Origin of the sequence: Rathayibacter sp. Leaf248 (genome assembly GCF_920939495.1) — a bacterium.
Taxonomy (GTDB): Bacteria; Actinomycetota; Actinomycetes; order Actinomycetales; family Microbacteriaceae; genus Rathayibacter; species Rathayibacter caricis.
In genome coordinates this window covers 1-115,343 of sequence record NZ_CAKLAV010000003.1, presented here as the reverse complement: position 1 = coordinate 115,343, position 115,343 = coordinate 1, and the positions used below count along the sequence as shown (strand labels likewise).

Sequence of the window (115,343 nt, the reverse complement as noted above, 5' to 3'; positions counted from 1 at the left end):
CGACCGACTCCGCCGGTCAGCGCATCAACGTCCTCGACATCAGCGACCCCGAGTCGCCGGAGCCGCTCGGCGGCACGGGCGTCGGCGGCGAGCCGACCTCCGTCTACGCGACCGGCGAATACGTCCTCGCGGTCGTCGACACGAGCGACGGCGACTTCGCGAACCCCTCCGGTCACGTGAGCGTGCTGCACGCCTCGGACCTCGCGCCGGTCGCGACGATCGAGCTCGGCGGACAGCCCGACTCCATCGACGCCACCACCGCCGGCGACACCGCCGTCATCGCGATCGAGAACCAGCGCGACGAGGAGTCCACCCCCGAGGGTGCCGAGGAGGGCGACCTGCCGCAGGCGCCCGCCGGCGAGCTCGTCGTGATGGACCTGGCCGGGGACCCCTCGACCTGGGTCGCCGAGCACGTCTCCCTCACCGGACTCGCGGGCCTCGACACCCCCGAGGACCCCGAGCCCGAGTACGTCTCGATCAACCCCGCCGACACGGCCGTCGCCGTGACCCTGCAGGAGAACAACGCCGTCGCGATCGTCGACCTGGCGTCGCGCGAGGTCCTCACCTCCTACTCCGCGGGCACCGTCTCGGTCGACGGCATCGACACGCTCGACGACGACACGATCTCGCTCACCGGATCGATCACCGATGTTCCGCGCGAGCCCGACGCCATCGGCTGGGTCGGCGATGCGCACGTCGCGATCGCGAACGAGGGCGACTGGAAGGGCGGCACGCGCGGCTGGTCGATCCTCGACGCGGCCACCGGAGCGGTGCAGTGGGACGCGGGGAACACCTTCGACCACCTCGCCGTGAGCCTCGGCCTCTACCCCGACAAGCGCTCCGACGCGAAGGGCTCCGAGCCCGAGGGCCTGCTCTCGGCGACCTTCGACGGCGTGCCCTACGTCTTCGTCGGCGCCGAGCGCGCCAACTTCGTCGCGGTCTACGACGTCTCCGACCCGACCGCGCCGCGCCTCGTGCAGGCGCTGCCGTCGACGCCCGGTCCGGAGGGGCTGCTCGCCCTGCCCGAGCGCGACCTCCTCGTCGTCTCGAGCGAGACCGACGACGCCGAGGCGGCGCTGCGCGCGACCGTGCAGCTGTACGCGCTCGGCGCCTCCGCCCCCGCGTTCCCGACGCTCGTCTCGGCCGACGCCGACGGATCGCCGCTGCCCTGGGGCGCCCTCTCCGGGCTCTCGACCGACCCGGCCGACGCCGACCGCCTCTACGCGGTGAGCGACAGCGCCTACGCGCCGAGCACGATCCACTCGATCGACACCTCCGTCACCCCCGCGGTGCTGGACGCGACGACGACCGTCACCGAGGCGGGTGAGCCGGCCGCCCTCGACCTCGAGGGCATCGCGGCGCGCACCGACGGCGGCTTCTGGGCCGTGACCGAGGGCGAGACCGGGCCCGAGAACGCCCTGCTGCGCCTCGACGCGTCCGCCGCGGTGCTCGAGCGCATCGTGCTCCCCGCCGAGGTCGCCGACGCGCTGGGCTCGCAGGGCTTCGAGGGCGTCACGATCGAGACCGGCGCCGAGGGCGAGATCATCTGGACCGCGCTGCAGCGCGAGGCCTCGATCGACGCGGACGGAGTAGTGCGCCTCGGCCGCTACGACGTCGCCGCCGGCTCCTGGAGCTTCTTCGGCTACCCGCTCGAGGCTCCCTCCGGAGTCGAGGGCGACTGGAACGGGCTGTCCGAGATCACCCTGACCCCGGCGGGCACGCTCGCCGTGATCGAGCGCGACAAGCGCAACGGTCCGGATGCGGCTCTCAAGGCCGTCTACACGGTCCCGCTCCCCACGGGCGCGGGTGCCGCGGTCGGCGAGGAGCTGCCGATGCTCGAGAAGACGCTCGCGGCCGACGTGCTGCCGGCGCTCGAGGCGGGCGACGGCTGGACCCAGGAGAAGCTCGAGGGGCTCGGCATCACGGGCTCGGGCGAGGTCTTCGTGGTCACGGACAACGACTCGGTCGACGACGCGAACGGCGAGACCGTGCTGGCGTCGCTCGGCTCGGCGGAGTCGGTCTTCGGTGCGGCGGTCTCGCCGGAGCCGACGCCGGTTCCGACGGGCGAGCCGACCGTCGCACCGACGGCGGAGCCCACCACAGCACCCACCGCCGAGCCCACCACGGCCCCGACAGCGGCCCCCACCGCCGCGCCGGCTCCGCACGCCACCACCCCGGCCGCGGCCGTCCCGCCGCACACCCCGGCGAAGCCGACCAGCGGACTCGCCAGCACCGGCGTCGAGGGCGGCTGGCTCACCGCCGCGGCCCTCGGCCTGCTGGCCGCCGGCGCCGTCGCGCTCGGACTCGGACGCCGCCGCACCGCGCGCTGACAGCACTGAGCCGAGGAGCCGGCTCCCGCGAGACGCCCCGCGCGTCCCCGGGAGTCGGCTCCTCCGTCGTCGAGGCGCCGATTCCGGCCGGCCCCGCGCAGAACATCAGCCGAGGAGGGGGTCTGTCGCCTGACAGCGGACAGACCCCCGCGCAGCCGACGTACCGCAGCAGCCCGCCCCCGCGCCCGTAGTCTGGAGTCCCCGCCCGGTCGCGGGTCCGACGATCGAAGAGGCCGCCCCAGCGTGAACGTCCGCGAGCTCCTCACCCACCCCGAGCTCCAGCTGACCCTGGTGACCGGCGACGAGGTGCAGCTCTCGCGCGCGATCTCGGGCACCTACACGATCGACCTCCCCGATCCGGGCCGCTTCCTCTCCCCCGGCGACGTCGTGCTCACGAGCGCGCTGTGGACCTCCGGCCGCGAGAGCGTCGAGCGGTTCGTCGGCCAGGTCGCCGATCGCGGAGTCGTGGCGATCGTCGTCGGCCTCATCGCCGTCGGCACGCTCCCCGCCGGCATGGCCGAGGTCTGCCGGCGGCACGGAGTCGCGCTGCTGACGGTCTCGCCCGAGGTGTCGTTCAAGACGATCGGCCAGACCGTCGCGGGGGTGCTCGCGCAGGCCGACCTGCCGACTCTCGGCCGCGACGCCCGCTTCGCCCGGCGCCTGCTCCAGGACCTCGCCGCGGGCGAGGGCGTGCACGCCGCCCTCCGCGCCTTCTTCGAGGAGTTCGCGCACGGCAGCTGGGTGATCGACCGCTCCGGCGTCCTCGTCGCGTCGGCGGGCGGCATGCCGTCCCCCGCCGAGTCCGGATCGGCCTGGGACGCCTCGCTCGCCTCCTCCGACGACCGCTGGGACGTCGCGCCCGGCAGCCGCACCCTGTCCCGGAAGGCCCTGTTCTCCTCCTCCGGCGAACGGCTCGGCGTGCTCGTGGTGGCCGGCGATCAGAGGGGCTGGTCGGAGGAGTCGGCCGACGCCGCCGATCTGCTCGCGAGCACCGTGGCCGGTCGCCTCGCGCTCGCCCGCCGCCGCGAGCAGGAGGCGGCGGGTCCGCTGCTCGACCTGCTCCGCGCCGTCGAGAACGACGAGCTGCCGGACGGCGAGGTCTCGGTGCGACTGCGCCTGCTCGGAGCCCGGCTCGGAGCGCCGCTGCGGGTGGTGCTCGCCCGCTCGGACGATCCGTCGCTCCCTCCCGAGGCGCTGCTGCGGACGCTGCGCGAGGCCGGCGAGCGCGAGCACGCTCTGGCCCTCGGCGGGGTGCTCGACGGAGGCGCGGTGCTGCTCCTGGGCGATCCGCACGACGAGGAGAGGCAGCCGGGGCCCGCCCTCCGCGCCGCCGTCGAGGCCGAGCCGTGGCTCCTGCGCGGACGCCGGGTGTCGATCGGCGTCGGTGACGGCTCCCGCTCCGTCGGGCAGCTCGGAGCCTCGCTGCTCGCCGCCCGCGCCCGGGCGACCGCGGCCGCCGGCTCCTCCGCGGACCCCGTCACGGTGCTCGCGCACACGGTGCCGGTCTCGAGCGGCGCCCTGCTCGAGCTGATCTCGCCGCGCACTCGCGCCGCCTTCGCCCGCGAGGTGCTCGGCGAGCTGGTCCGCTACGACGACGAGCACCGCTCCGACATGGTCGAGACCCTGCGCGTGTTCCTCGAGAGCGGAGGCGCGTGGCGCCGGGCCGCGGACCTCCTGCACCTGCACGCCAGCACGCTCCGCTACCGGGTGCAGCGCATCGAGGCGCTGACCGGCCGCGACCTCGGCTCGATGTCCGACCGCGTCGACCTGCACCTGGCGCTGCGCTACCTCTGAGCGGGAGGCGAACCGCCCGAGGACTCTCCACGCAGCGCGGAACCCCGGGCCCCGTCGTACGGGATCTCCCGGGGTTCACTTCCGGATCCACCGCGATGGACCGACCCGGCGATTCTCACACGCCCCGCCACCCGCACGACGGGACCCGCCACGGGGCGCTGCGGGTTCGGAACAGCCGGAGCCCCTACGCCGACGCCGCGTGCGCGTCGATCCGCGCGAGCAGCTCCTCCTGGACCTCGGGCGACGCCCACGAGCCGAGCACCGAGTTGCGCGCCAGCTGCACCAGCTCGTCGCGGGTGAAGCCCGCGCGGGAGGCCAGCGCGAGGTAGTTGTCGGCGACGTACCCGCCGAAGTAGGCGGGGTCGTCGGAGTTGACCGTCACCCGCACGCCGCGCTCGAGCAGCGCGCGCAGCTCCACCGCCTTCATGTCGCTCGAGACGAACGAGTTCGACAGCGGGCAGCAGGTCAGCGCGAGTCCGCGCTCGAGCACGCGCTCGACGAGCTCGGGAGCCTCGACGATGTTCGTGCCGTGGTCGATGCGGTCGACGCCGATCTCCTCGAGCACCTGGCGCAGGTGCTCGACGCTGTTGGGCTGGTCGACGTCGCAGTGCATGGTCAGCCGGAGGCCGGCCTCACGGGCGAGCGCGAACACCTCGCGGAACTTCGCCGGCGGATTGCCCCGCTCGTCGGAGTCGAGCCCCACGCCGATCAGGCGGTCGGCGAACGGCAGCGCGCGCTCGAGCGTCTCGCGCGCGCTCTCGGCCGACAGATCGCGCAAGAAGCAGAGGATGAGCCCCGCGTCGATCCCGAGCGCGGCCGCGTCGACGGCGGCGCGATGGTAGCCGCCGATCACCGACTCGAACGGCACGCCCCGCGAGGTGTGCGCCTGCGGGTCGAAGAACACCTCGGCGCGCACGACCCCGTCGGCGGCGGCGCGGCGGAAGTACTCCGTCGCCAGGTCGTAGAAGTCCTGCTCCTCGCGGAGCACGTCCATCGCCGGGTAGTAGACGGCGAGGAACGAGGCGAGTGAGTCGAAGTCGTACGAGAGCGCGGCGGGCACCGGCAGGCCGTTCCGCTGAGCGAGCCGGGCGCGCAGCTCCGGCTCGAGCGTGCCTTCGAGGTGCACGTGCAGCTCGGCCTTGGGCAGGCCGCGGACGAAGGAGTCGAGGGTCACGGGGACCTTCCTGTTCAGCGGGCCGTCGCGATGAAGTCCATCGCGACGAGGGGTCCGGGCAGCGCTGCGCCGAGCACGGTGCGCGCGGGCGGATCGACGGGGAAGCGCTCGGCGTAGACGGCGGAGGAGGCGGCGAAGTCGCGCTCGAAGTCGGTGAGGATCATCGTGATCCGCACCACGTCGCCCAGCTCCAGGCCGAACTCGGTGCCGAGCAGCCGTTCGATGTTGTCGAGCGCGGCGGCGGTCTGCGCCGCGACGCCCTCGGGCACCGAGCCGTCACCCGGCGCGAACGGTCCGATGGCGGATCCGTAGACCACTCCGTGCGCCTCGACCGCGTGGCTGTAGGCCCCGCGCGGCGCACCGAGCGCCTCGGCCGAGACGAACCGGCGGGGTGCGGCGGTCATCGGAGCGATTCCGGCAGCGCGCCCGACACGACCCGGCCGCGGGACACGACGGCCTCGATGCTCTCGGCCCGCAGGTCGTCGATGCTCTCCCACGGGCGTCCGCGCAGCACGACGAAGTCGGCGCCGAAGCCGGCCGCGAGCCGCCCGACGCGCGCGCCCAGCCCGACCACGGCGGCCGCGTCGGACGTCGCCGCGATCAGCGCCCGCTCCGAGCTCCAGCCGAACGCGGTGCGCATCCGCCGCACCTCGTCGAGCTGCTCGCCCCAGTCGACGTAGACGCCGTTCGCGTCGGTGCCGAGCACGAAGCGCACCCCGGCCTCGCCCGCCGCGAGGAAGCCGGCGTCGCGGGTGGCGACGACGTCCTGCGCCTTGAGCGACGCCTCCGGGGACGACGGCGCCCGACCGGCGGCGATCACGTCGTTGATGAAGAGGGTGGGAGCGACCGGCAGGTTCCGCTCGACGAGCGTCGCCCAGTGCTGCGGACCGATGGCGGTGCCGTGCTCGATCGAGTCGACGCCGAGCGCGAGCGCGCGGTCGAGGCCTTCGACGGAGTGGGTGTGCGCGGCGACGGGCATGCCCAGCGCGTGCGCCTCGTCGATGGTCGCGGCGATCTCGGCGTCGGTCTGGTTGCGCCAGCCGACCCGGTCGCCCATCGAGAGCACTCCGCCGCTCGTGTAGATCTTGATGCCGTCGGCGCCGGCCCGCGCCCAGGTGCGGACCAGTCGTCGGCACTCGTCGGGGCTGTCGGCGACGCGGTCGCGGTGCGGGTAGTGCGGAGGCACGAACAGGTCGCCGTGTCCGGCCGTCATGCCGACCGCGCCGTGCGTGACGAGCCGCGGCCCGTCGGCGATGCCCTGCTCGAACATCCGCGCCACGGTCATCTGCAGCTCGTCGGCGCCGAGATCGCGCAGGGTCGTGACTCCGGCGCGGGCCGCTTTGCGCGCGTTGTTCGCGATGTGGAACACCCGCTCCTCGCGCGGGGTGATCAGCGGCCAGGAGGCGAAGTCGGCGGTGCCCGCGCCCGAGTAGGCGCCGAGGTGCACGTGGGTGTCGACGAGGCCCGGGATGATCGAGAGAGCCTCCCCTCCGCCGCCGTCCCCCGCCACGGGGTCGACGGAGACGATCTCGTCGCCGTTCCACGCGAGGGCCGCCGTGCCGAGGGCGCGCCGCCCGTCCCAGATCGTGCCGGTGATGGTGTTGCCGCTCATGCCGCTCCTCTAGTCCTGTCCGCCGAAGCGGACGGCCGCCAGTCTCTCGCCGATCGCCACGACGGCGTAGGCCGCGACTCCCAGCGCCGTGATCACCGCGAGCGACGCCCACAGCTCGTCGTAGCGGAAGCCCGCCGAGGCGCGCTGCACCGCTCCGCCCAGGCCCTTCCCCGTGGCCAGCCACTCGGCCAGCATCGCGCCGCTCAGAGCGGAGGGGACCGCCACCTTGGCCGCCGCGAAGATCGCCGGCACCGCGGTCGGCAGGGCGACCTTGAGCAGCACGTCCAGCGGCGAGCCTCCGTAGACCGTCACCAGCTCGAACGACTCGCGCGAGAGCGAGCGCAGCCCGAACACCACGGTCACGAGCGCCGGGAAGAAGACGGCGACCGCTCCCACCACGGCGACCGCCGCGATCCCGTTGCCGATCGCGAGCGTGATCAGCGGGGTGACCACGATCAGCGGCATCGACTTGAGCAGCATCGCGATCGGCATCACGGTGGCCTCGAGCGAGCGGACGAGCACGAAGAGCACCGCGATCGCGAGCGCGACGAGCATGCCCGCCGCGTAGCCGATGAGGGCGTCGAGCGCGGTGACGCCGAGGTTGCCGAAGACGACTGCGCGGTTCTCGGCGGCGTCGGCCTCGACGAAGAGGTAGGTCGCGACGTCGGTCGGCGTCTTGCCCAGGAGGGGCGAGATGTCGGCGATCGCGAGGAACGCGTACCAGAACGCGATCGCGAGCACCGCGGCGATCGCGAGCGGGACGAGCTCGGCGCGGACGATGCGGAGCGCGAGGCGCGGCGTGAGGTCGCGGGCGCGGGCGCGACGGGCGGGAGTGCGCGTGGCGCTCATACGACTCCTCCCGTTCGGCGCAGGACCGAGCGGCGGGTGGCGCGCGGAGTGCCGGTCACACGCGGCATGACCCAGCGTCCGACGGCCGTGATCAGCGCGTAGCCGAGGATCGTGACGACTCCGCTCAGCACCGCGAAGGCCCAGGCGCGCTCGACGTCCATCTGGCGCTGCGCGACCGCGAGCGCGACTCCGAGGCCCGTCGTCACTCCGCCGAGGTACTCGCCGAGCACCGCGCCGAGGATCGCCGCGGGCACGCCGACCTGGAGCGCCGTGAGCGTCGCGGGCACGGCCGCGACGGCCTGCACCTTCACGATCTGCGCCCAGCGGCCGCCGCGGTAGGCCGAGACGAGGTCGAGCGCGGTGCGCGGAGCCGAGCGGACGCCCAGCAGCGCGCCGATCAGGGTGGTGAAGAAGACCAGCAGCGCGGCGAGGAAGATCGAGGTGGTCCGGCCGCCGAAGATCACGAGGATCACGGGTCCCACCGCCGTCAGCGGGAGGCAGTGGCTGATCACGCCGATCTGCTCGATGACCCGGTGGGTCCACGGCAGCAGCAGCGCGACGACGGCGAGCGCCAGTGCCGCGATCGTGCCCCAGAGGTAGCCCCAGCCGGCCGCGAGCACGGTATCGCCGACATTGCGGAGGTAGAAGAGGGGACCGTCGCGGAGGAACGCGGCCACGATCGCGCCGGGGCTCGGCACGGCACGGCTCTCGCGGTAGACGGTCTCGGCCAGGATCCACCAGACCGCGACGAACACCGCGAGGCCGGCGAGGACGCGCCAGTTCGTGCGCAGCCAGGTCACCCCTCGTCCTCCATCGCGACGCCGTGCTGAGAGAACAGCAGGTCGGTGATGCGGTCCTCGATCGCGTGGAACTCGGGGCTGCGGAGCATCTCGACCGTGCGCGGACGCGGCAGGTCGATGTCGATGACCTCGACGATGCGGCCGGGCCGGGGCGACATCACGGCGACCGTGTCCGAGAGGAGGATCGCCTCGGCGATGCCGTGCGTCACCATCAGGGTGGTCGCCGGCCGCGCGGTCCAGATGCGCTGCAGCTCGAGGTTGAGGCGCTGGCGCGTCATGTCGTCCAGCGCGCCGAACGGCTCGTCGAGCAGGAGCAGATCGGGCTGCACCACGAGCGCGCGGGCGATCGAGGCGCGCTGGCGCATGCCGCCCGAGAGCTGCGACGGGTAGGCGTCCTCGAAGCCGGTCAGACCGACCAGGTCCAGCAGGTCCGGGATGCTGTCGCGCTTGGACGCCTGCCGCGTCAGCTCGAGCGGCAGCCGCACGTTGGAGCGCACCGAGCGCCAGGGCAGCAGCGCCGAGTCCTGGAACGCGATGCCCAGCTCGGCCTTCCGCTTCGTGCCGACGACGGGAGTGCCGTGGATCGAGACGGAGCCGGTGGTCGGCTTCTCGAGCCCGGCCAGCATCCGGAGGATCGTCGACTTGCCGCAGCCCGAGGGGCCCAGCAGCGACAGGAACGACCCGCGCGGAGTGACGAGGTCGACCTCGGCGAGCGCCTGCACCGACCGGGAGCCCAGGTCGAAGCGCTTGCTCAGGCCCGACAGGCGGATGCCCTCGGCGCCGTTCTCGATGGTGGTCAACGTCTCGTCCTCTCGCGCGGGTCGTCAGGGAGTGCTCGGGGCTCAGCCCTCGAGCAGCTCCGGGTGCTCCTCGTAGACCTCGTCGATCAGCGTGGTGTCGAAGAGCTCGTCGGCGTCGAGCTCGATGCCGGTCAGCGCCAGGGAGGCGACCGACTGCTCCTGCAGCTCGTCGCTGATGGTGAGCAGGCCGTTCTCGTCGGTCTCGGGAGTGCTGATCAGCTCGGTCTGGGTGACCATGACCTGCGCCTGCTCCTCCACCTTGTAGTTCTGGTCGGCCGCATAGTCGGCGACGACGGTCTCGGCGGTCGCCTCGGGGTCGGCGACGGCGTCCTGCCAGCCCTGCACGAGGGCGAGCAGCAGCGCCTTCACCTTCTCGCGCTCGTCGTCGATGCTCGCCTGAGCGACCACGATCGTCTCGCCCACCATCGGCAGGCCGGTGTCGGCGAGCAGGAACTGCTGCGCCGAGAATCCGCGCTGGTTGAGCGTGTTGGCTCCGGCGGTCGCGTAGCCGATGTAGCCGTCGACCTGGCCGGTGGTCAAGAGCGTCGAATCGGTGAGAGGCACGCGGTTCACGTCGGACTCGTCGATGTCGTTCGCGGCGAGGAACGCGCGCCAGACGAGGTCGTTGCTGTCGCTCACTCCGATGGTCTTGCCGACCATGTCCTCGGGGGTCTCGATCGGAGCGTCGGTCAGCGAGACGATCGCGAACGGGTTCTTCTGGTAGGTCGCTCCGACGATCTTCATCTCGGCGCCCTCCGAGATCGCGGGGCCGGTGATCAGCGGGGAGGAGACGCCCGCGAACGCGGATCCGCTCGCGATGGCCGTCTCGGCGCCGGTCGCGCCGGTGCCGCCGGGGGTCAGGGTGACGGAGTCGAAGCCCGCGTCGGCGAAGTAGCCGTTCGCGTCGGCGAGGTACTCGCCCGCGAACTCGACGTGGGGGACCCAGGAGAGCTGCATCGCTGCCTCGCCGAACGAGCCCTCCTCGCCCGAGCCGGAGGCGCTCGCGTCGGAACCGCTCGAGCAGGCGGTGAGGGCGGTCGTGGTGGCCAGGGCCACGGCGAGCGCGCCGAGCACGGCGCGGCGACGCGAGCGGGTGAGGACGGTGAGGGGCATGCGGGCTCCAATGAGGCGTCGGATGGGGATGGGGCGGGCCCGGGGGAAGGCGGGTTCCAGTCGACCGCAGTCGGGCGGCCGGCCGCCTCGTCGCACGGAGGATTTCCCCGGCCGCGCACCGCCCGCTCCTCGATGCACGGGGAAACCGTGTTGCGGTCAGGTTTCCAGCCTGCCACTGCGGGTTTCGAGTCCGCTGCTGGTGGAGTCACTCGCGCTCTTTTCACGTTCTACATGCACGATCCGAGGAACAGGACCCGCTCGCCCGCAGCTCGACCTGAACGCGGGCCGCTCCCGCCCGTCCTCGGAGCGCAGCAGCCTGCAGAACATCAGCTGGCGAGGGGGTCTGTCGGCTGACAGCGGACAGACCCCCTTCGTGCCTGATGTTCTGCAGCCGGTGCGCGGCCGGCCGGGCCGGTCAGCTGCCGAGAGACGGGGTGTCGGACGAGGTGTCCGGCTGGTCGCCCGCGGCGGGCGGGGTGGGGTGCTCACCGTCGGCCGGAGGCGTCGGGTGCTCACCGTCGGCCGGAGGCGTCGGGCGCTCACCGTCGGCCGGAGGCGTCGGGCGCTCACCGTCCGCAGGCGGCGTCGGCGGGGTCGGCCGCTCGCCCTCCGCAGGCGGCGCCGGCGGGGTCGGCCGCTCCCCGTCCGCCGACGGCAGCCCGCCGGCGGGGGGCCCCGCGGGTCCGCACTCGCCCGGCGCAGGCGGCGTCGGGGCCGACCCCTCGCCCGGAGCATCCGTCGATCCCGGCGTCGGCGCATCCGGTGCCGCACTCGCCCCCGGTCCCGGCACGACGGACCCGTTCGGCGAGGCGGTGGCCGTGGGAGTCGCGGTGCCCGCCGCCGACGGCCCCGCCGCGAAGGCCGCCGTCGATCCCAGTGCCGCGAGCCCGAGTGCGCCCGCGGCGATCCCGATCACGAGTCGGGTGCGGGGTCGGCGCGGTCCGCGGGGCTGCGGGGTGGTGGTCTCGTCCATGGTCGTCTCCTCCGTCCGGCGCTGCGGCGGACCCGGTCGGGCCCGGCTCGCCGCCGGTTCCTCATCAGACTCCGAAGCGGTTCTGAAGCCCCGCTTAAGAACAGCGTCCGCACAGGTGGCGCAGGGCCCGCCGATAACGAGCGCTCCTACGCTCGGCGGATGCCCTCCGCCGCCCGCGTCCTCCTCGTCGAGGACGACGACGCTCTCCGCTCCTCCGTCGACACCGCTCTGCGCGGCGAGCGCTTCACCGTGCGCGCCCTGGCGAGCGGTGAGGACCTCACGCAGGAGGTCGCCGCGTTCGCGCCCGACCTCGTCGTCCTCGACTGGATGCTCCCCGGGCCCAGCGGCATCGTGCTCGCCGAGCGCCTGCGCCGCAGCAGCGACGCCGCGGTCATCATGCTGACCGCCCGCGACGCGGTCGACGATCGGCTGCGGGCGTTCGGCGAGGGAGTGGACGACTACGTCGTGAAGCCCTTCTCGCTCGCCGAGCTGGTCGCCCGGGTGACCGCCGTCCTGCGGCGCCGCGGGCGCATCCCGTCGATCATCGAGATCGGCGACCTGGTCGTCGATCCGGAGGCGGGTCGCGCCCGCCGCGCCGGCACGGCGCTGGACCTCACGGCGACGGAGTTCCGCCTGCTCGCGTTCCTCGCGGCGAGCCGGGGCCGCACGCTCACCAAGACGCAGATCCTCACCCAGGTCTGGGGCTACGACCACGTCGACCCCAATCTCGTCGAGGTCCACCTCAGCTCGCTGCGCAAGAAGATGGAGGCGCACGGCGACCGCCTCGTCCACACGGTCCGCGGACTGGGCTACCGGGTCGACGCGTGAGCACCGCACCGCTGCGCACCGGATCGCTCCGCCTGCGGACCGTCGTCGCCGTGCTGGCCCTGCTCGCGGTGCTGCTGCTGGCGCTCTCGGTGACGGTGCAGGTCGTCCTCGGCGACCGCCTCCGCTCGCAGATCGAGGAGCGGCTGGCCGATCGCGCCGCGGCCGCGGCCGCGCTGGTCGGCACGGTCGACGACGACGACCTCGCCTCCCGCCTCTCGGCGCAGGGCGTCTCGGTGCTGATCACGAGCCCCGAGGGCGAGGCGGTGGTCGCGGGTCCGAGCCCGGAGGAGCTGCGCCGCGGACCGGGGAGCGGCCTCCCCGCCGGCCCCGGTCCCGCTCCCGCCGCGCCGCCGTCCACGACCGGCACGGCCGACGCGCCCGCCTCCGCGGTCACCGTGACCTCCTCCTCCGTCACCGCCGACGACGACCTCGTCACCCTCGCCTCGACGCTCAGCGACGGCACCGAGCTGGTGCTGACCGCCGACGCGAGCTCGGTCGGCACGACCCTCGCATCGCTGAACGCGATCCTGCTCGGCGCCTCGGCCGCGTTCCTCCTCCTCGCGGCCGGCGCTCTCGTCGTGGTGGTGCGCGCGACGCTCCGCCCCCTCGAGCGGATGACGACGGTCGCCCGTTCCATCGCCCGCGGCGACCGCGGCCGGCGGCTGCGCCCCTCGCGCCCCTCCACCGAGCTGGGCCGCACCGCGACCGCGTTCGACGAGATGCTCGACGACCTCGAGACGGCCGAATCCGCTGCCCTCGCGGCCGAGCAGCGGATGCGCGCCTTCGTATCCGACGCGGCGCACGAACTGCGCACCCCGGTCGCGGGCATCCGGGCGGCGGCGGACGCCTTGGTCCGCGCCGACGGCTCGAGCGAGGAGCGCGAGCGGCTGGCCGTTCTCGTGGTGCAGGAGTCGCTGCGCGCGGGACGGCTGATCCAGGACATGCTCCTGATGGCGCGCCTCGACGAGGGTCTGGCGGTGCGCTCGGAGCCGGTCGACGTCTCGTCGATCGCCGGCGCGGTGCTCGAGCGCCAGCGCCTCCGCAGGCCGGGGATCGTGCTCGCACTGCGGAGCGACGCGGCGGTGCCGCCCGCCGACGGCGACCCCGACCGGCTCGAGCAGATCGTCGCGAACCTCGTCGAGAACGCGGGGCGCTTCGCCCGCTCGCGCGTCGACGTCGTGGTCGCGGCGACGCCGAGCGGAGTGTCGCTGACGGTCGACGACGACGGTCCCGGCGTCGCGGAGTCGGAGCGCGAGCGGGTGTTCGACCGGCTGGTGCGCCTGGACGACGCCCGGAACCGTGCCGACGGAGGGGCGGGGCTCGGCCTGCCGGTCGCCCGCGGCCTCGCCCGGGCCCAGGGCGGCGATCTCGTCTGCCTGCCGCGGGACGGAGGCGCGCGCTTCCGCGTCACGCTGCGGGCGGCTGCTCCGCAGAAGCCCCTGAGCGCGGAGGAGGGGACTGGCCGGACCCGCCTCCCCCTCCGCGCGCAGCCCTACAGCACGTAGAGCATCTCCTGGTAGGTCGGCAGCGGCCACAGGTCGTCCGCCACCACGTCCTCGAGCGCGTCGGCCGCCGTGCGGACGAGCGCCATGGCCGGCAGCAGCGCCGCCGCGGCGTGCTTCGCCTCGGCCTCGGCCGTGTGCCCCGGCTCGACGGCGAGGGCCGCCTTGAGATCCGCCAGCGCCGACCGCAGCGCGTCGACCTGCTCCGAGACCTCCAGCAGCGGGTCGAGCGAGGTGCCCACTCCGGCCGCCTTCATCGCGGCCACGTTCGAAGCCAGCTCGGTCTGGTGCCGCACGGCCGCCGGGAGCACGGTCGTGGTGCCCATCTCGAGCGTGAGGCGCGCCTCCACGCCGATGGTCAGCGCGTACTGCTCGAGCCCGATCTCGTAGCGCGAGTGCATCTCGCGGTGGTTGAACACGCGGTACTTCTCGAACAGGGCCAGCGCCGGCTCGGTGATCAGCTCGGGCAGGGCGTCGAGGGTGGTCCGCAGGTTCGCGAGCCCGCGCTTCTCGGCCTCGATCGGCCAGGCGTCCGCGTAGCCGTCGCCGTTGAAGACGACGGCGCCGTGCTCGGTGATGATCCCGGTCAGCAGCGCCTGCACGGCCTCGTCGAAGTCGACCCCGTCGGCCACGTCCTTCTCGAGCCGCGTGGCGATCCAGTCGAGCGACTCCGCCATGATCGTGTTGATCGTGACCATGGGCCCCGCGACCGACTGCATCGACCCGGGAGCGCGGAACTCGAAGCGGTTGCCGGTGAACGCGAACGGGCTCGTGCGGTTGCGGTCGCCGGGATCGGTCGGCAGCACCGGCAGCGTGTCGACTCCGATGGTCATGTGACCCCGGCCCTTCGACGAGGTGGCCGGGCCCGAGGCGATCTGCTCGAACACGTCGGCGAGCTGGTCGCCGAGGAAGATCGAGATGATCGCGGGAGGCGCCTCGTTGGCCCCGAGGCGGTGGTCGTTGGTCGCGGAGGCGACGGAGGCCCGCAGGAGCCCGGAGTAGCGGTGCACCGCGCGGATCACGGCCGCGCAGAACACCAGGAACTGCGCGTTGTCGTGCGGGGTGTCGCCGGGCACCAGCAGCGAGCCCAGCGAGGAGTTGCCGAGCGAGAAGTTCACGTGCTTGCCCGAACCGTTCACGCCCTGGAACGGCTTCTCGTGGAACAGGATCTCCATCCCGTGCTTCTTCGCGATGGTCTTGAAGGTCGTCATCAGCAGCTGCTGGTGGTCGGCCGCGACGTTGCCGCGCTCGAACATCGGCGCGATCTCGAACTGGCCCGGCGCGACCTCGTTGTGCCGCGTCTTCGCGGGGATGCCGAGCTTGAACAGCTCGCGCTCGGTGTCCATCATGAAGCCGAGCACGCGCTCCGGGATCGCTCCGAAGTAGTGGTCGTCGAACTCCTGGCCCTTGGGCGGGGTGCTGCCGAAGAGGGTGCGGCCCGCGTTCATCAGGTCGGGGCGGGCGAGGAAGAAGTGCCGGTCCACCAGGAAGTACTCCTGCTCGGGGCCGCAGAACGAGACGATCTTCTCGTCGTCGGCGTGCCCGAAGAGCGCGAGGACGCGCTCGGCGTGCTCGCCCATCGCCTGCTGCGAGCGCAGGAGCGGCGTCTTGTGGTCCAGCGCCTCGCCGGTCATCGACACGAAGACGGTGGGGATGCAGAGGGTGTTGCCGTTGGGGTTCTCGAGCACGTACGCCGGGCTCGTCACGTCCCAGCCGGTGTAGCCGCGCGCCTCGAAGGTGTTGCGCAGCCCTCCGTTCGGGAAGCTCGACGCGTCGGGCTCGCCCTGCACCAGGGTCTTGCCGGCGAACTCGGCGAGCGCCGCTCCGTCGCCCGTGGGCTCGAAGAAGCTGTCGTGCTTCTCGGCGGTCAGGCCGGTGAGCGGGTAGAACACGTGGGCGTAGTGGGTGGCGCCCTTCTCGAGCGCCCAGTCCTTCATCGCGCTCGCGACCGCGTCGGCGACCAGCGGATCCAGGGTCGTGCCGCGCTCGATCGTCGAGATCACGGACTTGTAGACCGACTTCGGCAGGCGCTTGCGCATCACCGCGGTGCTGAAGACGTTGGCGCCGAAGACCTCGCCGGGCGCCTCCGACTCGTCGAAGCTGTGCGCCGGAGGAACGTAGGCCTCCACGTCGCGGATGGCCTGGAGGCGGACGGTGTTGCCACTCATCGGGTTCGTTCCCTTCGTCGCGGCGGACGGCCCGCCGTGCGCGGGGCACCGCTGCGCCCACAGTAGGGAGGCCGTGTCTCCGGGTCGTTTCGACGGCGTGGCGGTCTGCCCCGTCCGCGCCACCGTTCCGGTGACACGGGTTTCGTTGGTCCGCACAACAAATCCGGGACCGCACGCGGCAGAATAGGGCCATGACGCACCGGAGCAACTGGGCGGGCACCTACGAGTACCGCGCCGCCGACATCCTCGAACCCGAGTCGATCGAGGAGGTGCAGTCCCTGGTCCGCTCGAGCGACCGGATCCGCGCCCTCGGGACCCGCCACTCCTTCAACGCCCTCCCCGACACCCCCGGCACCCTGCTGCACCTGGGCCGGATCTCGCCCGACCCGGTGATCGACGCCGACGCGAGCACCGTGACGGTCGGAGGAGCGACGCGCTACGGCATCGTCGCCCAGCACCTGCACGCCGCGGGCTACGCCCTGCACAACATGGGCTCGCTCCCCCACATCTCGGTCGCCGGCGCGATCTCGACCGGCACCCACGGGTCCGGCGACCGCAACGCCAACCTCTCCTCCGCCGTCTCGGCGCTCGAGCTCGTCACCGCCGATGGATCGCTCCGCACGGTCCGCCGCGGCGAGCCCGGCTTCGAGGGCCTGGTCGTCGGACTCGGCGCCTTCGGCATCGTGACCCGCGTCACCCTCGACATCCAGCCCACGTTCGACGTGCGGCAGGACGCGTTCGTCGACCTGCCCTGGGACCGCGTGCTCGACGACTTCGACGCGATCACCTCCTCCGCCTACAGCGTCAGCCTCATGACGCACTGGTCGAGCCCCACGGTCGAGCAGCTGTGGCTGAAGACCAAGGTCGAGAAGGGGAGCGTCGCCGACGTCGACGCGACGCACCTGGGCGCGATCGCGGCCTCCGCGAGCCTGTTCGCCGTGTCGGAGGGAGTGGACTCGAACCTGAACCCGTTCGGCGGGTCGGTCGGGCCGTGGTCCGAGCGACTGCCGCACTTCCGTCTCGATCGCGAGCCGAGCGCCGGCGACGAGATCCAGAGCGAGTACATGGTGCCGCGCTCGAGGATCCGCGAGGCGATCGTCGCGCTGCGCGCGATCGGCGACCGGATCGACGAGGTCCTGCTGATCACGGAGCTGCGCACCATGGCGGGCGACGACCAGTGGCTCTCGCCGGCGTCCGAGCGCGACAGCGTCGGCATCCACTTCACCTTCGCGAAGAACCGCGCGGGAGTCGACGCCGTGCTGCCCGCCGTCGAGGGCGCGCTGCTGCCACTGGGCGCCCGGCCGCACTGGGGCAAGCACTTCCTGGCCGGAGCGGACGAGATCGCCCCGCTCTACCCGCACCTGCCCGAGTGGCGCGCGCTGGTGGCGGAGTGGGATCCCTCCGGCCGCTTCGCGAGCGACTTCGTGCGCGAGCGCCTGCTGGGCTGACGCCGGCGCGAGATGCCACTCCGGTACGCGACACGCCGACGAAGGCGTCCCGGAGTGGCATCTCGCGGGCTCGTCAACGGGGTGATCCCGCCTCGGGTGGGGTCGTAGCGTCGGAGGGGACGAGAGGGAGGCACCCATGCCGGCACGCGACGAGATCCCGTCGACCATCGAACGCTCCGAGAAGCACGCGCAGGACCTCTGGTCGGCGGCGCACGACTCCGCCGTCGAGAGCTACGGAGAGGGCGAGCGCGCCCACCGCACCGCCTTCGCCGCGCTGAAGCACGAGTACGAGAAGGTCGGCGACCACTGGGAGCGCAAGGACGAGAACGGCCCGTCCGACTCGCGCGCCGCCGAGCGCGGCACCGACGGCGGCGGCGAGACGGCGGGCGGAGTCGACGCGAACGCCTCGAAGGCGCACCTGATGGACCTCGCGAAGCGCCTCGAGATCTCGGGCCGCTCGCGCATGACGAAGGACGAGCTCGTCGACGCGCTGCAGAAGGAGAACGCCCGCCAGACCCGCAAGGCCCGCTGAGGGTTGGGCACGCGGATCTCGATAAGCCCGCCGCGCGGGCTACTCGATCAGCAAGCAGACCCCGCTGGTCGAGTAGCCGCCGCAGGCGGCGTATCGAGACCCCCGTCACCAGAAGGGCGGATCCCGGTACGCCCCGCCCCTCACCGCAGCAGGACCGGCCCCGCCCCGATCGCGACGCGGAACAGCGCGTACGGGTACGCGCGCAGGTCCACTCCGCCCTGGTAGTCGGCCTGCCGGTGCAGCTGGTTCGCCGTGAAGTAGAGGTGCTCGTCCGTCGCGATCGACATCGTGTCGGGCCACAGCATCCGCTCGTCGTGGACCAGCGTCTCGAGCACGCCGTCGCTGCGCCGACGCAGGATCGCGTTGTGCTCGTAGTCCGTGGCGTAGAAGCGCCCGAGCGCGTCGGTCTCGAGCCCGTCCGATCCGCCGCCCTTGTCGCCCTCGTCGACGACGGTCGCTGCGACCTCCTCGTCCGGCAGCGCGCGGTCCACGAGCGCCGCCGTCGACACGCTCCACCAGCGCCGCGAGACCAGCGGGCAGTACCAGAGCCGCTCGCCGTCGGCCGAGATCGCGATGCCGTCGGCGCCCATGGTCACAGGCTGCGGATCGCCGTCCTCCGGCCGCTTCATCAGCACGCGCCCCTCCGCCACCGGCACCATCTCGGGCGGCGTGAGCGCCTTCGTCGACGGGTGCTCGTGCAGCCGGCGCCACGCCTCCCCCGACTCGAGGTCCACCACGATCAGCCCGTTGGGCCCGGAGTCCGCGGAGTCGGTGATGTACGCGACTCCTCGGCGCAGATCGAAGCGCACGTCGTTGAGGTAGGTCGTCGGCAGGGCCATATCGGGCTCGAACACGATCACCTTCTCGACCGTGTCGGTGGCGAGGTCGACGCAGACGAGCTTCGGTCCACCGCGCTCCGTCGGCTGGAACAGCGGGCTGCCGGTGTCGAGGATCCACAGCCGGTCGGCCGGATCGACGACGATGCTCTGCACCGAGACGAGCGCGTTCTCGTCGTGGTCGCTCGCGGGGCTGTTCCACTCCTCGCTCGGGAACGGCACCGCCACTCCGTCGCGCAGCTCGACGACCGTCGCCGGCACCTCGTCGCCCCACTTCGGGAAGTTCACGAAGATCCGCCCGGTGTGCGAGACGCTGACCCCGGTGGGCATCGGCCCGCTCTCGAACGCGTGCACCAGCTCGAGCTCGCCGACCGGCTCGTCGACCGGTCTGGTCTCGCGCCCGGCGTCGTGCTGTCCCCAGAAACTCATCGGATGCCCTCCTCGCGTCGGCCGCGCGGCTCGCGACCTCCCCTCCGACGCTAGGCACGAGGGGCGCGGAGCGCAGGCCGCTTGACAGGCCGCGGAGGGGGGCAGAGCGGGACGGGCGCGCTCAGCGCAGCGAGTCCCGCACCTCCGCCAGCCCGAGCTCCAGCTCGGCGAACGTCGTCGACAGCGGCGACAGCCCGATCCGGATGCCGTCCGGGTTCCGGAAGTCCGGGATCACCCCGCTCGCCTGCAGCCGCGGCACCAGCTCCGCGAACGACTCGTGGTCGATCGTGACGTGCGAGCCTCGGGCGGCGGGGTCGCGCGGAGTCGCCACCCGCACGCCGAGCGGCACGAGCCACTCGTCGACGAGCTCCAGCGCGTACGCCGTCATCGCCTCCGACTTCGCGCGGATCGTCGGCATCCCCACCTCGGCGATCAGCGCGATCATGTCCTGCATCGCGAGCATCCCGGTGATCGGAGGCGTGCCGCTGAGGAAGCGCCGCATCCCGTCGGCGGGACGGTAGCCCGGCCCCATCTCGAACATGTCGGCGACGCCCATCCAGCCCTGGATCGAATGCGTCAACGACTCCTGGTGCCGCTCGGCGACGTACGCCCAGGCCGGCGCGCCGGGCCCGCCGTTGAGGTACTTGTAGGAGCAGCCCACGGCGAGGTCGGCGCCCCACGCGTCCAGCTCCATCGGCACGGAGCCGACCGAGTGGGAGGCGTCCCACAGCACGACCGCGCCGGCGTCGTGCGCCTGCGCGGTGATCGCCGCGGCGTCGGCGAGGAAGCCCGAGCGGTAGGCGACGTGGCTGAGCAGCACGAGCGCGGTGCGGTCGCCGAGGACCGGCGCGAGGTCCTCGGGCCGCACGCCCGCCTGCGGATCGGACGAGACCCAGCGCAGCGTCGCTCCGGTCTCGGCCGCGATGCCCTCGAGCACATAGCGGTCGGTCGGGAAGTTGTCGGTGTCGACCACGATCTCGTCGCGGCCGAGGGGCAGCTGGTGCGCGAGCGCCGCGCGAGCGAGCTTGTAGAGCAGCACGGTGGTGGAGTCGGCGACGACGGTCTGCCCGGCCGCCGCTCCGAGCGCCGCGGCGCCGAGCGCATCGCCGACGGCGAGCGGCATCTCGAGCCAGCTCTCGGACCAGCCGCGGATCAGGCGACCGCCCCACTCCTCCTCGGCGAAGCGCTGGAGCCGCTTGATGCTGGCGCGCAGCGGCCGCCCGAGCGAGTTGCCGTCGAGGTAGGAGCGCACCTCGGGGGTGCGGACGAAGAGCTCGGGGTACTGCGCGAGCGGGTCCCGGGCGTCGAGGGGATGCATGCCCTCACCCTACGGTCGCGGTGACGCCCGCTCCGGGGGTGGACGGCGGCGGCTCCTCGGAATCCACCCCTCAGAAGTCGTCGTACTCGAGCCCGAGTACGACGACTCCTGCGGACTCGACCTCGAGCGCTTCCTCCTTCCGCAGAAGTTGCGGGAAGCGCGCGCCGTCACCGCAACTTCTGAGGAACCACAACACCTCCAGCCGCCCCCCTCCCCGCTTCTCCAAAAGTTGCGGGAGACGCCACCCGCTACCGCAACTTCTGAGGAAGCACGGCACCTCCGCCCGCACACCCCGTCTCCGATCTCTCCCGTCCTCCAGAAGTTGCGGGAAGCGCGCGCCGTCACCGCAACTTCTGAGGAAGCACGGCGACTCGAGCCTCCGCGCCCCGCACCGCCCCCGCAACCCTGAGAAATCAACGAGCAGACGCCGATCCGCCCCGCACCTACCGTCGAGACAGGACGACCCTCGCCCCCGATCCCCGGAGCCGCACCATGCCCGCAACGCCCACCGGACTCGCGCGCGAGCCGCACACCCTCCGCACCGCACCCGCCCCCGCCCGCCGCCCCGACGACGCCCAGGAGCACTCCGCATGAGACTGACCGACACCAGCGACCTGTGGTGGCGCTCCGCCGTCTACTACAACCTCGACGTGAAGACCTTCATGGACTGGGACGACGACGGCGTCGGCGACCTCGAGGGCCTCGCGCACCGGATCGACTACCTCGCCGAGCTCGGCGTCAGCTGCCTCTGGCTCGCCCCCTTCTACCGCTCGCCCGGCAAGGACAACGGCTACGACATCAGCGACTTCTTCGGAGTGGACGAGCGCTACGGCCACCACGGCGACGTGGTCGAGGTGATCCGGACTGCCCACGACCGCGGCATGCGCGTGATCATCGACCTGGTCGTGAACCACACGTCCGACCAGCACCCGTGGTTCCAGGCCGCGCGCTCCTACCCCGACAGCCCGTACCGCGACTACTACGTCTGGCGCGACGAGGTACCGGCCGACCAGCCCGCGAACGTGTTCCCCGACGTGGAGGACGGAGTCTGGTCCTTCGACGACGAGGCCGGCCAGTACTACCTGCACAACTTCTACCGGCACCAGCCCGACCTCAACACCGACAATCCCGCGGTGCGCGACGAGATCGCGAAGCTGGTCGGATTCTGGCTGCAGCTCGGAGTCGACGGCTTCCGCGTCGACGCGGTCCCGTTCCTGATCGAGCCGGGCGCGCACGACGAGCACGAGTGGCTGCGGCTGCTGCGCCGCTTCGTCTCGCGCCGCTCGGGCGAGGCGATGATGCTCGGCGAGGTCAACGTGAGCCGCGACCAGCAGCTCGCCTTCTTCGGCGGGGCCGACGCCGACGAGCTCTCGATGCAGTTCGACTTCATCGGCAACCAGCGCCTCTACCTGGCGCTCGCCCGCGGCGACTCGACACCGCTGGCGGAGGCGATCGCGAGCCGTCCCGAGATCTCGATCGGCAGCCAGTGGGCCAACTTCGCCCGCAACCACGACGAGCTGACTCTCGACCAGCTCGAGGACTCCGAGCGCGACGAGGTCTTCGCGGCGTTCGCTCCGGACGAGGCGCAGCGGATCCACGGACGCGGCATCGTCCGCCGCCTGCCGCCGATGCTGGGCGGCGATCCCCGCCGCCTCCGCATGGTCTACAGCCTGCTGTTCTCGCTCCCCGGCGCCCCGGTGCTCTACTACGGCGAGGAGATCGGCATGGGCGAGAACCCGTCGATCCCGGGACGCGGCGCCGTGCGGACGCCGATGCAGTGGAGCTCGGCCGCGAACGGCGGCTTCTCGCGCGCGGACGCGTCCGCACTGATCGCGCCCGTCACGGGGGACGGCTTCAGCCCCGAGCACGTGAATGCCGCCGACCAGCTCAAGTCCCCGGAGTCGCTGCTCGCGCACCTGAAGGGCCTCGCGTGGCTCTACCGCCGCTCCCCCGAGATCGGCTGGGGCGAGTACACGCACCTCCCCGCCGACGAGTCGTGCGTCTTCGCGCACCGCATGTCGGCGTCGACCGGGACGACCGTGGCCGTGCACAACTTCGCCTCGAGCCCGCGGACCGCGGCGCTGACCGTGCCCGGCACGGAACCGGGCGCGCGCCTCGTCGACTCGCTGAGCTCGGAGGAGTACCCGGTCGGCGACGACGGCGCGGTGTCGATCCCGATCGACGGCTACGGCGGCCGCTGGTTCCGTCTGCTGTCGGTCGGCTCCCGCCGCCTGGTCTGACGCGGTCCCCGCACTTCGAGCGCCGACTCCGCGAGAGTCGTCGTACTCGTGCCCCCGTACGACGACTCCTGCGCACTCGGCGGCGGTGCTCGCCGCGTCGGAATCCATCCGAGCGCGACTCCGCAGGAGTTGTCGTACTCGACGCCCAGTACGACGACTTCCGCGTACTCGGTGCGGTGCTCGGCGCGCCTGAACCCACCCGGCCGGCGACTCCGCAGAAGTCGTCGTACTCGAACATCCAGTACGACAACTTCTGCGGACTCGAAGGGAGTCCTGCAGACGCGGGGGTCCGACCGCCCCGCATCCGCCTGAGAGTCCGCGAGGCGTTCTCACGGGAGACGTCCCTACAGTTGCTCCGTGGATCTCGACACCCTCCTCAACATCGGCCTCGTCGTCCTGTTCGTGCTGATCGGAGGAGTGTTCGCCGGCACCGAGATGGCGATCGTCAGCCTCCGCGAGAGCCAGGTCCGCGCCATCGAGGCGCAGGGCGAGCGCGGAACCCGCATCGCGACCCTCGTGCGGAACCCCAACACGTTCCTCTCGGCCGTCCAGATCGGCGTCACGCTCGCCGGCTTCTTCTCCTCCGCCTACGGAGCGTCGACGATCGCACCCGACCTCGCCCCACCGCTCGAGGCCCTGGGCCTGTCGGCCGGAGTCGCCTCGACGGTCGCGTTCATCGGCCTCACGCTGGTCATCGCCTACCTCTCGCTCGTGCTCGGCGAGCTGGTGCCCAAGCGCCTCGCCATGCAGAAGTCGGTCGCCTTCACCAAGGTCCTGGCCCCGCCGCTCAACGGCTTCGCGCGCCTGATGCGCCCCGTGATCTGGCTGCTCTCGGTCTCGACCGACGGAGTCGTGCGCCTGCTCGGCGCCGACCCGCGCGAGAAGGGCGAGAGCGTCTCGGCCGACGAGGTGCGCGACATGATCTCGAGCAACACCGAGATCCACGAGGACAGCCGGCGCCTGCTGACCGACATCTTCCGCGCCGACGACCGCCGCGTCGCCGAGGTGATGCGTCCGCGCCCGGACGTCGACTTCCTCCGCGGCGAGCTGCCGCTCGAGGAGGGGTACCGCGCGGTCCTCGACCAGCCGCACTCGCGCTACCCCGTCGTGGGCGAGAACCGCGACGACGTGCTCGGCTTCGTGCACGTGCGCGATCTCATGGCGGCGTTCCCGGAGGCGGGCGAGCCCGGCACCGCGAGCAGCGTCTCGGACATCACCCGCCCGATCCTCGCCGTGCCCGGCTCGACGAAGGTGCTCGCCGCGCTCCGCACGATGCGGCAGGACGGTCACCAGATCGCCGTCGTCGTCGACGAGTACGGCGGAACCGACGGCATCATCACGCTCGAGGACCTGCTCGAGGAGCTGGTCGGCGAGATCTACGACGAGTACGACGGCGCCCGGCAGGACGTCGACGCGAAGGCGGCCGAGCAGCTGCAGGACGTCGACGGCGGCATGATCCTCGAGGACCTCGAGGAGCTGCTCGGAGTGGAGCTGCCCGACGGCCCGTACGAGACCGTGGGCGGCTACATCCTCGACCGCATCGGCCGGGTGGCCGTGGTCGGCGACTCGATCGTCGTCGGCGAGTACGTCCTCCGCGTCGCCGAGACGGATCGCTACCGCATCTCGCGCGTGACCCTCACCCCGCAGCCGGCCTCGTCGACCCCCGCGGAGCCGGCCGAGCCGTCCGTCTAGCCCCGGCTCCCCGGCAACGGCGGCGACCCGGGCGGTCGTCCCGCGCGTCTCACGGCAGCCGCGTCTCCACCCACCGCGTCGCCGGAAGCCCCCGCGCCCCCGGCCGCGCGACCCACAGCCCGCCCGCGAACGGGTGCGCCGCCCGCTCGTCGGCCGAGAGGTCGCGTGACGCCGACGTGATCATCGCCACATCGAGCCCCTCGCCCGCGAAGGCGATGCTCGAGCAGTGCGGCGCGTCGATCCGGACGCCCTCGCCCTCGACGAGGCGCCCCTCGGAGTCGTAGACCCGCACGCCGGAGCCGCCCCAGATCGACACCCACAGACGACCGTCGGCGTCGACGGTCATCCCGTCGGCGAAGACCCCCTCCTCGAGCTCCACGAACGTCTCGCGCGCGCCATGCGACCCGTCGAAGTAGGGCCGGCGGAAGATGACGCCCGACTCGGTGTCGATCGAGTACATCACCGCACCGTCGGGAGACCAGCCGAGCCCGTTCGAGAGCCGCAGGTCGTGGTCGAGCACGGTCACCGAGCCGTCGTGCTCGAGGCGCAGCAGCACGTCGTCGCCCACCGACTCGCCGAGGGTGAGCGAGCCGACGACGAGCCGCCCCTGCGGGTCGATGGAGCCGTCGTTGAAGCGGTGCCCCTCGGGCAGCAGCTCGGAGCCGGTCGTCAGCGACCCGTCGACCTCGAGGATCGCGAGCCGCCGCGTCAGGGCGACGAGCACCCTCCCGTCGCCGATCGGCAGCGCGCAGCCCACCTGCTCGCCGACGTCCGACCGCGAGACCGCGCCGAGCCCCTCGGGAACGAGCGGAGCCGACAGCACCGCGCCCGCCTCGATGTCGACCCAGGTGAGGCGGCCGGTCGAGGCATCCCAGACGGGGCCTTCGCTGAGGACGTAGGAGGGGGTGCCCGCGGGCGTCGCGTCGATCATGGACTCAACCTAGCCAAGGCGCCCGGGCACCGTCCCGGGGGTGGACGCCGCCGGGGAGAACGCGGTGGAACCCCGGCTGTGGAGGAGCCGGCTCGAGCGCGACCGCGACCCGGAACGGACAGTTCTACACCCTCCGCACCCCACTCCGATAGCCCGACGATACGAATTCCCGCGCGGGTCTATCGTCGTGTCTCGCCGCGACCGGAGGGGCCTCCCGCAGAACGAACCGGGGCGACAGGAAGGCGTGCGCCATGTCGACCACCGACACCCCTCGGGGCCCCGTTCGGAGCCTCGTCCCCGCCCGCATCGACCGGCTCCCGTGGACGCGGTTCCACTGGTCGATCGTCGTCGGCCTCGGCTTCTCCTGGGTCCTCGACGGACTCGAGATCCAGATCGTCGCGAGCGCCGGCTTCGCGAAGGAGTTCGACCTCTCGGCCGCGCAGGTCGGCGTGCTGGGCACCGTCTACCTCGTCGGCCAGATCGCGGGCGCCCTGATCTTCGGCCGCCTCAGCGACAAGCTCGGACGCCGCAAGCTCTTCATCCTCACCCTCGTCATCTACCTGCTGGCGAGCGGCATCGCCGGCCTCTCGCCGAACTACGCGTTCCTCGCGGTGTTCCGCTTCTTCGCGGGCATGGGCATCGGCGGCGAGTACGCGGCGATCAACTCCGCGATCGACGAGCTGATCCCCGCCAAGTACCGCGGGCGCGTCGACATCGCGATCAACGGCACCTACTGGGGCGGCGCCGCTCTGGGCTCCGCGGCCAACCTGTTCTTCCTCAACGACGAGATCTTCGCCGAGAACGTCGGCTGGCGGCTCGGCTTCTTCCTCGGCCCGATCCTCGGACTCGCGATCATCTACCTCCGCCGGCACATCCCCGAGAGCCCGCGCTGGCTGATGACGCACGGCCGCGAGGAGGAGGCGGAGCGCACGGTCGACGAGATCGAGCGCCGCGTGCAGAACGAGGGCGGCGTCCTCGAGCCCGTCGACGACGCGAAGGCGATCACGGTGAAGGCCACCGAGAGCATCCCGTTCCGCACCATCGCGCGAGTGCTCATCCGGCAGTACCCGAAGCGGACGCTGGTGGGCGCCACGATGATGGTCACCCAGTCCTTCCTCTACAACGCCATCTTCTTCACCTACGCGCTGGTGCTCGAGAACTTCTACGACGTGGAGCAGAGCGCCGTCTCGTACTTCTTCTTCCCGTTCGCGATCGGCAACCTGATCGGCCCGCTGGTGCTCGGCCACCTGTTCGACGTGTGGGGCCGGCGCAAGATGATCTTCCTCACCTACGGCGTCTCGGGAGCGGTGCTGGCCCTGTCGGCCGTGCTGTTCAGCATGGACGTGCTGACCGCGACGACGCAGACGATCCTCTGGTGCGTCTCCTTCTTCTTCGCCTCAGCGGGCGCCTCGAGCGCCTACCTCACGGTGAGCGAGATCTTCCCGCTCGAGCTCCGCAGCCAGGCGATCTCGTACTTCTTCACCCTCGGCCAGATCGCCGGCGCGATCGCCCCCACGCTGTACGGCGTGCTGATCGGCGACGGCAGCGACCGCGGCCCGCTCACGATCGGCTACTTCGTCGGCGCCGCGGTGATGATCGTCGGCGGAGTCGTGGCGCTGGTCTTCGGCGTCGACGCCGAGCGCCGCAGCCTCGAGAGCATCACCGAGCCGCTGTCGACGGTCCGCGACGGCGACTGACGTGCAGAACGTCGGCCGGGAGTGCCGCTCAGCCGCGATCGTGTCCGACGGGCACTCCTGACCGACGTTCCGCATCGCACCGAGGGCGGGCGGCACCCGGCGCTCATCCGCCGAGCCGGACTCCCCTCGCCCAGGGTCACGTGCAGAACATCAGCCAGGAGCAGGGCCTCTCGCCTGACAGCCGCCAGACCCCCTCCTCAGCCGATGTTCCGCATCCCGTCCACACTGAGCGGCGCCCGGCGCGCGACCCGGACCGCTCCTAGCGGCCACCGTTGGGCACTTCCCGCTGCTCTGAGCTGCTCAGAGCAGCAGATCGTGTCCATCGGAGAGCCGCTGTGGTCCGATCCGTCGCGAACGACAGCCGCCAGACCCCTCCTCAGCCGATGCGGCTCAGAGCGCCCCGGGCGGCACCGGCGGCGCGTCCGGCACCTCGTCGACCGCGGTCCGCGGCCAGATGACGGTGGGCATCCGCTGCCGCTCGGTCAGCGCGAGCGCCTCGCGCACATGGCCGAGCACGTGCGCGGCGAACCCCGCATCGGCTGCGCCCGGCGGGTCGAACGCGTCGAGGAGGTCGCGGAGCACGCGCTCAGGAGGGACGGGGAGCTGTTCGGGTTCGTTCACGTCGACCACTGCCGATCCGGAGGTGGGTCTCGCGCCGGGGTCCAGGGCACGCCGCGAGTGGAGAGAGGGTCGACGCCGCGGCGCCGGATCGAGCGGGGACTCCCGTCCCCGCCGTCGCACCGGGTGCGGACTCGACATGGTCGTCGTCGGCACCCTGTCATCCATCGTGCAAGGCTCCCCGCTGGCGCCCCTTCCTGGGAGTGGGTTGACAGCGCTCCAGCGGGCCTCGGTCAGCGCAGCCCGCCCAGCACCGCCTCCAGCTCGTCGACCGCGAAGTCGATCTCGTCCTCGGTGACGACCAGCGGAGGAGCGAGCCGGATCGTGGATCCGTGCGTGTCCTTCGCCAGAACGCCCCGCGCCATCAGCGCCTCGCAGACCTCCCGGCCCGAGGCGAGCGCCGGGTCGATGTCGATCCCGGCCCAGAGTCCCGCGCCGCGGACCGCGACGACGCCGCGGCCGATCAGCCCGGTCAGGCGCGCGTGGAGCTGCGCGCCGCGGGCGACGGCGAGCGCCTGGTACTCGCCCGTGGCGAGCATCCCGACGACCGCGAGGCCGACGGCGGCGGCGAGCGGGTTGCCTCCGAAGGTCGAGCCGTGCTGACCCGGCTGCAGCACGCCGAGCACGTCGGCGTTCGCGACCACGGCCGAGACGGGCACGATGCCGCCGCCGAGCGCCTTGCCCAGCAGGTACACGTCGGGCACGACGCCGACCAGGTCGCAGGCGAACGTCGCGCCGGTGCGGCCCAGGCCCGACTGGATCTCGTCAGCGATGAAGAGGACGTTGCGGCGCGAGGTGATCTCGCGCACCGCGGGGAGGTAGTCGGCCGGCGGAACGACGATGCCCGCCTCGCCCTGGATCGGCTCGATCAGCACGGCGACGGTGTCCTCATCGATCGCGGCCTCGAGCGCCGCCGCGTCGCCGAACGGCACCGTGCGGAACCCCGGCGTGAACGGCGCGAAGCCGTCGCGCGCCTCCGCGTCGTCGCTGAACGAGATGATCGTCGTCGTGCGCCCGTGGAAGTTGCCCGCGGCGACGATGATGTTCGCGCGTCCCGGCGTCACTCCCTTCACCCGGTAGCCCCAGGCGCGCGCGACCTTGATGCCCGATTCCACGGCCTCGGCGCCCGTGTTCATCGGCAGCACCATGTCCTTGCCGGCGAGCGCCGCGAGCGCGGTGACGAACGGGCCGAGCCGGTCGTTGTGGAACGCGCGGCTGGTGAGGGTGACGCGGTCGAGCTGCTCGCGGGCCGCGGCGAGGAGCACCGGGTGCGAGTGGCCGAAGTTCACGGCGGAGTAGGCGGCCAGGCAGTCGAGGTAGCGGCGGCCCTCGACGTCGGTGATCCACGCGCCCTCGCCGGTCGCGGCGACGACGGGCAGCGGGTGGTAGTTGTGGGCGGCGTGCGCCTCCTCCTCCGCGATCAGGGCGGCGGAGGCGGTGGTCGTGTCCAGGATGCTCATGTCGGTCCTCTCGTGATCGCGGATCAGCGGCGCAGCTCGAGGGTGCAGCACTTCACGCCGCCGCCGCCGAGCAGCAGCTCGGACAGGTCGACGCCGATCGGCTCGTAGCCGCGCTCGCGCAGCTGGCGCTCGAAGCCGGTGGCGCGCGAGGCGATGACCACGTGCAGTCCGTCCGAGAACGAATTGAGGCCCAGCACGGAGGCGTCCTCCTCCGACACCAGGATCGCGTCGGGGTAGAGGCGCTGCAGCGTGCGATTGCCCTCGTCGCTGAACGCGCTGGGCAGGTAGGCGATGGTGGAGTCGTCGAGCACGGCGATCGCCGTGTCGAGGTGGTAGAACGACGGATTCACGAGCTCGAGGGTCACCACCTCGCGGCCGAAGACCCGCGCCACCTCGGCGTGCGAGTCCGAGGCGGAGCGGAAGCCGGTGCCCGCGAGGATGCGCTCGCCGACCAGGAGGAAGTCGCCCTCGCCCTCGTTGACCTCCTCGGGGACGCGCACGTCGAAGCCGGCGCCGCGGAACCAGTCCATGTAGGCGGGGCCCTCGGGCTGGCGCTCCGGGTAGGTGAAGGAGGCGCCGTAGGCGATGCCGTCGATCACGAAGCCGCCGTTCGCGGCGTAGACCATGTCGGGCAGGCCCGGCTCGGAGTCGATCAGCTGCACGTCGAAGCCGAGGCCGACGTAGGTGTCGTGGAGGGTCTGCCACTGGCGCACGGCCAGCGCGGTGTCGGTCGGGACCTGCGGGTCCATCCACGGGTTGATGCGGTAGACGACGGTGAAGTGCTCGGGGCGGCACATCAGGACCGTCTTGGCGACGGGGGTGCGGGTCGTGGCGCCGGGTCGGGCGGCGGTGTCGGTCGTGTCGGTGGTGTCGGTGGGAAGCACGGCGGTGTCGGTCATTCGAGTCCTCCTGCGAAAGGCTGCGGATGAGCGGACCGGGTCCAGTGGCGCCGGGTCCCGCGGAGGATCATCGCGGAGTGGCGCACGCTCGGCCCCAGTCTCGCACGCGCGGATCCTGCGATGTCTTCCACTGGCCGCACGGTATCGGCGGAGAAGCGTGGCTCGACGCGTGATCCTTGCGCGTCGGCCGCCCGCCGGCGCGACCAGCTCGGATCCTCCACCCCTCCCTTTCGGGGGAAGGCGACGACCTCCCGACGCCCCCTCCGGTACCGACCCGATCACTAGTCTTCAGTCATCGCATCCGTCGCGGTCCTCCGCGGATCCTCTCGAAAGACTCGCCGTGCACACACCTCGTCGCCGCCTGCTCCCTCTCTCCTGCGTCGGCGTCGCCGCCGTGCTGCTCGCCGGCCTCGCCGCCGGACCCGCGGCCTCGGCCGAGCCGCTCGCGCCGGTGTCGCCCGCGGCTCCGGCCGACAGCTCCCGCGACCTCGCCTCCCTCGTCGCCGGCTCCGCAGAGCGCGAGGGCGCCGTTCCGCTCTCCCCCGCGAAGACGCAGCGTCAGACTGTCGACGCCACCGCGGCCGCCGACGAGGTCGTGCTCTCGGGCCGCATCGTCCTGTCCGGCGCCGACGACGCGAATCCCGCACCGACCGGCGACGCCTACTTCCTGCGCATCGAGGACGACCGCGGCGGCATCGTGGCCGAGGTCACGACCGCCGCCGACTTCAGCGTCTCGCTGCCCGCCGGCACGAACTACTACCTCCAGGCGTCGGTGCCCGGCAGCACCGCCTGGTACCCCACCTGGTTCGGCGACACCCCGATCGGAGTGGAGGCCGACGCGCTCGCCGAGGACCGCGACGACCTCGTGATCACCCTGCCCCGCACGGCCGCGGCGAGCGGCGGAGTCTTCACTCCCGCCGGCGCGGCCGACCCCACCTCGTGGGTCGTCCAGGCCTACTGGTTCGAGGAGGACGCCGGAACGCTGTACCCGTTCGACGAGACGGCCACGAGCAGCGCTCCGAACACCTGGGCCGACTGGTCCCTGTCGGGCGAGGACGCGCTCCCCCTCGGCGAGTACGTGTTCCGCGTCACCCAGCCGGGCTACCCCGCCTTCGACGACCAGTACTTCTCGAACCTCCCCTACGTGCAGCCGAAGGCGATCACGACGCTGCCTGCTGCCGGACTCACCGGCGTCGACTTCCGCCCGACCGGCTTCGCGACCGAGACCGACCGCGTCTTCGGCTCCGACCGCTACGCGACCTCCGCGGCGACGACGCAGCTGGCCTTCGGCGACGACGGCACCCTCCCGGTGCTCTACATCGCCAGCGGCGAGAAGTGGCCGGATGCGCTCAGCGCCGGACCGGCGGCCTCCGTCCAGGGCGGAGCACTCCTGCTCACCGACCCGAACCGCGTTCCCGCGGTGATCACGGCCGAGATCGAGCGCCTGAACCCCGAGCGGATCGTCGTGGTCGGCAGCTCGCTCTCCGTCAGCGACCAGGTCTTCCAGACGCTCCAGCGCACCTCCGGAGCCGACGTCGAGCGCATCGCCGGCACCGACCGCTACGACACGAGCCGCAAGATCGTCGCGGACGCGTTCGGCGACGACTCCTACGGCATCGTGTTCCTCGCCACCGGATCCAACTTCCCCGACGCCCTGTCCGTCGCTCCGATCGCCGGCCGCCTCGGCCAGCCGGTGCTGCTCGTCGACGGAGCGAAGTCCGCGCTCGACGCGCCGACCCGCACCGCGATCGACCGCCTGCAGCCCGACCTCGGCGAGCTGCTCGGCGGAACCCCGTCGATCTCCGCCGGTGTGGAGGGAGACCTCGCCACCTCGGGTCTCGTGACCGAGGTCGGCCGCGTCGCGGGCGTCGACCGCCACGACACGAGCCGCCAGCTCAACGACCGGTACCCCTCGAACGAGCTCAACGACACCGCGTTCCTCGCGACCGCCACCGGCTTCGCCGACGCGCTCTCGATCGGCGCCGTCGCCGCGGCCTACGGCGCCCCGCTGTACCTCAGCGAGCCGAACTGCGTGCCGTACGCGACCCGCGTCGCGCTGCAGGCGAACGAGCTCGACTACGTGCTGCTGCTCGGCGGACCGACCACGCTGCAGCCGGCGATCGACTCCCTCGCCGTCTGCTGATCCGCCTGCTGATCCGTCCCCCGCGAACGCCCCGTCCCTCCGCCTCCGCGCGGTCGGGCGGGGCGTTCCGCCGTCCCGCGTCGGCCCACTACTGTCGGAGGGCCGACGTCGGACACACACTCCCGGAGACTCCATGAGCACCCTCAGCGCACGCCCTCTCCTCGTCGGGATCGAGACCGGGGGCACCAAGGTCGTCGCCGCCGTCGCCGCGGTCGACGAGCCGGAGCGCCTCCTCGCGACGACCACGCTGCCCACCCGCGGCCCGGTCGAGACGCTCGCCGACATCGCCGCGTTCGTCCGCGGCCACGGAGTCGACGGCACCGTCGCGGCGGTCGGCGTCGCCTCGTTCGGGCCGCTCGACGTCGATCCCCAGTCGCCCACCTACGGGCACCTGACCTCGACGCCCAAGATCGGCTGGGAGGGCGTCGACGTGCTCGGCCCGATCGGAGCGGCGGCCCCCGGCGCGCGGACCGCTCTCGTCACCGACGTGAACGGCGCCGCCCTCGGCGAGTCGCGCTGGGGTGCCGCCGTCGGCGAGAGCGACGTCGTCTACCTCACGGCCGGCACCGGAGTCGGCGGCGGACTGCTCGCCGGCGGTCGCCTGCTCGCCGGCAGCGGTTGGCCCGAGGTCGCGCACCTCCTCCCCCGCCGCCACCCGGAGGACACGTTCGCCGGGACCTGCCCGTTCCACGGCGACTGCCTGGAGGGGCTCGTCGCCGGGCCCGCCATCAGCGCCCGCTGGGGCGTCGACGGCTCGAGCCTGGGCCCGGAGGACGCCGCGGCGAACCTCCGCTTCAGCTCCTTCTACCTCGCCCAGCTCGTGGCGACGCTCGCGTACGTCGCGGGAGTGCGCCTCGCGATCCTCGGCGGCGGCGTCTCGAAGACGCCCGGCCTCCTCGCGGCGGTCGAGTCGGAGGTGGAGCGGCTGATGGGCGCACCGGGCGCGACGGGGACGGCGGCGGGGCGCATCCGGATCGTGCGACCCGGTCTGGGCGACGAGTCGGGCGTGCGCGGAGCGGTGTCGCTCGCGCAGTCGCTGCTCTGAGGCGTCAGCCGCGCATCGCTCCGAGTCGTCAGCCGAGCAGCTCGGCGATCAGGCGCTCCACGCGGCCGCGGATGTCGTCGCGGATCGGGCGCACCTGCTCGAGCGGGAGTCCGGCCGGATCGGCGAGCTCCCAGTCCTCGTAGCGCTTGCCGGGGAAGATCGGGCAGACGTCGCCGCAGCCCATGGTGATGACGACGTCCGACTCGCGCACCTGTTCGGTGGTCATGAGCTGCGGGACCTCGTGCGAGATGTCGATCCCCTCCTCCGCCATCGCGGCGACCGCGACGGCGTTGATGCTCGCGCCCGGCTCGGACCCGCCGGAGCGGACCTGGACGCGGCCCCCGGACAGGCTGGTCAGGTAGCCGGCGGCCATCTGCGATCGGCCGGCGTTGTGGATGCAGACGAACAGGACGGCGGGGGTGTCGCTCACGGGGGTCTCCTCGGGGGGGTGGGGATCGGCCCGACGAGTATGGCGCGTTCCGGTGAACGGCGGCGCTACCCTCCTGTCCATGACAGGACAGGACGCCGACGAGCGCACGGAGCCGGATACAGGCCGCGACGAGACCCCCGAGGAGCGCTCGGACCGCAACTGGAACGAGATCCTGCAGGAGCTGCGGGTCGTGCAGACCGGCACCCAGATCCTCGGCGGCTTCCTGCTGACGCTCTGCTTCCAGCAGCGCTTCACCGAGCTCGCGCCGATGGACGTGGCGCTGTACCTCGTGCTCGTGTTCCTGGCGGCCACGGTGACGGTGCTGGCGCTGGCGCCGGTGGTCGTGCACCGGCTGCTGTTCGCGCGCGGCCGCAAGGCCGAGCTGGTGCGGTTCGGCAACCGGATCGTGCTGACCTGCCTCGCGGCGGGGTCGCTCCTGTTCGTGGGCGTCGTGACGTTCGTGTTCGACTTCGTGCTGACTCCGACGGCCGGGCTGATCGCGGGCGGGGCGGTGCTGCTGATCATCGCGGCGGTGTGGACGAGTGCGCCGGTGATCCTGCGGAGGCGGGCGCGCGGCTGAGGCTGCCGGTGCCGCAGGCCCCGCTACCGGCCGCTGCCGCTGCCGCTGCCGCTGCCGCTGCCGCTGCCGCGCGAGGATGCCAGCCCGTCGCGGTCGCCGTCAACCGGCTTCAGCGCGAGCGGCCCCGCTCCCTACCGTGAGGGTGCGGCATCCGGCCGCCCGAGAGGAGATCCAGCATGAGCGCGACCGACGGACCCCAGGACAACCCGCAGAACCACGACACGGTGGACGACGCCGGAGTCGACAAGCCCTCGCAGGCCGAGGGCGACGACGCGCAGATCGGCAACGGACAGGGCGGCGACGCGCAGTCGACCGCCGAGGACGTGACGACCGCCGTCGACGACGACGATCTCGACGCCGGCGTCAGCGAGCCGACGGACTGAGCGTGATCCCCGCGCTCGGCGGTCTCGACAGCACGGCGGCCGTCCTCGCCGACGGCTACCTCTTCGGCACCAGGCGCTTCGCGCGGGTCGACGCCGACGCCTTCCGCACACGGATCCTCGGCAGACCCGTCGTGGTGGCCCGGGGCATCGAGGCGGCCCGCTTCTTCTACGAGGGCGGCCGCTTCGACCGGGCGGGCGCCCTGCCGGGCTCCGTCCTGCACCTCCTGCAGGACGAGGGCAGCGTGCAGACCCTCGAGGACGAGCAGCACCGCCGTCGCAAACGGCTCTTCCTCTCCCTCGTCGAGACCGCCGACGAGCGCTCGCGCCTCGTCAGCGCGTTCGCCCTCGAATGGCAGCGCTCGGCAGCGCGCTTCGCCGGAACCCCCGTGCCGCTGCAGGACGTGGCGGCCGAGGTGCTCGGGCGGGCGGTCCTCGCCTGGGCCGGCATCGCGCTGGGCGAGGAGGAGGCGCAGCAGCGCTCCGACGAGCTCCGCAGCATGGTCGACAACGCCGGGCGCTTCGGCCCGCCGAACTGGGCCGCCCGCCTGCGCCGTCGGCGCACCGAGCACTGGGCGCAGAGCCTGATCGAGGCGAGCCGCGCCGCCGGCATGCCGCCCGAGGAGGGCGCCGCGTCGATCGTCGACCGCATCGCGCACGCCGAGGAGGACGGCGCCGTGCTGCCGACCGAGGTCGCCGCGGTGGAGCTGCTCAACCTGCTCCGCCCCACGGTAGCCGTCGGTCGCTTCATCGTCTTCGCCGCGCTGGCGCTGCACGAGCACCCGGAGTGGCGCGACCGGCTCGAGCAGCCCGAGGAGCGCGCCGCCTTCGCGAACGAGGTCCGCCGCTTCTTCCCGTTCTTCCCGATGGTCGGCGGGCGCGCGCGGACGGGACTGCCCTTCCGAGGCGAGACGCTGCCCGCGGGCCAGTGGTTCCTCCTGGACCTGTACGCGACCGACCACGCGGTCGCGCACTGGGACGCCCCAGAGACTTTCGACCCGTCGCGCTTCCTCGCCCCCGTCGACCGCAACGGCTTCATCGCCCAGGGCGGCGGCCACTACGGCGACGGCCACCGCTGCCCGGGCGAGCCCGCCACCGTCGACCTCCTGGCGGAGGCACTCGAGCTGCTCACGACCGGGCACCCGTACGACGTGGCCCCGGGCCAGGACTTCTCGATCAGCCTCCGCTCGTTCCCGACGGAGCCGGCCGACGGGTTCGTGGTGACGTTCCGGGCGTAATGCGGCGGGCTCGGTGCGGTTGCGGACGGTCGAAGCCGTTCGTCGTCCCAATCATGACTGGCGCGGTGACGCCGAGACGGCGAACGAGTAGCGATTCACCTCACAGAGGAGGAGGAGGCGGCTTGGCCGCGTGCAACTGCACGTCCTGAGCTGCAGGGAAGAGTGTGTAGCTGAGGCGCGTCGAGTTCACCGTCGCGGGTCACGCCCGCGCCAGGGATCGCTCCGTGATCAGGATCCCGCGAGTGCGGAACGCGCGGGGCTGTCCCGATCGGCCTCCTCGCGGAAGATACTCGGCACGGCCGGGTTCCAGGAATGCACGCGCAGCGTCGGATCGAGAACCCACGAGAGCACCCTCCACTCGTCACGCTCGGCGAGGATCCGGGTCCTCTCTTTCAAGAGATTGCCGATAATGAAGGTTATGTCAGATCAGGCGTCGCGTATCCCTCTTGCGCCTCTCGCTAACACCGCCTTCGGCTCGGCTATAGACCTGCACTGAACGTCACCGGTACTCGCGCCCGCTGCGCTGGAATACTTGGTTATCGTCGGCGTGCAGGAGAGGCGGATGCTTAAGCATCCATAGATTCCGGGCGACAGAGCCACGAGGACGCGAAAAAAGGGACGAGGAGCTCGATCCGAGGATACGGGAGGGCTACTACCGATGCCGCGATGGGAATGGTAACGGTGCCTGCTGAGAGAATCGGTTGCAGCCTGGTTTGAACTGATATCGGCTGTGCCGGCATGCGGCGCGTAGGAGCCGACGGAAGGATAGATGCGACTGAGTTCCTCAGGTGCTTTGCAGGCGCGTTTGACCGTGCGGGGTGAGATGGATTGATGCCGACGGGATCCGGGATGGCACATTCTCTCCCGTACGGGGGCTTTCGGTAGCCTGCGCCGTCGGGAAGAGTCGGGCGGCGGCGTCTTCGAGTGCGTCTCAGAATCGAGGGCATTCGATGCCACGTCCCCCTGCGCGTCACGTTCGCCGCCGTTCGAGGCGCGTCACCTCCCTCCTTGCCGTGGGGGTCATCCTCGGCTCGAGCCTCGCGGCGATTTCGCCAGCATTCGCACAGGCCGCACCGACTGTGTCCGAGCCGTGCCCGTTGATCACGCGGGACGTGGTCCCGGCGTCGGGGGACGACCTCGGCGCTGTGATTGAAGATGATGCGGCGGCCGAGGTCGGCGACTCGATCTTCTCGGACCTCAGCGGGACGCTCGTGAAGGGCCTCGTCTCGGGAGCCCTCGGCAAGATCGGTGGGGACGCTGTCGGCTGGATCCTGGACAGCCTCACCGGTCCTGCTGGGCCGACTCCGGTCGAGCAGGAGGAGCTCGACGACCTCGCGAACATCCAGTCGTCGATCACCCAGGTGACCCAGGAGATCACTGCGCTCAATTCGACGATCCAGGCGGACGAGCAGGCCCTGAAGAACCAGGCCGAGCAGAACTCGAAGTACGCGACTTACGTGACGCGCGCGACCGCAGCGAACACCGCGCTCGGAAAGGTCCTCACGGACATCCAGAACGTGTGCCAGATCTCGGCTGCACAGACCGCGGCCGCCCGGGCCACCGGTACCACCGGGGCTCTGGACCTCCCCCAGAAGGCCCAGTTGCAGGAGATCGTCACGAACGGCCAGGGTCGTCTGAACGACCTCGACACCGCGCTGGCGGGAACGCCGACCGATCCCGGCGTCTTCGCCGCTTACCGCGACGTCCTCTGGGCGTCGAAGGCGAGCGGATCGTTCACCCCCTCGGGCACGATCCTCTCTGCCGAGCTCGCGAACTCGATGCAGTCGCAGGCCGCCTTCTACGCGGGGGTCGCGACGTTGCACCTCCAGGCGTTCACCGAGGCGGTCCACGCGCCCGAGAGCGGTGCGACCTCAGCCGAGCTGCAGTTCTACTACGAGGACAGCTGGGTACCGGCGGTACAGAGATGGTCGCACCAGGCCAGCTCGAATCTGCCGACACTCCCCGCCGGCACCAGCGCCGACCTCAGTCCCGGCGCCTCACCCGATCAAGGCTCCGAGACGGAGAGCGGCACCATCCGGCTGTGGACGACTGAGCCGACGGTGCTCGCCGGAACGGATCAGGACCGTTACTGCATGTACCCCAGCACCTGCTACGCCCCGGTCTGGGCGGCCGACGACAACAGCGACATCATGCTGCGCGCCTCCGTCGTGCCCGCTGTCGCCCCGCTCCGCGACGCCCTGGCGGTGCCGCAGAAGGAGCTCCCCGGGTGGCGCATCCCGACCGAGGACGATTTCGACTCGCTCGTCGCTACGAGGGAGTCGGTCATCGATAACCCGTCTTCCGGCGTGGTCGTCCCCCGCGTCGCCGATGGCGTCGGGGCTTGGGCGGCTGTCGAGGATGTCCCGGCCCTGAAGGCGCAGTCGATCACGGTCCCGTCGGGGACCTTTGACACCGTTCTGCCGGTCGTGGTCGATTCCCCGTTCTCCGAGGTGCTCGTCTTCAACGGCTCCCCCTACAGCGAGCCGGAGCAAAGAACAGCGGGCGACAACGTGCAGGGAATCTTCACGGCCCCCGATCAGAAGTTGGGCGGACAGCTGATGCTCGTGCAAGATCTCCCCGTGGCACCGCCGCAGACTCCTCCGTTCCCGGAGTCGACGACACCGGCACCTGACTCGGTCTCGACGGGCACGCCGTCACCGGATCCCTCGTATCCGACACGCGACGAGTCGGACGAGCCGGCCACCGCGGCCGGCGACGCGGTGAGCTTCCCGACTCCCAGCGCATGCGCTCCTGACGGGAACCGATTCACCCAGCCGACCGGGTACAACGCTGTTTCCGTGAGCGTCTCCGGTGGCTCGGGCGGAACCGCCTTCTATTCCGGCAGTCAGGACACTGTCGGGGCTGTGAACATTCCTGGTGGCAGCGGTGGGTCCGTGAGCGCGGTCATCCCGGTCGTTGCAGGCACACAGCTCTACATCGGAGTCGGCGGCAGAGGCGAGAGCCTTGTGACTGACGGTGAATCCCCCGATCTCGATTCCGGCGCCGGCCAGGGCGGGGTGGGCAATGGAGGCAACGGCGGATCAAGCACTTACGACGACAAGCCGAACGGCGGCGCCCCCGGAGGGGGCGGATTATCGGTGATCGCACTCGATGAGTACTGCCAGCTCCCCCTCGTCGTCGGCGGCGGCGGCGGAGGCGCGGGGCCCGGCGGAGCCTCGAACACATTGTCAGCAGGCGGGAACTCCTGCATCACCACGGGCTGCGACGGAGGCACGGGGAACAAGTCGGACGTCGGGGTTCCCAGCGATTACTTCAACTACCCGAACCCGGGTGGGGGCACCCTCGCCGGAGGCGGCGCAGGCACTGCCGCGAACGGCGATGCCGGCAACTTCCTCATCGGAGGCTTCGGCGCGACTCCCCCCGGCCAGCGCGGCGACGGGCCGGGAGGCGGAGGCGGCGCGGGCTTCTTTGGCGGCGGCGGCGGTGGCGCCGGGCTCAAGACGCAGACCGCCGGCGGTGGAGCTGGAGGATCCAGCTTCGTGGTCGAGGGAGCGTTGAGCTCTTCGTTCACGCTCGCATCGCCCGTCGGGCTGGTCTCGGACGGTTCCGTGACGATCACGCCGGTCGTCGCGTCGGATTTCTCGATGTCGTACCAGCTCCCCGCCCCCGACTCGGACACCTCCTACACCGTGAGGCACGACTACGCCGACCCTCAAGCCGTCATAGCGCTGCCGACCGAGACGACGGCGCCGCAGTACAGCTCGTCCATCGCCTGGGCGGCGCTGACACAGCCCTTCGACGGCACGCAATCCGACCCGTTCGGAGTCCACCTCGTAGACACCGCCTCCGGATCGTGCGCCACCGCGACGGAGACCGATCATGTCGTGCTGACCACGTGCTCGGACGGCACCGATGATCCCGCCCAGCGGTGGTCGGCCGTCTCTGCATCGGGGGTCACCGATCCGGATCTGGGTTACCTCGATTACCGATCAGCGACGGGAGTGAGTTTCACGACAGCGGTGGACGGACCGACCCCGGGTGTCCTCCTCGTCAGGACTGAGCCGGCGCCCCCATTGACCGACGCTGTCGGCGAGACGCCGGAGCGCCCCACTCCGACCCCCACCACCCCCAGGTGGGGGATCGACCGCGACGATGTCGCGAAGTACCTGCGGGGCAAGGCGGCTGAGCACCCCGGAATCTTCGGAGAGATCCGGTCGCGCCTCGACGCCTTCCTGCGGTAGCGGGGCCCGGCTACAGGGCAGGCTCCACGCGGTCTCTGCAGATATCGCGTGGAGCCGCCCGACGGCCGAGGCCCAGATGGTGACACTTAAGCGTCAGACCACCCCGCGTCGACGCGCGCGATGCGAAGACCGATACCGCCCCGACCGAACCTCGAGGAGAAGGTCTCCGGCGCCACCCGCATCGACCGACAGGAGGTTCCGCAAAACACCCCCGTACACATGGCGTGCATTTGAAGTACACCTCCACGCAACACCAGTGATACCCGGCGACGTACATCGCAATAGGGTCACTCCTCCCCCCTTTCGCTACACATCTGCGTCAGGGTCTAGGAGTGACGCAGCGGACGCAGACCGTCGGCTACGTCCGAGTCAGCACGACCGACCAGAACCTCGATCGGCAGATCGAGGCGATCGGCGCCGTCGACCGGATCTTCGAAGGGAATGTCTCCGGCGCTACCCGCACCGATCGGCCCGACCTGGCGGACTGCATCCGCTACGTCCGAGACGGCGACCTCGCCCGCATCGCCTAGATGGACCGACTTGCGCGCTCGCTTCGAGATCTCCGCGACGTCGTCGACGAGATCGTCGCGAAGGGCGCCCCCGTCGAGTTCATCAAGGAAAAGCAGACCCACGGACCCGGCGGCGACGACGCGCTCGGACAGATGATGCTGCACCTGCACGGCGTGATCGCCGACTTCGAGCGCTCCCTCGTCCGCGAGCGGCAAGCCGAGGGCATCCGCAACGCGAAAGCCGTGGGGAGTACACGGGCCGGCAACGCCGGCTCGACGCCGACCAGGTCGCTGCAGCTCGAGCGGACGTCGCCGCCGCGGGCATCCCGAAGCAGCGGTGGCTCGCAAGCTCGGCGTCGACCGCTCGACTCTTTATCGAGCGCTGGCACTCCCCCAGCCAGACGAGCTCGCCGCGACCGAGGTCTAGAGCGGCGTCAGAACGCCTGCTTGTCGACCCCCTCCGGAGCTGTGTTGAACGGGTGTGCCCACTGCAGTCCGGCGGCGACCGTGCCGGCCAAGCTCTCAAGGCCGGTATCGAAGTAGCAGTATGCGTGAGTCGTCTCGATCTGCTGGTGCGGCGGCATCACCACGAGGCGCCAATTGAACAGCATCTTCCAGACCTCGACCGTGAAAGTCTCCGTTTCCTGCAGCCGAAAGCCGTTTTCCGTCTACACGATCCGTTCCCGCGACGTCGACCTCCGAGCGCATCGAGAACGATCGGCGTGAGCGCATCGTCACGGTTTCGGTCATCGTCGGGCTGCAGTGCAGCGGCAGAACCGTGAAGCCTGCCGATCGAGAAGTCAGTCGCCGTCCAGCGCGTCCAGCTCCCGCAGCGCCTCCCGCGCACGCGCAAGCCGCGCCTCCTCCGGCTCGTCCCACCACGCCGGCCCGCGCTCGCCGAGCCCGTGCTTCGCCAGCCCCACCCGAATGCGCGCAGCCGCCACCGCGTCCTCATCCCCGGCACGCTTCCCCGACCGAACTCCCGAGCGCCCCCTCCCCAGATGCGAGGTCAGCGCAGCGACCAGGTCAGAAGGCAGGATCGGATCCGTACGCCGCCAGCGCCGCCCGCCGACGACCAGCCAGCGCTCGTCGTCTTCCTCAGTCACGCCCGTCACTCCGCTCAAGCCCGAGTCAGCGCCGCGACACCAGCCCCGAGAGCGCGGCGAACGCCCGCTCCGGACCGGTCGTGCCGGTGAGTTCCTCCGCCAGCGCGTCGAGTCGCTCCCTCGCCGGTCCGCCCAGCGCGAGCATCCGCGCGGCCGCCTCGGCAAGAGCCGACGCAGGCGCAACGTTCGGATCGAGCACCTCCGCGACCCCCGCATCCTCCAGCGCCGCCGCCCCGGCGAACTGATCCGTCGAGAACGGCAGCACCACCAGCGGCACCCCCGCGGTCATCGACTCCGTGACGCTGTTGTTCCCGCCGTGCGTCACAGCGAGCGCGGCGCGGCCCAGCAGCGTCACCTGCGGGAGGAAGCCGCGGACGAGCCACGACGACGGGACGTCGCCGAGGGCCGCGCGGTCCGTCGCTCCGGAGGCGAGGGCGACCCGCACCGGGCGGCCGTCGACCGAGACCGTGGCGAGGGCGGCGGCGACGCGGGCGAGCACGTCGTCGCGCACCGAGAGGAAGCTGCCGAAGCTGACGTAGACGACCGGGTCGTCCGAGGCGGCCAGCCACTCCTCGACCTCCGCGTCGACGGGCTCGGAGCGGACCGCCGAGCCCAGGAACGCGTGCGGCGGCAGCTGGGCGGTGCGGGCCGGGTCGTGCAGCTCGCCGGGGTAGTTCAGCAGCAGCACGTCGCCGGACTCGGCGAACGCGTCCTGGCTGGCGGGGGCGGCGGAGTCGAGCGAGGCGAGGGCGGCGTTCCACTCGGCGGTGAACGAGTCGCGGACCTCGTCGCAGAGGGCGCGCAGGGCGGCCAGGTCGTCCGGGTCCGGGGCGAAGGCGTCGGGCCAGACGGGTGGGAAGCCGTAGACCTCGCCGGGCACCGTGAGGGCGCTGGGGTGCCCGAGCACGACGTCGCCGTAGGGCACGCCGAGCGCGCGCAGGGCGACGCGGGCGGTGAAGGCGAGGTGGTCCACGACGATCGCATCGGGCTGCACCTCGTCGAGGATCTCGCGCAGCCGGGCCGCGACTCCGGCCGGGTCCCACAGCAGGTCGGTCAGCCGCTCGCGCGCCTGGTAGGCGAGGGTCGGGACCATGCCCCGGCGGGTCGCCGCGAAGAAGCCGCGGAGCGACTCCCCCTCGTCGGGAGCCTGCTCCTCGGCCCGGATCGTGCCGGGGTTCGAGCCGCGGCCGAGCCGCAGCGCTGTGTGCTCGAAGCCGAAGTCGTCGACGATGGCGCGGGTCGCGTCGCCCGTGGCCACCACTACGCGCTCGCCGGCCGCGCGCCAGGCGGTACCGAGCGTCGCGAGCGGGAGCAGGTGGGAGGCGTAGTCGGGGCTGACGATCAGCAGGGTCATGACGCTCCGAGCACGAGGTCCGAGCGCAGCGGCCGCTCCTGGTCGGCGGTCGCGTGCGCGTAGACGCCGGCGAGGGCGCGCGCCATGGCCTCGATCGTGTACCGCTCGGCGACCATCGCGCGGCCGCGCTCGGCGGCGTGCTCGGCGAGGGGGCCCGCGGCGAGCTCGAGGGCCGACGTCGCGGCTCCGGCGAGCGCCGTCGCGTCCGCGGTGTCGATCAGGAAGCCGGTCACGCCGTCCTCGACGTAGGTCACCGGGCCGCCGGTCGCGGGGGCGACCACGACGAGGCCCGCGGCGAGCGCCTCGAGCAGGGCGATGCCGAACTCCTCCTTGACGCTCGCGCAGACGTACGCACCTCCGGGGGCGGCGAGCCCGGGGCGGCCGTGCCGCACCGCGCCGAGCCAGCGCGCCACGGTGCCGTTCGGGCGGTGACCGGCGAGCAGCAGTCCGTCCTCCGCGCCTCCCGCGGCGCGGATGCGGTCGAGCTGCTCGCGCTCGTCGGGGCTCGGGTCGGCGAGGTCGCCGCCCACGAGCACGAGGTTCGCGCGGCTCCTCAGGGCCGAGTCGCCCGCCCACGCCTCGGCGAGCGCCGCCATGCCCTTCACCCGGTGCAGCCGGCCGACGCTGAGCAGCAGGGGCAGGTCGCGCCGGTCGTGGGGCAGGGCCGCGAGCAGGTCGTCCAGGGCCGAGAGGTCGTCGCCGACGTCGATCGCGACCTCCTCCCCTGCCGCGGAGGCGCGGGCGGCCTGCTCGCCGCGCTCCACCAGGCGCACGTCGATTCCCTCCGGGACGATCGTGTGCCGCTCCGGATGCGCGGTGATGTCGATCCCGATCAGCTCGCGCATGCTCTGCGCCAGGTCGGCGCGGGGGAAGAGCACGGTGTGCGCGGCGTCGGCGGCGAGGCGCTGCACGAGTCGCACGCGGAACCAGAAGTGCTCGGCGGAGTCGCGGTCGCCGAAGTCGGCGCGCGAGAGGGTCCCCGCGGCGTCGAGGCCGGCGATGAGGGCGTGCGGGTCGGGAGCGACGGTGAAGACGACCGGGATCTCGAGCTCGCGGGCGACTGCGGCGGCGGCGAGCGACCCGACGTCGGCCATGCGCAGGTGCAGCACGTCGACCCGGCCCGCCGCGCGCAAAATGCGGCGGATGCCGCGCTCGGCGGCGATCCGGCGGGGCCAGGCCTCGGGCATCGGGACGGCCGGGCCTGCGAAGGGCACCGGAGCGAACCCGTGGCCGGCCGAGGGCAGGTCGGCGAGAGCGCGCTCCGCCTCCGCGGGAGTGCCGCGCGAGAGGGTCAGGACGCGCTCGATCCCGTCCTCTCCCCCGAGGGCGTCGCCGAGGCGGACGAGCAGCGTGGCGATGCCACCGTTGTCGCCGGCGCCGACCCGGGTCAGGGTGCCGTCGATGTCGGCGTGCAGGAAGAGCTGCGCGACCGTGGGGCCGGCGTCTGCGACCGGAGCCGGTGCGTGGTCGAGCAGGGCGACGCGGGCGATCGAGCCCAGCGGTCCCTCCACGGCGACGAGGCGCGAGAGCAGCAGCTCGGCGTCGTCCGAGCGGCGCTCGCCCAGCGCGTCGATCGCGGCGGCCCGGGCGTCGAACCCCTCCGCCTCGTCGGCGGCGAGCTCGAGCAGGGTGCGCTCGGCGATCGGGCCCGGCACCAGGCCGAGCGTCTCGACGAACCGGGAGCGGGCGCCGGGATCGCGCTCGCCGATCAGGGCTCCCTCGAGGGCGAGCGAGAGCGGCTCCGGAGTCGAGGAGCCCCAGAGCAGCAGCGTGCGCTGCGCGAGCATGCCGACGAATCCGCCCGCACCGACCATCCGCAGGAGCGGGCCGATCGCGCTCGGCCTGGGCAGCCGACCGCCGAACGCCCAGGCGGCGTGCTCGCGGATGAAGGCCCGCTCGTCGGCGAGCAGGCGGAGGAGGGCGAGGTCCGCCTCCTCGTCGAAGACCTGCGCCAGGGAGTGCACGGCGGCGATGGCGGTCAGCTGGTCCGACGGATCGAGGGCGGCGCGGGTGAGCAGGCGCACGGCGCGTCCGCCTCCGTCGCTCACGGCCGCGATGGTGAGCTCGTCAGCGGCGCGGACGGCCTCGAGCAGGGTCGGTGCGCCGCGCACGGCATCGAGAACGGTCTGGGTGGCCACGGTTCACCTGGTCTCGTCGGTACGGATGGAGCAGCGCGCCCACTCCGGGAGTCCTTCGGAGCCGTCGGGCTCCCGGGATCGCGGCGTCGGCGGACCGAGTACGAGCATGCCGCGCCGGGTCCTGGGATTTCACCACTTGCGCAGACCCCCACGATGTGCGCACTGTCAAGGGGGTACCGGCTCCGATCCGCATCCTCCACGCGCGCGAGCCTGCTCAGGAGCGCGAAGTCCACTCCAGCAGTCGCCCGAGCGGCCACGTCGTCACGATGCGCTCCTCGGGGACGCCGAGCCGCTCCGCGCGCTCGGCCCCGTAGTCGAGGAGTCCGAGCTGCCCCGGAGCGTGCGCGTCGCTGTCGATCGAGAACAGGCAGCCCGCCTCGATCGCCAGGGCGATGAGCTCGTCCGGCGGATCCTCCCGCTCGGGGCGGGAGTTGATCTCGACGGCGGTCCCGTGATCGGCGCAGGCCCGGAAGACGGCCCCCGCATCGAACTCCGACGGCGGCCGCGTGCCGCGCTCCCCGCTCACCAGTCGCCCGGTCACGTGCCCGAGCACGTCGGTCCGCGGATCGGAGGCGGCGGCGACCAGTCGCGCGGTCATCTCGCGTCGCGGAGTCCGCAGCTTCGAGTGGGCGCTCGCCACGACCACGTCGAGCCGGTCGAGGAGCTCGGGCGTCTGATCGAGCGAGCCGTCCTCGAGCACGTCCACCTCGATCCCGCTGAGCAGCCGGAGCGAGCCCGTCTCGAGGGTCGCCAGGTGCGCGAGCTGCTCCTCGAGCCGCTCCGCACTCAGACCGTGCGCCACGCGCAGGCGCGGCGAGTGGTCGGTGAGAGCGAGGTACTCGTGACCCAGCGCGCGAGCGGCGTCCGCCATCGCGGCGATCGGAGTCGCTCCGTCCGACCACTCGCTGTGGCTGTGCAGATCGCCGCGCAGCCGGGCGCGGAGAGCGCTCGTGGGCAGGGGGCTGCTGCCGCGCAGGTCGGCCAGGTAGTCCGGCACCCGCCCGTCGCGGGCCTGGCTGATCACGGTGAAGGTCGTGTCGCCGATGCCCGCGGCGCGGCGCACGGCACCGAGATCCTCGCGCTCCGCCGCAGGCAGGCCCTCGAGCACCGCGATCGCCTTGCGGAACGCCTTCGCACGGTACTTCGACGCGCGCTCCCGCTCGAGCAGCGTCGCGATCTCCTGCAGCGCCGCGATCGGATCCATGACCCCGGTCTACCAGACACCGGAGCCGCCGCTCACCCCCTCCGCTCCACGAGCGCCTGCAGGGCGTCACGGACGAACCGCGCGCCCTCGACGCCTCCGTAGTGGACCGCGAAGCGCTCGTCGGCGACGTACATCCCGCCGAGCCCGAGCAGGTACTCGTCGCTCGGCCCGCCGTCGGCGCCGCGCGGAGTGCCGGGGATCCCGGCCAGCCATGCGCGGTGCCGCTCGGCGAGGGCGAGCGCCCGGGCGCCGGAGGGATCCGCTCCGCTCGAGGCGGCGGCGATCCAGTCGGCCGCGAGGTCCTCCTGCGCGAGCGTCCACCGCTCCTTCTCCTCCGCGCTCATCGACCGCCACCAGCGGTCGCCCTCGGCGTACGCCGGCGCACCCCAGCGGCGCTCGACCTCCTCGCGGTGCTCCGCGTGGTCGAAACCGTCGAACATCTCCTCGGCCATCGGCCCGTTCCCTTCTCTCATGGTCGTGATGGTGCGACGGACGGCCGCGATCCGGCGGTCCAGGCGTTGCCGCTCCTCCTCGAGCACGTCGACGTGCCGTTCGAGCGCGGTGAGCGGCTCGGTGTCGCGGCGCAGGATCCGCCCGATCTCGGCGAGCCCGAGGCCGAGATCGCGCAGCAGCAGGATCCGCTGCAGCGTCACGAGCCCCGCGGCGTCGTAGTAGCGGGTGCCGCCGGCCCCCACCCGGCTGGGCGCGAGCAGGCCCACGGCTCCCCAGTGCCGGAGCGTCCGGCTCGTCGTCCCCGCGAGCCGCGCCACCTCCTGCACCGACCACTCCTGCTCCACGACGCCCTCCTCTCTCACCGCGATCCGTCGACAGGAGCGACCGTACGGCTTGACGTTGCGTCAACCGCAAGGCCCGCATTCGGCCGAGCCGGGAGCGACGAGCCTTCGGAATCGCTGAGCACTCTTGCCGCGCGGGCGAAACGCGATATATCGTGACTCTCACCACTCGCGATATATCGCGTCACACGCATCCGCTCCACTCCGGGGCGAGAAGAAGAAGGAGGACAGCATGTCGCTCGAGAAATGGCTCGTGCAGGCGGGCGAATCGAAGGTCATCGACCTCGATGTCGTCCGCTCCGTCAAGATCGCCCTGGTCGGAGGTCAGATCGACGTCATCGCGCACGACGAGCCGACCGCCCGTGTCGAGGTCCACAGCGTCGGCGGACGCCCGCTCAAGGTCTCGATGGACGGCGACCGCCTCGAGATCGACCACATCCAGCTGCGCTGGGACTCGATCGTCGAGGTCGTGAAGGGCCTCGGCCGTCGCGGCGACCGCGCCGACGTGAGCCTCCTGGTCCCCCGCGGTGTCGCGCTCAAGTTCGACACCGTCTCGGCCGACGGCCTCGTCTCGGGCCTGCACAGCGACGCCCGCGTCTCGACCGTCGGCGGCGACGTCGTGATCGACGGCCTGCACGGCGACATCGACGTGAACACCGTCCACGGCGAGCTCTCGGTGCGCAACCACACCGGGCGCGTCGCCGCGCACACCGTCTCGGGCGACGTCACCGCCGCCGGCGCCCTCACCCGCTTCACGGTGGACGGCGTCTCGGGCAGCGTCTTCGTCGACGCCGAGGGCACCCCCGACGAGATCCAGGCCAACACCGTCAGCGGCGACCTCACCGTCCGCATCGACGAGGGCCTCGGCGCGCGCTACCGCATCAACACCGTCTCGGGCACCCTGCAACTCGACGGCTCGGTTGTGCGCGGCACCTTCGGCCGCGGCTACACCTCGACCACGGGCTCCCTCGACTCGAAGTGGGTCGACATCGCCGCCAACTCGGTGACCGGCGACGTCGTCGTCGTGCGCCGCAGCACCGCGGGCGCCGGCGCCCCCGCCTCCGTCGGCGAGAGCGCCGGCTGGGGCTCGCCCGACGCCGGCTCGTCGACCGACGACCAGCGCCCGATGGACGGAGGCGCGCTGTGAGCCCCGTCTTCGCGCACGGACGCCTGCGCCTCTACCTGCTCAGCCTCCTCGCCGAGGCGCCCAAGCACGGCTACGAGCTGATCCAGGCCCTCAGTGACCGCTTCGGCGGCACCTACGCCCCGAGCGCAGGCACGGTCTACCCGCGCCTCGCGAAGCTCGAGGAGGAGGGGCTCGTCACCAAGGAGGCCGACGGCCGCAAGACCGTCTACTCGATCACCGACGAGGGCCGCGCCGAGCTCGCGAACCGCGCCACCGATCTGGGCGACATCGAGGACGAGCTGACGGATTCGGTCCGCCGTCTCGCCGACGAGGTCCGCCTGGGCGTCGCGGAGGCGATGAAGAGCCTCCGCGCCGACCTCGCCAGCGCGGCCCGCGACGCACGCGGGGATCGCGGCGACCGCACCCCCGAGCACTCGGCCGAGCAGCCCCCGCGCACGCAGGACGAGCCCGCCGCCGCGCCCGCTCAGGAGTCGACCCCCGCGCCGTCCGACGCGCGCACCGCCTCCCGCCTCGCCCTGCGCGACGCGGAGGTGCTGCTCACCGAGTTCCGCGACGAGCTGCGGGCCGAGCTCCGCACCGCCGCCTCGCAGGGCTCCGTCACGCCTGCCAGCGTGGACGCGCTGCGGTCGGCCCTCGAGCAGGCTCGCGCCTCCGTCCGCTCGACCCTGAACTGACACCGGGACGACCCGCAAGACACCGCTGAAGGGCGGGGAACCCGTGAGGGATCCCCGCCCTTCAGCACGTCTCAGTCGTCGAGCCGCGCCCGCTCGAGCGGATCCGGCGAGAAGCGTCCGCGCGGGATCCGCGAGCGCACGAGCATCCCGAGGCCGATCAGCGCGGCCGCCGAGCCCATCACGATGCCGCTCACGGCGTCGATCCGGCCTTGCGATTCCGCTTGCACCAGGCTCAGCAGCGCCGTCTGCGCGAGCACCAGCAGCACGAGGGCGGCCGCGATGTTCGCCAGGCGCGCGGCCTCGAGCAGCAGGGCCCGCTGCCGCCGGGCGGTGATCGTGCCCACGATCGCGAACGTCAGCTCGGTCAGCGCGATGACCGCCAGGGCGAGCGCGATCGGCTGCGGGAACGCCGCCTCGGGCGAGTCGTCGACGAACTCCCACGCGGAGGCCGCCGTGTAGAGCACCGCGCTGATCGCGATCATCCGCCCGATGATCCGGTAGAGGCGCCGCTGCACGGCGAAGTCGACCCGCACGCCGCGCCGGGAGTGGTGCGCCCGGAAGACGAGCACCCGCGAGACGGCGACCGCCGCCGTGACGACCACGTTCGCGAAGAGGAACAGCGACGGCGCCGCGACGGTGAGGGCGATCTTGCCGAGGACCACCAGCACGCTGATCGGCACGCCGAGCCCGATGAGCAGGACGCCGCGCTCGTAGGTGTCGGCGACGGTCGCGCGCAGGCGGTCGGCAGGAGTCGGCACGACGACCGCGGTCGTCTCGGGCAGTGCCTCCGAGCCCGTCATGCTCCTCCTCCGCGTCCGCACGCGCAGGACACCCCATTCTCCGCCCTCGAACGCGCCACTCGGCGCGCCTACTCCCGCCCCACCGCCAGCGCCTCCTCCTCGACGTCGAGGAATGCGAGCGCGCTCACCACGGCGGGCTCCTGGTACCGCCCCTCGGCGCGCGCCCGCAGCACCGCCTCCCGCTCGGCGGCGATCATCGCGCGCCGGAGCCGGTTGTACGAGTGGGTCAGCGGCTCCGAGTCCTCGGCCGCCGGCGGGTTCTCGAGCGCGTCCGCGAGGAACGTGGCGTTCCGCCGCAGCCGGTCGAGCACCCGCTCCTCCACTCCGTCCTGCGGCTCCTCGTCGAGCCGGGCCAGGCCGGCCGTCTGCGCCTCGGCGAGCAGCATCTGCTTCTCGACGTGCTCCTGCATGTCGTTGGGCGGCGGCAGCTTCAGCACGCGGATGAGGCTCGGCAGCGCGAGCCCCTCGACGAGCGTGCCGGCCACCACCACGAAGGCGAGGAACTGCAGGAACTCCCGCTGCGGCGTCTCCTCGGGCAGGAGGAACGCGGCGGCCAGCGTGACGACGCCGCGGATCCCCGCGAACGAGACGCCGATCGCCGTTGGCCAGGTCCAGCCGCGTTGCTGCAACCGCCGGGGCCCGTGCCGGTAGAGCACGGTCGTCATGATCATCCAGAGCACGCGGCTGCCGATCAGCGTCGCGAGCAGGGCCGCGCTGATGCCCACGGTCTGCCAGAGCCCGATCCCGGAGTCGGCGGTCGCCTCGACGACCGACGCGAGACTCAGCCCGATGAAGAGGAACACCGCGTTCTCGAGCAGGAACTGGATCGTGCGCCAGTTCAGCGACTCCGCGATGCGCGCCTGCGCCGACTGGATCACCGGCGCCCGGAAGCCCAGGTAGAGCCCGGCGACCACGACCGCGAGCACTCCCGAGCCGTGCAGCAGCTGCGCCGGGATGAAGGCGAGGTACGGGGTCACGAGCGACAGGCTCGTGTCGAGCACCGAGGACTGCACCTGCTTGCGCACGGCCCCCAGCACCACGGCGACGACGATGCCCACGCCTCCGCCGACGACCACGGCGAGCACGAAGTCGAGGGCGACGCCGCCCGGAGTCACGGTGCTGGCCAGAGCCAAGATCGACGCGTTCAGCGCGACGAGCGCGGTGGCGTCGTTGAGCAGGCTCTCGCCCTCGAGCACCGTGAGCATCCGGCGCGGCAGGCGGAGCCGTCCGGCGATCGCGGTGACCGCCACCGCGTCGGTCGGAGCGACGATCGCCCCGAACGCGAGGGCCGCGGCGATCGAGATCGCGGGCACGACCGCCCAGGCCACCGCGCCCACCACGAGCACCGTGAAGACGACCAGGCCGACCGAGAGCAGCAGGATGCTGTCGCCGCGCGCCCGGACGTCGAGCACGGAGGTGCGGATCGCCGCCGCGTAGAGCAGCGGCGGCAGGATCCCGAACAGCACCACGTCGGGCTCGACCACGACCTCGGGGATCCCGGGCACGAACGAGGCGAGCGCGCCCACCGCCACGAGGGCGACGGGCGCCGACCAGTTGACCCGGCCCGAGAGCCCGGTCACCAGCACGGTGACGACGACGAACGAGACGATCCAGACGATCGCGACGACCGGCTCCTCCACAGGGCCCCTCCCCGGGGCGCGGACGGCGCGCCTCCGGGCACCATCATGGCGCGCGGAGCGGACCCACGGAGGAGCGCCTGAGGATCAGCGGAGTCGCGTCAGCCGAGCCGCCTCAGCGCTGCGCGTCGTGCACGTCGCGCGCCTTCATCACCCGCGCCGAGTCGACCGGGTTCATGCCGAGCACGATCTTGCCGCGCGAGTGCCGCTTCTCGAGGTCGTCGAACGCGTCCTGCACGAAGCCGTAGGGGTAGAAGCCCGAGACGAGCACGCGCAGCTTCTGCGCGGCGACAAGGCCGACCAGCTCGCCGAGGATCTCGGTGTCCTGCGCCGCCGTCTCGGCGTCGGGCCAGACGGCGCGGAGCTCGATCTCCTTGCGGTCGTCGCTCGAGTGGTACCGGCTGCCCTCGATGCCCAGCGACGCGGCGAGCTCGTCGTTGCCGCCGAAGTTGTCCAGGAACGCCGTGACGCCTCCCGGGGCGGCCTCGCGGATGCGGTGGGCGATGCCGTCGCCGTACACGATCGGCTTCACTCCGATCTGGCGGAGGTAGTCGAAGTTGCGCTCGCCGCACGTGCCGATGACGGTCGCCCCGCGCAGCTTCGCGAGCTGGATCTCGAGACTGCCGACCCCGCCCGCCGCGGCCGAGACGACCACGGTGTCGCCCGCGGCGACGTGCACCGCCTCGAGAGCGCGCCACGCGGTCACTCCGGCGAGGAACAGCGCACCGCCGACCTCCCAGCTGACCGAGGCGGGCTTGGGCACGAGGTTCTCGCGCGGCACGACCACGTGGGTGGCGTGCGAGCCCACGAGCGCGTGGCCGACCACGTCGCTCTTGAGCTTGAGGTCGGTGACCCCCTCGCCCAGGCCCACGACGACGCCGGCGAGGTCGGTGCCCTGGCGCATCGGGAAGACGGCGGAGTGGTCGGAGTCGAAGCGGCCCTCGCGGATGAACGCCTCCATGTGGTTCACACCCGCGGCGAGCACCTCGACGAGCACCTCGCCCCGGCCGGGCACCGGCCTCTCGACCTCCGCGACCTCGAGCACGTCGGTACCGCCGAAGCGGGAGTACTGGACCACACGGGCGGAGTCGGAGCGGAGACGGTTCATGGGCTCATCCTGTTCCTCCCCGCACGAGAACCGGTGACCCCCGAACGGGGACGTGCGCCTCGCGGCCACCCGGATCGGCCGCGCGAATCCGTGAGGGCACGAATCATTCGTGCTGCGACGAGTGGCAGGATGAGCGGGTGGAACCGGACCCGCTCGCCCTGCAGAACCAGGTGTGCTTCTCGCTCGCCGTCGCCGCGCGCACCGTCATCGGCCTCTACCGCCCGGTCCTGGAGCCGATGGGCCTCACGCATCCGCAGTACCTCGTCCTGCTCGCCCTCTGGGAGCGCAGCCCCCGCTCGCTCGGCGACCTCGGCGACGCGCTGCACCTCGAGCCCGCCACCCTCAGCCCCCTGGTGAAGCGGCTGGAGGCGAACGGCCACGTCACCCGGACCCGCAGCACGGAGGACGAGCGCCGCCTCGACGTCGCGCTCACCCCGTCCGGGGCGGCGCTGCGCGAGGAGGCACTGCAGGTGCCTCCGCAGATCGTCGAGCGCCTCGATCTGCCCCTCGACGACCTCGTCGCGATCCGCGACTCCCTCACCCGCCTCATCGGAGCGGCGTCCCGCCCCTGAGGCCCACACGAGGCCTGGCCGACGACTGTCGGAAAATCCCCGGTCACAGCGACGGATCAGCCCGCTCACGGCTGCACTCCCGACGGCTTGACTCGCCTTGCGCACGGAGTAATGTCGTCGCTCGTGACTAAAGAGGGCCCCGGGTCCGACGCGCTGGCCTCCGCCTCCGACGCCGGCGAACTGCGGACGGCGAAGCACTTCTTCATCGGGGAGCCCCTCTCGAGCGACAAGCTCGAGGGCCAGCTCCTCAAGAAGCGGCTCGCGCTCCCGATCTTCGCCAGCGACCCGCTCTCCTCCGTGGCCTACGCGCCGCAGGAGCTGCTGATGATCCTGCTGCTCGGCGGGCTCTCGTTCCTCACCTTCGCGCCGTGGGTCGCGGCCTGCGTGGTCGTCCTGCTGCTCGTCGTGGTGCTGAGCTACCGGCAGCTGATCCGCGCCTACCCCTCGGGCGGCGGCGACTACGAGGTCGCCCGCACCAACCTCGGCGAGACGGCCGGCCTCACCGTCGCCTCCGCGCTCCTGGTCGACTACGTGCTCACCGTGGCGGTCTCGGTCGCCTCGGGAGTCGACAACATCATCTCCGCGGTCCCCGAGCTCGCGCCGCTCCGGGTCGAGCTCGCGATCCTCTTCGTGGTGCTGCTCGCCGCGGTGAACCTCCGCGGCGTCTCGGAGTCGAGCAGAGCGTTCGCGATCCCGACGTACCTCTTCGTCGTCAGCGTCTTCGTCATGGTCGTCGTCGGCCTCGTCCGCACCCTGCTGGGCGACGCGCCGGTGGCGGAGTCGGCCGGCTACACCGTCCGCGCCGAGGAGCTCACCCAGGCCGCCGTGGTGCTCCTCCTGCTGCGCTCGTTCGCCAGCGGATGCGCGGCCCTCACCGGCGTCGAGGCGATCTCGAACGGCGTGCCCGCGTTCCGGGCCCCGAAGGTGAAGAACGCGCAGCGCACCCTCGTGGCGATGGGCTCCATCGCGATCGTGCTCTTCGTGGGACTCACCGCGCTCGCCCTCGTCTCGGACGTGCACTACGCCGAGGACGCGTGCCACCTCGTCGGCTTCGCGGGCTGCGAGGACACTCCGCAGCGCTCCGTGATCGCGCAGGTCGCCGCCGCGACCTTCGGCAACGGCTCGATCCTCTTCTTCGTGATCCAAGCGGCGACCGCGGCGGTCCTCCTGCTCGCGGCGAACACCGCCTTCAACGGCTTCCCGCTGCTGGGCTCCGTGCTCGCCCGCGACGGCTTCGCCCCGAAGTCGCTCAACACCCGCGGCGACCGCCTGATCTACTCCAACGGAGTGATCATCCTCGCGCTCGTCGCCGCGATCATCCTGCTCGTCTACCAGGCCTCGCTGACGAGCCTGGTGCAGCTGTACATCATCGGCGTCTTCGTCTCGTTCACCCTCGGGCAGACCGGCATGGTGAAGCACTGGATCCGGCTCATCAAGCAGGGCGAGGGCTCCCGCACCGTCTACACGAGCCTGGGCATCAACCTCTTCGGAGCGGCCCTGACCTTCGTCGTCCTCGTGATCGTCACGATCACCAAGTTCACGCACGGCGCCTGGCTCGTCTACCTGGTCATGCCGATCCTGGGCGTCCTGATGGCCGGCGTCTACCGCTACTACCGCGACGTCGAGAAGGAGATCGAGGTCGACCCGACCACGACCTTCGGAGCGAACGGCGACCACGCGATCGTGCTCGTGGGCCGCATGAACAAGCCGACGCTGAAGGCGCTCGACTACGCCATCGCCGCCCGGCACGAGACGCTCGAGGCCGTCCACTCCTCCATCGACGACGCCCAGACGGCCCAGTTGAAGGCCGACTGGGAGCGGATGGACATCCAGGTGCCGCTGCGCTGCGTCGCCTCGCCCTACCGCGACATCTCGTACCCGCTGATCAAGTACATCAAGGCGCACCGCCTCGAGCACGGGTCCGAGATCACCACCGTCTACATGCCGCAGTACATCGTCGGCCACTGGTGGGAGTCGTTCCTCCACAACCACAAGTCGCGCCGTATCCGCCAGAAGCTGCTGCTCGTGCACGGGGTGACCGTGGCGCTGGTGCCGTGGCTGCTCGACTCGTCCGAGCTGATCTACGGACGCCGCTCGCGGCCGATCCCGGGCCAGGCGCGCCGCGGCGAGCCGGTGCGCCCGGTGACCCGCCGGCCGATCCCTCCGGCGTCCGTGCTGCCCAAGGGCGCTGCCGGTGAAGGCGCGCCGCGCAGCCACTCCCGCACCGCGGCAGCCGTCCGCACCAAGAAGGGCGGCAAGCGCCGCTGATCCGGCGCAGAACCTCCGCCGAGACGGGGCGTCGGCCACGATCGTGGCCGAGCGGCACTCCTAGCTGAGGTTCTGCGGCACGACGCCACCGAGGTTCTGCGGGTTCTGCGGCACGATGCCGCCCAGGTTCTGCGAGACGCCGCCCCGTGAACGGATAGAGGGCCCGCGGCCATCGGCCGCGAGCCCTCGATTTCCCCTTGTGCCTTCCCCCGAAGGCGGCCCGCCCCAACGGGCCGATCTCGACGCTATCGGCGGGCTATGGACCTGCGCATCCTCCTCACGACGGATCCCCACCCGCCGTGAGGTGGGGGGCCGGGGACACGACGAGCCGGTGCAGGAGCGCGATGGCGAGGGCCGCGCCTCCCGTGCAGATCACGGTGAGGATAGCCGCGTCGACGACCGAGGAGCGGTACTCGGGGGCCAGCGGATCGAAGCCCGCGACCGCGAGGACGATCCCGACGGGCACGACGGCCGCCGCGAGCACGACCGACCAGGCCGCGAGGCGGACTGCGGTGCGCCCGTCGGGAGCGAGGGGGCGGGGCCGGTGCGCGACGTACCAGACCAGCGCACCGATGCCCAGGCCCACGAGCCCCAGCACCCCGCTGCCGTACTGCAGCCACTTGTAGACCGGGAACGGCCCGAGTTCGCGCTCGAGCGCGGGGATCGCCACGACCCCCGCGCCGGACAGGTGGGTGAACGCGTCCCAGACCACGTGCGTGGCGGCTCCGATCACGATGCCGGCCGCCGTCAGGAGCAGCGCCGCGACCCACGCGCGCGCACCCCGGGGCGATGGTCGACGCGGACGGAAGCGCATCCGCACGATCCGCGGCGCGAGGTCGCGCCAGGCGGGCTCGAGCAGCACGAACCAGAGGGCGAGCCCGACGGCGCCGAGCGCCAGGTCGACCGTGACGACGCCCAGGAGCGAGTGGGTCGCGGCGCGGGCCCCCTCCCAGGGCAGGTACATCCCGATGTCGGGCATGACCGCGCCGGAGGCCACGGCGCTCGCGGGGATGCGGCCGTTCCTGAAGGCCAGAGCGACGACGGCGTGGCTCGGAGTGAACGGCATGCTCCACGGTATCCCGACGGCGACGGCGGGCGTCGGGAAGCGACAGCCGGTCCCGCGCCGGACCACCCGCGCGGGGGGAGCTCGGAGGAGCGCGACCGTAGAATCGCACGGACGTCCGGCCCGCCGGACTCAGGTGACGACGGATCGGAGCGGGTGTGCGGAAGGCGTTCGCGATCCTCCGACTCGCGCTCGCGGGTCTGGGCGTCGTGGGCCTGGTCGCCGACTTCTTCTACACGCTCGGCTTCCGCGCGTTCCAGATCGACAACTTCTTCGCCTACTTCACCACGCAGTCGAACATGGCCGGAGTCGTCCTGCTCGGCCTCTCGGGGCTCGTCGCCCTCGCCCGCACCCGCGAGCCCCGCTGGCTCAGCACCGTGCGGGCGCTCGTGCTGACCTACATGGTGGTCTCGGGCATCGTCTTCGGCCTCATCGCCGTGGAGGCAGGCAATCGCGGCGTCCGCGTCGACGTGCCGTGGTCGAGCGCGCTGCTGCACTTCGTGATCCCGACGCTGGCGATGCTCGACTGGATCCTCGGCCCCGGCCGGCGCCCCGTGCCGTGGCGCTCGACCCTCACCGTGCTCGGCTTCCCGGTGGTCTGGGGCGTCATCACGCTGGTCCGCGGGGCCCTCATCGGCTGGTACCCGTACTTCTTCCTCGACCCCGACCAGGTCGACGGCCCGGTGATGTACGTCGTCTACGACGTGATCGTGCTCGGGCTCATCTCGGGCATCGCGGCGTTCGTCGTCGCGCTCAGCCGGGTCCGCCCGCTGGGCGAGTCGCACACCGCGGAGTGGCGCGGCCCGTTCGCGAGGCTGCGCGAGCTGGTCAGTCGGGGACGACGGCGAACGGCTCCAGCGCCGTCACCGCGACCGTGAGCAGCTCGTCGTCGCTGAGCGCCTGCAGCGACAGCGCCTGATCGGCGCCGACGAGGCCGATCAGCACCGTCTCTCCGGTGACCGGCTGCAGGTTCACCCACTCCGTGATGCCCGCCTCCGAGCCCACGAGCGACCACCGGACGGCCGACACCGCGTCGGCGTCCGCATCCCAGAACGACTCGTCGAAGCGGAGCCACAGCGTCTCGACGACACCGGAGCCGATCGCCGCGATCGCGGTGCGGTGCGCGAACGGCAGGGGCGGATCGAACACGATCGCGTCGGTCTTGAGCACGCCGATCGGCACCGTGACCAGCACGCGGTCGGCCGAGAACGACTCCCCCGTGGCGAGGCGGACGCTGGCGCCCTCCTCGTCGTAGCCGATGCCGCTGACGACGGCGCGCAGCGAGACCTCGACGTCCTCGAGCAGCGACGCGACGAGCGGAGCGAGGCCGTCGGTGAGGACGGCGTCCGCGCGCTCGGAGTCGTCGTCGAGCTCCTGGGCCGTGGTCGCCGCTGAGGCGTCGCCGAGCCCGTACCAGGACGAGAGCTCCGCGGGGGCGGCTCCGGTCGTGAGCGCCGCACCTCCCGCGAGGAAGGCGGCGACCCGCTCGGGCTCGCCGTCGCCGCTGCCCGCCTCCGCCTCGGCGGGGTCGGCGGCACCGGACCCGGCGAAGGCCTCGGCGAGCGGCACGTCCTCGGACTGCTCGGCCCCCCACTCCAGCGCCCGGGTCAGAGCGTCGGCGCCGGTCGTGCCGACGTCGAGGACGGAGCCGTCGGGCGCGACCGAGCGGATCGCCGCGAGGTCGATCGGAGTGGTGCCCACTCCCGCGTCCAGGACGCTCTCGCGCAGGGCCGGGCCGGCGCCGGCCAGCGCCCAGGCTCCGCTGTCGACCGCGACGGGCCAGCCGTCGGGCTGCGTGGTCGCGATGCGGCCCCCGGTGCGCTCGCGCGCCTCGACGAGGGTGACGTCGTAGCCCGCGTCGACCAGGCGGCGCGCCGCGATCGCCCCCGCGAGCCCCGCTCCGACGATCGCGATGCGCTCTCCGTCGCCCGCGACCGCCGCGATCTCGCCGGCGGCGCGGACGCCCGAGTTCCAGGCGCCCTGCAGGGTGCCCGGCTCGGACGAGTCGGTCGCCTCCCCAGCGAAGAAGACGCGGTCGAGCACGTTCTGCGCGAGGTCGTCGCGGTGCTCGGGAGTCGCTCCGACGGGCAGGTAGGAGGTGCTGCCGAGCGCGAAGGGATCGGTGCCCCAGCCGGAGCGCACGAACGCCGAGGGCGTCGGAACGGCGGTGGTGCTCGGCGTGGGCACGGGCGCCTTCGTCACCGAGCGGGTGGGCGTCGGACGCGGCGGCGTGCAGCCCGCGAGGACCAGGAGGCCGACCCCCGTGGCGGCTCCCGAGAGGAAGGTGCGGCGTCCGATCGTCATCCCCGACATCCTACGTTCTCGCCTCCGAGCGCCGCCCTCGGCGCACCCGTGAGCCTCGCGCACTCTTGCCCGCTCCTCCGTCGCCACCGCAAGGCCCGGCGGACGCCCGACCGCGAGTGGTAGACCTGGACCATGAGCAACGACATCCGCGAACTCGCCGAGGGCGAGAGCTACCTCGCCTTCTTCCAGGGCGGCCCCTTCGACGGGCAGACCGAGACCCGCGTCAGCACCGACGGCGGCTACGAGAAGGAGGTGGACGTCTACGCGGCGGTGGACGGCCAGGAGACCCACCTCGTCTACACCGCCGTCGCCGCGAAGGAGGTCGGCGAGTCGGTCCACGTGACCTTCACCCTCGACGCCCCCGACTCCGACCCCATCGAGGACCACGAGGACCGCGGCGGCGGATTCCAGTAGGCACGACCCCTCAGGGACGCCGTCCCGGCTTCGGCCGGGGCGGCGTCCCTCGTTCCCGGCCGCCCCGCCTGTGACGAACCATGACGTCCCCCCTGCGGGTGTCGAGGTGCCCCTCCTACGATCGCCGCTGGAGCGGCCGAGCAGCGGGCGCCGGACGGAGACGACGATGCCCACCACGAACGCGACCCCCACGATCGGCCAGCAGTCCACCGAGTTCACCACCGGATTCACGGCCGCCATCGGCGACGACCTCGCGGCGGTCTTCGCCGGCGAGCAGGCCGACCTCGTCTCGGCCGGAGTGCCCGATCACGCCGTCTCGGCGGGCGACGGGCTGCCGGACGCGACGGTCCTGACCGTCGACGGCGAGTCCGTCGCGCTGTCCTCCGTGCTGGGCGACGGCGCGGCCGTGCTCGTCTTCTACCGCGGCGCCTGGTGCCCCTACTGCAACCTCACGCTCCGCCATTACGACGCCACCCTCGCGCCGGCCCTGCGCGAGCGCGGGGTCGCGTTCGTGGCGATCAGCCCCCAGACCGCCGACGGCTCGCGGGCGACGGGCGACGGCGAGCTCGGCTTCACCGTCGTCTCGGACCCGGGCAACACCCTCGCCGGGCGCCTGGGCATCGTGACGGCTCCGAGCGACGCGGCGATCGACGCGCACACGTCCCTCGGCTTCGCGGTGAAGGACTCCAACGCGGACGACACCCCCGCGATCCCGTTCCCGACCGTGCTCGTGGTCGACGCGGGCCGCGTCGTGCGCTTCGCCGACGTGCACGTCGACTACACGACCCGCACCGAGACCGACGAGATCCTCGCCGCGGTCGACGACCTGGCCTGATCCCCGACGGAGCGGGGAGGCCGTTGTCAAGCCTCCCCGCCGTCCGGGCGCTCTCCCCATCCGGCTGCCTAGTCTCCTTCGAACCACCATCGACGCCGACGGACGGCGCCGGAAGGAGAACCCGCATGACCGAGATCACCGCGCACCACGGCCTCTTCAAGGACACGAACCTCCACGTCGACGACACCGGCGGCTCGGGCCGCCCGATCGTCCTGATCCACGGCTGGCCGCTCTCGGGCGAGTCCTGGTCGGAGCAGGTCCCGGCGCTCACCGCCGCCGGCTACCGCGTCGTCACCTACGACCGCCGCGGCTTCGGCCGCAGCGACAAGCCGCTCACCGGCTACACCTACGACACGCTGACCGAGGACCTGCACGCGCTCCTCACCGAGCTCGACCTGCAGGACGTCACGCTGGTCGGCTTCTCGATGGGCGGCGGAGAGGTCGCCCGCTACTTCTCGAAGTACGGCACCGAGCGCCTGCGCAGCGTCGTGTTCGCCTCCGCCGTTCCGCCGTACCTGATGAAGGGCTCCGACAACCCGGACGGCCCGCTCGAGAAGTCCCAGGCCGCCGAGATGACGGCCGGTCTCACCAAGGACCAGGACTCGTTCTACGACGACTTCACCACGCAGTTCTTCTCGGCGAAGGGCACGCTCGTCGTCTCGGAGCAGCAGCGCCAGGATGCGCTCGCCCTCGCGAAGCAGTCGTCGAAGGTCGCCGCGCTCGCCTGCATGACGGCGTTCGCGACCACGGACTTCCGCGAGGACCTGCCGCTCGTCACCGTCCCCACGCTCGTCATCCACGGCGACAGCGACGCGACCGTGCCGTTCGAGGGCTCGGGCGCGCGCACCCACGCGGCGATCCCCGGCTCCGAGCTGCACGTCGTCGAGGGCGGCCCCCACGGCGTCAACGTCAGCCACGCGGAGGAGTGGAACGCCCGCGTCCTCGAGTTCCTCGCGAAGTAGGCGGCACCGCCTCCCCCTGCTGATCGAGTAGGGCGCGGAGCGGCCGTATCGAGATCCGCCAGCGCCCGCAGTCGCGGCGTCAGCCCTTCTCGGCACCCTCGGTGGTGTTCATGATCCGCTTCTGGAAGACGAAGAACAGCACCGCCACCGGGATCGACATCAGCACCGCCGCCGCCAACTGCAGCGGGTACTGGTTGCCGGTGCCCAGCTGCCCCGAGACGAGCGAGGCGACTCCGGTCGTCAGCGTGTTCAGCTCCGGCGACTGCCGCGAGACCACGAAGTGCGAGAACTCGTTCCACGAGCCCTGGAACGACAGGATGAACAGCGTCACGATCGCCGGCCGCGCCATGGGCACCACGATCGAGCGGAACGTGCGGAACACGCCGGCCCCGTCGATCCGCGCGGCCTCCTCGATCGACAGCGGGATCGAGTCGAAGAACTGCTTCATGATGAAGATGCCCGCCGCGTCCACGATCAGCGGCACGATCATCCCCGCATAGCTGTCGTAGAGCCCGAGCTGCTTGAGGATCAGGAACCGCGGGATCAGCAGGACGACCGCCGGCACACTCATCACTCCGATGAACAGCGCGAACAGGAAGCCCCGCCCGCGGAAGTTCAGCCGCGACAGCGCATAGCCGGCGAGCGAGTCGAAGAAGACGCGCCCGATGGTCACGAACACGGTCACGATGACCGAGTTCAGGGTCCACAGCGGCAGCGGCACATCGGTGAAGAGCCGCTCGTACGAGGCGAACGACCAGGTCGCGGGGAGCAGCGACAGCGGGTTCGACGTCGCATCCGCATCGGTCTTGAACGACGACGCCACCGAGATCAGGAACGGGTAGATGTAGACCAGCGCGAGCGCGATCAGCAGCAGGTAGCCGCCGATCAGCGAGGCGCGTCCGCGGGCACCGAGGTGCACGCGGCGGCGCGGGAGCGGTGCGGCGGGCGTCTCGTCGACGGCCCGGGTGCCGGAGTCGATCAGGGTGCTCATCGCACACCTCCCGTGGTGAGGGTCGTGGCGGCGTCGGCGCGGGCCGCGCGACGTCGGCGGGTACGGGGCTCGCCCTTGTCGCGCAGCAGTGCCCGCTGCAGCAGCGTGAGCACCACGATGATGAAGAAGAGGATGAACGCGATGGCCGCGCCCTGACCCCAGCGGAGGTCCGTGAACGAGGACTCGTAGGCGAGGAACGCGGGCGTGAGCAGCGTCTTGCCGGGAGAGCCGCCTCCGGTCAGGTAGATCTGGTCGAAGACCTGCCAGGTGCCGATCAGGCCGAGGGTGAGCACCGTGAACAGCGTGGGCTTGAGCATCGGCAGGGTGACCGAGAAGAACTTGCGGAGCGGCCCCGCTCCGTCCATCAGCGCCGCCTCGTCGATCTCGGCTCCGATGTTCTGCAGAGCCGCGAGGAACAGCAGCATGAAGGTGCCCGAGGTCGTGAACACCGCCATCGTGATCAGCACGCACATGGCGACGGAGGGGCCCGACAGCCAGTCCCACCAGGTGAGGCCGAGCGGAGCGGCGGCGGCGAGCGGGCCGGAGCCGTCGACTCCCACGGCACCGAGGACGCTGTGCAGGATCCCGGACGGGTCGGCCATCCAGGTGGGGCCGTCGGCGCCGAACCAGCCGAGCACCGCGTTCACGACGCCCGACGCGCTGAAGAGGAACAGGAAGATCACGGTGATCGCGATCGACGACGTGACGGAGGGGAAGTAGAAGGCGGTGCGGAAGAACCCGCGCCCGCGCAGGATGCGCCGGTTCACCTGCACCGCGAGGAACAGCGCGAGAGCCGTCTGCAGCGGCACCACGAGCAGCACGTAGTAGAGGTTGTTGCGGATCGAGGTGCCGAAGTCCTTCTGCGCCAGGCCCGGCTCGGTGAGCACCGCCTGGTAGTTGTCGGCGCCGACGAACTGCGCGGTCGGACCCAACGGCGAGCCGAGGCCGTTCCAGTTGCTGACGCTGACCCACAGCGCGAGGCCGATGGGCAGCACGAGGAAGACGCCGATGACGAGGATCGCGGGGAGGGTGAAGAGCCAGCCGTAGCGGGCCTCGTGCCCGCGGATGCCGGAGCGGCGCCTGCGGGCGGGTGCGGGGGCGGTCATCGATGCGTCTCCTTCGACGTGTCGGGGCGGAGCTGGGGCGGGGCGCGGGGTTCGCTCTGCAGGTAACGGTTCGATCTGCAGGGGTGCCGATCTGCAGGACGTCGCGCCGTCTGCAGGGGATCGACGTGCGATCTGCAGGGGATCCTCGCGGGCGAGCGCGTTCCTCCGCTCGCAGGAGCCGGAATCTCGCGGATCCCCTGCAGATCGTGCGAGCGCCTGCAGATCGTGCAGATGCCTTCAGATCGGACAGGTGCCTGCAGACGGTGCGAATGCCTGCAGATCGTGCAGGGGCCTGCAGATCGGACGGGGGCCTGCAGATCGTGCAGGCGTCCGGAGGCGACGGGTCGGGTCCCGACGCCTCCGGCGCGCGGCTACTTCGCGTTCGCGGTGTCGAGCGCGTCCTGCAGGTTCGTCTGCAGGTCGGCGAGGATCGCCTCCGGGTCGCCCGACGCCAGGCCCTCGAGGGCCGAGTTGAAGTCGGTGATCACGGTGGCGGCGCCCGCGAAGGCGACCGGGCTGACGGCGTAGTCGTTGCCCGACACGAAGGCGGCGTTCTCGGGGTACTTCGTCGCGTACTCCGCGGCGCCCGTCTCGGTCGAGGGGATCACTCCGAACGCGTCCGAGAAGGCGAGCTGCTGCTCGTCGGCGGTGAGGGACTCGACGAGCGACTGCGCCTGCTCCGCCGTCTCGCTGCCGACCGGGATGCCCCAGCAGTTGCTGAAGGTGAAGGTCGACTTGCCGCCGGGGCCCGCGGGGAGCTCGGCGACGGTGTAGTTCACGTCGGGGTAGTCGGCCTCGAGCGCGCCGTTGATCCACGGGCCCTCGATGACCATCGCGGCGGCGCCCTTGCCGAACGCCTCCCCGGACCAGCCGGAGTCGAGGTCGGCCGGGAACTTCAGCGTCCCGTCGGTCAGCAGCTTCTTCACCTCGGTGAGCCCGGCCACGTTCTCGGGAGTGTCCGCGGTGACGGTCTCGCCGTCCTCGGACAGCAGCGAGCCGCCGGCCTGGTTCATGAAGGTGCCGATGCGCGCGTACTCGGCGCCGAAGGAGAGTCCGGTCACTCCGCTCGCGGTGAGCTTCGCCGCAGCCGACTCGAGGCCCGCCCAGTCGGTCGGGATGTCGGCGTCGGTGAGACCGGCGGCCGCCCAGAGGTCGGTGTTGATGACGAGACCCAGCGTCGAGAAGTCCTTCGGCTCGCAGTAGAACTGGTCGTCGTAGGTGAACGCCTCGCGCAGCGCCGGGTAGAACGCGTCGGCGTTGCCGGCGTCCTGCGCGTAGGGCTCGAGGTAGCGGTTGCTCGCGTAGGTCTGGAACTGGTCCCAGCTCATGTAGAAGAGGTCGGGCGGGTTGCCGCCCGAGAAGCCCTGGCCGAGCTGCTGCGTCAGGTCGCTGGCGGCGACGACCTCGACCGTCGTGCCGTTCTCCTCGCCCCAGGCGTTCACCGCATCGGTGACCGCGGTCGTCTCGGCGTCACCGGACGAGCCGATCATGACCGTGAGTCCGGCGTCGGACGAGGAATCGGAGGAGGAGCCGCCGCTCGAGCAGGCGGCGAGCGTGACCGCGAGGCCGCTCGCGAGGATCGCGGCACCCCAGCGTGCCGCGGTGGAGGTGGATGTCATGGCCTGACCTTTCGTGATCGGGAGGTGCACCGGGAGGTGCTCGGGGCTGTGGGAGTCAGAGGTGGAGGGGAGTCCGCACGACGAGGTGCGGCTCGACGAGGCGGTGGGCCTCTCCGGAGGCGAGCTCGCGGTGCACGATGTCGTCGCCGCGCTCGCCGAGGAGCAGCTCGAGGGCGCCGGCCGCGACCGCGCCGAGGTCCTGCTCGACGCTCGAGAGGCCGACGGCGGCGGCGACCGGGGTGTTGTCGAAGCCGACGATCGAGAGGTCGGGGCGGCCGACGGCGACGGCGGCCATCGAGGCGCCGAGCGCGAGGGAGTCCGAGACGCAGACCAGACCGTCGACCGCGGGGTTCGCCTCGAGGAACGCGATCGCGGCGGACCGGGCCTGCTGCACGTCGTCCTCCGCCTCGGCCCGCAGCAGTGCGACTCCGGGGAACCGCTCCCCCATGACCCGCTCCCAGCCGCTGCGGCGGTCGTCGCCGGTCGCGGATCCGCTCGGCCAGCCGAAGAACGCGACGGTCGCGCACCCCTCGTCGGCGAGGTGCCGGCTGGCCTGCGCGACTCCGGAGGCGCCGTCGACGTCGACCCAGAGGTGCTGCGGATCGCCCTGGTCGTCCAGCCCCCAGGGGCGGCCGAACGTCACGAAGGGCACGCCCTGCTCGCGGAGCCACGCGGTGCGCGGGTCGCCGTAGAAGGTCGAGGTGAGGACGAAGGCGTCCACGTCGGCCCCGTCGCGGAGCCGTCCGATCTGCGCGATCTCGTCCTCGGGGGTGCTCGCCGTGTAGAGCAGGATCCGCATGCCGCGGGCATCCGCCTGCTCGGTCACGGCGTGCAGGAACCGGTCGAGCAGGCTGCCCGAGATGCCGTCGAGCACGCGGTCCATCCGCACGCCGATGGTGCCCGACTTGCGGGTGCGCAGGCGGCGGGCGGAGGCGTGCGGCCGGTACTTGAGGTCGGCGATGGCCTTCTCGACGCGCTCGCGGGTGCCGGGCCGCACGATCGACGGGCTGTTGAGCACGTTCGAGACGGTCTGGCGCGAGACTCCGGCGGCGCGGGCCACGTCTTCGACGGTCGGCAGTGCCATGCGTCCTCCTCGACGGGTCCGGGTGCGGTTCGATCGTTCCAAGAAGGCGGGAAGCGCTGATTTGATCGATCAAATGCGAGTGCTACATTACCTCCGACCGCGGTGCTGTCAACCGGCAGCCACCGACGGCCCGATCCCGCAGGCGCTGCACGACGCGGCCCGCACCGACGATTCAGTGAGGAGTCGACCGTGACGACCGAGCGCGACGACCGCAGCAGCACGCCCCTCCAGCCCCTCCTCCACGAGGCCGTCGTCCTCCTCCGCGCCCCCTCGCAGCTGTGGTGCGACGAGACGGGCGAGCTCGGCGCGCAGCCGATCCACGGGCTCTACCACGGCGATGTCCGCGTGCTCGCCGCAGCGTCCCTCCTCGTCGGCGGGCTCCCCCTCGAGCCGATCGCGGCCGGACGCGACGGGGCCTCCTCCGCCCGCTTCACCGGCCTGGCCCGCCGCCTCGACGACGCGTCGGCGGATCCCCGGTTCCGCGTCGTCCGCACGCGCGCCGTCTCGGCGGGATCGCTCCGCGAGAGCATCCGCCTCGAGTCGGCCCTGGCCGAGGAGGTCGCCACGCGACTCGACCTCGCGCTCGAGCCCGACTTCTCCCTCGTGCACGTCGTGAAGGCCGGGCTGCGCGACGACGCCGAGGTGCGCACTGAGGCGGGCGACGGCTCCGTCGTGTGGACCTCGGGCAGCGTCCGCGCCGAGGTGCGCGCCCCGGGCGCCGCGATCGCGACAGGAGCGACCACGACGCTCTCCTGGGACGTCGTGGTCCCGGCCCGCGGCACCGTCGAGGTCGGGTGGAGCGTCGCGATGGAGGACTCCGCCGCGGTCGTCGCCGGTGCCCCCGGCCCCGCGGAGTGGAGCGGCACGACGGTCGACGCGGGCGACTCCCGCCTCGCGTCCTGGTGCCGCGTCGCCCTCGACGACCTCGACGCCCTGCGGATGGTCACCGTCGACCGTCCGGACGAGCCGTTCCTGGCCGCCGGCGCCCCCTGGTTCTTCACTCTCTTCGGCCGCGACTCGATCTGGGCGGCGCGGATGCTCCTCCCGCTGGGCACCGGGATCGCCGGCTCGACCCTGCGCGTGCTCGCGGGGTTCCAGGGCACCGAGCACGTGGCCGGCACCGCCGAGCAGCCCGGCAAGATCATGCACGAGCTGCGCTCGACGACCCTCGAGATCCCGGGCGAGGGCGTCTCGCTCCCCCCTCTCTACTTCGGCACCGTCGACGCCACGGCGCTCTGGGTCTGCCTGCTGCACGACGCCTGGCGCTGGGGGCTCCCCGACTCCGAGGTCGAGGCCCTGCTGCCCGCGCTCGAGGCGGCGCTGCGCTGGCTCCGCGACGACGGCGACTCCGACGGCGACGGCCTGCTCGAGTACGTCGACACCACCGGGCACGGCCTCGCCAACCAGGGCTGGAAGGACTCGGGCGACTCGATCCAGTGGCGCGACGGCACCCTGGCCGAGGGCCCCATCGCGCTCTGCGAGGTGCAGGCCTACGCCTACGAGGCGGCGATCGGAGGCGCGGCGCTGCTCGAGCGGTTCGGCCGCGACGGAGCCGCGTGGCGCGAGTGGGCGGCGGCCCTGAAGGAGCGGTTCGCGGAGTCGTTCTGGATCGACACGGCCGACGGCGGCTACCCGGCGATCGCCCTCGATGCGCGCAAGCGCCCCGTCGACACGGTCACGAGCAACATCGGCCACCTGCTGGGCACCGGGATCCTGCCGCCCGACCGCGCCGCGCGCGTGGCCGAGCTGCTGGTCTCGCCCGAGCTCTCCTCCGGCTACGGGCTGCGCACCATGTCGACCGACTCCGACGGCTACTGGCCGCTGTCGTACCACGGAGGAACGGTCTGGGCCCACGACACCGCCATCGCCGTCACGGGGCTGGCTCGCGACGGCTTCGGGGCCGAGGCGACGACGCTCGCGCGGGGCCTGCTCGCCGCTGCCGAGGGCTTCGACTACCGGATGCCCGAGCTGCACTCGGGCGATTCCACCGCCGAGGCGCCCGCGCCGGTGCCCTACCCCGCCGCTTGCCGTCCGCAGGCCTGGTCGGCGGCCGCGGCGGTGGCAGTGCTGTCGGCGGCGCTGGGGCTCGCGCCGGGCGGAGAGACGCTCGTCGTCGCTCCGATCTCGCCCGCCCTCGCCGGGCCGATCCGGGTCGACGGGATCCGCCACCGCGGGTCCGTCGTGCCGGTGGACTGGGACGGGCGCGTCTGAGCCCCGGCCGTCAGGGCAGCCGTCGTCAGGGCAGCCGCGCCACCACCGCGCGCGCGATGGTGCGCCCCGAACGGTTCGCTCCGATGGTCGAGGCCGTCGGTCCGTAGCCCGCGAAGAACACCCGCGGGTCGGTGAGGGACGCGCCGTTCGCGACGGCGACTCCGCCCTCGCGCTCGCGCAGTCCGAGCGGCGCCAGGTGGCGCAGCTCCGGTCGGAATCCCGTCGCCCAGATGATCGCGTCGGCGCGCGTGAAGCTCCCGTCGGGCCAGCGCACGCCGTCCTCCTCGATCGAGCGGAACACGCCCCGCTCGCGGAGCACCCCGCGCTCGATCCCGGCCACGACCCTTCGGGTGCGCTGCACACCGGTGCCGCCGACGATGCTCGGCAGGGCCCGGCCGGCTCGCGCCGCGCGGTCCTGCTCGGCCACCGCCTCCACCGCCGACTCGAAGGCGAGCTGCTCGCCGTCGCGGAACTCGACCGGGCGCCGCGTCGCCCAGGTGACCGAGCGCGCGACCCGCTCGAGTTCGAGCAGGAAGCCGATCGCCGAGGTTCCGCCGCCCACGACGACGACCTGCTTGCCCGCGAAGTCCTCGGGCCGCACGTACTCCGTGGTGTCGATCTGCACGCCCCTGAAGCGGTCGCGGCCCGGGTAGTAGGGCACGAACGGCGAGCCCCAGGTCCCGGTCGCGTTCACGACGAGGCGGGCGTGCTCGACGGCGCGGTCCGTCTCGATCACCAGAGCGGAGGAGCGGTCGCCCGGTATCGCACTCGTGACGCTCCGCACCGCCTCGGGACGCCGGACGGGCAGCTCGTAGGCCCGCTCGTAGGCGCCGTAATACTCCGAGACCACGTCGCGCGCCGGACGGCGCCGATCGGCGGTCGAGAACGAGAGGCCCATCCGGTCCATGCCGGGCAGATCGTGCACGCGGTGCGCCGACCCCAGCCGCAGCGCCTCCCAGCGGAACTGCCACGCACCTCCGGGCTCGGGCCCGCGGTCGAGGACCACCAGGTCACGGCCGGATTCGAGCCCCAGACGCCGCAGGTAGTAGGCCACGGCGAGACCGGCCTGACCGGCGCCGATCACCACGACGGAGCGCGGCGCGGAGGCACGGTCCACGCTGCTCCCCCCGTCGTCGAGGGGCCGCCTCGATCCGGATGCCCAGGGCCCGGAGTGGCGTGTGCCCCGTCTGCTAAACTACCGGGTAGATTTCACTGTTCTCAGTTCATCGTTCGTAACCACGTCGTTGATAACCACTTCCCCAGCCGGCTTCATCGCCCGTCTGGCCTGTCATCGTGAGGGGGTCACCCATGGGGCGCGGCCGTCAGAAGGCGAAGAACACCAAGATCGCCCGTGAGCTGAAGTCGTTCAGCCCGGCGGTCGATTACAGCGCGCTGGAGCGAGAGCTCAGCCACCCGGACGAGCCGGACTACTCGAAGTGGATCGACGCCGAGGACGACGGCGACGACACCGATTTCGTCGAGGAGCAGCACCAGAAGCGTGCGTGACGCATCGTCGTCGTCGGGGTCGTCCGGTTCGGGCGGCCCCGACGTCGTTTCCGGAGCGGTCGAGCAGCTGTCGACGCGCGTCGCCTACGAGACGCCGTGGATCCGCGTCCGCGAGGACGAGGTGCTCTGGCCCGGCGGCAGCACGGGCGTCTACTCGGTCGTCGAGCGCGACGACTACGCCCTGGTCCTCCCCCGCGAGGGTGACGGATTCTGGCTGGTCGAGCAGTTCCGCTACCCGATCGGTCGCCGCGCCTGGGAGTTCCCGGCGGGCGGCTGGCCGCACGGCTCCGCAGGCGGCGACGCCCTCGCGCTGGCACGCGCCGAGCTCCGCGAGGAGACGGGTCTGCGGGCGGGACGGCTCCGGCACCTCGGACGGTTGAGCGAGGCGTACGGCTTCGTCGCCCAGTCCGTCGACGTCTTCCTCGCCGAGGAGCTCGAGCACGGCGAGCACGCTCGTGAGGCCACCGAGTCCGACATGGTGCAGCGGTGGTTCGCGGACCACGAGGTCGCCGAGTTGATCCGCGGCGGCGCGATGATCGAGACGGCCGCGGTCGCGGCACTCGGGCTCTTCTGGATGGACCGCGGCCTGGTCCCGTGAGCGGATCGGCGCCGGGATCGGCTCCCGAGCTGCACATCCGCCCCGATTCCGGAGCCGTCACTCGCTCCGGACGGTCGATGTCGGTGGTCTCTGCCACGCTGGATCGATGAGTCCCGTCGCCGTTCCGAGCGCCCCCTCCGGCGGCTCTCGCGGCGCGCGCCTCCCGGTCTGGCGCAGCGAGCGGCGCGGCGCCGATCTCGACGAGGCCCGCGACTTCTACCAGCGCGGGTACAACGGCTCCGGCTTCCGGGCCGAGCGCACGACGACCCCGTTCGAGTACCGCTACGCCTCGACGGGCGGCGGACCGGTCAGCCTGCACTCCGCGTCGTTCCTCGGGCACGTGCGCGGCTCGGTCGATCCGGCCGGCGTCTACGTCGTCCTGTGGCTGACCGCCGGCCGCGCGTCCGTCGACCTCGGGCGCGACGAGAACCGACTGGTCGTCGGGCGGCCCGCGATGTTCCCGACCGGGCGGCCCTTCGGCTTCGAGGCGCTCGAGTACCGCGATGCGCTCGTGCACTTCGACGCCGCCTACCTCGAGCGCGCCGCGGCCGAGCTGCACGGCAGCGAGCCCGGCCCGATCCGCTTCTCTCCCGTGGCGGGCGATCCGGCCCCCTGGTGGGCCGCGGTGCGCGGACTCCGCGACACCCTCGCCGTCTCAGCCGCCCCCTCCGAGCTGCAGCGCGACTCCGCGTCGAGGTTCGCGGCCGAGGCCGCTCTGCGCACCTTCGCCCACCGCATCGTGCCGATGCCCCTCACCCCGCCGTCGGTGAGCGCCCGGCGCCTGCGCCGCGCGGTCGAGTTCGTGCACGCGAACGCCGATCTGCCCCTCGGAGTGGCCGACATCGCCGAGGCCGCCGGCCTCACGATCCGCGGACTGCAGCTCGCCTTCCAGCGCTCCTTCGGCACCACTCCGCGCCACTACCTGCGCGGAGTGCGCCTCGACCGCGCCCGTGACGAGCTGGGCGCCGCCTCCCCCGGAGAGCTCGTCGTCGGAGACGTGGCCGCCCGCTGGGGGTTCGTCGGCGCCGGCCGCTTCGCCCAGCACTACGCGCAGCGCTTCGGCGAGCTGCCCCGGCAGACGCTGCGCCGCTGACGCCCGCTACTTCGCGAGCACCGTCGCGCCGGCCGTCGCCCCGGCGCCGTCGGCCGTGACCGCCTGCACCGACAGCCGGTAGGTCCGCCCGGGGACGAGGTTCGTGAAGGTCTGCGAGCGCTTCGTCGAGGCGACCACCGCCGCCCACGGTCCCGCGCCGCTCCCGTCGACCCCGTCGCGCGACACCCGGTACCCCGTCACGGCCGGCCCGCCCGCGGGCGGTGCCCACGACAGCACGGCCGTCCCCGATCCCGACGCCGTCGCGGTCACCGCGGTCGGCGGACCCGCGAGCACGGCCGGCCGCAGCGTCGCCGTGTACGTGGCGGCCGCACCCGGTGTCGTGATGCTGTGCGCCGCGGCGCCGCCGTCCGACCAGCGGGAGAAGACGTACGGCGTGCCCGACGCGGTCGACTGGGCCGGCACCTCGAGCTGGAGCGGCGACCCCGCCCACGAGACGACGGTGGCGGGCCCGGTGAACGGCGTGCCGTTCACGAGCACGGTACGACCGGCGGGGCTCGTCGCGATCGTGACCGACACCTTCTTCGGCGCGAACACCCGGGTCGACGTCTGCACGAGGCCCTTCGAGTCCGTCGCCGTCACGGTGACGAGCAGATCGCTGTTCCCGGCCGCCGCCAGATCCTCGGGGCCCGGCGCGGTGAACGGCACATCGTTGCCGGTCACGGGACCGAAGAACGGATGGGTGTGCTCGGCGTGCCGGCGCTGCACGGTCCACGACAGCGACGACGCGGGCAGCGTGCCGTCCTCCGGGTCCGTCGCGGTGGCCCGCAGCCGGTAGGTGGTGCCCGAGGTGAAGGTCGCTCCGGCGGCCGGCGACGTGATCGAGACGGTCGGGGCGCGGTTCCCGGAGGAGATCCGCTGCGTCACCGGAGCGGACAGGGCGCCCGCGGAGTCGCGGACCCTCAGCGTCGCCGTCCAGTCGCCCCGGGCGTAGGTGTGGGTGGAGCTGGAGGCCGTCGTGGTCTTCGACGCGGTTCCGTCGCCGAACGACCAGAGGTAGGTGAGAGCGCCGCCATCCGGGTCGCTGCTCCCCGCGCCCTTCAGCGTCACGGCGAGCGGCGCGGATCCGGACGCCGGCGAGGCGGTCAGGACGGCGGTCGGTGCGCGGTTCGCGGTGCCGGTGTAGGCGAGCCGGCGCAGCTGGCCGCCGTTCGCGTAGGTCGTGTAGAAGAGGTCCTGCGTGCCCCGCGAGGGTCCGAACGCCAGGGCGACGGCGCTGCTGGTGCCGAGACCGCTGACGAGGTCGGTCGCGGTGCCGCCGGGGCTGAGCGCCCGGATCTTGCCGCAGACGTAGTCGCCGAAGAGGTACGCGCCCGTGTACGCGGCGGGCCAGACGCCGTTCGGCACGAACGCGCCTCCGGTGATCGAGGCGCAGCCGTCGGCGTGGGAGTAGTCGAAGACGGGATCGGTGTACGCGGCGGGCTTCGCCGCTCCGCAGTTCGTCGGCGAGCCGGTCTGCGCGCAGTGCCCCTCACGGGTGTTCCAGCCGTAGTCGGCGCCCTTGATGCCGGCGTCGATCTCCTCCCACGCGTCCTGGCCGACGTCGTTGATGCGGAACACGGTGCCGGTCGCATTGGGGTCGAACGCCATGCGGAACGGGTTGCGCAGGCCCTGCGCGAAGATCTCGCGGCAGACCGTGCCGCTCGCGGCCGGGGCGAGGCGGCACGACGCGGTCCCGGTCCCGAGGAACGGGTTGCTCGCGGGAACGCCGCCGGACGTGGTGATCCGCGCGATCTTGCCGTTCAGGATGTTGCGGTCGCGCGCCGCGTCGTTCTTGCCGCCGCAGCCGCTGCCGCCCGTCGAGCCGACGCCGCCGCGGTAGTCGCAGCCGCCGTCGCCGATGCTGACGTAGAGCAGACCGTCCTTGCCGACGGCGAGGTCGCCGGCGTTGTGGTAGCCGGCCGGGGAGTAGATGCCGTCGAGGAGGATCGTCTCGGAGGCGGGGTCGATCCGGTCGTCGTCGCCGAGGACGAACCGCGAGACGCGGTTGCGCGGGGCTCCGGTCGGCATCTTCGTGCCGTTCGCGTTCGTGGGGCACGCCGCATCGGATCCGCGTGCCGTGTAGAAGACGAAGATCGCGCGGGTCGTGGGGTCGGGGTCGACCGCGAGCCCGAGCACGCCGCGCTCGCCGTTGGCGCAGATCTTTGCGCGCAGGTCGATCGCCGGGGTGGCGAGCAGCACCCCGTTCTCGACGATGCGGATGGGCCCGCCGCGGGAGGCGACGAGCGCCCGCCCGTCGAGGGCGAAGGCGAGCGCCGTCGGAGACGGGACGTCGGCGACCAGGGTGTCGGTGAACTTCGCCGGGATCACGGCGCTCGCGGAGACGGCCGCGGCCTGTGCGACGGCGGTGCTCGCGGCGACGGCGCTGCTCGCCGGGACGGCGGCGCTCGCGGGAACGGCTCCCGGCGCGGCCGGAGCGAGAGTCGCGACGAGGACGACCGCGGCGAGCGCGGCGAGTCCGCGGCGGAGGAAGGGGAGCGAGCGCACGGGTGCCTCCACGTCGACCCCGAGGGCCGGCGCATCGAGATCGGAGTGGAACGGGAAGGGGTCGTGCGGCGCACGCGGGCCCGCGGTCCTCCTCCGCTGGGAAGGGAGGAGGACCGCGGGCCCGGAGCGGCTACTTGACGACGGTGGCGGTCGCCGCGGAGGTGCGCGAGACCGTCGTGTAGGCGGTCTTCTTGCCCGTCACGGTGACGGTGACCTTCTTGCCGACGGTGCTGCTGGTCGGCTTGAAGGTCGACGACGTCGCTCCGCTGATCGCAACACCGTTCGCCTTCCACTGGTACGTCAGGGTGACGGGAGCGGGACCCCAGGCTCCGGGGTTCGCCGTGAGGGTGAACCCGACCTTGGCGGTGCCGGAGACGGTGGGCGTCGGGGCGACGAGCGTGCCGGCGACGACCGCGGCCGACGCATCGGACGTGCGGGTCACCCGGGTGTAGCCGGTCTTGCTGCCGGTGACCGTGACGGTGATCGTCTTGCCGAGCACGGCGCTCGTGGGCTTGTACGTCGATCCCGTCGCGCCGCTGATGGCCGTGCCGTTCGACATCCACTGGTAGACGAGCGAGACCGGAGCGGGACCCCAGGCGCCGGGGTTCGCGGTGAGGGTCGAGCCGACCTTCGCGGTGCCGGTGATCGTCGGCTTCACGGCGGTGAGGGTGCCGGAGGCGACCGCGGCGGTCGCGGCGGACGTGCGGGTCGAGGCGGTGTAGCCGGTCTTGCTGCCGGTGACGGTGACGGTGATCCGCTTCCCGAGCGTCGCGCTGGTCGGCTTGTAGGTGGAGGCGGTGGCGCCGCTCAGCGCCGTGCCGTCGGCCTTCCACTGGTACGCGTAGGCGACGGGAGCCGGACCCCAGGCGCCCGGGTTCGCGGTGAGGGTCGCTCCGACCTTCGCGGTGCCGGTGATGGTCGGGGTGGCGGCCGTGAGAGCGGCGCTCCCCATCCGGACCGAGCTGGAGGAGGCGATGCTGGAGCCGGCCGAGTTGATGGCGCGGACCGAGAGCGTGTAGGTGGAGCCGAGCGCGAGGTTCGAGAACGTGCGCGAGCGGGTGGACGCCGAGACGATGATCGACCACGGTCCGTTGCCCGACGCGTCGACGCCGTTGCGGGAGACCTCGTAGCCGGTGATGGCTCCGCCGCCGTCGTCATAGGGAGGGCTCCACGTGAGGGTGGCCGCGCGCGCGCCGTCGTCCTTGGTCGCGGTGACGTTCGTCGGGGTTCCCGGAGCGCTCACGTACGGGATGTAGATCCACGTCTCCGAGACGTAGCCCGTTCCGTAGGCGTTGATCGCCGAGACGGAGAGCCAGTAGCTCGACTCCGACTGCAGATTGGTGAACTTCTGCGACCGGGCGGAGGCCGAGACGATGGTCGACCACGGTCCGGCGCCGGAGGCGTCGGTCCCGTTGCGCGCGACCCGGTAGCCGGTGATCGCGGATCCGCCGTCGTACTCCGGCGCGTCCCAGAACAGCGTCGCCGACCGGGCCGTGCCGTCGGCCGTGGAGTAGACGTTCAGCGGCTCCCACGGAGTGCTGGCGCGGGCCGCCGACGTGGCCGCCTCGGTCGGAGCCGTGACGGCGGCGGTGCTGAGCGTGGTCGGCTCCACCTCGGCGGCGACCGCCGCGGAGGGCGCCGCCAGCGCGAGCGCGGCGGCGGCGGCGACGGCGGTGAGCCATCGCGGGATGAGGGGCTTTCGCTCCATGGGTTCGTCTCCAAATCGGCGTGCGCGACGAGCGGCGCATCTCTGCGCGCCGTCGGGTCATCGGGTGAGCGCCGTCCGCTGCGATCGGGTGATCAGCGGGAGGCGAGAGGGTGGGGACGCGGATGTCGGAGTCCGGACCTCGAGGAGAGAGGCGAGCGTTCCGATCGCGCGAGGCACAACTTATCGGCGCGAAGCGAGGACGATTGACCCCCCTTTCGGCCGTTTCTGTGAGCGCTCTCCGCGATGTCGTTCCCACCGTGACAGCGGAGGCCGATCGACGTCGGTCCGAGAAGGCCGACCGCTCGTGCGGCCGGCGTCGCGCTGTCAGGACGGTACGTCTCTCCAGGCCGCGCCGGCGATGACAGGCGCCGGAACCGCTCTGAGCGCCGCCGCGGACCGGTTGTCACGAACGACTCGTGCAGGACGGGGAAATACCTATCGCACCGATCCGGCAGGCCACCGGATCCCCCGTGCGGAGGACGCCGATCCTGTGTCCCCGCCCCGGGGATAGTGCGTCTTCCGATGCCGTGCTGATAATGAGCGACTCCGCCCCTCGAGCGCTCGAATTCCTCTCTTAGGAACCCTGAGCACCGTCTCGGCTCCCGCCGCCCGACCGATCGGTTCCTCGTGCCCCCCAGAACTCCGCGCCTCGCGCGCCTCGCCGTGATCGTCGTCGCCGCGCTGCTCCTGGCGTTCCTCCCCGCAGCTCCGGCATCGGCCGCGACCGCGTTCACGACCGCGCCGACGCCCACGATCTCGGGAACCGCCGCCGTCGGCTCCGTGCTGACCGCGAAGACCGGCACCTGGAACCCCGTGCCCACCTCGTACGCCTACCAGTGGAAGCGCTCCGGAACAGCGATCACCGGCGCGACGGCCTCCACCTACAAGGCCGTCCCCGCCGACTCCGGACGCACGCTCACCGTCACGGTCACCGGCAGCAGGACCGGCTACACGACCACTCCCCGCACCTCCGCTCCGACCGCCACGATCACCACCCCGCGCGCCTTCACCACGGCGCCGACCCCGACGGTGACGGGCACCACGAGAGTCGGCTCCGTGCTGACCGCGAAGACCGGCACCTGGAACCCCGTGCCCACCTCGTACGCCTACCAGTGGAAGCGCTCGGGAACCGCGATCACCGGCGCCACCGCCGCCACCTACAAGGCCGTCACCGCCGACTCCGGACGGACGCTCACCGTCACCGTCAGCGGCAGCCGGACCGGCTACACGACCACCCCGAAGACCTCCGCTCCGACCGCCACGATCAAGCCCGGTCCTCCCGGCGCGGCGACGAGTGTCGTCGCCGTCGTCGACGATGCGGCGGCGACCGCGACGATCTCCTGGCAGCCGCCGGCCACGACCGGCGGCTCGGCGATCACCGGTTACCGGCTCACCCGGGACGGCGTCGACTCGACCGGTCAGGGCGCGTGGTCGCACCTCTACGGTCCGGAGAAGCGGTCGGTGACGCACATCAGCCTGGTTCCCGGCAGCACCTACAGCCTCACGGTCACTCCGGTGAACGCGGTCGGGAGCGGGCCGACCACCGCGCGGTCCGTCACCCTGGCGCCGAAGGTCCTCGTGGCTCCGACGCCCACCGTCTCGGGCACGCCGACCGTGTACTCGACCCTCACGGCGAACTCGGGAGCGTGGACCCCCGGTACTCGTCTGAGCTACCAGTGGTACGCGAACGGGACCGCGATCAGGGACCGCGAGGGCGCAGCGGCCGTGGGTCCGACGTTCAAGACCGACATCGCCCAGTCGGGCACGCGAGTGACCGTCCGTGTGACGGGGACCCTGCCGGGCTACACCCCCGTCGTGCGGGAGAGCGCGGCGACGACGCCGATCCGGCCGCGGGAGGTGTTCGAGCTCTCGACCATCGGGCAGAGCGCCCCCTACGTGCTCTCGCCCCGCGGAGCGCGGGTCTACACGATCTCCCGCCCTCTCAACCTCCAGGAGACCGACGAGGGGGAGGAGCCGGTGAGGTGGACCGCCGAGGCGGGCACGATCATCAAGGTCTACGACGGCATCGCTGCGAATCTCCCACTGAAGGCCACCGGCACCGCGACCTCGCCCGTGGTCGTCACGTCGATCCACGACGACACCGTCGGCGGCGACACGGACGGCCCGTCGGCGGCCCTGCCCGCCACCGCGACTCCGTGGAAGGGCATCGACGTCTTCGAGCAGCACTACATCTACGACGAGTACCCGTACGAAGCAGAGAATTGCCGGATGGATGCGGAGTACCTCGTCGTGAAGCACGCGGAGACCGGCGTCTTCTGCAAGGTGTCCGAGAGCGACATCAAGATCTCGCATTCGCAGATCTGGGGTGGCGTGTTCCTCAGGGGGACGTCGGTGGATCTGCAGGACAACGAGTTCGTCCGGGGGCGGGTGTACGTGTCCGTCCCGACCCGAACGCCTCGGATGGACGACTGGTTGCCGCCGGAGCACCCCGTCATCGTCCGGAACAACGTCTTCACCGGGCTCCCGGGTCTCACGACCACGCCGATCGAGATCCATGAGGCACTTTTCGAGACGACCACGGCGATCGCGGGCAACACCGCTTCCGGCATCACCAATCCCCACATGCTTCTCGACGGCACGCTCGCGACCGACTCCCTGACCCTCGGTGCGGGATGGGTCTACGACCTGGTCACCGATTGGCCCGAGTACTGGCACGTCGACGGCACGCTGGTCGTGCAGCCGGGAGTGGTGGTCAGGATCGGCCAAAGCGTCGGGTTCCGCGGTCAGATCACAGCAGTGGGCACGGTGTCGCAGCCGATCACGTTCACCTCGATGCTCGACCGCTCGATCGGGATCACCGCACCCCGCGGCCCGTCTCCGGTCCTCGACTACGCCTCCGGCAGCGGCTGTATCGAGGGCGGAGCGTTCACATCCACGTCCCGGAACTACACAGTGCGTTCGCTCACCACCTGCGGCTAGAGGTCGCGCGCCGCCGCAAGCCCGTTCCGCGCCGACTCCGCCCGGCGTAGTGTCCGAGGACGGCGCGCGGAACGGTCCGCGCGCTCGCGTCGATGGAGCCGCGATGTTCGAACCCGAAGGATCCGTGCACCCTGTCGCACGGCTCAGCTACGTCACCGCCGCCCTCCTGGTGGGTGCGGTCCTCGTCGGAGGCGCTGTCGGCGCCGCCGTCGCCCTGGTGCTCTACCTGCCGGCCGCGCTCGCGTCCGGTCCGCTCGACCCGTCGGCGCTCGTGAGCTTCGGGATGCTGATGGGCGTCCTTTCGGGAGCGGGCATCGGCCTCTGCGGCGGCGTCGGCGCCGTGGCGGGCATGGTGTCCGTCCGCGCCGTGAACCGCAGCGACTCCGCGTTCGTGCTCGGCACGAGCTCGGGCTCGGCCCTGGGCGTCCTCATCGCGGCGGCGAACCTCCTGGTCAGCCGGGACGTTCCGACCTGGATCACGGTGCTGCTGGCGACGGCCGCCGCCTTCGCCCTCTGCGCCTGGGGGTCCTGGCTGCTGACCCGGCACGAGCACGCCTGGGAGCGCGCGCACGCCCGCTCGCAGCACCACCGCCCGGCCTGAGCCACCTCCGGCTCGCAGGATCACCTCCGGCTCGCAGAATCACGTTCGGCTCGCAGGGACCGGCGGATTCGACGAGCCCGACGCGTTCTCACGAGCCGAACACGACTTTGGAGCGACCGTCCGGCTCGCAGAATCGCAATCGGCTCGCAGAAACCGGCGGATTCGACGAGCCCGACGCGTTCTCACGAGCCGAAGGTTGCCCCGGAGCTGCGGCGTCAGCCCGCGTACGCCCCGACCAGGCGCACCGCGCCGCCGTCGACGCCCTTGGCGCCCTGCTCGAAGCCCTCGAACGAACGGGTGCTCATCGACACGCGCCCCGCGATCCACGACGGCACGCCCGACGCCTCGAGCGAGGCGATGACCGACGGAGCCGCCTCCGCGTCGACCACGGCGAACATCCCGATGCCGAGGTTCCAGGTGCCCTCGGTGCTCTCGAGCGTCGCGCCCGACATCCCGGCGAGCGCGCGGAACACGTCCGACGGGCTCCAGGTCGACCGCTCGACCTCGACCCACGAACCGCGCGGAAGCACGCGAGCGAGGTTCGCGGCGATGCCGCCTCCGGTCACGTGGCTGATCGAGTGCACGGCCGACCCGAGCGTCTCGTGCTCGAGGACGTCGAGCAGCGGCCGCGTGTAGAGGCGAGTGGGCTCGAGCAGCACCTCGCCCACCACTCCACCGAGCTCGGTCGAGCGGTCGGTGAAGCCGATGCCGCGCTCGGCGAGGATGTGGCGCACGAGCGAGTAGCCGTTCGAGTGCAGTCCGGAGGAGGCCATCGCGATGACGACGTCGCCGTCCTGCACGCGGTCGGCGCCGCGCACCGCGTCCGCCTCGACCACTCCGGTCGCCGCTCCGGCCACGTCGTAGTCGTCGGGTCCGAGGAGCCCCGGGTGCTCGGCCGTCTCGCCGCCGACGAGCGCCGTGCCGGTGGCCGAGCAGGCCCGCGCGATGCCGGCCACGATGTCGGCGATGCGCGCCGGGACGACCTTGCCGCAGGCGATGTAGTCGGTCATGAAGAGGGGGCGGGCGCCGACCACGACGATGTCGTCGACGACCATGCCCACGAGGTCCTGGCCGATCGTGTCGTGCTTGTCGATCGCCTGCGCGAGCGCGACCTTCGTGCCGACTCCGTCGGTCGAGGTCGCGAGCAGCGGCGCTCGGAAGTCCTTGAGGAACGACACGTCGTAGAGGCCGGCGAACCCGCCGACTCCGCCGAGCACGTGGCGGTCGTGCGTCGCCGACACGGCCGACTTCATCAGCTCGACCGCGAGATCACCCGCCGCGGTGTCGACTCCGGCGCGGGCGTAGCTGCTCGTCTCATCACTCACGCGACGACCCTACCGACTGGCCCGCCCCGCCGAGAGTCCGCGAGAGGCCTCCTCCGCCCTGCCAGAGGGTCGGCGGATCCGCCCGACAGGGTGCCTCCGTGCCGCTCAGCACCGGCCGATCCGCCCAGGGCGAACCATTAGGGGATGCGTCCCCCACGTGTCAGGATGGACCGTCATCCCCCCCCTGCTACCCGATTGGGAGCCCATCCGGCATGTGCGGAATCGTAGGAATCGTCTCCTCGGGACCCGTCAACCAGTCCATCTACGACAGCCTGTCGCTCCTGCAGCACCGCGGTCAGGATTCGACCGGCATCGCGACGGCCGACGGCAGCACCCTCCACATCAAGAAGGCGGCGGGGCAGGTCCGCGAGGCGTTCCGCACGCGCGACATGCGGTCGCTGCTCGGGACCATGGGCCTCGGGCACGTCCGCTACGCCACGAAGGGCAACGCGGAGCGCGAGGAGGAGGCGCAGCCGTTCTACGTGAACGCGCCGTACGGCATCATCCTCGTCCACAACGGCAATCTGACGAACACGCGCGAGCTCACCGACGAGCTCTTCACCGTCGACCGCCGCCACCTCAACACCACCTCCGACACGGAGTTGCTGGTGAACGTCCTCGCCAACGAGCTGCAGGCGTCGATCTCGGGGCGCTACCTCGACGCCGACGAGGTGTTCGACGCGGTGGCCCGCGTGCACGAGCGCGTCGAGGGCTCGTACGCGACGATCGCGCTGATCGCCGGCAAGGGGCTGCTCGCGTTCCGCGACCCGTTCGGCATCCGCCCGCTCATCGTCGGCCGCCGCTCGAACGTCGGGGCGACCGACGACTGGGTCGTCGCCTCCGAATCGCTCGTGCTCGAGGCGCAGGGCTTCGAGATCGTGCGCGACGTCGCTCCCGGCGAGGCGATCTTCATCACTCCGGACGGCCGCATGGCGAGCCGCCAGTGCGCGAAGGACCCCCGCCTCATCCCCTGCTCGTTCGAGTACGTCTACCTCGCGCGCCCCGACTCCGTGATGTCGGGCATCTCGGTCTACGAGGCGCGCCTGCGCCTGGGCGACCGCCTCGCCGACACGATCGCCGCCTACACGCCGGGCGGAGCGATCGACGTCGTCATGCCCATCCCGGACTCGTCCCGCCCCGCCGCGATGCAGGTCGCGCAGAAGCTCGGCATCGAGTACCGCGAGGGCTTCTACAAGAACCGCTACGTCGGCCGGACGTTCATCATGCCCGGGCAGGCGGTGCGCAAGAAGTCGGTGCGCCAGAAGCTCAACGCGATGTCGAGCGAGTTCAAGGGCAAGAACGTGCTGATCGTGGACGACTCGATCGTCCGCGGCACGACCTCGAAGGAGATCGTCGACATGGCGCGCACGGCCGGAGCGAACACCGTCACGTTCGCCTCCGCCGCCCCGCCCGTGCGCTACCCGCACGTGTACGGCATCAACATGCCCTCGCGGCAGGAGCTCGTCGCCCACAACCGCCGGATCCCCGAGATCTCGGAGGCGATCGGCGCCGACTACCTGATCTACCAGGAGGTCGCCGACATGAAGGCGGCGATCCTCGAGGGGTCCGACGTCACCGATCTCGAGACCAGCTGCTTCACGGGCGAGTACATCACCGGCACCGTGACTCCGGAGTACCTGGACTGGGTCGAGCGCACGCAGCTCAGCTGATCCCGCGCATCGGGGCCGCTGAGCGCGCTCGCCACCAGCACACGCTCCGAGCCTCCGCAACCGGGTGCCCGGTCGCCGCCGCGGCGTCCAGACTCGTCTGCGTGCGCCATCCGGGCGCGCAGACGAGGAGCCTCCCGTGATCTACCGCCTGATCCCCTACGCGCTGATGTTCATCGCACGCAAGCTGACGAAGTCGCAGAAGGCGAAGCGCACGATGCAGAACGCCGCACGCAGGACCGCCCGCAAGGGACGCTGAGCCGATCCGTCAGCGGACGGCGGTGCCCGGCTCCTGCGCGGAGCCGCCGTCCGCCTCCGGGTCGTCGGAGACGCCCTCACGGGCGACCGTGCGCTCGGCGGTCCGGCGGACCACCTTGCGTCCGACGACGCGGTCGAGGATCACGACGATCAGCCCCGCGAGGGCGCCGAAGAGCGTCACGAACAGCAGCAGGCTGAAGCCGAAGACCTGGCCCCGCGAGAAGCCCTGCGTCTCGGGCAGGGCGAAGGTGAGCACGAACGCGGTGATCGCGCCGAGTCCGGCGCCGAGCGCCAGGATGCGCCAGATGCGCGGGCTCCGGCGCACCTCGACCTCTTCGCGGGTCACCTCGACGTCGTCGGAGTGCTGCGGAGTGTCGAGCGGATCGGTCATGCCTCCATTCTCCCCTGTGCCGGCCTCGGAGGGGACCGTGTCCGGTGCGGGCGAACAGCACGCGGCATCCGGCCGCTTCCGCCCTCGGCACCGTCCGGCTCCGCGAGTGGACGCCCGATGGGATCCGTCGACACTGCAGGCCCCGTTCCGCGACCACTTGTCCGCACGGCCTCGGCGACCGGGCCGGTCTCTCCACACCCTGCTCGACAGCCGCCGACCATCGGAGGAGCGGCTCACATCGCGTGGACCAGGCGCCCCGCCTGCGCGCGCAGCTCGCGCACGACCGTCCGGACCGACAACCGCTCGGCGCGATCGGGCCGCATGAGCGCCACGATGTGCCGCACCGAGCTGACCCCCCGGAGGGGCTTCACGACGATGCCGGGGGCGCCCGCCGTGTAGCGCGGCAGCACCGCGATGCCGAGGCCGGCCGCGACGAACGCCTCCGTCACGCGGGTCGACGCGAAGCGCTGCTCGACGCGCACGGCCTCGCCCGACGCCGTCTCGATCTCCTGCATGACGCTCTCGAACGGGAATCCGTCCGGTACGCCGATCCAGGTCTCGCCGACCAGGTCCGCGGCCGTCACCGTGGCCCGCTCCGCGAGCCGGTGCCCGACGGGAAGGGCGATGTCCAGCGGCTCCACCATCAGCTCCGCCATCGCGAGACCCCGGCCCGCCCAGGCGCTGCGGCCGGTCGGCGAGTGGCCGAGCACGATGTCGAAGTCGGCGGTGAGGTCGGCGAACTCGTCGGTGCCCGGATCCACGTCCTCGCACTGCACGACGAGTCCCTCCACGCTGCGCAGCGCCACGAGCGCGTCGGGCAGGAGCATCTGCCCCGCGGTCGGGAACGTGGCGATCGTGACCTCGCCGATCGGGTTGTTCTTGAAGGTCTGCCAGACGGCGTCCGCGCGTTCGAGCGCGATGGCGATCTCGGTGGCGCTCCTGGCGAGCTCGCGGCCGGCACCCGTGAGGACCACTCCGCGGCCCGACCGCTCGATCAGGGGCACGCCCGCCTCGCGCTCGAGCACCTTGAGCTGCTGCGAGACGGCGGAGGGGGTGCGGTGCGTCGCCTCCGCGACCGCGGTGATCGAGCGCCGCATCGAGAGCTCCCTGAGCAGTTCCAGCCGCCGCACGTCCATGAAGCAACGCTACACGTCAGGGCAAGAACACGTCGATTGTCCTAAGGAACAGGAGTGGCCAGAGTGGACGTTGTACACAGCATCCCGGCGGATGGATCCCGTTCCGCCACAACGAAAGGCAGAACAGTCATGAGCATCGCAATCGTCGCCCTCCTCGCCGGAGTCTCCGCCTGGGGCGCCGTCGCGACCGTGCTCGTCACCCGCCGCGACGGCTATCGTCAGGTCCCGACCCAGCACTGAGCCCCGCGCTCCGCGACAGCACTCGCGTCCGAACGCCGCTTTCCCCTCGGGGAGGCGGCGTTTCCGCGTTCCCGGGACGACGAAGGGCCCCCGACCGGAGTCGAGGGCCCGTCGTCGTGCGCTGCAGTACTACTTCGAGACGGTGCGGCGGCGCAGGTGCGCCATGCTCATCGCCGCTCCGAGCAGGAGGGCGACGGCGCCGGCCAGCAGGGCCGGGGTCGTGTCGAATCCGGTCGCGGCGAGCTGGTGCGCGCCACCGCCGGTCGGGCCGCCGGCGACGGGCTTCGTCGGGGCGGCGGGAGTCGTCGGGACCGTGGTCCCGGTCGGCTCCGGGACGGGAGTCGGCACGACGGCCGCGTCGGCGACCGCGAAGTCGACGCTCACGGTGACGCCGGTCTCCTCGAGAGCGAAGGACGCGGTGTGCGTGCCGCCCGCCAGGCTCTCGGCGATCGGGACGCTGAACGACGCGCGGCCGGTCGAGTCGTCGGTGACGGCCCGGGTCGGGTCGATCGGCGCAGTGCCGACCTCGGTGCCGTCGACGCTCGCGGTGACGGTGGTGTCGGTCGGCGCACCCGTGCTGAACAGGAGCGAGGAGAGGTCGACCGTCATCGTGTCGCCGACGGCGTACTCACCCGAGTCCGGGATGTTCTCGGTGAGGCCGATCGAGCGCTGGACGGGGTCCGGGCTCACGGTGCCGAGGTCCTGGATGTAGGCGACGAACGCGTCGAGGTCGATGCGGCCGGAGTCGGCGGTGCCGGTGCCCTCGGTGAAGGTGCTGAACCCGTCGCCACCGGTCGAGAGGAAGTTGTTCGTCACGACGGTGAAGGTCTGCGCCGGGTCGACGGGCACGTTCTCGAAGAAGACCTCCGAGATGTGCTCGCCCTGCGGGGCGGCCGGGTCGAAGACGTAGGTCAGCGCGGCCGAGGTGGCGAGCTTGAGCTGCGGGTGCGCGGCGCTCCCGACCCACTGCTCCTCGAGCAGGGCCTTGATCTGCGCACCGGTCAGCTGGAGCGTGACCAGCGTGTTCGCGAACGGCTGGGCGTCGGACGCCTCGGCGTAGGTCACGACGCCGTCGGCGTCACCGGGCACGGTGGCGTCCCCGGCGAACAGGAGGTCGTCGCGGAGTCCGCCGGCGTTGGTGAAGGCGATCTCGGTGCCCAGCTCGCTGGTGGCCCAGAGCTGCGCGTCGGCGACGAGGTTGCCCAGCGTCGACTCCGAGCCGCGGTTGGTCTGGCCGTCCTCGCGGTAGGCGCGGGAGATGTCGTCGGTGATGGTGCCGACCTTCACGCTGCCCTCGTCGACGGCGACGGCCTGAGCGGCCTCGACGATCGAGGTGACGGCGGGATCGGCGTCGAAGGCTCCGACGAAGATCGTGTCGGCGGCGTCGTCCGACTCGGGGTCGTCGACCTCGACGGTCAGCGGCACGACCTCGCTCGTGAGCGAGGTGAGCTCCTTGGTCGTCGGGTCCACGGTCAGCGCCATGTGGCCGATGTTCTCGGCGTAGCTGCCGGTCTGCGACACGATCGTCGGGAACGCACGTCCGCCGTCGACGGTCGCGTTGTACTCCTGGTGGCTGTGACCCGAGACGATCGCGTCGACGTTCGCGGCGACTCCGTTGACGATGGCGCCGAACTTGGGGTCGGCGGCGGGGGTGCCCGCGTCGGCCGCACCGGCGTCGGCGCCCTCGTGGAGCAGCAGGACGATCACGTCGGCCTCGCCGTTGGCGTCGTCGCCGTCCTGGAGCGCCGTCGCGACCTCGTTGACGTTCTCGACGATCGGCTCGATCGAGAGGGTCGAGATGCCGCCGGGGCTGACGAGAGTGCCGAGGTCCTCGGTCATCGCTCCGATGAACGCGACCGAGACGCCCTCCTGCTCGGCGAGGAAGTAGGGGTCGTACGCGCGCTCGCCCGTCGCGGTGTCGAAGAGGTTCGCGTTGACGTACGGGAAGTCGGACTCGTCGCTCACGCGACCGTCGACGTCGGAGCGGCCCTTGTCGAACTCGTGGTTGCCCAGCGTGCTGACGTCCAGGCCCATCTCGTTCAGGACGTCGAGCGTGGGCTGGTCGTCCTGCACCTTGGAGGTGAAGGTCGAGGCGCCGATGTTGTCGCCGGCCGAGACGAAGAGGGTGTTGGGGTTGGCAGCGCGGTAGGAGTCGACCGCGCCGGCGAGGACCGCCGCGCCGGCGACTGTGCCGTTGGCCTCGATCCGGCCGTGGAAGTCGTTGATCGACAGGACGTCGATCGCGATGTCGCCCTCGGCTGCCATCGCGGGAGCGGCTCCGAGCATCGCGGCGCCGGCGACGGCACCGACTGCCGTCACCGAGAGTGTTCTGATGAGGCCGCGTCGACGGCCGGGGGTAGTGCTTCGCATCTGGTCGAGATCTCCAAGCGTCGAGCGGCGATTCGGAGGAGTCTCCGGCCGCATGAGGGGAACTTTCCCAGCCAAGCCGAGGGTCGGGCCCAGGTCAAACGCCTGCCCGCGGTCCGCGGGTGTCGTTTACGAGAAGTTAATCCGACGACTGCCGGGGTTCTCCCAGCCGACGCGGAGGGAGGCGGCCGGCGCGGTCAGCCGACGCGGAGGAGGGGGAGGAACGGCGTGAGATCCGCCCGCACCCCCGACGCGTGGATCCGGCCGCTCGCGAGGCCCTCCGCCCACGGGAGGACGCCCGTCGCGAGGCGCAACCAGGTCGCGGCATCCATCTCGATGACGTTGGGCGGGGTACCGCGGGTGTGCCCGGGGCCCTCGACGCACTGCGCGGCGCCGAACGGAGGAACGCGCACCTCGACGCTGCGGCCGGGCACCCGCGTCTCGATGATCTGCAGGAGGAACCGCACGGCGGTCGCGGTGGTGGTGCGGTCCGTCGCTCCGGCGAGCGCCGCGCGCACCGCGCCCTGACCGGACGCCTCGTCGATCTTCCCCTTGGCCATGCGTCCATCCTGCCGTGCCACCGCCCGGGAACGCCGCTGCGCGAGATGCCACTCGCGCTCGCGACACACTGCGGGAGGCGTGCCGGAACGGCATCCTGCGGACGCGCGATCCCGGTGCCGAAGGGGCGTGACGGAGTGCGACCGGCCCGGGACGGCCCGGGCCTATCCTGTTCAGGTGAAGATCCTCGTCCTCGGTTCGGGTGCCCGTGAGCACGCCATCATCACGGCTCTCCTCGCAGAGGAGGAGCAGCACGAGATCATCGCCGCGCCCGGCAACGCGGGCATCGCGCGCGACGTCGAGGTCATCCACTTCGACACCAACAGCCCCCGCCTCGTCACCGACTTCGCGCTCGAGCAGGGCATCGAGCTCGTCGTGATCGGCCCGGAGGCGCCGCTGGTCGCCGGAGTGGCCGACGCCCTCCGCCAGCGCCGCATCCCCACCTTCGGCCCCGACAAGGCCGCCGCCGCCCTCGAGGGCTCCAAGACCTTCGCGAAGCGCGTCATGGACATGGCGCGCGTCCCCACCGGCCGCGCCACCCGCGTCTCGACCCTGGTCGACGCGACCCGCGTCATCGACGGCTTCGGCGCCCCCTACGTCGTCAAGGCCGACGGCCTCGCCGCCGGCAAGGGCGTTCTCGTGACGGAGTCGCGCAGCGCGGCCGTCGCGCACGCCGAGTTCTGGCTGCAGTCGGGCGACGTCCTCATCGAGGAGTTCCTCGACGGCCAGGAGGTCTCGCTCTTCCTCCTCTCCGACGGCCACGACGTCGTCCCGCTGTCGCCCGCCCAGGACTACAAGCGCCTCGGCGACGGCGACGAGGGCCCGAACACCGGCGGCATGGGCGCCTACTCCCCCCTCCCCTGGCTCGCGGACCGCTGGGCGAGCGAGCGCGCCTTCGTCGACGAGGTCATCGACACCGTCGCCATCCCGACCATCCGCCAGCTCGAGCGCGAGCGCACCCCCTTCGTCGGACTCCTCTACTGCGGCCTCATCGTCACCGAGGCCGGCATCCGCGTGATCGAGTTCAACGCGCGCTTCGGCGACCCCGAGACGCAGGTCGTGCTGCCGCGTCTGGCCTCCCCGCTCTCGGCGCTGCTCCTCGCCGCGTCGACGGGATCGCTCGCCTCCGTGCCCTGGCCCGCCTTCACCGACGAGGTCGCCGTGACCGTCGTGCTCGCGAGCGAGGGCTACCCCGAGAACGCCGTCACCGGCCGCGGCATCAGCGGACTCGAGGCGGCCGAGGCCGTCCCCGGCGTGACCATCGCGCACGCCGCGACGCAACTGGTCGACGGGCGCTTCGTCGCCACGGGCGGACGCGTGCTCAACGTGGTCGCGCGGGGCGCGGACTTCACGGAGGCCCGAGAGCGCGCATACAAGGCCCTCGACCTGATCCACCTCGACGGCGGGCAGTACCGTCGCGACATCGCGCTTCGCGTCGCGCAGTAGCGCGACCGCTTCGCGTGATGTCGTCCACGCCGCCCCCTGTGCGGCGTGGCGCAGTCGGCTTCTCAAAGCGGTTGCGTCGTTAGGAGCGTCCTGCGTCCGGCTCGCCGACAACGCTCGCACGCGTTCTCGGCTTCGCCTCGTCGCGGGGCGGGGATTCGGGAGGCGCGCCTCCCGGGACTCGAGCCTCCCGGGACTCGAGCCTCCCGGGACTAGTGCCTCTCGGGACTGATGCAACCCGGGACCGGTGCCTACCGGGACTAGAGGTTCCCAAGGACTGATGCAGCCCGGGACTAGTGCCACCCGGGATTGATGCAGCCCGGGACGAGTGCCTCCCGGGACTGATGCAGCCCGGGACGGGTGCCTCCCGGGACTACTGGTTTCCGGGACTGGTGCAGCCAGGAACTGGTGCCTGCGGAGGCTGGCGGCTCGCCTGGCCGATGCCTCGCGCGACGGCGGAGCTGCAGAAGTAAGGCTGGGCGGCTCGGAAGCGGGGGAAGTGTTGGGATCGGAGCGGTGGGCCTTCGTTGCGCGGGCTCTCGGAATAAGACGACGGGTCAGGCGGTGGCGGCGACGTCGCGGAGGGCCTCACCGAGGTCCGGGTGGGCGAAGGCGAAGCCGGCGTCTTCCAGGCGGCCCGGAACGACCCAGCGGCTCTTGAGGAGGAGCTCGGGCTCGGTGCGCAGCAGCAGCATCGCGGGCTCGAGGACGAAGCGCGGGGCGGGCAGGCCGAGGCTGCGGCCCACCGCGGCGCGCAGCAGGCGCGACAGCTCCGTGTTATCGCTGGGATTCGGCGAGGCGAGGTTCACCGGGCCCTCGAGCGACGACTCCTCGAGGAACAGGATCGAGCGGAACACGTCCTCCACGTGGATCCAGCTGAAGTGCTGGCGGCCGTGGGTCGCCCGGTACTCGTGGTGCACCCCCGCCGCCCGGCGCGCGTGGGTCGCCGGCCAGCGGCCGTCGTACTGCGGTCCGCCGAGGCCGAGGCGGGCGAGGCGCAGCAGGATGCCCGTCGCCGGTCCGTCGCCCAGCACGATCGCCATGCGCAGCGCGATCCGGCGGGTGGCGGGCGTGTCCCCGCCGAAGAACTCCGCCTCCCACGCCGTGGCCACGTCGACCGAGAACCCCTCGCCGATCACGCCGTCCGCCTCGGTGTTCGCGCGCTCCTCCTCGTGCCGGTAGATCGTCGCGGTGCTCGAGTTCATCCACACGGGCGGCGGAGTCGCGGCGGCCGCGACCGCACGGTGCAGCTCGGCGGTGGTCTCGACGCGCGAGCGGAGGATCTCGGCGCGGTTCGCGGCCGTGTACCGGCAGTCGACGCTCTTCCCCGCGAGGTTCACGAGCAGGCGTGCGCCGTCGACGGCGCGGACGAGCCCGGCGGAGTCGCCCCACCGCGCATCCGGACCCGACCGGCCGATGCGGCGCACGGTCCAGCCCGCCCGCTCGAAGCGGTGGGAGAGGTCGGTGCCGAGGAAGCCGCTCGCCCCCGCGAGGACGACGACGGGGCGCTGCGGGGTGCTCATCGCCCCATCGTCCTCCACCTGCGATGCGCGACCCGTCCGCAACCGAGGGTGAGCGTGGCTGAGGCCCTCTTCAGCGCTGGTCCGGCGCGATCCGTCCTCGGTTACGAACGCTCGATCGCGTGAGCGGCCCGCACCGCACCGGCCAGCCGCCCCGCGAACCCGGGCGGAACCTCCTCGGGCAGGGCGTCGACGGGGAACCAGGCCACGTCCTCGCTCTCGTCGCTCACCACGACGAGTGACGACGGGTCCGCGATCGCGCCGTAGCCGATGTCCCAGTGCCGGGAGCAGCGTCCGAAGCCGCCGCCCAACCCGTGCCGGTCGAGGTCGAGGGGCAGTGACCCGAGCGGAGCGAGCGACGCGACTCCGCTCTCCTCACGCGCCTCGCGCAGAGCCGCGTCCGCCACGGAGGCGTCGCCGGGCTCGATGTGCCCGCCCAGCTGCACCCAGAAGCGGCCCTTGCCGTGGAAGCAGAGCAGTACGCGGTCCAGCTCCGGCGAGAGCACGAAGCAGCTCGCGGTGATGTGCTCGGGCCCGAGGCTGCGCTCGAGAGCTCCCTCACCGTGCTCGGCGAGGAACGCGAGGTACTCGTCACGGAGGCCGAGGAGCGGAGCAGGGGCCGCCCACTCCTGCAGGTCGAGGGCGAGAGCAGCGGCGCGGGGGATCACTCCGCGAGCGTAGGCGAGATGCCACTCCGGTACGCGGCACGCCGAGCGGGCCGTACTGGAGTGGCATCTCGCGGAAGGGGTCAGACGGTGAGGCCGGCCAGTCCCTCGCGGTCGACGCGGCGGTGGAAGCGCATGCCGGCGAGTCCGCCGAGCACTGCGGCGATCAGCGCGACGACGAGGGCGGCGAGCGCCGTCAGGACCGCGGCGATGGTCGCGTCGCTCCCGTCGAGCGGGATGCGCGGGAAGCTGCTGACGGCCGAGAGCACCTGGGTGCCTCCGGTGATCGCCGAGGCGATGCCCACGAGGATCGTGACCACGACGGCCCACGCCCACACGGCGACGCCCTGCTTCGCTCCGCTGAAGCGGGCCATGCGGCCGGCGACGTAGCCGCCGCAGTAGTACGCGACGAAGAGGATCACCAGCAGCGCGATCGCGCCCGCCCAGCCGAACGCGACCGGGTCGGCGGCGAGGTCGGCGGTGACGTCCTGCGTGCCGACGACGGCCGCTCCGATCGCGGTGACCAGGGCGGTGAGGATCACCGCGAGGCCGGTCGCGGCGAGCCAGCCGAAGAAGGCGCAGCCGATCTTGAGCCCGCCGAAGCGCTCGCGCTCGCGGTCGTGGATGTCCTTGCGGGTGGCGGCGCGGGCCTGCTTGGCCTCGGCCGAGTCGGGATCGACGGGAGCCCGGTGGGCGGGCTCCTCCGTGGTCGACGGGGTGGACGACGCGGACGAGGTGGTGCTCGACGCGCTCCCGCTCTGCGGGGCGGTCTCGAACCGACGCGTCTCTCCGGCGGCGTGCGCCGTCGTGTCGTCGCGTCGCGGGTCGCTGCTGTCGCGACCGGAGTCGGTGGGGATGCTCATGACGACCTCCTGGGGTACCGCCGACGGGGTTCGGCGGTGTGCACAGTCAAGGCCCTGCAGAGCCCCGGTGTCGCGGGCTTGACGAGGAACGGCAGCGTTCCGGTCCGTGTCCGCACGCTCGTGCGAGCCCGGAGGAGCGTCAACCCCCTGCGCTCCCCCTCCGCTGTCGGCTTCCATGGAACGACCCACCCACCGACACGAGAGGGAGAGTCATGACTCCGGAATCCCCTGAGCAGACCCCGCCCGGCACCGAGGCCGAGCTGACCCCGAAGGCCGACCACGGCGAGGAGAGCTATCGCGGCACCGGCCGCCTCAGCGGCAAGGTCGCCCTGGTCACCGGCGCCGACAGCGGCATCGGCAAGGCGGTCGCGATCGCGTTCGCGCGGGAGGGTGCCGACGTCGCCATCGCCTACCTCGACGAGCACGAGGACGCCGAGGACACCGCGAAGTGGGTCCGCGAGGCGGGCCAGGAGGCGCTCCTGCTCCCCGGGGACCTGCGCGATCCCGCCCAGTGCCGCGCCGCGGTCTCGCAGACCGTCGACACCCTCGGCCACCTCGAGGTCCTCGTCAGCAACGCGGCCTTCCAGATGAGCCACGAGGAGATCACCGACATCCCCGACGAGGAGTGGGACCGGACGATCGCGACCAACCTCAGCGCCTACTTCCACCTGGTGAAGGCGGCGATCCCGCACCTCCGGCCCGGCGCCTCGATCGTCGCGACCAGCTCGGTGCAGTCCGACCAGCCGTCGTACCAGCTGCTCCCCTACGCCGCCACGAAGTCGGGGATGCTGAGCATGACCGCCTCGTTCGCGCAGGCGCTCGGCGAGAAGGGCATCCGCGCGAACGCGGTCGCTCCGGGCCCGATCTGGACCCCGCTGATCCCGTCGACGATGCCTCCGGAGGCGGTCGCCTCCTTCGGCGAGAACGTGCCGCTGGGCCGACCCGGCCAGCCGGCCGAGGTCGCGCACGCCTACGTCCTGCTCGCGTCCGACGAGGGCAGCTACATGAGCGGGGCGACGATCGCTGTCACCGGCGGGAAGCCGATCCTCTGATTCCGCCGAGGAGCGCTCACCCGCAGGTTCCTGGGATAGGTTCCTGCGGGTGAGCGTGCACATCCGCAGCATCGAGACGGCCGTACCGGCGACGGTGCTGCGCCAGGGGGACGTGCGCGACCTCTTCGCCGCACAGGAGGGCATCAGCCGGCTCGGCTCGAGGCTCCTCGGCGCCGCGTTCGACGCGTCCGCGATCGAGACCCGGCACACCGTGGTCGACGAGCTCGACCGCGAGGTGCGGGAGGGGGCGAGCGTCTTCTACGACGCCCGCTCGAACGCCGTGCTGAATCCGGGCACCGCGGCGCGCAACGCGCTCTACGCGGCCCGTGCGCCCGAGCTGTTCGCCGACTCCGCTCGACGCGCGCTCGAGGCGGCCTCGCTGACCGCCGACGACGTGACCCACGTCGTCACGGTCTCGTGCACGGGCTTCTACGCGCCGGGCCCCGACTACCAGCTCGTCCGCGCCCTCGGCCTGTCGCCGTCGATGCAGCGCTTCCATCTCGGCTTCATGGGCTGCTACGGCGCCTTCCCCGGGCTCCGCGCCGCGAAGGCGTTCTGCGACGCGGATCCGGACGCGGTCGTTCTCGTCGTCGCCGTCGAGATCTGCACGATCCACCTGACGTCCTCCAACGATCCCGAGCAGATCGTCGCCACCTCGGTGTTCGCCGACGGAGGCGCGGCGGCCGTCGTCACCGCGCGCCCTCCGGAGCCGGGCAGCCCGGTCCTCGAGATCGACGCGCTCGACACGACACTCACCCCCGAGGGCGAGGAAGAGATGGCCTGGACGATCGGCGACCACGGCTTCACGATGCGCCTGAGCACCTACGTGCCGGCGATCATCGGCCAGAACATCACGGGCGCCCTGGCCCCGCTGCTCGGCGAGGCCGGTGCGAAGGGCGTGCAGCGCTGGGCCGTCCACCCGGGCGGGCGCAGCATCCTCGACCGGGTGCAGACCGCGCTCGAGCTCGACGACGAGCAGATGCACCCGTCGCGCGAGGTGCTGCGCACGGCCGGCAACATGTCGAGCGCGACGGTGCTGTTCATCCTGCGCCGCCTGCTGCACGGCGAGGCGGCCGACGGCGAGCGGATCGGCGCCATGGCGTTCGGGCCTGGCCTCACCGTCGAGATGGGCCTGCTCACGAAGCGGGGCGGGGAGTGAGGGCGCCGCTCGCCCCGGACCTCCGCCACCGCGAGCTCGAGGCGCAGGAGCTGATGGACGACCCGGCATGCGACCGGGCCCTCTTGGACGCGACGTACGCGCGCTTCGGCGCCGTGAATCGCCTCGTCTCCGGATGGCGCGGGCTGTACCGCTCCCGCATCCGCCCGCTGCTCGACGAGCACGAGCCCACGAGGCTGCTCGACATCGGCTCGGGCGGCGGCGACGTCGCTCTCGCCCTCGCGGGCTGGGCGCGCGAGGACGGGCTGCGACTCGCGATCACCGCCGTCGATCCGGACGAGCGCGCCTTCGCCTTCGCGACCGCTCGGCCGGGCACCCCGGGCGTCGAGTTCCGCCGGGCGAGCAGCGCCGACCTGGTCGACGAGGGCGAGGAGTTCGACCTGGTCGTGTCGAACCACCTGCTGCACCACCTGACTCCCCAGGCGCTCGCGTCGCTCCTCGAGGACAGCGCGCGGCTCGCTCCCCGCGCGCTGCACAACGACATCGAGCGCTCGCGCCTGGCCTACACGGCCTACTCCGTCGCCACGCGCCCGCTCGCCGCCGGCTCGTTCCTGCACTACGACGGCTCGCTGTCGGTGCGCCGCAGCTACACCGCGTCGGAGCTGCGCGCCGTCGCGCCCGAGGGCTGGCGGGTGGAGCGGGCGGCTCCGTACCGGCTGCTGCTGACGCGGGGCCCCGCGGAGTGAGCGCCGCCCGCGGCTGGATGAGCGCGGCCGCCGTCAGCTACTCCGCCAACTGCGCACTCGGGACCGCGGTCGCGACCGGCACCGTGCGGACGGGGCGCTGGCACTGGATCCACCACGCGCTGTACATCGCGACGTCGGCGCTCACCGGCGCGGCCCTCGCCGCTCTACTGCGGTCGGATCCGCGCGCGGCCGCGGCGCTCGCTCCCGCCGTGGTGCCGCTCGCGGTCATCCCGTTCGTGGGGACGCACGGACGCCGGCATCCGGCGATCGCGCTGGCCGCGGCTCCGTTCGTGGTCGCCGGGGTCGTGCTCTCGAGGCGCTGACTCGCGGAGGAAGGCGGAGATCAGCGCCGGACGCCGCTCAGCGCGGAGGCCCGACCTTCGGCTCGTCCGAGCCCGACCCGCGCTTCTGGGAGCGGAAGTACTCCCACGCGGCGAGCGCCAGGATCGCCAGTCCGCACACGATCGTGATGATGTCGGGGACGGACACGTCGCCCCGCATCGCCGACGAGATGCCGGAGCCGAGGATGAGGACGCCTCCGATGAGGTAGAAGACCACTCGGGAGTTCTTCATCGGGCACCGCTCCTGTCGGCCCGCCGAGGCGCGGGCTCCGAAATCGTACCCGGTCCGACCCCCTGCCCCCTCCCGGGACGGATGGGCAGGATGAGGGCATGGAGTTCCTCGACGTCGTGCGCCGCCGCAAGACCACCAACGGCCCCTTCCTGCCCGATCCCGTCTCCGAGGAGCACCAGCGCCTCCTGATGGAGGTCGCCGGACGCGCTCCCTCGCAGCTGAACAGCCAGCCGTGGCGCTTCGTGCTGATCGAGGAGCGGGACACCATCGACCGGATCGCCGAGATCAGCGGCTCGAGCATGACCACCGCCCTGTCGAACGGCACCTTCTTCGAGCGCTACAAGCCCTACTTCCGCTTCAGCCAGGAGGAGATGGAGCAGCGCCGCGACGGCATGCTGTTCGACAAGCTGCCGGCTCCGCTGCGCCCGTTCACCAAGCAGGTGTTCACCAAGCGCGGGCAGTTCCTGATGAACTCGCTCCGCGTGCCGCAGACCCTCGGCGAGGAGAACCGGAAGCTCGTCGCCGGATCGCCGCTCCTGCTCGGCGTGATGCTCGACCGCTCCGAGTACCGCCCGGGCGAGCTGTCGTCCTTCTACTCCGTCTTCAGCATGGGCGCGGCGATGGAGAACGTCTGGCTGAGCACGGTCGAGCTCGGCATGGGCATCCAGTTCGTCTCGTTCCCGATGGAGGTGCCGGGCGCCTGGGCGAGGATCGAGTCGCTCCTGGCGGTGCCGGACGACCTGGAGCTGATGGCGGTCTACCGTCTCGGCTACCTGCCTCCGGAGCAGCGGCGCCCGGCCATCGACTGGTCCTCGCACCAGCGCAAGGCGCCGTCGCAGTACGTGTTCCGCGGCACCTGCGCCACTCCGCAGACGGGGTGGGACGAGGGCTGAGTGCAGCATCCCCCGCGGGGTGTCAATGGGGCTACGGCGTGTCTGTGCACCGATTCCCGCCCCGGGCGCTCGAGACGTTAGTTTCCCTGCGGAGCCGTCCGCGCCGGGCCGCCCGCAGACACGAAGGGGGCCCGTGGCCACTCTCATCTACGGACCGCAGAACCTCGAGATCGAGTTCGAGGAGCGGGTCCTCGCCCACCTGAAGGTCGCCGTGCTCTCGAAGCTGCGGCGCAACGAGGCCTTCTCCCTGTCCTGGGCCGAGGACGCCTCGACCGGCCACGGCCGCAGCTCCGTCTGGCTGCACCCCGCGGTGCCGCTGCACTTCCGGTTCCGCGAGACGCACCAGCAGAAGCTGAACCGCGCGTGGATCGAGCAGATGCTCAGCGCCGCGAGCATGCACGGCGAGCTCGCCGTCACTCCCGAGCCCCAGGAGCCGCGGGGCTGACCCCCGCTGCCTCGCGCCGGCGCATCCGTCAAGCCCATCCCTCCGCGGCGGCCCGGATCATAGCCTGAGGCGACAGCGCTCGTCGAGATCCGCACCGGGCGCGTCACGGACGGAGACGACGATGACCGACACCGCACGGGCGACCGCACCCAGCACCCTGACCGCTCCCGCACCGTTCTCGCGGAAGGACGCGTCGGACGTGCGTCGGCTCCCCGACTCGGTCTCGACCTCGTCGCAGCCGGTCATCGGCTCGAGGATCACGATCAATGGGCGCAGCTTCGTCGTCGAGCTCGACATGGCGGGCATCTTCCTGCGCCAGGTGCGCCGGAGCCTGCGGGCGGGCGACGGCGGACTCGTGCTGCTGCGCCATGTCGACGGGATCGAGATGATCCCGATCACGCGGCGGACGCCGTTCGAGGTGACCGACATCGTGTGCCCGGAGGGCATCGAGCCGTCGGTGGCGCGGGTCGAAGCGGGACTGCGGGCGAGCTGAGGCGCTCCCGCGTCCGCGCGCTGCGGAACATCAGCTGAGAAGGGGACGTAGCGGCTGTCAGCCGACATCCCCCTTCTCAACGAACGTTCTTCACCGCTCCGCCTACTGCCCGGGCAGCGACGCCTCGATCAGCTCGACGATCCGCGGGTCGTCCGGCTCGACCGTCGGGCGGAAGCGGTGCACGGTGCCGTCGGCCGTGACCAGGAACTTCTCGAAGTTCCACTTCACCTTGCCGGCCTTGCCCGCCTCGTCCTCGGCCTTCGTCAGCTCCGCGTAGAGGGGGTGAGCGGACTTGCCGTTCACCTTCACCTTCTCGAACATCGGGAACGTCACGCCCCAGGTCGTCGAGCAGTACTGCTTGATCTTGTCCTCGTCGCTGAGCTCCTGCAGGAACTGGTTGCTCGGGAAGCCGAGGACCGTGAATCCGCGGTCGCCGTAGGTCTTCTGCAGCGCCTCGAGCTTCTCGTACTGCGGAGCGAGCCCGCAGCGGGAGGCGACGTTGACGATGAGCTTGACGGGCGCGTAGTCGGCGAGGGTCGACGCGGCTCCGTCGATGGTGGTCAGGGGGATGTCGGTGAGCACGGGGTCTCCTTCGAAGTGGTGGCTCGACGCTACCCGCCGTCGCCGAGGGAACCCCGAACCGTCGAGGGAACCCGCAGGCCGGGGCTCCCTCGACGGTCCGGGGTTCCCTCGATGCGTGCGGGGCTCCACCATGAGGGATGGCATCCCCGCAGCAGCTCGTCTCGGTCGGCGGGCGGCGGCTGAAGCTGACCAACCTCGACAAGATCGTGTACCCGGAGGCGGGGTTCACCAAGGCCGACGTCCTCGCGTACTACGCGTCCGTCGCCGACGCCCTGCTGCCGCACCTCGCCCGCCGGCCCGTCACCCGCAAGCGCTGGGTCGACGGAGTGGGCACGGCCGAGCATCCGGGCGAGGTCTTCTTCGAGAAGAACCTGCCCTCCTCCGCCCCGTACTGGCTGAGCCGCACGCGCCTCGCGCACAGCTCGCGCGACGTCGAGTACCCGCTCGTCGACGACGTCGCGGGCCTCACCTGGCTCGCGCAGCAGGCCGCACTCGAGCTGCACGTGCCGCAGTGGCGGGTCGGATCCGGCGGCGAGCGCCGCCCGCCCGACCGCCTCGTGCTCGACCTCGACCCCGGCGAGGGCGCGGGGCTCGCGGAGTGCGCCGAGGTCGCGTTCCTCGCCCGCGACCTGCTCGAGGGGATGGGGCTCGAGCCCTACCCGGTGACCAGCGGCAGCAAGGGACTCCACCTCTACTGCCCGCTCGACGCCTCCGCCTCGAGCGACCAGATCTCGGCCGTCGCGCACGAGCTCGCGAAGGCGCTCGAGGCCGACCACCGCGACCTCGTCGTCTCGGACATGAAGAAGACCCTGCGCGAGGGCAAGGTGCTCGTCGACTGGAGCCAGAACAACGCGGCGAAGACCACGATCGCGCCCTACTCCCTCCGGGGCCGCCTGCGGCCGTTCGCCGCGGCACCACGCACGTGGGAGGAGATCGGGGCGGAGGGACTGCGCCATCTCGCCCCGGAGGAGGTCGTCGAGCGCCTGCGCGAGAGCGGCGACCTGCTGCGGCCGGTGCTCGCCGCGCGCGAGGCGGGGCTCGAGCCGAGTCCGGAGCGGCTCGCCGGGTTCGCGGCGACGGACGCCTCCGCCGACCGCCTCGCTGCCTACCGCAGCATGCGCGACGCCGCGAAGACACCCGAGCCCGTTCCCGAACCGGGCGCCGGAGCGACCTCGTCGGGCGACTCCTTCGTGATCCAGGAGCACCACGCACGGCGGCTCCACTACGACTTCCGGCTCGAGCACGACGGGGTGCTCGTGAGCTGGGCCGTGCCGAAGGGGCCGCCGCTCGAGGGCGATCCGAACCGGCTCGCCGTGCAGACGGAGGACCACCCGCTCGAGTACGCGACCTTCGAGGGCACGATCCCCGCAGGCGAGTACGGCGGCGGAGAGGTGCGGATCTGGGACGAGGGCACCTTCGCGCTCGAGAAGTGGCGCGAGGGCGAGGAGGTGATCGCGGTGCTGACGGGGCGGCCCGACGGCGGGCTCGGCGGCGAGCCGCGGCGGTACGCGCTGCTGCACACGGGAGCGAAGGGCGGTCGCGGGGACGAGAAGAACTGGCTGCTGCACCTGATGGCGCCGGGGGCGCACGGGGGGCACGGGACTTACGGGCGGCCGGCGGCGGGGCTGGCGCGCAGCACGAGGGCGTCTGCAGCGCGGTCCGCTCCCGTCGACGACGAGGCATCGGAGCCGCGCCGCGAGTACCGCCCCATGCTCGCGACCAAGGGCCGCCCGCTCGACATCGGCGACGACTCCGCGATCGAGATGAAGTGGGACGGCTACCGCGCGATCGTCCGCGTGCAGAACGGAACCGTGACCCTGACCAGCCGGAACGGCAACGACCTCACCCCCGCCTTCCCCGACCTGCACGCCCCGCTCGCGGAGGCCGTCGACGACGCCGTCCTCGACAGCGAGATCGTCGCCCTCGACGCCCGCGGACGCCCCGACTTCGGCGCCCTGCAGACCCGCGGCAGCCTGACGAAGGCGCGCGAGATCGAGGTCGCCGCCCGCTCCACCCCCGTGCACCTGATGGTGTTCGACCTGCTCGAGCGCGCCGGCCAGGACCTCACCGGCTCCCCCTACTCCGCTCGCCGCGAGGCCCTGGTCGAGCTCGTCGCCGAGAACGAGCGCGTGCACGTGCCCGACGTCTTCGACGGCGACCTCGAGGAGGCGATGGCGACGAGCCTCACCCTCGGCCTCGAGGGCGTCGTCGCGAAGCGCCGCGACTCCCGCTACCGGGTCGGCGCGCGCTCGGGCGACTGGATCAAGCTGACCCACCACCGCGTGCAGGAGGTCGTGATCGTCGGCTGGCGCCCGGGCGAGGGCGGTCTGCAGGGCTCGGTCGGCTCGCTCCTCACCGCGATCCCCGCTGAGGACGGCCGCCTCGCCTACTCCGGCCGCGTCGGCACCGGCTTCAGCGACCGCGAGCGCCGCGGCCTCGTCGCCCGCCTCGGCGAGCACGAGACGGAGGAGCCCGCTGTGTCGGTGCCGCCGGTCGACGCCCGCGGCGTGCACTGGGTCGAGCCGGTGCTCGTCGGCGAGGTCCGCTACCGCGAGCGCACCTCCTCCGGCACCCTGCGCCAGCCCGTCTGGCGCGGCTGGCGCGCCGACAAGTCCGCGAGCGAGGTCCGCGCGGAGTGACGCGCCTTACTCGAGCGTCCCCCTCCGCCGAGTCGCCCGGAACGGCCCCCGACTCGCCGCGTCCGACGACCGTTCCGGGCAACTCGATCCCGCGTCACTCCTCCCGCGCGTGCTCCGGCAGCGTCCCGAGCCGGTGGCGCCCGCGCAGCAGGTACCAGCCCAGCCCGACCACGACGACCACCGCGACCGCGATCAGCGCGATGTACTGCAGCGCCCCCGCGTCGCCGTAGACCTCGACGCGCGGCCACGCCAGGTTGACCGTCATCGCCGCGCCCCACAGCACGGCGACGACGTTCACCGGCAGCCCCAGCCGCCCGAGCGAGAACGAGCCCGTGACGCGCGGCCACTCTCCGCGGAGGCGCCGCACGAGCAGCGGCACCGTGACCAGCAGGTAGGCCAGGTAGATCAGCACCACCGCCACGCTCGTGACCGCCGTGAAGATCTCGGGCGTGCCGATGTTCACCGCGAGGATCAGGACCGCGAGCACGCCGATCACGATCGCGGGGGCGATCGGGGTCCTCCGTCGCGGATCGATGCGGGCGAGCACCGCGCTGCCCGGCAGGGCGTTGTCGCGCGCCATCGCGAAGACCAGTCGGATGCCCGCCGTGTGCACCGCGAGCGCGCAGACCGTGATCGCGACCACGATGCAGAGCAGGAAGACGGTGCCGAGTGGCCCGCCGAGGGCCTGCAGCACGATCAGCTGCAGTCCGCCCGAGGCCTCGCCGAGCGCCGGGTCGGCGAGATCGGGCGCCGCGAGGATCCCGAGCAGCAGGATCAGCCCGCCCAGCACGAACGACGCGATCACGGCGCGGAGGATCGCGGCCGGGCCGGTCCTGCGCGGGTCGACGGTCTCCTCCGAGAGGGAGCCGGCGGTGTCGAAGCCGTACATCACGTAGGCGGAGGCGATGGCCGCGATCAGGAATGCGCCTGCGTAGCCGCCCGCGTCTCCGTAGCCCGCTGTGTCGATCAGCACCGTCGGTGGATTCACGATGCTCGCCGCGAGGACGATCACCAGCAGCACGGCCGCGATCAGCTCGATCAGCACGCCGGTGCTGTTGATCCGGGCCATCAGCGTCACGCCGACCGCGTTCACGACGGTCGTGAACAGGATGAGGATCGCGCCCCAGATCACCGCGCTGACTCCGAAGCTTGTCCCCGTGCCGTCGCCGACGAGCTGGAAGCCGCTCCAGATCCGCGGCAGCGTCGTCTGGTACGCGAGCACGACGGCCGCGAGCGTGACGACGGAGGCCGTGGCCATCATCCAGCCCGCGAGCCAGCCGACCGTCGGGCCCGCGATGCGCTTGCTCCAGTTGTAGACGGAGCCGGCGACCGGGTAGCGGCCGGCCAGTTCGGCGAAGCAGAGCGCGACCGTGAGCTGCCCGGCGAACACGATCGGCCACGACCACCAGTAGGCGGGGCCGCCGAGTCCGAAGCCGAAGTAGAAGAGCTGGAACGTGCCGGTCAGGATCGAGATGTAGCTGACTCCGGCCGCGAAGCTGCCGAAACGCCCGATGCCGCGTCGCAGCGACGGCCGGTAGCCGAACTCGGCCATGCCGTCGTCGGTCGGGCGCTGGCCGGTCGCGGTCATGCGGTCTCCTCCTGCGGGGGCGCCGAGCGGCGGCACCTGAGTCTGGCGCGTCCGCGTCCGCCGCGGCGTCCCCCGTTCAGGCCGATCCTGATTGGACACTTTCTGCGGCTCCGACGCACTCGGACCAGCGGAAAGTGACCAACGGCGGGCGGGTGGGCGTCGCACCTCGCCCCTTCTGAGCGCACTTCCCGCGCCGCACCCTGAGAGCCGCTCTCACACTTAGGGTAGCCTATCCTCATGCGCCCCTCACCGAGACTCCGTTCCGCCCTGCCCCTCGCCGGCCTCGCCGTCGCCGCACTCGCCCTCTCGGCGTGCTCCTCCGGCGCCTCCGAAGCCGCCCCGGCGACCGCCGAGACGATCGTCGTCGAGAACGCGAAGCCCACCCTCGTCCTCGTCGACGAGGACGGCGAGCAGTCGTACCAGGAGGACCGCGAGACCGCCCGCACGTCGGTCGAGGTGCCCGTCTCCCCCGAGGCCGTCGTCACCTTCGACATCGCCACGCTCGACACGCTGCACACCATCGGCGCCGGGGACGCGGTCGTCGCGATCCCGGACGCCACCCTCCCCGACTACCTCTCGGAGTACGCCGACCTGCCCAAGGTGGGCACCCTGTTCGAGCCCGACTTCGAGGCGGTCGCCGAGCTCGAGCCCGACCTCATCGTCACGGCGGCCCGCAGCACCGGCCAGTACGACGAGCTGTCCGAGATCGCCACCACGATCGACCTGACCGGTAGCTACGCCGGCACCTTCGACCCCGCCGCCGCCCTCGAGCGCGCGACTCAGCTCGGCGAGATCTTCGAGCGCGAGGACGAGGTCGCCGAGGCCTCCGCCGCGACCGAGGAGCTCGTCGAGTCCATCACCGCCGACGCCTCCGGCACCGCCCTCGTCCTCTCGGTCTCGGGCGGCGAGTACGGCGCCTTCGGCGAGGGCTCGCGCTTCGGCTACTTCTTCGACGGCCTCGGCTTCACCCCCGCGGTCGCCGCGGCCGAGCTGCCCGGCGCCGAGGGATCGCCGCACGGCGACACCGTGACCAACGAGTTCATCCTCAGCGCCGCTCCGGAGTGGATCTTCGCGTTCGACCGCGGTGCCGCGACCGGTGAGGGCAGCACCGCCGAGCAGACGCTCGACAACGCGCTCGTCGCCCAGACGCCCGCCGCGCAGGACGACCACGTCGTGCTGCTGCCCGCGAGCGAGCTCTACATCGTCATCAACGGTCTGACCGCCGTGCAGAACGTGCTCGAGACCGTGCACGACGCGATGCAGAGCTGACCGGAGCCGCTCCCGAGCGTGACCCGCCCCTCCCCCCGCGCGCTGATCGTCGCGGGGACGGTCCTCGTGGCCGTCCTCGCGACGATCTCGCTGTTCCTCGGCGTCGCCGAGCTCGACGCGTTCGTGCTCGTCGAGAGCCGCCTCCCCCGCACCCTCGCCCTCGTCCTCGCCGGCTCGGCCTTCGCCGTCACGGGCCTGATCATGCAGCTGCTCACCCGCAACCGCCTCGTCGAGCCGGGCACGACCGGGGCGACGGACGCCGCGACCCTCGCCCTGCTCGCGGTCCTCCTCCTCGCCCCCGAGCTGCCCGTCGGGGCGAAGGCCGCGCTGGCCGCACTCGGCGCCCTCGCCGGTGTCCTCGGCTTCCTCGCGTTGGCGCGCCGCATCCCGTCGCGCTCGAGCGTGCTCGTGCCGGTCGTCGGCATCCTCTACGGCGGAGTGATCGGCGCCGTCGCCGCGTTCATCGCCTACCGCACCGACACGCTGCAGGAGCTGCTCAACTGGGGCATCGGCGACTTCTCGGGCATCCTCCGCGGCCGCTACGAGATGCTCTGGGTCGCCGCAGCCGCCGCGGCGGTCGCCTGGATCGCGGCGGACCGCTTCACCGTCGCCGCCCTCGGCGAGGACACCGCCCGCGGTCTCGGCCTCGACACCCGGGCGGTCATGCTCACCGGCGTCGTCATCATCGCCGCGGTCACCGGAGTGATGATCGTGGTCACGGGCGCGCTCCCGTTCCTCGGCCTCATCGTCCCCAACCTCGTCAGCCGGATGGTCGGCGACAGCATGCGCCGCTCCGTCCCGCTCGTCGCTCTGCTCGGGGCCGCGCTGGTCCTGCTCTGCGACCTCATCGGCCGCACCGTCCGCTTCCCCTTCGAGCTGCCGATCTCGCTCGTGATGGGCGTCGTCGGCGGAGTCGTGTTCCTCCGCCTGCTCATCGGCCCGGCCGACATCGCGCGCCGCCGCAGACGGAGCGTCGCCCCGTGATCGCGTTGCGCTCCCCCTCCGTCCGCCTCGCCCTGCTGACGGGCGCCGCCGCCCTCGCGGTCGCGCTCTACCTGCTCACCGACCTGCCCGGGAAGTGGGAGTACGCGCTGGGCCTCCGCGGCCGCACCGTGCTCGGCATGGTCATAGCGGCGGCGGCGATCGGAGTCGCGACCGTCCTGTTCCAGACCGTCACGGCCAACCGCATCCTGACACCCGGCATCATGGGCTTCGACGCCGTCTTCCTGATGATCCAGGTCGTGAGCGCGTTCGTGATCGGCCCCACGATCCTCGTCGCCGCTCCGCCTCTCGCGTCGTGGCTGGTGGAGCTCCTGCTGATGGCCGGCGTCGTCGTCGCCCTCTACTCCTGGCTGTTCGTGCGCCGCAGGCTCGACCTGCACGTGATCGTGCTCGCGGGCCTGGTGCTCGGCGTGCTGCTGCGGTCGGTCACGTCGTTCCTCCAGCGGCTCCTCGATCCGGACACCTTCGCGATCGTGCAGAACCTGACCTTCGCGAGCTTCACCTCGGTCGACCGCGAGCTGCTCCTGCCGACCGGCCTCGTGGTCGTCGCCGCGATCGCGTCGCTGTGGCCGATCCGCCGCTCCCTCGACGTGCTCGCTCTCGGCGAGGCGACCGCGGTGTCGCTCGGAGTCGAGCACCGCCGGGTCGTGCTGCACACGATCGTCGCGATCGCCCTCATGGTCGCCGCGTCGACCGCACTCGTCGGTCCCGTCACCTTCTTCGGGCTCATCGTCGCGAACGTCGCCTACGGAGCGGTCGGCCACCGGCACGCGCGCAGCATCCCCGCAGCGGTGGCGATCGGAGTCGTCGCGCTGGTCGGCGGGCAGCTCGTCCTCGACCGGGTGCTCGGTTTCGGTACCGAGCTGCCCGTCGTCATCGAGTTCGTCGGCGGCGTCCTCTTCATCCTGCTCGTGCTCACCGGAAGGGCTCGTTGACATGATCCGCACCACCTCCGTCACCACCCGCCACGGCCGCACCCTCGCCGTCGACGACGTCTCGCTCGAACTCGGCACCGGCCTCACCGCGATCATCGGGCCCAACGGCTCCGGCAAGTCGACGCTGCTCTCCACCATCGGCCGCCTGCTCAAGGCCGAGAGCGGATCCGTCGCCGTCGACGACCTGGACGTCGCGACCACCCGCTCCCGCGACATCGCGAAGCGCCTGGCGATCCTCCGCCAGGACAACCACTTCGCGATCCGCCTGAGCGTCGACGACCTCGTCGCCTACGGCCGCTTCCCGCACGGAGGAACGGGCCGCACCCCCGAGGACCGCGCCCTCGTCGACGCCGCGATCGACGCCCTCGACCTCGGCGCCGTCCGCGAGCGCTATCTCGACGAGCTCTCGGGAGGCCAGCGCCAGCGAGCGTTCGTCGCGATGGCCCTCGCGCAGGACACCGACCACCTCCTCCTCGACGAGCCGCTCAACAACCTCGATCCGCGCCACGGCGTCGTGCTGATGAAGCTGCTGCGCCGTCTCGCCGACGAGAGGCGGATGACCGTGGTCGTGGTCCTGCACGACATCAACGTCGCCGCGCAGTTCGCCGACGACATCGTCGCGATCCGCGACGGCCGCGTGGTGCACCACGGCCCGGTGGCCGAGGTGCTGACGGCGCCGCATCTCGAGGCGCTCTACGACACCCCGGTCGCCGTCGAGCCGATCGCGGGCCGGCACGTGGTGCTCTGGCTCTGAGCCCTCGTCGCGACCCGGCCGGGTGACTCCTGCGTCGCCGTTGGACACTTCCCGCTGCTCTCCTTCCGCAGGAGCAGCGGATTCCGTCCAACGGCGAGCGCTCCGGCGTCCGGAGACGACGAACGGGGCGCCCCTCGCCCCGCACGCAGCGGAGGAGGGACGCCCCGTCCCGGATCAGCCGAGCGTCAGCTCGTCGGCGCCAGCAGATCGGCGTGGTGCACCTCGGCCACGTTCGGGTGCGCGCGCAGGCGGTAGCGCAGCGCGTTCTCGCCGTACGTCTCGAGGATCGGGCTGTTGGTCGGGTCGACCGACAGGCCCGACTTGAGCTCCTCGGGCAGCGGCAGCGACGGCATGGTCGAGTCGAGCGAGGGGTTGAAGAAGTAGGGGATCGAGATGCGGTCGGTGCCGATCAGCGGCGAGATCACGCGGTGCAGCGTGGCCTTGAGGTAGCCGCCGGTCGCGAGCTCCAGCATCTCGCCGATGTTGACGACGAACGCGCCGGGCAGCGCGGGCGCCTCGATCCACTCGCCGTCGTGCTCGACCTGCAGGCCGCCCTTGCCGGGCTCGACCAGCAGCAGGGTCAGCACGCCGCCGTCGCGGTGCGCGCCGACGCCCTGCTTGGGCTCCGGGTCGGAGGTGCCGGGGTAGCGGACGACCTTGACCAGGGGGAACGCCTTCTCTGCGAAGGCCTCGTCGAAGACGTCGGCCGGGGCGTCGAGGGCGACGGCCCAGGTGCGCAGCAGGCGGATCGCGACGGCTGCGAGCTCCGCGTGCCAGCGCTCGAAAAGGGTGCGGAACTCGGGCAGGGCCTCGGGCCACAGGTTCGGGCCCTCGAGGCGCTGGTAGTCGGGCACGTCGGGGCCGGCCGGGACGACCTCGCGCTCGATGCCGATGTCGACCTGCTCGCGGTAGTCGACGTCGCCGTTGGTGAGCTCGGCGCCGAAGCGGGTGTAGCCGCGGAACTGCGGGCTGGCCGTGTTCTCGATGGCGAGCTTGTCCTCCTCCGGCAGGTCGAAGAAGCGACGGGAGACGGCGACGACGTCGTCGAGGAGCTCCTGCGGCACGCCGTGACCGACGAGGTAGAAGAAGCCCACGTCGTGCGTGGTCTCGCGCAGGTCGCGGCGGAAGGCGGCGGCCTCCTCCTCGCCCTGGTCGAGGCGGGAGAGGTCGAGGATCGGCAGGGAATCGGTCATGGGGAAAGCCTTGCGCAGTTCGCCTTCTCCGGAGCGATTGTTACGACAACCAAAAGCGAAGACCCAGCAAGCACCCGGAGGACCGTGGTCCCCGGGTGCCCGCCGGGCCTTCAGCGCTGTCGAGTGTTACAGCGCGATCACGGAGTCGGCATGCCGCCGTTGACGTGCAGCGTCTCGCCGACCACGTAGCTCGACTCGGGCGACGCGAGGAACACGTAGGCGGGGGCGAGCTCCGCCGGCTGGCCCCAGCGTCCGAGCGGGGTCTGCGAACCGACCTCGGGCAGCTTCTCGGGCGGCTGGCCGCCCGCGGTCTGCAGCGGCGTCCAGATCGGGCCCGGTGCGACGACGTTCACGCGGATGCCCTTGGGTGCGAGCTGCTGCGAGAGCGCCTTCGAGAAGGTGTTGATCGTGGCCTTGGTGCTGGCGTAGTCGACCAGCGTCGGCGACGGCTGGTAGGCCTGGATCGACGAGGTGCTGATGATCGCGGAGCCGGGAGCGAGGTGCGGCAGGGCCGCCTTCGTCATCCAGAACATGGCGTAGACGTTCGTCTTGAAGGTCTCGTCGAACTGCTCGTCCGAGAGCTCGAGGAAGTCCTCGACGAACTGCTGCTTGCCCGCGTTGTTGACGAGGATGTCGAGGCCGCCGAGGCCCTCGACCGCCGTGGCCACTGCGCCGACGGCGAAGTCGTGGTCGGTGATGTCGCCGGGGATCGCGACGGCCTTCCGGCCCGCCTCCTCGATCAGCGCGACGACCTTCTTCGCGTCGCTCTCCTCCTCGGGGAGGTAGACGATCGCCACGTCGGCGCCCTCGCGGGCGTAGGCGATCGCGACGGCCGCGCCGATGCCGGAGTCGCCGCCGGTCACGAGCGCCTTGCGGCCGGTCAAGCGGCCGGAGCCGCGGTAGGTCGACTCGCCGCGGTCGGCGAGGTCGTCCATCTTCGAGTCCAGGCCGGCGCCCTCCTGGTACTGCTCCTCCGTGTCGATCTCGGAGTACATCTTCGTCGGGTCCTGGAACGTGTACTGGTCTGCAGTGCTCTCGGAAGTCATGTCTTCGACGGTAGGCGCGCACCCCCGTCGAGCGCCGGTGGTTGACAGCGCCTCGGTTCCGAGAGAGCGCTCCTCTCCGCCGCCGGAAACCGGGAGAATGGTGCGGTGACCGTCTCCTTCGACTCCTCGATCCCCCTGCCCGGCTGGCAGCACGCCTACTCGGGCAAGGTCCGCGACCTCTACACCCCGATCGACGCCGACCCGGTGCTCGGAGCCGACCGCATGCTCGTCGTGGCGAGCGACCGCGTCAGCGCCTACGACCACGTCCTCGAGCCGGGCATCCCGGGCAAGGGCGAGCTGCTCACCGAGCTCTCCCTCTGGTGGTTCCACCGGCTCCGGGACGTCCCGAACCACCTCGTCCGCGGCGAGATCCCCGAGCCGGTCGCCCGCCGCGCCATGCTCGTCACCACTCTCGACATGTTCCCGATCGAGTGCGTCGTGCGCGGCTACCTCTCGGGCAGCGGGTGGAAGGAGTACCGCGCGAGCGGCACCGTCTGCGGAGTCGAGCTCCCCGAGGGCCTGTCCGACGGCGACGCCCTGCCCGAGCCGATCTACACGCCCGCCTGGAAGGCCCCGCAGGGTCAGCACGACGAGAACATCACCTTCGAGCGCACCGTCGAGATCGTCGGCGAGGAAGCGGCGGAGGCGCTGCGCACCCTCTCGCTGCACGTGTACCAGGAGGCGGCGACGATCGCCCTGGCGCGCGGAGTGATCCTGGCCGACACCAAGTTCGAGTTCGGCGTCGACGGTGACGGCATCGTGACGCTGGGCGACGAGGTCCTGACGAGCGACTCCTCCCGCTACTGGGACGCCGACGCCTACGACGCCGGGATCCGCGGCCAGTCCTTCGACAAGCAGATCGTGCGCGACTGGCTGAGCGACAACTGGGACGGCCAGGGCCTCCCGCCGAGACTCCCCCACGAGATCGTCGAGCGGACCGCTGCCCGCTACCGCGAGCTCATCGAGCGCCTGACCCGCTGACGACCGTTCGGAACGACCCGTGAACGACGAGCGCACCCGCGTCCGGCTGGACACCGGCGGCGGCGACCCCGACGAGGCCCGCCACCGCCTCGCCACCCTCTACAACGGCGACGAGTGGTCGGCGCTGCCCAGCGAGAGCGCCTTCTCGTACCGGTACGCCGCCCTCGGCGACGCCGCCATGACGCTGCGCACCTCGCGCATGACCGGCGAGCTCCGCGGCGCGGTCGGAGTGACGGACGAGGTCGTCGTGCAGTGGATCGTCGGCGGGCGCGCCACGGTCGACGACGGCTCGGAGCCGCTCGCGATGGTGCCCGGCCGGCCGCAGCTGTTCCCCGTCGGCCGCGCGTTCGGCTTCGAGTACGTCGACTACGAGCAGAAGCTGGTGCACCTCGGCCGCGCGTCCGTCGAGAAGGTCGCCGCCGAGCAGGGCCTGCTGGGGCCGCTCCGCTTCGATCACCGCGTCGTCCCGACCGAGCAGGCGGTCCAGCACTGGCGCTCCGCGGTGTCGGCCTCGGCGCAGGCTCTGCGCAGCGAGCGCGTCAGCCACCTCCTCTGGGACGAGCTGACGCGCGGCACCATCACGGCGCTGCTCGAGCTCTATCCGCCGGAGGCCGCCGTCGCGCCGCCCGAGCTGCTGCTCCCGCGCAACGCCCGCCTGCGTCGGGCGGTCGAGTTCATCCACGCGCACGCGTCGGAGCCGATCGGCCCCACCGAGGTCGCCGTCGTCGCCGGGCTGAGCGTGCGCGGCCTGCAGTCCGCGTTCCAGCGGGTGCTCGGGGTGCGGCCCATCGCCTACATCCGCACGGTGCGGCTCGACGCCGCGCACGCCGAGCTGGCGGCGGCGGATCCGCGCATCGCGAGCGTCACCGCGATCGCCCACGCGTGGGGCTTCGGCAATCCCGGCCGCTTCAGCTCGGCCTACCTCGCGCGGTTCGGCGAGTACCCCAGCGCCACGCTGCAGCGCTGAGACCGCGGCCGACGGATCAGGCGGCGGCCAGGGGCGGCGGGTGGCCCTCGAGGATGTCACTGACACCGGTGAGCAGCGCGGCGAACCGCACCGCCTCGGCGTCGGGGATGCCCGCCGAGAGCAGGCGGATCGCTCCGTAGGTCGGCTCGTCGGTGCCGCGGATCGCCGCCTGCGCGCTCTCGGTCAGGCACAGGATCCGGCCACGGCCGTCGGAGGGGTCCGCCACGCGGTCGACGTAGCCGGCGCGCACGAGACGGTCGATCATCAGCGAGACCGCGGCGGTGGTGATACGGATCGCGGCGGCGAGGTCGACCGCGCGGACCACCTCGTCGCGATCGGCGCCGATCCCGATCAGGCGCAGAGCCGCGAGGTCCGTGGTGCCGATGCCCAGCCTCGACTCGACGCGTCCGTCGTACTCGCGCTCGGCCGAGCGGAGCCGGGTGAGCAGGGCGAAGAGATCGGGACGGACGTCCATGGGTGTGCGCCTTCCTGGGACGAGGCAGGCGCCCCGGGCGGGTACTCGCGGGCTCCATCGAACCACCTCGGACCCACGTCCGGGGCTTCTGTACCGAAAGCGCACTGGGCCCAGTATTGATTAGCTAACCGACTTAGCAAGTACCTAGAGTCCTGCAGAGACGCTGCGGGATCCCTCCCCGTGCGCCCGGATGAGGAAGGCAGCGTGATGGGTCGTCTGCTGTACGGAACGCCGCCGAGCGCGCATCCGTTCGACGACCGCGCGCTCGCTCACCTGCAGCTCGTGATCACCGCGAAACTCCGCCGCAGCGAGGCCTTCGTGCTGTCGATCGACGCGGACGCCGACGGCAGGCACAGCGAGTTGTGGCTGCATCCCGCGATCCCGCTGCAGTACGAGTACGACGCTCCCGTCGGCTCCGAGGTCAATGCGCACTGGCTGCGCGAGCTCTCGGCCGCCGCCAACGGGCGCCGCGGGCTCCACCTCGTCCCCGAGCCGACCACGGAGCTCGACCCGTCCCGAGCGAGAGCAGTGCAGACATGAGCGACCACAACGGCACACTCTTCCGCCGCGGAGGAACGGTGCGCTTCGTGCGCTGGGTCTCGTCTCGCGACGGCGGCTGGGCCCCCGAGATCCTGCAGGGCCGCTACCTCGAGCGCGACGACGCCGGCTGGCTCGTCGAGGTCGACGGCACACCCACCGTCCTCGCCAAGGACGACTGGGCCGTCTACCGCTGAGCGCCCGCGCCCGGCGTAGTGTGGAGCGGGTGCGTGCAGTCGATCGCCGCGGCATCACCTCCGCGCCCTACCTCCTGACCACGGTCGGCACGACGAGCCTGGTCTTCCTCTGCGCCTTCGAGGCGCTGGCCGTGACGACGATCATGCCGATCGTCAGCGCCGACCTCGATGGACGCGATCTCTACCCGCTGGCCTTCGCCGCGACGCTCGCCGCGAGCATCGTCGGCATGGTCACCGCGGGGTCCTCGGCGGATCGACGTGGACCGACCCCGGCGCTGGTCACGGCGATCCTGCTCTTCACCCTCGGGCTCGTGGCCGCCGGTCTCGCCGGCTCGATGGAGGTGTTCGTGGCCGCGCGCCTGCTGCAGGGGCTCGGCAGCGGAGGCATCACCGTCACCCTCTACGTCCTGGTCGCGCGGGTCTTCCCGGCGGAGCTGCATTCGCGGATCTTCGGCGCCTTCGCCGCGGCCTGGGTGGTGCCGTCCCTCATCGGGCCGTTCGCGGCCGGCGTCGTCGCCGAGCTCGCGAGCTGGCACTGGGTGTTCCTCGGGGTGGTCCTGCTGGTGGCCGTCGCGAGTGCGATCGTGGCGCCGACCCTGCGCGCGCTCGAGCGGCAGGAGCGGCGGCCGTTCGATCGCGGGGCCGTGGTCCGCATCGTCCGCGCGGTGATCGTGGCGGGCGGAGTGGTGGTGCTGAGCACCAGCGCCGAGATCGCTCCCGACGCGGCCGGCGTGCTCGCCGTCGCGGCGATCGTGGTCGTCGTCCTCGCCGTGCGCGCGCTCCTGCCCCCGGGCACCCTGCGCGCACGGGGCGTTCTGCCGTCCACGATCCTCCTGCGCGGAGCCGTCGCGGCCGCATTCTTCGGCACCGAGGTCTATCTGCCGCTGCTGCTGTCGGAGCAGTACGGCCTGCCGCCGTGGCTGGCCGGGGCGGTCCTCACCGCCGGCGCCGTCTCGTGGGCGCTCGGCTCGAACCTGCAGGGGCGGCCCGGAACACGGCTCACCCACGCGGGCGCCATGCGTCGGGGCACGTCGCTCCTGCTGGTCGGCGTGCTGATCGTGCTGCTCACGTCGGCGCTCGCGCTCCCGCCGTACCTCGCCGCCGTCGGCTGGTTCGCCGCGGGGGGCGGCATGGGCACGATGTTCCCCCGGATGGGGACGCTGACGCTCGCCCGATCCGCACCCGGACGCGAAGGCTTCAACAGCTCGGCCCTGCAGATCTCCGATTCAGGAGGAGCGTCCGTCTCGCTCGCGCTGACCGGCCTCCTCGCCGCCGCCGTGACCGGCCTCATCGGCGCGGGCTCGGTCGTTTTCACGGCGACGTTCGCCTACGGAGCCGTCATCGCCCTGCTCGCAGTGCTGCTCGCGATCCGCCTCGGTGGACTCCTCCGTGCCGAGGAGTCCACCGCCGGCGATCAGCTGTAGAGCGACTCCGGGACCTCGAGTCCGTAGATCGCCCGGCCGGAGCTCCAGATGACGGAGCACGCGGCTCGGAGGAGGTCCAGCTCGTCGTCGCCCGCATCGATGATCACAACGGAGTCACCCTCGAGGCGCACCTTGGCGGAGCGCACCGAATGAGTCCCGTTCCGCGCGATCGTCGTCGCCGGGTACGGGAGGTGCAGCTCGCGCAGGTCGCCCAGGATGTAGGTCGGGCGCAGCGTCGCGTCGGCCGCGAGCAGCTGCTTCGCCCGGTCGATCCCCGTGAGCACGTGCGCGCTCTCCATCCCGGCGGCGTTGGCACCCTTGATGTCGGTGTCGAGCCGGTCGCCGAGGAACAGCGGATTCGACGAGCCGAACCGCGCCGTCGCCGCATCGAAGATAGCGCGCTCGGGCTTGCCGGCGACCACGGGCAGCCGGCCCACCGCGGTGTGCACCGCTGAGACGAGCGTGCCGTTGCCCGGAGCGATGCCCCGCGCGACGGGGATCGTCCAGTCGGTGTTCGTCGCGACCCACGGGATCCCGGCGTGCAGGGCGAACGAGGCCTCTGCGAGCTGCTCCCAGCCGACCGTGGGCGCGAAGCCCTGGATCACCGCGGCCGGGGAGTCGTCGGCGCTGCGGGTGAGCCGGAACCCGGCCCGCTCCACCTCCGTCGTCAGCCCCTCCCCGCCGACGACGAGGATCGTCGAGCCCGCCGGCACCAGGCCCGCCAGCAGCACGACCGCCGCCTGCGGCGACGTGACGACGTCCTCCGGTGCGACGACGAGCCCGAGGTCGGACAGGTGCGCCGCGACGGAGGCGTCGGTGCGGGACGCGTTGTTCGTGATGTACCCGACACGGAGCGTCTCGCCGGCTTTGTTCAGACTGTCGACGGCGAAGGGGATCGCGTCGGCGCCCTTGTAGACGACTCCGTCGAGGTCGGCGAGAACCGCGTCGCGGCCGTCGAGCGGGGACGGGTCAGTCTTCGGGGTTCTGAACACGGGGCTCCTCGTCGGGGTCGGTGGTGGCGGGGGCGGCGAGGTCGGTCGGCTCGGCGTCGGGAGCGGTGTCGGCCGCGGCGTCGGTGTGATCGGAGTCGGAGTGGACCGGGTCGAGTGCGGGGCCGTCGAGCTCGACGTCGGTGACGTCCTGATCGAGAGCGGCGTCCGGATCGGCGGGGTCGTCGAGTTCGATCGGCTCGTCCGCCTCGCTCGGCTCGTCCAGATCGTCTTCGTCGTCCTCGTCGTCTCCATCGGAGTCGTCCGACGAGTCAGCACTCTCCGACTCGTCGTCGACGGCTGCGGAGGGAGCGTCGTCGCCCTGACGGACCGCGAAGGCCTCGCCCTCCTCCTCGACCACCTCGATCGTCTCGTCGTCGCCACCACCCTCGGCCGCGAAGACTGCTCGTGCGGCGACATCCGCGCGCCGCTGCCACTGAGCGGCCTCCTCGGTGCGCCCGAGCTCCTCGAGCACGGCCGCGTACGCGGCGAAGAGGTCCGGGCTGTACGAGAACGCCTTGTTCGGATCGAGCTGCGGGATCTCGAGCTCCATCAAGGCCAGCTCGGTCTGACCGAGGTCGAGGCGCGCTCCCGACATCGCGATGGCGAGCGAGACCTGCGCCCCGACGCTCAGCGCACTGCGGTCGATCGAGCGTCCGAGCTCGAGCGCCTTGTCGGGGCGCCCCACACCGCGTTCGCTGTCGACCATCAGAGGGACCTGCTCGTCCGAGCCGGAGATGCGGCGGTACGTGCGCAGCTCCCGCAGCGCCAGAGCGAAGTCGCCGATCGCGTACGCCGAGATCGCGAGAGACTCGCGCACGACGGCGATGCGACCCGCGCGCCGAGCAGCCGAGAGCACGTGCCGGTGCGCGAGCTCGGGATCCTCCTCGAGGAGCCGGCCCGCCATCACCAGGTGCATCGCGACCCAGTCGGCGTTCTCCTTGGTCAGCGTCTTGAGCTCGTTGCGGGCGACCTTGTCGAGATCCCTCGCCTGCACGTCGTCGGGCAGCTCGGGATCGTCGTGGCGCGGCCGGACCGATTGGAGGGAGCGGCGCTCCCGCTCCTCCTCCGTGATCTCCGGCTCCTCGCGCGGCGCCCCGCGGCCGGCGAACCCGCGGCCGCCCTGACGGTCGCCGCCACCCCGCCGGTCGTCCGAGAACGAGCGACCGCCGTCGCGTCCTCCCCGCGAGTCCCCGTCACGCCGCGGACGCGAGTCGCCGTCGGTGCGAGGACGGAACCCACCCTCCCGACGCGGACCGGAGTCCCCCTCACGCCGAGGACGCGAATCCGCATCAGTACGCGGACGGAAGTCGCCCTCACGACGAGGACGCGCGTCCCCATCGCGACGAGGACGAGAGTCACCATCGGTACGCGGACGGAAGTCGCCCTCCCGACGAGGACGCGAGTCACCATCCGTACGCGGACGGAAGTCGCCCTCACGACGAGGACGTGAGTCACCATCGCGACGCGGACGAGAGTCACCATCAGTACGCGGACGGAAGTCGCCCTCACGACGAGGACGCGAGTCACCATCGCGACGCGGACGCGAATCACCATCAGTACGGGGACGGAAGTCACCCTCACGACGAGGACGCGACTCCCCGTTGGAGCGCGGACGGGAGTCGCCCTCGCGACGCGGACGGGAGTCGCCGTCCCGCGAAGGACGAGCACCACCGTCCGCGCGGGGGCGCGACGGACCATCCGTCCGTGGGCGGAAGTCGCCCTCGCGCCGCGGTCGGGACTCCCCGTTGCCGCGCGGACGGTCATCGCGCCCGCTGCTGCGCGGTGCGGAGGAGCGATCCGCTCCTCCCGCACGATCCGACCGCTGGTCGCGCTTGCCGGCTCCCCGGTCGTCGCCGTCGGGTGCTCTGTCGTCCATGCGTTCCTCGCCTGTCGTGATCGTGCGCTGTGGAGTTGGACCGCTCTAGGCGGCGGACGGCTCGAAGCCGTCAACCCGTCCACCCTAGCCCCGGCTCTTCTGCGTGTGCAGGGCCTGGTGGTGCGGGTGGTGGGTTAAACAGCGATGGCCACCCATTTCTGGGTGGCCATCGTGAATGGTGTCCGGCGGTGTCCTACTCTCCCACAGGGTCCCCCCTGCAGT

At 72.1% G+C, this 115,343-nt stretch carries 98 protein-coding genes and 1 pseudogene (1 of these 99 running past the window's edge); 49 read left to right on the top strand and 50 right to left on the bottom strand.

Features of this window, described 5'->3' with window-relative positions:
* Positions 1–2,330: the 3' portion of an esterase-like activity of phytase family protein gene (locus LRG51_RS18630; RefSeq protein ID WP_230674160.1), read on the top strand. The gene continues 220 nt to the left of window position 1, outside the view; 2,330 of the gene's 2,550 nt are visible here — the last part of the coding sequence; its start codon lies beyond the left edge, outside the window; the stop codon is at positions 2,328–2,330.
* 243 nt (positions 2,331–2,573) lie between these two features.
* Positions 2,574–4,124 carry a PucR family transcriptional regulator gene (locus tag LRG51_RS18625; protein WP_230674159.1) on the top strand — a complete coding sequence of 517 codons (1,551 nt, stop codon included), beginning with the start codon at positions 2,574–2,576 and terminating at the stop codon, positions 4,122–4,124.
* Positions 4,125–4,308: 184 nt separating this feature from the next.
* Here LRG51_RS18625 and add read toward each other — a convergent pair whose 3' ends face one another.
* From add to LRG51_RS18585, 8 genes are all read right to left on the bottom strand, one after another.
* Positions 4,309–5,298 carry an adenosine deaminase gene (gene add / locus LRG51_RS18620; protein ID WP_230674158.1) on the bottom strand — a complete coding sequence of 330 codons (990 nt, stop codon included), beginning with the start codon at positions 5,296–5,298 and terminating at the stop codon, positions 4,309–4,311.
* Positions 5,299–5,312: 14 nt separating this feature from the next.
* On the bottom strand, positions 5,313–5,702 hold the full coding sequence (locus LRG51_RS18615; protein ID WP_055789420.1) for a RidA family protein: 390 nt from the start codon (positions 5,700–5,702) through the stop codon (positions 5,313–5,315).
* Positions 5,699–6,910 (bottom strand): amidohydrolase family protein, encoded by a 1,212-nt coding sequence (locus tag LRG51_RS18610; protein ID WP_230674157.1) that lies wholly within the window; start codon positions 6,908–6,910, stop codon positions 5,699–5,701. The genes LRG51_RS18615 and LRG51_RS18610 overlap by 4 nt, the downstream gene beginning before the upstream one ends.
* A 9-nt stretch (positions 6,911–6,919) precedes the next feature.
* Positions 6,920–7,759 (bottom strand): ABC transporter permease, encoded by an 840-nt coding sequence (locus LRG51_RS18605; RefSeq protein WP_230674156.1) that lies wholly within the window; start codon positions 7,757–7,759, stop codon positions 6,920–6,922.
* Positions 7,756–8,559, bottom strand: coding sequence for an ABC transporter permease (locus tag LRG51_RS18600; protein WP_230674155.1), 804 nt, complete (start codon positions 8,557–8,559; stop codon positions 7,756–7,758). Before LRG51_RS18600 ends, LRG51_RS18605 begins: the two co-directional genes overlap by 4 nt.
* Positions 8,556–9,359, bottom strand: a complete 804-nt coding sequence (locus LRG51_RS18595) for an ABC transporter ATP-binding protein (protein WP_230674154.1) — start codon at positions 9,357–9,359, stop codon at positions 8,556–8,558. Before LRG51_RS18595 ends, LRG51_RS18600 begins: the two co-directional genes overlap by 4 nt.
* Before the next feature lie 42 nt (positions 9,360–9,401).
* Positions 9,402–10,472, bottom strand: coding sequence for an ABC transporter substrate-binding protein (locus tag LRG51_RS18590; RefSeq protein ID WP_055789410.1), 1,071 nt, complete (start codon positions 10,470–10,472; stop codon positions 9,402–9,404).
* 415 nt (positions 10,473–10,887) lie between these two features.
* Positions 10,888–11,445 (bottom strand): hypothetical protein, encoded by a 558-nt coding sequence (locus tag LRG51_RS18585; protein ID WP_230674153.1) that lies wholly within the window; start codon positions 11,443–11,445, stop codon positions 10,888–10,890.
* A 159-nt stretch (positions 11,446–11,604) separates the two neighbouring features.
* Here LRG51_RS18585 and LRG51_RS18580 point away from each other — a divergent pair, with 159 nt between their 5' ends.
* Both LRG51_RS18580 and LRG51_RS18575 read left to right on the top strand, forming a co-directional pair.
* Entirely contained in the window at positions 11,605–12,273 is a 669-nt protein-coding gene (locus LRG51_RS18580; RefSeq protein WP_230674152.1) for a response regulator transcription factor, read from the top strand.
* A complete protein-coding gene (locus tag LRG51_RS18575) occupies positions 12,270–13,778 on the top strand; it encodes a HAMP domain-containing sensor histidine kinase (RefSeq protein WP_230674151.1) in 1,509 nt (502 codons plus the stop codon). The genes LRG51_RS18580 and LRG51_RS18575 overlap by 4 nt, the downstream gene beginning before the upstream one ends.
* On the opposite strand, the gene LRG51_RS18570 is transcribed toward LRG51_RS18575, so the two are convergent.
* Complete coding sequence (locus LRG51_RS18570; RefSeq protein WP_055789403.1) at positions 13,766–15,943, bottom strand: glutamine synthetase III family protein; 2,178 nt, start codon at positions 15,941–15,943, stop codon at positions 13,766–13,768. The genes LRG51_RS18575 and LRG51_RS18570 overlap by 13 nt on opposite strands.
* Positions 15,944–16,134: 191 nt before the next feature.
* Here LRG51_RS18570 and LRG51_RS18565 point away from each other — a divergent pair, with 191 nt between their 5' ends.
* On the top strand, positions 16,135–17,391 hold the full coding sequence (locus LRG51_RS18565) for a D-arabinono-1,4-lactone oxidase (protein ID WP_230674150.1): 1,257 nt from the start codon (positions 16,135–16,137) through the stop codon (positions 17,389–17,391).
* Positions 17,392–17,527: 136 nt separating this feature from the next.
* Positions 17,528–17,923, top strand: coding sequence for a ChaB family protein (locus tag LRG51_RS18560; protein WP_055789397.1), 396 nt, complete (start codon positions 17,528–17,530; stop codon positions 17,921–17,923).
* 140 nt (positions 17,924–18,063) lie between these two features.
* On the opposite strand, the gene LRG51_RS18555 is transcribed toward LRG51_RS18560, so the two are convergent.
* Entirely contained in the window at positions 18,064–19,188 is a 1,125-nt protein-coding gene (locus LRG51_RS18555; protein WP_230674149.1) for a major royal jelly family protein, read from the bottom strand.
* 121 nt (positions 19,189–19,309) lie between these two features.
* Entirely contained in the window at positions 19,310–20,506 is a 1,197-nt protein-coding gene (locus tag LRG51_RS18550; RefSeq protein ID WP_230674148.1) for a kynureninase, read from the bottom strand.
* Positions 20,507–21,096: 590 nt separating this feature from the next.
* Between LRG51_RS18550 and LRG51_RS18545 the strand changes: the two genes are divergently transcribed.
* Both LRG51_RS18545 and LRG51_RS18540 read left to right on the top strand, forming a co-directional pair.
* Complete coding sequence (locus LRG51_RS18545) at positions 21,097–22,746, top strand: alpha-amylase family protein (protein WP_230674147.1); 1,650 nt, start codon at positions 21,097–21,099, stop codon at positions 22,744–22,746.
* Positions 22,747–23,103: 357 nt separating this feature from the next.
* Positions 23,104–24,438, top strand: a complete 1,335-nt coding sequence (locus LRG51_RS18540; protein ID WP_230674146.1) for a hemolysin family protein — start codon at positions 23,104–23,106, stop codon at positions 24,436–24,438.
* A gap of 49 nt (positions 24,439–24,487) precedes the next feature.
* On the opposite strand, the gene LRG51_RS18535 is transcribed toward LRG51_RS18540, so the two are convergent.
* Positions 24,488–25,369, bottom strand: a complete 882-nt coding sequence (locus LRG51_RS18535) for an SMP-30/gluconolactonase/LRE family protein (RefSeq protein WP_230674145.1) — start codon at positions 25,367–25,369, stop codon at positions 24,488–24,490.
* Positions 25,370–25,620: 251 nt separating this feature from the next.
* On the opposite strand from LRG51_RS18535, the gene LRG51_RS18530 reads away from it, so the two are divergent.
* Positions 25,621–27,066, top strand: a complete 1,446-nt coding sequence (locus LRG51_RS18530) for an MFS transporter (RefSeq protein WP_230674144.1) — start codon at positions 25,621–25,623, stop codon at positions 27,064–27,066.
* Between the two features lie 390 nt (positions 27,067–27,456).
* On the opposite strand, the gene LRG51_RS18525 is transcribed toward LRG51_RS18530, so the two are convergent.
* The 3 genes from LRG51_RS18525 to ddaH all read right to left on the bottom strand — a co-directional run bounded on the left by LRG51_RS18525 (position 27,457) and on the right by ddaH (position 30,043).
* Positions 27,457–27,687, bottom strand: a complete 231-nt coding sequence (locus tag LRG51_RS18525) for a hypothetical protein (protein ID WP_157603100.1) — start codon at positions 27,685–27,687, stop codon at positions 27,457–27,459.
* 230 nt (positions 27,688–27,917) lie between these two features.
* Positions 27,918–29,144 (bottom strand): ornithine--oxo-acid transaminase, encoded by a 1,227-nt coding sequence (gene rocD / locus LRG51_RS18520; protein WP_230674143.1) that lies wholly within the window; start codon positions 29,142–29,144, stop codon positions 27,918–27,920.
* A 23-nt stretch (positions 29,145–29,167) separates the two neighbouring features.
* A complete protein-coding gene (ddaH, locus tag LRG51_RS18515) occupies positions 29,168–30,043 on the bottom strand; it encodes a dimethylargininase (RefSeq protein ID WP_442966675.1) in 876 nt (291 codons plus the stop codon).
* A 340-nt stretch (positions 30,044–30,383) separates the two neighbouring features.
* On the opposite strand from ddaH, the gene LRG51_RS18510 reads away from it, so the two are divergent.
* Together LRG51_RS18510 and LRG51_RS18505 are read left to right on the top strand one after the other, a co-directional pair.
* Positions 30,384–32,186, top strand: coding sequence for a cell wall-binding repeat-containing protein (locus tag LRG51_RS18510; RefSeq protein ID WP_230674142.1), 1,803 nt, complete (start codon positions 30,384–30,386; stop codon positions 32,184–32,186).
* A 133-nt stretch (positions 32,187–32,319) separates the two neighbouring features.
* Positions 32,320–33,231 (top strand): ROK family protein, encoded by a 912-nt coding sequence (locus LRG51_RS18505; RefSeq protein WP_230674141.1) that lies wholly within the window; start codon positions 32,320–32,322, stop codon positions 33,229–33,231.
* Between the two features lie 28 nt (positions 33,232–33,259).
* Here the strand turns inward: LRG51_RS18505 and LRG51_RS18500 are convergent, their stop codons facing one another.
* Positions 33,260–33,661 carry an arsenate reductase ArsC gene (locus LRG51_RS18500; RefSeq protein ID WP_230674140.1) on the bottom strand — a complete coding sequence of 134 codons (402 nt, stop codon included), beginning with the start codon at positions 33,659–33,661 and terminating at the stop codon, positions 33,260–33,262.
* 79 nt (positions 33,662–33,740) lie between these two features.
* On the opposite strand from LRG51_RS18500, the gene LRG51_RS18495 reads away from it, so the two are divergent.
* The 5 genes and pseudogenes from LRG51_RS18495 to LRG51_RS18475 form a co-directional block, all read left to right on the top strand.
* Positions 33,741–34,241, top strand: coding sequence for a DUF6328 family protein (locus LRG51_RS18495; protein ID WP_230674139.1), 501 nt, complete (start codon positions 33,741–33,743; stop codon positions 34,239–34,241).
* 176 nt (positions 34,242–34,417) lie between these two features.
* On the top strand, positions 34,418–34,624 hold the full coding sequence (locus tag LRG51_RS18490; RefSeq protein WP_056868425.1) for a hypothetical protein: 207 nt from the start codon (positions 34,418–34,420) through the stop codon (positions 34,622–34,624).
* A gap of 2 nt (positions 34,625–34,626) precedes the next feature.
* A complete protein-coding gene (locus tag LRG51_RS18485) occupies positions 34,627–35,859 on the top strand; it encodes a cytochrome P450 (RefSeq protein WP_230674138.1) in 1,233 nt (410 codons plus the stop codon).
* 1,145 nt (positions 35,860–37,004) lie between these two features.
* Entirely contained in the window at positions 37,005–40,061 is a 3,057-nt protein-coding gene (locus tag LRG51_RS18480; protein ID WP_230674137.1) for a glycine-rich protein, read from the top strand.
* Positions 40,062–40,393: 332 nt separating this feature from the next.
* Positions 40,394–40,759 (top strand): annotated as a pseudogene (locus LRG51_RS18475) (recombinase family protein); the annotation flags it as partial.
* A gap of 245 nt (positions 40,760–41,004) precedes the next feature.
* Here LRG51_RS18475 and LRG51_RS18470 read toward each other — a convergent pair.
* From LRG51_RS18470 to LRG51_RS18445, 6 genes are all read right to left on the bottom strand, one after another.
* Positions 41,005–41,181: a hypothetical protein gene (locus LRG51_RS18470; RefSeq protein ID WP_230674212.1), complete on the bottom strand. Its 177-nt coding sequence runs from the start codon at positions 41,179–41,181 to the stop codon at positions 41,005–41,007.
* 189 nt (positions 41,182–41,370) lie between these two features.
* Entirely contained in the window at positions 41,371–41,676 is a 306-nt protein-coding gene (locus LRG51_RS18465; RefSeq protein ID WP_230674136.1) for a biopolymer transporter Tol, read from the bottom strand.
* Between the two features lie 25 nt (positions 41,677–41,701).
* Positions 41,702–43,030: a glycosyltransferase gene (locus LRG51_RS18460; protein ID WP_230674135.1), complete on the bottom strand. Its 1,329-nt coding sequence runs from the start codon at positions 43,028–43,030 to the stop codon at positions 41,702–41,704.
* Positions 43,027–45,168, bottom strand: a complete 2,142-nt coding sequence (locus LRG51_RS18455) for a glycosyltransferase (protein WP_055789333.1) — start codon at positions 45,166–45,168, stop codon at positions 43,027–43,029. The genes LRG51_RS18460 and LRG51_RS18455 overlap by 4 nt, the downstream gene beginning before the upstream one ends.
* Positions 45,169–45,382: 214 nt before the next feature.
* Complete coding sequence (locus LRG51_RS18450) at positions 45,383–46,372, bottom strand: PHP domain-containing protein (RefSeq protein ID WP_055789331.1); 990 nt, start codon at positions 46,370–46,372, stop codon at positions 45,383–45,385.
* Between the two features lie 32 nt (positions 46,373–46,404).
* Entirely contained in the window at positions 46,405–47,169 is a 765-nt protein-coding gene (locus LRG51_RS18445; protein WP_055789328.1) for a MerR family transcriptional regulator, read from the bottom strand.
* 229 nt (positions 47,170–47,398) lie between these two features.
* Between LRG51_RS18445 and LRG51_RS18440 the strand changes: the two genes are divergently transcribed.
* Positions 47,399–48,313, top strand: a complete 915-nt coding sequence (locus LRG51_RS18440; RefSeq protein ID WP_230674134.1) for a DUF4097 family beta strand repeat-containing protein — start codon at positions 47,399–47,401, stop codon at positions 48,311–48,313.
* A complete protein-coding gene (locus LRG51_RS18435) occupies positions 48,310–48,987 on the top strand; it encodes a PadR family transcriptional regulator (protein ID WP_055789325.1) in 678 nt (225 codons plus the stop codon). Before LRG51_RS18440 ends, LRG51_RS18435 begins: the two co-directional genes overlap by 4 nt.
* A 71-nt stretch (positions 48,988–49,058) precedes the next feature.
* Here LRG51_RS18435 and LRG51_RS18430 read toward each other — a convergent pair whose 3' ends face one another.
* The 3 genes from LRG51_RS18430 to LRG51_RS18420 form a co-directional block, all read right to left on the bottom strand.
* Complete coding sequence (locus LRG51_RS18430; RefSeq protein ID WP_055789321.1) at positions 49,059–49,787, bottom strand: hypothetical protein; 729 nt, start codon at positions 49,785–49,787, stop codon at positions 49,059–49,061.
* Positions 49,788–49,855: 68 nt separating this feature from the next.
* Positions 49,856–51,427: a cation:proton antiporter gene (locus LRG51_RS18425; protein ID WP_055789318.1), complete on the bottom strand. Its 1,572-nt coding sequence runs from the start codon at positions 51,425–51,427 to the stop codon at positions 49,856–49,858.
* 112 nt (positions 51,428–51,539) lie between these two features.
* Positions 51,540–52,532 carry an NADP-dependent oxidoreductase gene (locus LRG51_RS18420; protein WP_230674133.1) on the bottom strand — a complete coding sequence of 331 codons (993 nt, stop codon included), beginning with the start codon at positions 52,530–52,532 and terminating at the stop codon, positions 51,540–51,542.
* A gap of 137 nt (positions 52,533–52,669) precedes the next feature.
* Here LRG51_RS18420 and LRG51_RS18415 point away from each other — a divergent pair, with 137 nt between their 5' ends.
* Complete coding sequence (locus LRG51_RS18415; protein ID WP_055789311.1) at positions 52,670–53,104, top strand: MarR family winged helix-turn-helix transcriptional regulator; 435 nt, start codon at positions 52,670–52,672, stop codon at positions 53,102–53,104.
* 111 nt (positions 53,105–53,215) lie between these two features.
* A complete protein-coding gene (locus tag LRG51_RS18410) occupies positions 53,216–55,372 on the top strand; it encodes an APC family permease (RefSeq protein WP_082481122.1) in 2,157 nt (718 codons plus the stop codon).
* Positions 55,373–55,649: 277 nt separating this feature from the next.
* Here the strand turns inward: LRG51_RS18410 and LRG51_RS18405 are convergent, their stop codons facing one another.
* A complete protein-coding gene (locus LRG51_RS18405) occupies positions 55,650–56,438 on the bottom strand; it encodes a DUF4184 family protein (protein ID WP_230674132.1) in 789 nt (262 codons plus the stop codon).
* Between the two features lie 155 nt (positions 56,439–56,593).
* Between LRG51_RS18405 and LRG51_RS18400 the strand changes: the two genes are divergently transcribed.
* Positions 56,594–57,313 (top strand): Pr6Pr family membrane protein, encoded by a 720-nt coding sequence (locus LRG51_RS18400; protein WP_055789305.1) that lies wholly within the window; start codon positions 56,594–56,596, stop codon positions 57,311–57,313.
* Here LRG51_RS18400 and LRG51_RS18395 read toward each other — a convergent pair.
* Positions 57,264–58,739 carry an NAD(P)/FAD-dependent oxidoreductase gene (locus tag LRG51_RS18395; protein WP_230674131.1) on the bottom strand — a complete coding sequence of 492 codons (1,476 nt, stop codon included), beginning with the start codon at positions 58,737–58,739 and terminating at the stop codon, positions 57,264–57,266. The genes LRG51_RS18400 and LRG51_RS18395 overlap by 50 nt on opposite strands.
* A 132-nt stretch (positions 58,740–58,871) precedes the next feature.
* Here LRG51_RS18395 and LRG51_RS18390 point away from each other — a divergent pair, with 132 nt between their 5' ends.
* The 3 genes from LRG51_RS18390 (at position 58,872) to LRG51_RS18380 (ending at position 60,950) form a co-directional block, all read left to right on the top strand.
* A complete protein-coding gene (locus LRG51_RS18390) occupies positions 58,872–59,153 on the top strand; it encodes a hypothetical protein (RefSeq protein WP_055789301.1) in 282 nt (93 codons plus the stop codon).
* Positions 59,154–59,319: 166 nt separating this feature from the next.
* Positions 59,320–59,988, top strand: coding sequence for a peroxiredoxin-like family protein (locus LRG51_RS18385; protein ID WP_230674130.1), 669 nt, complete (start codon positions 59,320–59,322; stop codon positions 59,986–59,988).
* Between the two features lie 125 nt (positions 59,989–60,113).
* Positions 60,114–60,950 (top strand): alpha/beta fold hydrolase, encoded by an 837-nt coding sequence (locus tag LRG51_RS18380; RefSeq protein ID WP_230674129.1) that lies wholly within the window; start codon positions 60,114–60,116, stop codon positions 60,948–60,950.
* 79 nt (positions 60,951–61,029) lie between these two features.
* Here the strand turns inward: LRG51_RS18380 and LRG51_RS18375 are convergent, their stop codons facing one another.
* The 4 genes from LRG51_RS18375 to LRG51_RS18360 form a co-directional block, all read right to left on the bottom strand.
* The gene (locus LRG51_RS18375; RefSeq protein ID WP_055789292.1) at positions 61,030–61,941 is read right to left on the bottom strand and encodes a carbohydrate ABC transporter permease; all 912 of its coding nucleotides are present in this window, start codon (positions 61,939–61,941) and stop codon (positions 61,030–61,032) included.
* Positions 61,938–63,047, bottom strand: coding sequence for a carbohydrate ABC transporter permease (locus tag LRG51_RS18370; protein ID WP_230674128.1), 1,110 nt, complete (start codon positions 63,045–63,047; stop codon positions 61,938–61,940). Before LRG51_RS18370 ends, LRG51_RS18375 begins: the two co-directional genes overlap by 4 nt.
* Positions 63,048–63,418: 371 nt before the next feature.
* Complete coding sequence (locus tag LRG51_RS18365) at positions 63,419–64,666, bottom strand: sugar ABC transporter substrate-binding protein (RefSeq protein WP_107573756.1); 1,248 nt, start codon at positions 64,664–64,666, stop codon at positions 63,419–63,421.
* A 55-nt stretch (positions 64,667–64,721) separates the two neighbouring features.
* Complete coding sequence (locus LRG51_RS18360; protein WP_230674127.1) at positions 64,722–65,750, bottom strand: LacI family DNA-binding transcriptional regulator; 1,029 nt, start codon at positions 65,748–65,750, stop codon at positions 64,722–64,724.
* A gap of 189 nt (positions 65,751–65,939) precedes the next feature.
* Here LRG51_RS18360 and LRG51_RS18355 point away from each other — a divergent pair, with 189 nt between their 5' ends.
* Positions 65,940–67,961, top strand: a complete 2,022-nt coding sequence (locus LRG51_RS18355; RefSeq protein ID WP_230674126.1) for a glycogen debranching N-terminal domain-containing protein — start codon at positions 65,940–65,942, stop codon at positions 67,959–67,961.
* Positions 67,962–67,986: 25 nt separating this feature from the next.
* Here LRG51_RS18355 and LRG51_RS18350 read toward each other — a convergent pair whose 3' ends face one another.
* Positions 67,987–69,078, bottom strand: coding sequence for an FAD-dependent oxidoreductase (locus tag LRG51_RS18350; protein WP_230674125.1), 1,092 nt, complete (start codon positions 69,076–69,078; stop codon positions 67,987–67,989).
* 191 nt (positions 69,079–69,269) lie between these two features.
* Here LRG51_RS18350 and LRG51_RS18345 point away from each other — a divergent pair, with 191 nt between their 5' ends.
* From LRG51_RS18345 to LRG51_RS18335, 3 genes are all read left to right on the top strand, one after another.
* On the top strand, positions 69,270–69,467 hold the full coding sequence (locus tag LRG51_RS18345; RefSeq protein WP_055789263.1) for a DUF3073 domain-containing protein: 198 nt from the start codon (positions 69,270–69,272) through the stop codon (positions 69,465–69,467).
* Complete coding sequence (locus LRG51_RS18340; RefSeq protein ID WP_230674124.1) at positions 69,460–70,065, top strand: NUDIX domain-containing protein; 606 nt, start codon at positions 69,460–69,462, stop codon at positions 70,063–70,065. Before LRG51_RS18345 ends, LRG51_RS18340 begins: the two co-directional genes overlap by 8 nt.
* Positions 70,066–70,171: 106 nt before the next feature.
* Positions 70,172–71,158, top strand: coding sequence for an AraC family transcriptional regulator (locus tag LRG51_RS18335; protein ID WP_230674123.1), 987 nt, complete (start codon positions 70,172–70,174; stop codon positions 71,156–71,158).
* A gap of 6 nt (positions 71,159–71,164) precedes the next feature.
* On the opposite strand, the gene LRG51_RS18330 is transcribed toward LRG51_RS18335, so the two are convergent.
* Together LRG51_RS18330 and LRG51_RS18325 are read right to left on the bottom strand one after the other, a co-directional pair.
* Positions 71,165–73,663, bottom strand: coding sequence for a PQQ-dependent sugar dehydrogenase (locus LRG51_RS18330; protein WP_230674122.1), 2,499 nt, complete (start codon positions 73,661–73,663; stop codon positions 71,165–71,167).
* Positions 73,664–73,793: 130 nt separating this feature from the next.
* Positions 73,794–75,371: a fibronectin type III domain-containing protein gene (locus LRG51_RS18325; RefSeq protein WP_055789250.1), complete on the bottom strand. Its 1,578-nt coding sequence runs from the start codon at positions 75,369–75,371 to the stop codon at positions 73,794–73,796.
* A 627-nt stretch (positions 75,372–75,998) separates the two neighbouring features.
* Between LRG51_RS18325 and LRG51_RS18320 the strand changes: the two genes are divergently transcribed.
* The gene (locus tag LRG51_RS18320; RefSeq protein ID WP_230674121.1) at positions 75,999–78,311 is read left to right on the top strand and encodes a fibronectin type III domain-containing protein; all 2,313 of its coding nucleotides are present in this window, start codon (positions 75,999–76,001) and stop codon (positions 78,309–78,311) included.
* 124 nt (positions 78,312–78,435) lie between these two features.
* Positions 78,436–78,912 carry a hypothetical protein gene (locus LRG51_RS18315; protein ID WP_230674120.1) on the top strand — a complete coding sequence of 159 codons (477 nt, stop codon included), beginning with the start codon at positions 78,436–78,438 and terminating at the stop codon, positions 78,910–78,912.
* 215 nt (positions 78,913–79,127) lie between these two features.
* On the opposite strand, the gene purM is transcribed toward LRG51_RS18315, so the two are convergent.
* Positions 79,128–80,237, bottom strand: coding sequence for a phosphoribosylformylglycinamidine cyclo-ligase (gene purM, locus LRG51_RS18310; protein WP_230674119.1), 1,110 nt, complete (start codon positions 80,235–80,237; stop codon positions 79,128–79,130).
* 212 nt (positions 80,238–80,449) lie between these two features.
* On the opposite strand from purM, the gene purF reads away from it, so the two are divergent.
* Positions 80,450–81,907, top strand: a complete 1,458-nt coding sequence (gene purF / locus LRG51_RS18305; RefSeq protein ID WP_230674118.1) for an amidophosphoribosyltransferase — start codon at positions 80,450–80,452, stop codon at positions 81,905–81,907.
* A gap of 265 nt (positions 81,908–82,172) precedes the next feature.
* On the opposite strand, the gene LRG51_RS18300 is transcribed toward purF, so the two are convergent.
* The 4 genes from LRG51_RS18300 to LRG51_RS18285 all read right to left on the bottom strand — a co-directional run bounded on the left by LRG51_RS18300 (position 82,173) and on the right by LRG51_RS18285 (position 86,856).
* Positions 82,173–82,553, bottom strand: a complete 381-nt coding sequence (locus LRG51_RS18300) for a hypothetical protein (protein WP_055789232.1) — start codon at positions 82,551–82,553, stop codon at positions 82,173–82,175.
* Between the two features lie 233 nt (positions 82,554–82,786).
* The gene (locus tag LRG51_RS18295) at positions 82,787–83,689 is read right to left on the bottom strand and encodes a LysR family transcriptional regulator (RefSeq protein WP_055789228.1); all 903 of its coding nucleotides are present in this window, start codon (positions 83,687–83,689) and stop codon (positions 82,787–82,789) included.
* 369 nt (positions 83,690–84,058) lie between these two features.
* The gene (locus LRG51_RS18290; RefSeq protein ID WP_230674117.1) at positions 84,059–86,248 is read right to left on the bottom strand and encodes a bifunctional metallophosphatase/5'-nucleotidase; all 2,190 of its coding nucleotides are present in this window, start codon (positions 86,246–86,248) and stop codon (positions 84,059–84,061) included.
* A 245-nt stretch (positions 86,249–86,493) separates the two neighbouring features.
* The gene (locus LRG51_RS18285; protein WP_230674116.1) at positions 86,494–86,856 is read right to left on the bottom strand and encodes a sterol carrier family protein; all 363 of its coding nucleotides are present in this window, start codon (positions 86,854–86,856) and stop codon (positions 86,494–86,496) included.
* 175 nt (positions 86,857–87,031) lie between these two features.
* On the opposite strand from LRG51_RS18285, the gene purD reads away from it, so the two are divergent.
* Positions 87,032–88,300 carry a phosphoribosylamine--glycine ligase gene (gene purD, locus LRG51_RS18280; protein WP_055789220.1) on the top strand — a complete coding sequence of 423 codons (1,269 nt, stop codon included), beginning with the start codon at positions 87,032–87,034 and terminating at the stop codon, positions 88,298–88,300.
* Between the two features lie 554 nt (positions 88,301–88,854).
* On the opposite strand, the gene LRG51_RS18275 is transcribed toward purD, so the two are convergent.
* From LRG51_RS18275 to LRG51_RS18265, 3 genes are all read right to left on the bottom strand, one after another.
* Complete coding sequence (locus LRG51_RS18275) at positions 88,855–89,820, bottom strand: epimerase (RefSeq protein WP_055789216.1); 966 nt, start codon at positions 89,818–89,820, stop codon at positions 88,855–88,857.
* Between the two features lie 101 nt (positions 89,821–89,921).
* A complete protein-coding gene (locus LRG51_RS18270) occupies positions 89,922–90,485 on the bottom strand; it encodes an NUDIX hydrolase (protein ID WP_230674115.1) in 564 nt (187 codons plus the stop codon).
* A gap of 80 nt (positions 90,486–90,565) precedes the next feature.
* Complete coding sequence (locus LRG51_RS18265; RefSeq protein WP_230674114.1) at positions 90,566–91,345, bottom strand: hypothetical protein; 780 nt, start codon at positions 91,343–91,345, stop codon at positions 90,566–90,568.
* 212 nt (positions 91,346–91,557) lie between these two features.
* Here LRG51_RS18265 and LRG51_RS18260 point away from each other — a divergent pair, with 212 nt between their 5' ends.
* Genes LRG51_RS18260 through LRG51_RS18245 form a run of 4 tightly spaced genes read left to right on the top strand, consistent with a single transcriptional unit; the run spans position 91,558 to position 94,583 of the window.
* Positions 91,558–92,397 (top strand): SDR family oxidoreductase, encoded by an 840-nt coding sequence (locus LRG51_RS18260; RefSeq protein ID WP_230674113.1) that lies wholly within the window; start codon positions 91,558–91,560, stop codon positions 92,395–92,397.
* 49 nt (positions 92,398–92,446) lie between these two features.
* Positions 92,447–93,556 (top strand): type III polyketide synthase, encoded by a 1,110-nt coding sequence (locus LRG51_RS18255; protein ID WP_230674112.1) that lies wholly within the window; start codon positions 92,447–92,449, stop codon positions 93,554–93,556.
* Positions 93,553–94,260: a class I SAM-dependent methyltransferase gene (locus LRG51_RS18250; protein ID WP_230674111.1), complete on the top strand. Its 708-nt coding sequence runs from the start codon at positions 93,553–93,555 to the stop codon at positions 94,258–94,260. The genes LRG51_RS18255 and LRG51_RS18250 overlap by 4 nt, the downstream gene beginning before the upstream one ends.
* Complete coding sequence (locus LRG51_RS18245) at positions 94,257–94,583, top strand: hypothetical protein (protein WP_230674110.1); 327 nt, start codon at positions 94,257–94,259, stop codon at positions 94,581–94,583. Before LRG51_RS18250 ends, LRG51_RS18245 begins: the two co-directional genes overlap by 4 nt.
* Before the next feature lie 37 nt (positions 94,584–94,620).
* Here LRG51_RS18245 and LRG51_RS18240 read toward each other — a convergent pair whose 3' ends face one another.
* Complete coding sequence (locus LRG51_RS18240; RefSeq protein ID WP_107573769.1) at positions 94,621–94,833, bottom strand: hypothetical protein; 213 nt, start codon at positions 94,831–94,833, stop codon at positions 94,621–94,623.
* A 98-nt stretch (positions 94,834–94,931) separates the two neighbouring features.
* Between LRG51_RS18240 and LRG51_RS18235 the strand changes: the two genes are divergently transcribed.
* From LRG51_RS18235 to LRG51_RS18225, 3 genes are all read left to right on the top strand, one after another.
* Complete coding sequence (locus LRG51_RS18235; RefSeq protein WP_055789201.1) at positions 94,932–95,726, top strand: nitroreductase family protein; 795 nt, start codon at positions 94,932–94,934, stop codon at positions 95,724–95,726.
* Between the two features lie 133 nt (positions 95,727–95,859).
* Positions 95,860–96,171 (top strand): DUF7882 family protein, encoded by a 312-nt coding sequence (locus LRG51_RS18230; protein WP_055789198.1) that lies wholly within the window; start codon positions 95,860–95,862, stop codon positions 96,169–96,171.
* Between the two features lie 121 nt (positions 96,172–96,292).
* Positions 96,293–96,664, top strand: coding sequence for a hypothetical protein (locus LRG51_RS18225; protein WP_055789193.1), 372 nt, complete (start codon positions 96,293–96,295; stop codon positions 96,662–96,664).
* A 102-nt stretch (positions 96,665–96,766) separates the two neighbouring features.
* Here LRG51_RS18225 and LRG51_RS18220 read toward each other — a convergent pair whose 3' ends face one another.
* On the bottom strand, positions 96,767–97,246 hold the full coding sequence (locus LRG51_RS18220; RefSeq protein WP_230674109.1) for a glutathione peroxidase: 480 nt from the start codon (positions 97,244–97,246) through the stop codon (positions 96,767–96,769).
* Between the two features lie 137 nt (positions 97,247–97,383).
* Here LRG51_RS18220 and LRG51_RS18215 point away from each other — a divergent pair, with 137 nt between their 5' ends.
* Positions 97,384–99,885 (top strand): ATP-dependent DNA ligase, encoded by a 2,502-nt coding sequence (locus LRG51_RS18215; protein WP_230674108.1) that lies wholly within the window; start codon positions 97,384–97,386, stop codon positions 99,883–99,885.
* 94 nt (positions 99,886–99,979) lie between these two features.
* Here LRG51_RS18215 and LRG51_RS18210 read toward each other — a convergent pair whose 3' ends face one another.
* Positions 99,980–101,473: an APC family permease gene (locus LRG51_RS18210; RefSeq protein WP_230674107.1), complete on the bottom strand. Its 1,494-nt coding sequence runs from the start codon at positions 101,471–101,473 to the stop codon at positions 99,980–99,982.
* A gap of 237 nt (positions 101,474–101,710) precedes the next feature.
* On the opposite strand from LRG51_RS18210, the gene LRG51_RS18205 reads away from it, so the two are divergent.
* Genes LRG51_RS18205 through LRG51_RS18190 form a run of 4 tightly spaced genes read left to right on the top strand, consistent with a single transcriptional unit; the run spans position 101,711 to position 105,433 of the window.
* Complete coding sequence (locus tag LRG51_RS18205; protein ID WP_230674106.1) at positions 101,711–102,742, top strand: siderophore ABC transporter substrate-binding protein; 1,032 nt, start codon at positions 101,711–101,713, stop codon at positions 102,740–102,742.
* Positions 102,743–102,760: 18 nt separating this feature from the next.
* Positions 102,761–103,726, top strand: coding sequence for an iron chelate uptake ABC transporter family permease subunit (locus tag LRG51_RS18200; RefSeq protein WP_230674105.1), 966 nt, complete (start codon positions 102,761–102,763; stop codon positions 103,724–103,726).
* The gene (locus LRG51_RS18195) at positions 103,723–104,679 is read left to right on the top strand and encodes an iron chelate uptake ABC transporter family permease subunit (RefSeq protein ID WP_230674104.1); all 957 of its coding nucleotides are present in this window, start codon (positions 103,723–103,725) and stop codon (positions 104,677–104,679) included. The genes LRG51_RS18200 and LRG51_RS18195 overlap by 4 nt, the downstream gene beginning before the upstream one ends.
* Position 104,680: 1 nt before the next feature.
* Entirely contained in the window at positions 104,681–105,433 is a 753-nt protein-coding gene (locus LRG51_RS18190; protein ID WP_077223746.1) for an iron ABC transporter ATP-binding protein, read from the top strand.
* A 185-nt stretch (positions 105,434–105,618) separates the two neighbouring features.
* Here LRG51_RS18190 and LRG51_RS18185 read toward each other — a convergent pair whose 3' ends face one another.
* Complete coding sequence (locus LRG51_RS18185; RefSeq protein WP_107573784.1) at positions 105,619–106,626, bottom strand: isopenicillin N synthase family dioxygenase; 1,008 nt, start codon at positions 106,624–106,626, stop codon at positions 105,619–105,621.
* A 137-nt stretch (positions 106,627–106,763) separates the two neighbouring features.
* Positions 106,764–107,672: a glucose 1-dehydrogenase gene (locus LRG51_RS18180; RefSeq protein ID WP_279400339.1), complete on the bottom strand. Its 909-nt coding sequence runs from the start codon at positions 107,670–107,672 to the stop codon at positions 106,764–106,766.
* A 105-nt stretch (positions 107,673–107,777) separates the two neighbouring features.
* On the opposite strand from LRG51_RS18180, the gene LRG51_RS18175 reads away from it, so the two are divergent.
* Both LRG51_RS18175 and LRG51_RS18170 read left to right on the top strand, forming a co-directional pair.
* On the top strand, positions 107,778–108,653 hold the full coding sequence (locus LRG51_RS18175) for a phosphoribosylaminoimidazolesuccinocarboxamide synthase (protein WP_230674103.1): 876 nt from the start codon (positions 107,778–107,780) through the stop codon (positions 108,651–108,653).
* Between the two features lie 19 nt (positions 108,654–108,672).
* Positions 108,673–109,620 (top strand): AraC family transcriptional regulator, encoded by a 948-nt coding sequence (locus LRG51_RS18170; protein ID WP_230674102.1) that lies wholly within the window; start codon positions 108,673–108,675, stop codon positions 109,618–109,620.
* A gap of 16 nt (positions 109,621–109,636) precedes the next feature.
* On the opposite strand, the gene LRG51_RS18165 is transcribed toward LRG51_RS18170, so the two are convergent.
* Positions 109,637–110,095, bottom strand: a complete 459-nt coding sequence (locus LRG51_RS18165) for a MarR family winged helix-turn-helix transcriptional regulator (RefSeq protein ID WP_055789150.1) — start codon at positions 110,093–110,095, stop codon at positions 109,637–109,639.
* A 207-nt stretch (positions 110,096–110,302) separates the two neighbouring features.
* Here LRG51_RS18165 and LRG51_RS18160 point away from each other — a divergent pair, with 207 nt between their 5' ends.
* The 3 genes from LRG51_RS18160 to LRG51_RS18150 are packed head-to-tail and all read left to right on the top strand — an operon-like array spanning position 110,303 to position 112,253.
* Positions 110,303–110,635, top strand: a complete 333-nt coding sequence (locus LRG51_RS18160) for a DUF7882 family protein (RefSeq protein ID WP_442966676.1) — start codon at positions 110,303–110,305, stop codon at positions 110,633–110,635.
* Positions 110,632–110,829, top strand: a complete 198-nt coding sequence (locus tag LRG51_RS18155) for a hypothetical protein (protein WP_055789142.1) — start codon at positions 110,632–110,634, stop codon at positions 110,827–110,829. Before LRG51_RS18160 ends, LRG51_RS18155 begins: the two co-directional genes overlap by 4 nt.
* Before the next feature lie 29 nt (positions 110,830–110,858).
* The gene (locus LRG51_RS18150) at positions 110,859–112,253 is read left to right on the top strand and encodes an MFS transporter (protein WP_230674100.1); all 1,395 of its coding nucleotides are present in this window, start codon (positions 110,859–110,861) and stop codon (positions 112,251–112,253) included.
* On the opposite strand, the gene LRG51_RS18145 is transcribed toward LRG51_RS18150, so the two are convergent.
* The gene (locus tag LRG51_RS18145) at positions 112,244–113,245 is read right to left on the bottom strand and encodes an HAD-IIA family hydrolase (RefSeq protein ID WP_230674099.1); all 1,002 of its coding nucleotides are present in this window, start codon (positions 113,243–113,245) and stop codon (positions 112,244–112,246) included. The genes LRG51_RS18150 and LRG51_RS18145 overlap by 10 nt on opposite strands.
* The gene (locus tag LRG51_RS18140) at positions 113,223–114,239 is read right to left on the bottom strand and encodes a hypothetical protein (protein WP_230674098.1); all 1,017 of its coding nucleotides are present in this window, start codon (positions 114,237–114,239) and stop codon (positions 113,223–113,225) included. Before LRG51_RS18140 ends, LRG51_RS18145 begins: the two co-directional genes overlap by 23 nt.
* Positions 114,240–115,343 lie beyond the last annotated feature (1,104 nt).

Coding starts and splice junctions, on each gene's coding strand:
- LRG51_RS18615 (WP_055789420.1), bottom strand. CDS start 5,702: ATGACCGCCGCACCCCGCCGGTTCGTCTCGGCCGAGGCGCTCGGTGCG.
- LRG51_RS18610 (WP_230674157.1), bottom strand. CDS start 6,910: ATGAGCGGCAACACCATCACCGGCACGATCTGGGACGGGCGGCGCGCC.
- LRG51_RS18605 (WP_230674156.1), bottom strand. CDS start 7,759: ATGAGCGCCACGCGCACTCCCGCCCGTCGCGCCCGCGCCCGCGACCTC.
- LRG51_RS18590 (WP_055789410.1), bottom strand. CDS start 10,472: ATGCCCCTCACCGTCCTCACCCGCTCGCGTCGCCGCGCCGTGCTCGGC.
- LRG51_RS18585 (WP_230674153.1), bottom strand. CDS start 11,445: ATGGACGAGACCACCACCCCGCAGCCCCGCGGACCGCGCCGACCCCGC.
- LRG51_RS18580 (WP_230674152.1), top strand. CDS start 11,605: ATGCCCTCCGCCGCCCGCGTCCTCCTCGTCGAGGACGACGACGCTCTC.
- LRG51_RS18570 (WP_055789403.1), bottom strand. CDS start 15,943: ATGAGTGGCAACACCGTCCGCCTCCAGGCCATCCGCGACGTGGAGGCC.
- LRG51_RS18565 (WP_230674150.1), top strand. CDS start 16,135: ATGACGCACCGGAGCAACTGGGCGGGCACCTACGAGTACCGCGCCGCC.
- LRG51_RS18560 (WP_055789397.1), top strand. CDS start 17,528: ATGCCGGCACGCGACGAGATCCCGTCGACCATCGAACGCTCCGAGAAG.
- LRG51_RS18555 (WP_230674149.1), bottom strand. CDS start 19,188: ATGAGTTTCTGGGGACAGCACGACGCCGGGCGCGAGACCAGACCGGTC.
- LRG51_RS18550 (WP_230674148.1), bottom strand. CDS start 20,506: ATGCATCCCCTCGACGCCCGGGACCCGCTCGCGCAGTACCCCGAGCTC.
- LRG51_RS18545 (WP_230674147.1), top strand. CDS start 21,097: ATGAGACTGACCGACACCAGCGACCTGTGGTGGCGCTCCGCCGTCTAC.
- LRG51_RS18535 (WP_230674145.1), bottom strand. CDS start 25,369: ATGATCGACGCGACGCCCGCGGGCACCCCCTCCTACGTCCTCAGCGAA.
- LRG51_RS18530 (WP_230674144.1), top strand. CDS start 25,621: ATGTCGACCACCGACACCCCTCGGGGCCCCGTTCGGAGCCTCGTCCCC.
- rocD (WP_230674143.1), bottom strand. CDS start 29,144: ATGAGCATCCTGGACACGACCACCGCCTCCGCCGCCCTGATCGCGGAG.
- ddaH (WP_442966675.1), bottom strand. CDS start 30,043: ATGACCGACACCGCCGTGCTTCCCACCGACACCACCGACACGACCGAC.
- LRG51_RS18505 (WP_230674141.1), top strand. CDS start 32,320: ATGAGCACCCTCAGCGCACGCCCTCTCCTCGTCGGGATCGAGACCGGG.
- LRG51_RS18495 (WP_230674139.1), top strand. CDS start 33,741: ATGACAGGACAGGACGCCGACGAGCGCACGGAGCCGGATACAGGCCGC.
- LRG51_RS18490 (WP_056868425.1), top strand. CDS start 34,418: ATGAGCGCGACCGACGGACCCCAGGACAACCCGCAGAACCACGACACG.
- LRG51_RS18470 (WP_230674212.1), bottom strand. CDS start 41,181: ATGCTGTTCAATTGGCGCCTCGTGGTGATGCCGCCGCACCAGCAGATC.
- LRG51_RS18460 (WP_230674135.1), bottom strand. CDS start 43,030: ATGACCCTGCTGATCGTCAGCCCCGACTACGCCTCCCACCTGCTCCCG.
- LRG51_RS18450 (WP_055789331.1), bottom strand. CDS start 46,372: ATGGATCCGATCGCGGCGCTGCAGGAGATCGCGACGCTGCTCGAGCGG.
- LRG51_RS18440 (WP_230674134.1), top strand. CDS start 47,399: ATGTCGCTCGAGAAATGGCTCGTGCAGGCGGGCGAATCGAAGGTCATC.
- LRG51_RS18430 (WP_055789321.1), bottom strand. CDS start 49,787: ATGACGGGCTCGGAGGCACTGCCCGAGACGACCGCGGTCGTCGTGCCG.
- LRG51_RS18420 (WP_230674133.1), bottom strand. CDS start 52,532: ATGAACCGTCTCCGCTCCGACTCCGCCCGTGTGGTCCAGTACTCCCGC.
- LRG51_RS18410 (WP_082481122.1), top strand. CDS start 53,216: ATGTCGTCGCTCGTGACTAAAGAGGGCCCCGGGTCCGACGCGCTGGCC.
- LRG51_RS18405 (WP_230674132.1), bottom strand. CDS start 56,438: ATGCCGTTCACTCCGAGCCACGCCGTCGTCGCTCTGGCCTTCAGGAAC.
- LRG51_RS18395 (WP_230674131.1), bottom strand. CDS start 58,739: ATGACGATCGGACGCCGCACCTTCCTCTCGGGAGCCGCCACGGGGGTC.
- LRG51_RS18390 (WP_055789301.1), top strand. CDS start 58,872: ATGAGCAACGACATCCGCGAACTCGCCGAGGGCGAGAGCTACCTCGCC.
- LRG51_RS18385 (WP_230674130.1), top strand. CDS start 59,320: ATGCCCACCACGAACGCGACCCCCACGATCGGCCAGCAGTCCACCGAG.
- LRG51_RS18380 (WP_230674129.1), top strand. CDS start 60,114: ATGACCGAGATCACCGCGCACCACGGCCTCTTCAAGGACACGAACCTC.
- LRG51_RS18375 (WP_055789292.1), bottom strand. CDS start 61,941: ATGAGCACCCTGATCGACTCCGGCACCCGGGCCGTCGACGAGACGCCC.
- LRG51_RS18370 (WP_230674128.1), bottom strand. CDS start 63,047: ATGACCGCCCCCGCACCCGCCCGCAGGCGCCGCTCCGGCATCCGCGGG.
- LRG51_RS18365 (WP_107573756.1), bottom strand. CDS start 64,666: ATGACATCCACCTCCACCGCGGCACGCTGGGGTGCCGCGATCCTCGCG.
- LRG51_RS18360 (WP_230674127.1), bottom strand. CDS start 65,750: ATGGCACTGCCGACCGTCGAAGACGTGGCCCGCGCCGCCGGAGTCTCG.
- LRG51_RS18345 (WP_055789263.1), top strand. CDS start 69,270: ATGGGGCGCGGCCGTCAGAAGGCGAAGAACACCAAGATCGCCCGTGAG.
- LRG51_RS18335 (WP_230674123.1), top strand. CDS start 70,172: ATGAGTCCCGTCGCCGTTCCGAGCGCCCCCTCCGGCGGCTCTCGCGGC.
- LRG51_RS18325 (WP_055789250.1), bottom strand. CDS start 75,371: ATGGAGCGAAAGCCCCTCATCCCGCGATGGCTCACCGCCGTCGCCGCC.
- purF (WP_230674118.1), top strand. CDS start 80,450: ATGTGCGGAATCGTAGGAATCGTCTCCTCGGGACCCGTCAACCAGTCC.
- LRG51_RS18300 (WP_055789232.1), bottom strand. CDS start 82,553: ATGACCGATCCGCTCGACACTCCGCAGCACTCCGACGACGTCGAGGTG.
- LRG51_RS18295 (WP_055789228.1), bottom strand. CDS start 83,689: ATGGACGTGCGGCGGCTGGAACTGCTCAGGGAGCTCTCGATGCGGCGC.
- LRG51_RS18285 (WP_230674116.1), bottom strand. CDS start 86,856: ATGGCCAAGGGGAAGATCGACGAGGCGTCCGGTCAGGGCGCGGTGCGC.
- LRG51_RS18275 (WP_055789216.1), bottom strand. CDS start 89,820: ATGAGCACCCCGCAGCGCCCCGTCGTCGTCCTCGCGGGGGCGAGCGGC.
- LRG51_RS18265 (WP_230674114.1), bottom strand. CDS start 91,345: ATGAGCATCCCCACCGACTCCGGTCGCGACAGCAGCGACCCGCGACGC.
- LRG51_RS18260 (WP_230674113.1), top strand. CDS start 91,558: ATGACTCCGGAATCCCCTGAGCAGACCCCGCCCGGCACCGAGGCCGAG.
- LRG51_RS18240 (WP_107573769.1), bottom strand. CDS start 94,833: ATGAAGAACTCCCGAGTGGTCTTCTACCTCATCGGAGGCGTCCTCATC.
- LRG51_RS18235 (WP_055789201.1), top strand. CDS start 94,932: ATGGAGTTCCTCGACGTCGTGCGCCGCCGCAAGACCACCAACGGCCCC.
- LRG51_RS18225 (WP_055789193.1), top strand. CDS start 96,293: ATGACCGACACCGCACGGGCGACCGCACCCAGCACCCTGACCGCTCCC.
- LRG51_RS18215 (WP_230674108.1), top strand. CDS start 97,384: ATGGCATCCCCGCAGCAGCTCGTCTCGGTCGGCGGGCGGCGGCTGAAG.
- LRG51_RS18210 (WP_230674107.1), bottom strand. CDS start 101,473: ATGACCGCGACCGGCCAGCGCCCGACCGACGACGGCATGGCCGAGTTC.
- LRG51_RS18205 (WP_230674106.1), top strand. CDS start 101,711: ATGCGCCCCTCACCGAGACTCCGTTCCGCCCTGCCCCTCGCCGGCCTC.
- LRG51_RS18190 (WP_077223746.1), top strand. CDS start 104,681: ATGATCCGCACCACCTCCGTCACCACCCGCCACGGCCGCACCCTCGCC.
- LRG51_RS18185 (WP_107573784.1), bottom strand. CDS start 106,626: ATGACCGATTCCCTGCCGATCCTCGACCTCTCCCGCCTCGACCAGGGC.
- LRG51_RS18180 (WP_279400339.1), bottom strand. CDS start 107,672: ATGACTTCCGAGAGCACTGCAGACCAGTACACGTTCCAGGACCCGACG.
- LRG51_RS18165 (WP_055789150.1), bottom strand. CDS start 110,095: ATGGACGTCCGTCCCGATCTCTTCGCCCTGCTCACCCGGCTCCGCTCG.
- LRG51_RS18160 (WP_442966676.1), top strand. CDS start 110,303: ATGGGTCGTCTGCTGTACGGAACGCCGCCGAGCGCGCATCCGTTCGAC.
- LRG51_RS18155 (WP_055789142.1), top strand. CDS start 110,632: ATGAGCGACCACAACGGCACACTCTTCCGCCGCGGAGGAACGGTGCGC.